Origin of the sequence: Streptomyces abyssalis (genome assembly GCF_001751365.1) — a bacterium.
In the GTDB taxonomy this organism is placed as follows: Bacteria; Actinomycetota; Actinomycetes; order Streptomycetales; family Streptomycetaceae; genus Streptomyces; species Streptomyces abyssalis.
Map to the genome: position 1 here is coordinate 1131536 of NZ_LJGT01000041.1, position 113237 is coordinate 1244772.

Annotated in this window: 103 protein-coding genes, 3 tRNA genes and 1 pseudogene (2 of these 107 running past the window's edge); 77 read left to right on the plus strand and 30 right to left on the minus strand. The window is 71.2% G+C overall.

What is annotated here, in order from left to right; translation table 11 throughout:
• Window position 1: a 1-nt sliver of a histidine phosphatase family protein gene (locus AN215_RS25725; protein ID WP_070010777.1), read on the plus strand. It extends 623 nt beyond the left edge of the window; only 1 of the gene's 624 nt is visible here; its start codon lies beyond the left edge, outside the window; its stop codon straddles the left edge of the window (only 1 of its three bases is visible, at window position 1).
• Between the two features lie 47 nt (window positions 2-48).
• Here the strand turns inward: AN215_RS25725 and AN215_RS25730 are convergent, their stop codons facing one another.
• Window positions 49-675: a DJ-1/PfpI family protein gene (locus AN215_RS25730; RefSeq protein ID WP_070010776.1), complete on the minus strand. Its 627-nt coding sequence runs from the start codon at window positions 673-675 to the stop codon at window positions 49-51.
• Between the two features lie 157 nt (window positions 676-832).
• A complete protein-coding gene (locus AN215_RS25735; protein ID WP_070010775.1) occupies window positions 833-1843 on the minus strand; it encodes a GlxA family transcriptional regulator in 1011 nt (336 codons plus the stop codon).
• Between the two features lie 233 nt (window positions 1844-2076).
• On the opposite strand from AN215_RS25735, the gene AN215_RS25740 reads away from it, so the two are divergent.
• The 3 genes from AN215_RS25740 (at window position 2077) to AN215_RS25750 (ending at window position 7388) form a co-directional block, all read left to right on the plus strand.
• Window positions 2077-4848, plus strand: a complete 2772-nt coding sequence (locus tag AN215_RS25740; RefSeq protein ID WP_070010774.1) for a beta-glucosidase family protein — start codon at window positions 2077-2079, stop codon at window positions 4846-4848.
• Window positions 4849-5054: 206 nt separating this feature from the next.
• Window positions 5055-6698 (plus strand): phosphoglycerate dehydrogenase, encoded by a 1644-nt coding sequence (gene serA / locus AN215_RS25745; protein WP_070010773.1) that lies wholly within the window; start codon window positions 5055-5057, stop codon window positions 6696-6698.
• A gap of 159 nt (window positions 6699-6857) precedes the next feature.
• Window positions 6858-7388: a DinB family protein gene (locus tag AN215_RS25750; protein WP_070010772.1), complete on the plus strand. Its 531-nt coding sequence runs from the start codon at window positions 6858-6860 to the stop codon at window positions 7386-7388.
• A 30-nt stretch (window positions 7389-7418) separates the two neighbouring features.
• Here the strand turns inward: AN215_RS25750 and AN215_RS25755 are convergent, their stop codons facing one another.
• A complete protein-coding gene (locus AN215_RS25755) occupies window positions 7419-8168 on the minus strand; it encodes a GNAT family N-acetyltransferase (protein ID WP_070011333.1) in 750 nt (249 codons plus the stop codon).
• Between the two features lie 176 nt (window positions 8169-8344).
• Window positions 8345-9214: a LysR family transcriptional regulator gene (locus AN215_RS25760; RefSeq protein ID WP_070010771.1), complete on the minus strand. Its 870-nt coding sequence runs from the start codon at window positions 9212-9214 to the stop codon at window positions 8345-8347.
• A 68-nt stretch (window positions 9215-9282) separates the two neighbouring features.
• On the opposite strand from AN215_RS25760, the gene AN215_RS25765 reads away from it, so the two are divergent.
• A complete protein-coding gene (locus tag AN215_RS25765) occupies window positions 9283-10260 on the plus strand; it encodes an EamA family transporter (protein WP_079123411.1) in 978 nt (325 codons plus the stop codon).
• Here the strand turns inward: AN215_RS25765 and AN215_RS25770 are convergent.
• Window positions 10187-11491, minus strand: coding sequence for a PucR family transcriptional regulator (locus AN215_RS25770; protein WP_070031258.1), 1305 nt, complete (start codon window positions 11489-11491; stop codon window positions 10187-10189). The genes AN215_RS25765 and AN215_RS25770 overlap by 74 nt on opposite strands.
• Window positions 11492-11767: 276 nt before the next feature.
• On the opposite strand from AN215_RS25770, the gene AN215_RS25775 reads away from it, so the two are divergent.
• Both AN215_RS25775 and pruA read left to right on the plus strand, forming a co-directional pair.
• The gene (locus AN215_RS25775) at window positions 11768-12697 is read left to right on the plus strand and encodes a proline dehydrogenase family protein (protein ID WP_070011332.1); all 930 of its coding nucleotides are present in this window, start codon (window positions 11768-11770) and stop codon (window positions 12695-12697) included.
• A gap of 50 nt (window positions 12698-12747) precedes the next feature.
• Entirely contained in the window at window positions 12748-14379 is a 1632-nt protein-coding gene (gene pruA, locus AN215_RS25780) for an L-glutamate gamma-semialdehyde dehydrogenase (protein WP_070010770.1), read from the plus strand.
• 99 nt (window positions 14380-14478) lie between these two features.
• On the opposite strand, the gene AN215_RS25785 is transcribed toward pruA, so the two are convergent.
• Window positions 14479-15186: a nitroreductase family protein gene (locus AN215_RS25785; protein ID WP_070010769.1), complete on the minus strand. Its 708-nt coding sequence runs from the start codon at window positions 15184-15186 to the stop codon at window positions 14479-14481.
• 464 nt (window positions 15187-15650) lie between these two features.
• On the opposite strand from AN215_RS25785, the gene AN215_RS29970 reads away from it, so the two are divergent.
• The 4 genes from AN215_RS29970 (at window position 15651) to cimA (ending at window position 21184) form a co-directional block, all read left to right on the plus strand.
• A complete protein-coding gene (locus AN215_RS29970; RefSeq protein WP_171904280.1) occupies window positions 15651-15791 on the plus strand; it encodes a hypothetical protein in 141 nt (46 codons plus the stop codon).
• 415 nt (window positions 15792-16206) lie between these two features.
• Window positions 16207-17244 (plus strand): 3-isopropylmalate dehydrogenase, encoded by a 1038-nt coding sequence (locus AN215_RS25790; RefSeq protein ID WP_070011331.1) that lies wholly within the window; start codon window positions 16207-16209, stop codon window positions 17242-17244.
• Between the two features lie 242 nt (window positions 17245-17486).
• Window positions 17487-18590 carry a branched-chain amino acid aminotransferase gene (locus AN215_RS25795; protein ID WP_070010768.1) on the plus strand — a complete coding sequence of 368 codons (1104 nt, stop codon included), beginning with the start codon at window positions 17487-17489 and terminating at the stop codon, window positions 18588-18590.
• Window positions 18591-19573: 983 nt separating this feature from the next.
• Window positions 19574-21184, plus strand: coding sequence for a citramalate synthase (cimA, locus tag AN215_RS25800; protein ID WP_070010767.1), 1611 nt, complete (start codon window positions 19574-19576; stop codon window positions 21182-21184).
• An 87-nt stretch (window positions 21185-21271) separates the two neighbouring features.
• On the opposite strand, the gene AN215_RS25805 is transcribed toward cimA, so the two are convergent.
• Window positions 21272-22579, minus strand: a complete 1308-nt coding sequence (locus tag AN215_RS25805) for a cytochrome P450 family protein (protein ID WP_070010766.1) — start codon at window positions 22577-22579, stop codon at window positions 21272-21274.
• Between the two features lie 495 nt (window positions 22580-23074).
• On the opposite strand from AN215_RS25805, the gene AN215_RS25810 reads away from it, so the two are divergent.
• Entirely contained in the window at window positions 23075-24667 is a 1593-nt protein-coding gene (locus AN215_RS25810) for an acyl-CoA carboxylase subunit beta (RefSeq protein ID WP_070011330.1), read from the plus strand.
• 30 nt (window positions 24668-24697) lie between these two features.
• Window positions 24698-24922: an acyl-CoA carboxylase epsilon subunit gene (locus tag AN215_RS25815; RefSeq protein WP_070010765.1), complete on the plus strand. Its 225-nt coding sequence runs from the start codon at window positions 24698-24700 to the stop codon at window positions 24920-24922.
• A gap of 163 nt (window positions 24923-25085) precedes the next feature.
• Here AN215_RS25815 and AN215_RS25820 read toward each other — a convergent pair whose 3' ends face one another.
• Window positions 25086-25268 carry a hypothetical protein gene (locus tag AN215_RS25820; protein ID WP_070010764.1) on the minus strand — a complete coding sequence of 61 codons (183 nt, stop codon included), beginning with the start codon at window positions 25266-25268 and terminating at the stop codon, window positions 25086-25088.
• A gap of 549 nt (window positions 25269-25817) precedes the next feature.
• Between AN215_RS25820 and AN215_RS25825 the strand changes: the two genes are divergently transcribed.
• From AN215_RS25825 to AN215_RS25860, 8 genes are all read left to right on the plus strand, one after another.
• Window positions 25818-29501 carry a sensor histidine kinase gene (locus AN215_RS25825; protein WP_070010763.1) on the plus strand — a complete coding sequence of 1228 codons (3684 nt, stop codon included), beginning with the start codon at window positions 25818-25820 and terminating at the stop codon, window positions 29499-29501.
• A 9-nt stretch (window positions 29502-29510) separates the two neighbouring features.
• Entirely contained in the window at window positions 29511-29924 is a 414-nt protein-coding gene (locus AN215_RS25830) for a roadblock/LC7 domain-containing protein (RefSeq protein WP_028435354.1), read from the plus strand.
• Window positions 29925-29998: 74 nt separating this feature from the next.
• Window positions 29999-30409: a DUF742 domain-containing protein gene (locus AN215_RS25835; protein ID WP_070010762.1), complete on the plus strand. Its 411-nt coding sequence runs from the start codon at window positions 29999-30001 to the stop codon at window positions 30407-30409.
• Window positions 30390-31010: a GTP-binding protein gene (locus AN215_RS25840; RefSeq protein ID WP_420856152.1), complete on the plus strand. Its 621-nt coding sequence runs from the start codon at window positions 30390-30392 to the stop codon at window positions 31008-31010. Before AN215_RS25835 ends, AN215_RS25840 begins: the two co-directional genes overlap by 20 nt.
• Before the next feature lie 384 nt (window positions 31011-31394).
• Entirely contained in the window at window positions 31395-34616 is a 3222-nt protein-coding gene (locus tag AN215_RS25845; RefSeq protein ID WP_079123416.1) for a sensor histidine kinase, read from the plus strand.
• 10 nt (window positions 34617-34626) lie between these two features.
• A complete protein-coding gene (locus tag AN215_RS25850) occupies window positions 34627-35040 on the plus strand; it encodes a roadblock/LC7 domain-containing protein (RefSeq protein WP_037975732.1) in 414 nt (137 codons plus the stop codon).
• Window positions 35041-35176: 136 nt separating this feature from the next.
• Window positions 35177-35854: a DUF742 domain-containing protein gene (locus AN215_RS25855; RefSeq protein ID WP_070010759.1), complete on the plus strand. Its 678-nt coding sequence runs from the start codon at window positions 35177-35179 to the stop codon at window positions 35852-35854.
• Window positions 35835-36419 carry a GTP-binding protein gene (locus AN215_RS25860; protein ID WP_028435360.1) on the plus strand — a complete coding sequence of 195 codons (585 nt, stop codon included), beginning with the start codon at window positions 35835-35837 and terminating at the stop codon, window positions 36417-36419. The genes AN215_RS25855 and AN215_RS25860 overlap by 20 nt, the downstream gene beginning before the upstream one ends.
• 156 nt (window positions 36420-36575) lie before the next feature.
• Here AN215_RS25860 and AN215_RS25865 read toward each other — a convergent pair whose 3' ends face one another.
• On the minus strand, window positions 36576-37118 hold the full coding sequence (locus AN215_RS25865) for a DUF1648 domain-containing protein (protein WP_171904281.1): 543 nt from the start codon (window positions 37116-37118) through the stop codon (window positions 36576-36578).
• Window positions 37119-37835: 717 nt separating this feature from the next.
• Here AN215_RS25865 and AN215_RS25870 point away from each other — a divergent pair.
• From AN215_RS25870 to AN215_RS25880, 3 genes are all read left to right on the plus strand, one after another.
• Window positions 37836-38618 (plus strand): fumarylacetoacetate hydrolase family protein, encoded by a 783-nt coding sequence (locus tag AN215_RS25870; RefSeq protein ID WP_070010758.1) that lies wholly within the window; start codon window positions 37836-37838, stop codon window positions 38616-38618.
• 1 nt (window position 38619) lies between these two features.
• On the plus strand, window positions 38620-40173 hold the full coding sequence (gene gltX, locus AN215_RS25875; protein ID WP_171904308.1) for a glutamate--tRNA ligase: 1554 nt from the start codon (window positions 38620-38622) through the stop codon (window positions 40171-40173).
• A gap of 501 nt (window positions 40174-40674) precedes the next feature.
• On the plus strand, window positions 40675-41094 hold the full coding sequence (locus AN215_RS25880; protein WP_070010757.1) for a peptidase inhibitor family I36 protein: 420 nt from the start codon (window positions 40675-40677) through the stop codon (window positions 41092-41094).
• A 143-nt stretch (window positions 41095-41237) separates the two neighbouring features.
• Here the strand turns inward: AN215_RS25880 and AN215_RS25885 are convergent, their stop codons facing one another.
• The 3 genes from AN215_RS25885 to AN215_RS25895 form a co-directional block, all read right to left on the minus strand.
• Entirely contained in the window at window positions 41238-42077 is an 840-nt protein-coding gene (locus AN215_RS25885; RefSeq protein ID WP_070010756.1) for an alpha/beta fold hydrolase, read from the minus strand.
• Window positions 42078-42514: 437 nt separating this feature from the next.
• Window positions 42515-42760 carry a hypothetical protein gene (locus tag AN215_RS25890; protein ID WP_245694718.1) on the minus strand — a complete coding sequence of 82 codons (246 nt, stop codon included), beginning with the start codon at window positions 42758-42760 and terminating at the stop codon, window positions 42515-42517.
• 274 nt (window positions 42761-43034) lie between these two features.
• Window positions 43035-43508 (minus strand): ATP-binding protein, encoded by a 474-nt coding sequence (locus AN215_RS25895; RefSeq protein WP_070010755.1) that lies wholly within the window; start codon window positions 43506-43508, stop codon window positions 43035-43037.
• A 121-nt stretch (window positions 43509-43629) separates the two neighbouring features.
• On the opposite strand from AN215_RS25895, the gene AN215_RS25900 reads away from it, so the two are divergent.
• The 5 genes from AN215_RS25900 to AN215_RS25920 all read left to right on the plus strand — a co-directional run bounded on the left by AN215_RS25900 (window position 43630) and on the right by AN215_RS25920 (window position 45112).
• Window positions 43630-44448 (plus strand): helix-turn-helix domain-containing protein, encoded by an 819-nt coding sequence (locus AN215_RS25900; RefSeq protein WP_070010754.1) that lies wholly within the window; start codon window positions 43630-43632, stop codon window positions 44446-44448.
• On the plus strand, window positions 44441-44671 hold the full coding sequence (locus tag AN215_RS25905; RefSeq protein WP_070010753.1) for a DUF397 domain-containing protein: 231 nt from the start codon (window positions 44441-44443) through the stop codon (window positions 44669-44671). Before AN215_RS25900 ends, AN215_RS25905 begins: the two co-directional genes overlap by 8 nt.
• A 134-nt stretch (window positions 44672-44805) precedes the next feature.
• Window positions 44806-44877 (plus strand) — tRNA-Gln (locus tag AN215_RS25910).
• A 58-nt stretch (window positions 44878-44935) separates the two neighbouring features.
• A tRNA-Glu gene (locus AN215_RS25915) sits at window positions 44936-45008 on the plus strand.
• A 31-nt stretch (window positions 45009-45039) separates the two neighbouring features.
• Window positions 45040-45112, plus strand: a tRNA-Glu gene (locus AN215_RS25920).
• Between the two features lie 70 nt (window positions 45113-45182).
• On the opposite strand, the gene AN215_RS25925 is transcribed toward AN215_RS25920, so the two are convergent.
• Window positions 45183-45830: a MerR family transcriptional regulator gene (locus AN215_RS25925; protein ID WP_070010752.1), complete on the minus strand. Its 648-nt coding sequence runs from the start codon at window positions 45828-45830 to the stop codon at window positions 45183-45185.
• A 134-nt stretch (window positions 45831-45964) separates the two neighbouring features.
• Here AN215_RS25925 and AN215_RS25930 point away from each other — a divergent pair, with 134 nt between their 5' ends.
• Window positions 45965-46435: a DUF4188 domain-containing protein gene (locus tag AN215_RS25930; RefSeq protein ID WP_070011326.1), complete on the plus strand. Its 471-nt coding sequence runs from the start codon at window positions 45965-45967 to the stop codon at window positions 46433-46435.
• 134 nt (window positions 46436-46569) lie between these two features.
• Here the strand turns inward: AN215_RS25930 and ndgR are convergent, their stop codons facing one another.
• Window positions 46570-47289: an IclR family transcriptional regulator NdgR gene (gene ndgR, locus AN215_RS25935; RefSeq protein ID WP_070010751.1), complete on the minus strand. Its 720-nt coding sequence runs from the start codon at window positions 47287-47289 to the stop codon at window positions 46570-46572.
• Window positions 47290-47505: 216 nt separating this feature from the next.
• Here ndgR and leuC point away from each other — a divergent pair, with 216 nt between their 5' ends.
• The 4 genes from leuC to AN215_RS25955 all read left to right on the plus strand — a co-directional run bounded on the left by leuC (window position 47506) and on the right by AN215_RS25955 (window position 50725).
• On the plus strand, window positions 47506-48930 hold the full coding sequence (leuC, locus tag AN215_RS25940) for a 3-isopropylmalate dehydratase large subunit (RefSeq protein ID WP_070010750.1): 1425 nt from the start codon (window positions 47506-47508) through the stop codon (window positions 48928-48930).
• Window positions 48931-48933: 3 nt separating this feature from the next.
• On the plus strand, window positions 48934-49527 hold the full coding sequence (gene leuD, locus AN215_RS25945; protein ID WP_070010749.1) for a 3-isopropylmalate dehydratase small subunit: 594 nt from the start codon (window positions 48934-48936) through the stop codon (window positions 49525-49527).
• Window positions 49528-49664: 137 nt separating this feature from the next.
• Window positions 49665-49919 carry an SCO5555 family protein gene (locus AN215_RS25950; RefSeq protein WP_028435369.1) on the plus strand — a complete coding sequence of 85 codons (255 nt, stop codon included), beginning with the start codon at window positions 49665-49667 and terminating at the stop codon, window positions 49917-49919.
• A 125-nt stretch (window positions 49920-50044) separates the two neighbouring features.
• Window positions 50045-50725, plus strand: coding sequence for an HU family DNA-binding protein (locus AN215_RS25955; protein WP_070010748.1), 681 nt, complete (start codon window positions 50045-50047; stop codon window positions 50723-50725).
• Window positions 50726-50880: 155 nt separating this feature from the next.
• On the opposite strand, the gene AN215_RS25960 is transcribed toward AN215_RS25955, so the two are convergent.
• On the minus strand, window positions 50881-51084 hold the full coding sequence (locus AN215_RS25960) for a hypothetical protein (RefSeq protein WP_028435371.1): 204 nt from the start codon (window positions 51082-51084) through the stop codon (window positions 50881-50883).
• A gap of 20 nt (window positions 51085-51104) precedes the next feature.
• A complete protein-coding gene (gene cofC, locus AN215_RS25965) occupies window positions 51105-51794 on the minus strand; it encodes a 2-phospho-L-lactate guanylyltransferase (protein WP_431306316.1) in 690 nt (229 codons plus the stop codon).
• 271 nt (window positions 51795-52065) lie between these two features.
• Here cofC and AN215_RS25970 point away from each other — a divergent pair, with 271 nt between their 5' ends.
• The 3 genes from AN215_RS25970 to AN215_RS25980 all read left to right on the plus strand — a co-directional run bounded on the left by AN215_RS25970 (window position 52066) and on the right by AN215_RS25980 (window position 55248).
• Window positions 52066-52923 (plus strand): lysophospholipid acyltransferase family protein, encoded by an 858-nt coding sequence (locus tag AN215_RS25970; protein WP_070010747.1) that lies wholly within the window; start codon window positions 52066-52068, stop codon window positions 52921-52923.
• Window positions 52920-53921: an NAD(P)H-dependent glycerol-3-phosphate dehydrogenase gene (locus AN215_RS25975; protein ID WP_070010746.1), complete on the plus strand. Its 1002-nt coding sequence runs from the start codon at window positions 52920-52922 to the stop codon at window positions 53919-53921. Before AN215_RS25970 ends, AN215_RS25975 begins: the two co-directional genes overlap by 4 nt.
• 190 nt (window positions 53922-54111) lie before the next feature.
• On the plus strand, window positions 54112-55248 hold the full coding sequence (locus AN215_RS25980; RefSeq protein ID WP_070010745.1) for a D-alanine--D-alanine ligase family protein: 1137 nt from the start codon (window positions 54112-54114) through the stop codon (window positions 55246-55248).
• Between the two features lie 47 nt (window positions 55249-55295).
• Here the strand turns inward: AN215_RS25980 and AN215_RS25985 are convergent, their stop codons facing one another.
• Window positions 55296-55790, minus strand: a complete 495-nt coding sequence (locus tag AN215_RS25985) for a DUF3515 domain-containing protein (protein ID WP_070010744.1) — start codon at window positions 55788-55790, stop codon at window positions 55296-55298.
• Between the two features lie 20 nt (window positions 55791-55810).
• Complete coding sequence (locus tag AN215_RS25990; protein WP_070010743.1) at window positions 55811-56044, minus strand: Lrp/AsnC family transcriptional regulator; 234 nt, start codon at window positions 56042-56044, stop codon at window positions 55811-55813.
• Between the two features lie 179 nt (window positions 56045-56223).
• Between AN215_RS25990 and AN215_RS25995 the strand changes: the two genes are divergently transcribed.
• Complete coding sequence (locus tag AN215_RS25995; protein ID WP_070010742.1) at window positions 56224-57252, plus strand: thiamine-phosphate kinase; 1029 nt, start codon at window positions 56224-56226, stop codon at window positions 57250-57252.
• Window positions 57253-57378: 126 nt separating this feature from the next.
• Window positions 57379-58230: a bifunctional hydroxymethylpyrimidine kinase/phosphomethylpyrimidine kinase gene (gene thiD / locus AN215_RS26000; protein ID WP_070010741.1), complete on the plus strand. Its 852-nt coding sequence runs from the start codon at window positions 57379-57381 to the stop codon at window positions 58228-58230.
• 139 nt (window positions 58231-58369) lie between these two features.
• Here thiD and rpmB read toward each other — a convergent pair whose 3' ends face one another.
• The gene (gene rpmB / locus AN215_RS26005; protein WP_028435377.1) at window positions 58370-58555 is read right to left on the minus strand and encodes a 50S ribosomal protein L28; all 186 of its coding nucleotides are present in this window, start codon (window positions 58553-58555) and stop codon (window positions 58370-58372) included.
• 351 nt (window positions 58556-58906) lie between these two features.
• On the opposite strand from rpmB, the gene AN215_RS26010 reads away from it, so the two are divergent.
• The 9 genes from AN215_RS26010 to mutM all read left to right on the plus strand — a co-directional run bounded on the left by AN215_RS26010 (window position 58907) and on the right by mutM (window position 69384).
• Window positions 58907-60706, plus strand: coding sequence for a DAK2 domain-containing protein (locus tag AN215_RS26010; RefSeq protein WP_070031259.1), 1800 nt, complete (start codon window positions 58907-58909; stop codon window positions 60704-60706).
• 118 nt (window positions 60707-60824) lie between these two features.
• Window positions 60825-64037, plus strand: coding sequence for a helicase-related protein (locus tag AN215_RS26015; RefSeq protein WP_070010739.1), 3213 nt, complete (start codon window positions 60825-60827; stop codon window positions 64035-64037).
• A 187-nt stretch (window positions 64038-64224) separates the two neighbouring features.
• Window positions 64225-64830: a 16S rRNA (guanine(966)-N(2))-methyltransferase RsmD gene (gene rsmD, locus AN215_RS26020; RefSeq protein WP_070011324.1), complete on the plus strand. Its 606-nt coding sequence runs from the start codon at window positions 64225-64227 to the stop codon at window positions 64828-64830.
• A 53-nt stretch (window positions 64831-64883) separates the two neighbouring features.
• A complete protein-coding gene (coaD, locus tag AN215_RS26025) occupies window positions 64884-65363 on the plus strand; it encodes a pantetheine-phosphate adenylyltransferase (RefSeq protein ID WP_070010738.1) in 480 nt (159 codons plus the stop codon).
• A 70-nt stretch (window positions 65364-65433) separates the two neighbouring features.
• The gene (locus AN215_RS26030) at window positions 65434-66597 is read left to right on the plus strand and encodes a F0F1 ATP synthase subunit B (protein ID WP_070010737.1); all 1164 of its coding nucleotides are present in this window, start codon (window positions 65434-65436) and stop codon (window positions 66595-66597) included.
• A 200-nt stretch (window positions 66598-66797) separates the two neighbouring features.
• Complete coding sequence (locus AN215_RS26035; RefSeq protein ID WP_245694721.1) at window positions 66798-67352, plus strand: YceD family protein; 555 nt, start codon at window positions 66798-66800, stop codon at window positions 67350-67352.
• A gap of 2 nt (window positions 67353-67354) precedes the next feature.
• Window positions 67355-67528 (plus strand): 50S ribosomal protein L32, encoded by a 174-nt coding sequence (gene rpmF / locus AN215_RS26040; RefSeq protein WP_028433405.1) that lies wholly within the window; start codon window positions 67355-67357, stop codon window positions 67526-67528.
• Window positions 67529-67547: 19 nt separating this feature from the next.
• On the plus strand, window positions 67548-68384 hold the full coding sequence (gene rnc / locus AN215_RS26045) for a ribonuclease III (protein WP_070010735.1): 837 nt from the start codon (window positions 67548-67550) through the stop codon (window positions 68382-68384).
• Window positions 68385-68451: 67 nt separating this feature from the next.
• Window positions 68452-69384: a bifunctional DNA-formamidopyrimidine glycosylase/DNA-(apurinic or apyrimidinic site) lyase gene (gene mutM, locus AN215_RS26050; RefSeq protein WP_070010734.1), complete on the plus strand. Its 933-nt coding sequence runs from the start codon at window positions 68452-68454 to the stop codon at window positions 69382-69384.
• A gap of 165 nt (window positions 69385-69549) precedes the next feature.
• Here the strand turns inward: mutM and AN215_RS26055 are convergent, their stop codons facing one another.
• Complete coding sequence (locus AN215_RS26055; protein WP_245694723.1) at window positions 69550-70350, minus strand: CAP domain-containing protein; 801 nt, start codon at window positions 70348-70350, stop codon at window positions 69550-69552.
• Window positions 70351-70697: 347 nt separating this feature from the next.
• On the opposite strand from AN215_RS26055, the gene AN215_RS26060 reads away from it, so the two are divergent.
• The 5 genes from AN215_RS26060 (at window position 70698) to ftsY (ending at window position 78371) form a co-directional block, all read left to right on the plus strand.
• Entirely contained in the window at window positions 70698-70961 is a 264-nt protein-coding gene (locus AN215_RS26060; RefSeq protein WP_171904284.1) for an acylphosphatase, read from the plus strand.
• A 304-nt stretch (window positions 70962-71265) separates the two neighbouring features.
• Window positions 71266-71478, plus strand: coding sequence for a hypothetical protein (locus AN215_RS26065; protein ID WP_028435389.1), 213 nt, complete (start codon window positions 71266-71268; stop codon window positions 71476-71478).
• A gap of 272 nt (window positions 71479-71750) precedes the next feature.
• The gene (smc, locus tag AN215_RS26070; RefSeq protein WP_070010732.1) at window positions 71751-75362 is read left to right on the plus strand and encodes a chromosome segregation protein SMC; all 3612 of its coding nucleotides are present in this window, start codon (window positions 71751-71753) and stop codon (window positions 75360-75362) included.
• A gap of 256 nt (window positions 75363-75618) precedes the next feature.
• Window positions 75619-77043, plus strand: coding sequence for a sugar porter family MFS transporter (locus AN215_RS26075; RefSeq protein ID WP_070010731.1), 1425 nt, complete (start codon window positions 75619-75621; stop codon window positions 77041-77043).
• Between the two features lie 119 nt (window positions 77044-77162).
• Window positions 77163-78371, plus strand: a complete 1209-nt coding sequence (gene ftsY / locus AN215_RS26080) for a signal recognition particle-docking protein FtsY (protein ID WP_070010730.1) — start codon at window positions 77163-77165, stop codon at window positions 78369-78371.
• A 137-nt stretch (window positions 78372-78508) separates the two neighbouring features.
• Here the strand turns inward: ftsY and AN215_RS26085 are convergent, their stop codons facing one another.
• Window positions 78509-79204, minus strand: a complete 696-nt coding sequence (locus AN215_RS26085; protein WP_070010729.1) for a bifunctional DNA primase/polymerase — start codon at window positions 79202-79204, stop codon at window positions 78509-78511.
• Between the two features lie 278 nt (window positions 79205-79482).
• On the opposite strand from AN215_RS26085, the gene AN215_RS26090 reads away from it, so the two are divergent.
• The 7 genes and pseudogenes from AN215_RS26090 to AN215_RS26120 all read left to right on the plus strand — a co-directional run bounded on the left by AN215_RS26090 (window position 79483) and on the right by AN215_RS26120 (window position 89912).
• A complete protein-coding gene (locus AN215_RS26090) occupies window positions 79483-81081 on the plus strand; it encodes an NsdA family TPR-like regulatory protein (protein ID WP_070010728.1) in 1599 nt (532 codons plus the stop codon).
• A 374-nt stretch (window positions 81082-81455) separates the two neighbouring features.
• A complete protein-coding gene (locus AN215_RS26095; RefSeq protein ID WP_079123421.1) occupies window positions 81456-82781 on the plus strand; it encodes an ammonium transporter in 1326 nt (441 codons plus the stop codon).
• Window positions 82778-83116, plus strand: coding sequence for a P-II family nitrogen regulator (locus AN215_RS26100; RefSeq protein ID WP_070010727.1), 339 nt, complete (start codon window positions 82778-82780; stop codon window positions 83114-83116). The genes AN215_RS26095 and AN215_RS26100 overlap by 4 nt, the downstream gene beginning before the upstream one ends.
• Before the next feature lie 12 nt (window positions 83117-83128).
• Window positions 83129-85894, plus strand: a complete 2766-nt coding sequence (locus AN215_RS26105) for a [protein-PII] uridylyltransferase (RefSeq protein ID WP_070010726.1) — start codon at window positions 83129-83131, stop codon at window positions 85892-85894.
• A 231-nt stretch (window positions 85895-86125) separates the two neighbouring features.
• Window positions 86126-87682: a signal recognition particle protein gene (gene ffh / locus AN215_RS26110; RefSeq protein ID WP_070010725.1), complete on the plus strand. Its 1557-nt coding sequence runs from the start codon at window positions 86126-86128 to the stop codon at window positions 87680-87682.
• Window positions 87683-87702: 20 nt separating this feature from the next.
• Window positions 87703-88221: pseudogene (locus AN215_RS26115) on the plus strand (GNAT family N-acetyltransferase); the annotation flags it as partial.
• Window positions 88222-88571: 350 nt separating this feature from the next.
• A complete protein-coding gene (locus AN215_RS26120; RefSeq protein ID WP_070010724.1) occupies window positions 88572-89912 on the plus strand; it encodes an HAD family hydrolase in 1341 nt (446 codons plus the stop codon).
• Between the two features lie 18 nt (window positions 89913-89930).
• Here AN215_RS26120 and AN215_RS26125 read toward each other — a convergent pair whose 3' ends face one another.
• The 8 genes from AN215_RS26125 to yhfZ form a co-directional block, all read right to left on the minus strand.
• Window positions 89931-91253, minus strand: coding sequence for a phosphopentomutase (locus AN215_RS26125; RefSeq protein WP_275521571.1), 1323 nt, complete (start codon window positions 91251-91253; stop codon window positions 89931-89933).
• Window positions 91250-92416 carry an alanine racemase gene (locus AN215_RS26130; RefSeq protein WP_070010723.1) on the minus strand — a complete coding sequence of 389 codons (1167 nt, stop codon included), beginning with the start codon at window positions 92414-92416 and terminating at the stop codon, window positions 91250-91252. Before AN215_RS26130 ends, AN215_RS26125 begins: the two co-directional genes overlap by 4 nt.
• Window positions 92417-92479: 63 nt before the next feature.
• Window positions 92480-93607: an aminotransferase class V-fold PLP-dependent enzyme gene (locus AN215_RS26135; protein WP_070010722.1), complete on the minus strand. Its 1128-nt coding sequence runs from the start codon at window positions 93605-93607 to the stop codon at window positions 92480-92482.
• A gap of 1 nt (window position 93608) precedes the next feature.
• Window positions 93609-94604, minus strand: a complete 996-nt coding sequence (locus AN215_RS26140) for a phosphotriesterase family protein (protein WP_070010721.1) — start codon at window positions 94602-94604, stop codon at window positions 93609-93611.
• 47 nt (window positions 94605-94651) lie between these two features.
• On the minus strand, window positions 94652-96070 hold the full coding sequence (locus AN215_RS26145; RefSeq protein WP_245694725.1) for a YhfT family protein: 1419 nt from the start codon (window positions 96068-96070) through the stop codon (window positions 94652-94654).
• Complete coding sequence (locus tag AN215_RS26150) at window positions 96067-96453, minus strand: DUF2620 domain-containing protein (RefSeq protein WP_070010720.1); 387 nt, start codon at window positions 96451-96453, stop codon at window positions 96067-96069. The genes AN215_RS26145 and AN215_RS26150 overlap by 4 nt, the downstream gene beginning before the upstream one ends.
• Window positions 96450-96899, minus strand: coding sequence for a PRD domain-containing protein (locus AN215_RS26155; protein ID WP_070010719.1), 450 nt, complete (start codon window positions 96897-96899; stop codon window positions 96450-96452). The genes AN215_RS26150 and AN215_RS26155 overlap by 4 nt, the downstream gene beginning before the upstream one ends.
• 122 nt (window positions 96900-97021) lie before the next feature.
• Window positions 97022-97963, minus strand: coding sequence for a GntR family transcriptional regulator YhfZ (gene yhfZ / locus AN215_RS26160; protein ID WP_420856148.1), 942 nt, complete (start codon window positions 97961-97963; stop codon window positions 97022-97024).
• A gap of 267 nt (window positions 97964-98230) precedes the next feature.
• Here yhfZ and AN215_RS26165 point away from each other — a divergent pair, with 267 nt between their 5' ends.
• From AN215_RS26165 to AN215_RS26240, 16 genes are all read left to right on the plus strand, one after another.
• Window positions 98231-98923: a hypothetical protein gene (locus AN215_RS26165; RefSeq protein WP_079123422.1), complete on the plus strand. Its 693-nt coding sequence runs from the start codon at window positions 98231-98233 to the stop codon at window positions 98921-98923.
• A gap of 244 nt (window positions 98924-99167) precedes the next feature.
• Window positions 99168-99611 (plus strand): 30S ribosomal protein S16, encoded by a 444-nt coding sequence (gene rpsP / locus AN215_RS26170; protein WP_070010717.1) that lies wholly within the window; start codon window positions 99168-99170, stop codon window positions 99609-99611.
• 2 nt (window positions 99612-99613) lie between these two features.
• The gene (locus AN215_RS26175) at window positions 99614-99853 is read left to right on the plus strand and encodes an RNA-binding protein (RefSeq protein ID WP_028435408.1); all 240 of its coding nucleotides are present in this window, start codon (window positions 99614-99616) and stop codon (window positions 99851-99853) included.
• A gap of 151 nt (window positions 99854-100004) precedes the next feature.
• The gene (rimM, locus tag AN215_RS26180) at window positions 100005-100562 is read left to right on the plus strand and encodes a ribosome maturation factor RimM (protein ID WP_070010716.1); all 558 of its coding nucleotides are present in this window, start codon (window positions 100005-100007) and stop codon (window positions 100560-100562) included.
• Window positions 100559-101404, plus strand: coding sequence for a tRNA (guanosine(37)-N1)-methyltransferase TrmD (gene trmD, locus AN215_RS26185; protein WP_070010715.1), 846 nt, complete (start codon window positions 100559-100561; stop codon window positions 101402-101404). The genes rimM and trmD overlap by 4 nt, the downstream gene beginning before the upstream one ends.
• A gap of 131 nt (window positions 101405-101535) precedes the next feature.
• Window positions 101536-101886: a 50S ribosomal protein L19 gene (gene rplS / locus AN215_RS26190; RefSeq protein WP_070010714.1), complete on the plus strand. Its 351-nt coding sequence runs from the start codon at window positions 101536-101538 to the stop codon at window positions 101884-101886.
• Window positions 101887-101929: 43 nt separating this feature from the next.
• Complete coding sequence (lepB, locus tag AN215_RS26195; RefSeq protein ID WP_070010713.1) at window positions 101930-102652, plus strand: signal peptidase I; 723 nt, start codon at window positions 101930-101932, stop codon at window positions 102650-102652.
• Between the two features lie 466 nt (window positions 102653-103118).
• Window positions 103119-104129, plus strand: coding sequence for a signal peptidase I (lepB, locus tag AN215_RS30555; protein WP_079123523.1), 1011 nt, complete (start codon window positions 103119-103121; stop codon window positions 104127-104129).
• Window positions 104041-105075: a signal peptidase I gene (lepB, locus tag AN215_RS26205; RefSeq protein WP_070010711.1), complete on the plus strand. Its 1035-nt coding sequence runs from the start codon at window positions 104041-104043 to the stop codon at window positions 105073-105075. Before lepB (AN215_RS30555) ends, lepB (AN215_RS26205) begins: the two co-directional genes overlap by 89 nt.
• Before the next feature lie 82 nt (window positions 105076-105157).
• Complete coding sequence (gene lepB, locus AN215_RS26210) at window positions 105158-105886, plus strand: signal peptidase I (RefSeq protein WP_070010710.1); 729 nt, start codon at window positions 105158-105160, stop codon at window positions 105884-105886.
• 39 nt (window positions 105887-105925) lie between these two features.
• A complete protein-coding gene (locus AN215_RS26215; RefSeq protein WP_070010709.1) occupies window positions 105926-106249 on the plus strand; it encodes a DUF2469 domain-containing protein in 324 nt (107 codons plus the stop codon).
• A gap of 252 nt (window positions 106250-106501) precedes the next feature.
• Window positions 106502-106885, plus strand: a complete 384-nt coding sequence (locus AN215_RS26220) for a YraN family protein (protein WP_070011319.1) — start codon at window positions 106502-106504, stop codon at window positions 106883-106885.
• Window positions 106885-108534: a YifB family Mg chelatase-like AAA ATPase gene (locus AN215_RS26225; protein WP_070010708.1), complete on the plus strand. Its 1650-nt coding sequence runs from the start codon at window positions 106885-106887 to the stop codon at window positions 108532-108534. Before AN215_RS26220 ends, AN215_RS26225 begins: the two co-directional genes overlap by 1 nt.
• Complete coding sequence (gene dprA / locus AN215_RS26230) at window positions 108531-109748, plus strand: DNA-processing protein DprA (RefSeq protein WP_079123423.1); 1218 nt, start codon at window positions 108531-108533, stop codon at window positions 109746-109748. The genes AN215_RS26225 and dprA overlap by 4 nt, the downstream gene beginning before the upstream one ends.
• A 276-nt stretch (window positions 109749-110024) precedes the next feature.
• On the plus strand, window positions 110025-110891 hold the full coding sequence (whiG, locus tag AN215_RS26235; protein WP_070010707.1) for an RNA polymerase sigma factor WhiG: 867 nt from the start codon (window positions 110025-110027) through the stop codon (window positions 110889-110891).
• Between the two features lie 71 nt (window positions 110892-110962).
• On the plus strand, window positions 110963-111502 hold the full coding sequence (locus AN215_RS26240) for a TetR/AcrR family transcriptional regulator (protein ID WP_070011317.1): 540 nt from the start codon (window positions 110963-110965) through the stop codon (window positions 111500-111502).
• Here the strand turns inward: AN215_RS26240 and AN215_RS30915 are convergent.
• Complete coding sequence (locus AN215_RS30915; protein WP_431306317.1) at window positions 111456-112754, minus strand: murein hydrolase activator EnvC family protein; 1299 nt, start codon at window positions 112752-112754, stop codon at window positions 111456-111458. The two genes, AN215_RS26240 and AN215_RS30915, sit on opposite strands and share 47 nt — an antisense overlap.
• 413 nt (window positions 112755-113167) lie before the next feature.
• Between AN215_RS30915 and rpsB the strand changes: the two genes are divergently transcribed.
• Window positions 113168-113237, plus strand: partial view of a 30S ribosomal protein S2 gene (rpsB, locus tag AN215_RS26245; protein ID WP_070010706.1) — the start only. 854 nt of this gene lie beyond the right edge of the window; only the first 70 of its 924 coding nucleotides appear in the window; the start codon lies at window positions 113168-113170; its stop codon lies off the right edge, out of view.

Below are 113237 nucleotides of genomic sequence, written 5' to 3' on the forward strand. Positions count from 1 at the left end.
AGACCAGGTCCCGGGAGCCGACGGTGCGGCGGTGAAACCGCGCCTCCCTCAGCGGCCGGGCACCGGCGCCCCGCTGATGAGTTCCACGAGCGCCGCCGGGGCCTTCGACGGGGAGCCGGCGTCGTACGGCGGCTGCGGGTCGTACTCGATCATCAGCTGTACGGCCTGCGCGTGCTCGTCGCCCGCGATCCTGCCGGCGAGCGTGAGCCCCATGTCGATGCCGGCGGACACTCCGGCGGCCGTCACATACTTCCCGTCGAAGACGACCCGCTCCCGCGACGGCTCCGCCCCGAACTCCGTCAGCCGGTCCAGGGTCGTCCAGTGGGACGTGGCCCGGCGGCCGTCCAGCAGTCCGGCGGCCGCGAGCATCAGCGAACCGGTGCACACCGAGACCGTCCAGGTGGAGGCCGCGTCGACGGTGCGCAGCCAGTCGAGGACCGCCTCGTTCCGCACGTCCGGATCGGGGCCGCCCGGGACGATCACGATGTCGGGGCGGGTCACTTCGGCCAGGGACTTCGCGGCCACCAGCGAGAGGCTGCGGTTGTCGTCCAGTACGGGTCCGGTCTGCTCGGCGACGAAGACGGTCTCCGCGCCCGGCAAGGGACCGAGCGTCTGGTAGGGGCCCACGGCGTCGAGAACCGTGCAGTTGTCGTAGAGGAGGATCGCGATCTGCATGATGTCCCTTTCGGAGCGTCGGACCGGCGGCGTACGGATCGCCGGCGTCGGATTCGGACCGTCCGGTTCGGAGCGGGCGGCCTGGAGGGTCGAGTGGGTGTCGGGAACGAGATGAGTGGCGGGAGCGCGGAGGCGGAGCCCGGAGCCCGGAGTCCGTTCAGGTCCCGCCCCGTGTGAGGTGCTCTGCCGTGCCGCCCGTGTGCCGGAAGCGGCGCCGGTATTCGGCCGGTGAGGAGCCCAGGACGCGGACGAACGCGCGGCGCAGCGCCTCCGGGGTGCCGTATCCGCAGGCGCGCGATATCTCCGCGATGCCGCCGGTGCTCTCCTCCAGGAGCCTGCGGGCCTGTTCGAGCCGTACCCGGTCGACGTAGCGGCCGGGAGTCATGCCGGTCTCGGCGAGGAAGGCCCGGGCGAAGTGGCGCGGCGAGAGCCGTGCACGCTCGGCGAGTGCCGCGACGGACAGATCGCCATCCGTGTGCTCGCTGATCCACTGCTGGACCTCTCGCAGCGGCTCCCGCTGCGCGCTCTGCGCGGCCAGCTGGGTGCTGAACTGCGCCTGGTTTCCCGGGCGGTGAAGGAAGACGACCAGATGGCGCGCGATGTCGAGCGCGACGTCGCGGCCCAGATCCTCCTCGACGAGCGAGAGGGCGAGGTCGATCCCCGCCGTCACGCCGGCGGAGGTGGCGACATGGCCGTCGCGGATGTAGATGGGTCCGGCGTCGACCTCGGTGTCCGGATGGCGCCGCGCGAGCGTATCGCTGTACGCCCAGTGGGTCGTCGCCCGGCGGCCGCGAAGCAGCCCCGCCTCGGCGAGCAGCATCGCCCCGGTGCATACGGAGACCAGACGCCGGATGGAGGGCCCCTTGTCGCGCAGCCAGTCGATCAGGCGTCCGTCGGGTGCACGGGTGCCGTCGCCGCCCGGCACCAGCAGGGTGTCCGGCAGGGGGGCGTCGGCGAGAGCGAAGTCCGGGACGAGTGTGAGGCCGCTGGAGGTGCGGACCGGCCGGCCGTCCGGGGAGGCCGTCCGCAGACGGTACGCACCGGGGTCGCCGGCGGACAGGCAGGCGCCGGCGAAGACCTCGACGGGGCCCGTCACGTCGAGGCTCTGAACGTCGTCGAAGACGACGACCAGCACGTCTTCGCCGCTTGTTCCGGTTCGCCTGGACATGAATCCGATTCTTCAGCCCATCGCCGATGTCAGCAATGACTAAGTTCCCACCTTTACTGCCATGCGCATGCGCGTGCGCGGCCGCCGTTCGTCCATCCCCCAACCTCTCTCCCACGCGTCCCCGCGACCCGTATCCGCCGTGGCTGTGACCGTGATTCGCACGTGCGCTCCTGGGGAGGATGGCTCGGTGAGGCGGCCGGGGCAGCCGCAACGACGTACACCGGGAGCCGTTCATGACCCTCGCGGGCCGGCCCGATCCGTCCGGGCAGCCGACCGACGACCGACTCGCCGCGCTGGTGGGCAGGTTGAGCCTCGAAGAGCGTGTGCGCGTGCTCACCGGTGAGACCACGTGGACGCTGTATCCGCTGCCGACCGCCGGACTGCGGGCCCTGACGGTCTCCGACGGGCCGATCGGTGTGCGCGGCAGGGGGCGTGAGCCCATCACGTCGGCGCAGATGCCCGCGCCCTCTGCTATTGCCGCCACCTGGGACGAGGCGCTGGCAGGGGAGTTGGGCACGCTCGCGGCCGCGGAGGCGCGCGCGAAGAGCGCGGACGTCGTGCTGGCGCCGGTGGTCAACCTGCAGCGGACACCGGTCGCCGGACGCCACTTCGAGTGCTTCTCGGAGGACCCGCTGCTCAGCGGCCGCATGGCGGTCCCGTACGTCGCCGCGGTCCAGCGCGCGGGCGTGGGCGCGTGCGTCAAGCACTTCGTCGCCAACGACTCCGAGACCGAACGCACCGTCTACCGCTCGCGGTTGAGCGTCCGCGCGCTGCGCGAGGTGTATCTGGCGCCCTTCGAGCGGGTCGTGAAGGACGCCGGGGTGTGGATGGTCATGGCCGCGTACAACGGTCTGGAGGTGCGCTCCGCCCAGGACGGCGAGAGGCCGGATGGGGCGGCGGAGGCCGCGCCCGCCACCGAACACCGCTGGCTGCTGCGCGAACTGCTCAAGGAGGAGTGGGAGTTCGACGGAGTCGTGGTGAGCGACTGGCTCGCGACGAAGAGCACCGCTGCCTCCGCACTGGGCGGGCTCGACCTCGTGATGCCCGGCCCGGGCGGCCCCTGGTCCGGCTCCGGTGCCCTGCTCGAAGCCGTACGCGCCGGTGAGGTGCCCGTGGAGGACGTCGACGACAAGGTGCGCCGCATCCTGCGGCTCGCGGCCCGCGTCGGCGCGCTGCGGGAACCCGCGGAGGGAGACGCGGAAGGGGACGCGGAAGGAACCGGGGACCCGGGCCCGGACGGGGACTTGCAGAACGACTCGCACAGGGAGGTGCCGTCCGGGCACCAGCCGGACACGCGCGCCCTGCTGCGCCGCGCCGCCGCGAGGGCCACGGTCGTACTGCGCAACGAGGGCCGCCTGCTGCCGCTGCCTCCGGACACGTCCCGCATCGCGCTGATCGGGGCCAACGCCCTCGACCCCTTCGTACAGGGCGGCGGCAGTGCGCACGTCACGCCGCCGCATCTCAGCCGCCCGCTCGACGCGCTGCGCGAAGCGTTCCCCTCGGCAAGGGGCCTCCCCGGACCCGCCGGGGTCCAGGGGAAGGTCACCGCTCACCGGGGCGGACGCACGCTGCGTCACGCGCCGCTCGTGGAGGCGTCCGCGCTGGACGGCGGGTCCGTACAGCTCACCGTGCACGCCGTCGACGGCCGGCAGCTGTACGCCCTCAGCCGCCCCGCCCCCTGGGACGGCGCTCTGGGCGAACTCCCCGAGGACGCCGCGTACGTACGGCTTGCGGCACGGCTGCGGCTCGACGAGCCCGGAGAGCACCTGCTGGAGGCGGCCCCGGTCGGCGCTCACCGCATCGAGATCGACGGCGGTCTGCTCAGCGAGAGCACCCACCACGTGGCCGAGGAGGTCCTGCTCGACCAGTCCGCAGGCCACCCCGAGGGCCACGTGCGCCGCGTCGACGTCGGGGAGGACGGACTGGAGCTGACGGTCTCGGCGACGGTGCAGGCCGTCGACCTCGGGGCGTTCGGCCGCTTCGCGCGGATGGAACTGCGCCACCTGCCTCCGGAACCCGGCCCCGACGAGGAGATCGCCGAGGCGGTGGAGGCGGCCCGGCAGGCGGACACCGCGGTCGTCGTCGTGGGCACCAACCCGGAGGCGGAGTCCGAGGGCTGGGACCGCAAGGGGCTCGGACTGCCCGGCCGCCAGGACGAGTTGGTGCGCCGCGTGGCAGAGGCAAACCCCCGTACGGTCGTGGTGGTCAACGCGGGCGCGCCCGTACTGCTGCCGTGGCTGGACGAGGGCGCGGTACGGGCGGTGCTGTGGTGGTGGCTGCCGGGCCAGGAGGCCGGCGGCTCGCTCGCCGATGTGCTGACCGGAGCGTGCGAGCCGTCCGGGCGGCTGCCGTGGACGCTTCCGGCCGCTGCCGGAGACGTGCCGGTGCCCGACGGCGTCCCCCGCGACGGCGTGATCGACTACACCGACGACCTGGACGTCGGCCACCGCGGCTGGGACCGTCTCGGACGCGAGCCCGCCCGCGACTTCGGCCACGGCCTCGGCTACGCGGACTGGTCCTACGGAGAGCCGTCCGCCGGTCCTTGGCGCGAGGGGCTGCCGCTGGAGGTGACGGTGCCCGTGCGGAACACGGGCGACCGCCGCGCACGCGAGGTCGTGCAGGTCTATCTGGAACCGCCGCGTGGCTCCGCGCCGGGAGACCGGCCGGAGCACCAGCGGCCGCTGCGCATGCTCGCGGGCTTCACCGTCGTGGAGGCGGAGCCCGGCGAGACCGTACGGGCGGCCGTCGCCGTCGAGCCGCGCGCCTTCGAGGTGTGGGACGAGGCCTCGCGCTCCTGGCGCACCCCGGCGGGCGAGTACCGCCTGCTCGCGGCGCACTCCAGCCGCGACGTGCGGGGCGCGGTGAATGTGCACGCGGGCGGCGGCCCGGGGCCGGGCTCCGATTCCGGCTCGGGCCCAGGGCCGGGTTCCGCCTCCGGCCCCGCTTCCGATCCCGGCTCAGGCTCAGGCTCCGGCCCCGGCGCACGCACCAGCGCACATGACTGAGGCCGTGCACCGGTCCGTAGCTGATCGTTTACGGGGAGGGGCAGCCCGCACCCCGCGTACGTAGCTACACTGCACGAACAAGCCGAGCGCGCCACAGGCTCACAGCGTCGTGCGTCTGCCCGCCGCCGCCCCGCGGGGATGACCCCTCCACCGTCCACGGTCGCCGGGACGCGGCCGTTGCCTCCCCGCCGCTGCCCGCAGCGAGGATGATCCTCCACCTGGGCCTTCGGCCCGGGAGGTGCCCCCAACCTGGAGACCACGTGAGCAAACCCGTAGTACTGATCGCCGAAGAGCTCTCGCCCGCCACCGTCGACGCCCTCGGACCGGACTTCGAGATCCGGCAGTGCAACGGCGCCGACCGGGCCGAACTCCTCACCGCCATCGCCGACGTCGACGCGATCCTCGTCCGCTCCGCGACGAAGGTCGACGCCGAGGCGGTGGCCGCCGCGCAGAAGCTCAAGGTCATCGCCCGTGCCGGCGTCGGGCTCGACAACGTCGACGTACCGGCCGCGACGAAGGCGGGCGTGATGGTGGTGAACGCCCCCACCTCCAACATCGTCACCGCCGCCGAGCTCGCCTGCGGACTGCTGATCGCCAGCGCCCGCAACATCCCGCAGGCCAACACCGCCCTCAAGAACGGCGAGTGGAAGCGCAGCAAGTACACCGGCGTGGAGCTGAGCGAGAAGACCCTCGGCGTCGTCGGCCTCGGCCGCATCGGCGTGCTGGTGGCACAGCGGATGTCTGCGTTCGGGATGAAGGTCGTCGCCTACGACCCGTTCGTACAGCCCGCGCGGGCCGCGCAGATGGGCGTCAAGCTGCTCTCCCTGGACGAGCTCCTGGAGGTCTCGGACTTCATCACCGTCCACTTGCCCAAGACCCCCGAGACTCTCGGCCTGATCGGCGACGACGCCCTCCACAAGGTCAAGCCGAGCGTCCGCCTCGTCAACGCCGCCCGTGGCGGGATCGTCGACGAGGCAGCGCTGGCCTCCGCCCTGAAGGAGGGCCGCGTCGCGGGCGCGGGCCTGGACGTCTACGCGAGCGAGCCGTGCACCGACTCGCCGCTCTTCGAGTTCGACCAGGTCGTGTGCACCCCGCACCTGGGCGCCTCCACCGGTGAGGCCCAGGAGAAGGCGGGCATCGCGGTCGCCAAGTCGGTACGTCTGGCGCTGGCGGGCGAGCTCGTGCCGGACGCCGTCAACGTCCAGGGCGGCGTCATCGCCGAGGACGTACGTCCCGCGCTGCCGCTGGCCGAGGGCCTGGGCCGCATCTTCACCGCGCTCGCGGGCGAGGTCGCGGTCCGGCTCGACGTCGAGGTGTACGGCGAGATCACGCAGCACGACGTGAAGGTGCTCGAACTCTCCGCCCTCAAGGGAGTCTTCGAGGACGTCGTCGACGAGACCGTGAGCTACGTCAATGCTCCGCTCTTCGCGCAGGAGCGTGGTGTCGAGGTGCGCCTGACCACCTCCAGCGAGTCCGTGGAGCACCGCAACATGGTGACCGTGCGGGGCACGCTCAGCAGCGGCGAGGAGGTCTCGGTCTCCGGCACCCTGACCGGGCCCAAGCACCAGCAGAAGATCATCGCTGTCGGTGAGCACGACGTGGACCTGCCGCTCGCCGAGCACCTGGCCTTCTTCCGCTACGCCGACCGTCCCGGCATGGTCGGCACCGTCGGCCGCATCCTCGGCGAGGCGGCCATCAACATCGCCGGCATGCAGGTGGCGCGGGCCACGGCGGGCGGCGAGGCCCTGGTGGCACTCACCGTCGACGACGACATCCCGGCTCCGGTCCTCGCCGAGATCAAGGGCGAGATCGGGGCGACGTCCGCCCGCAGCGTCGATCTCTCCGACTGAGCAGTCGGTCTCCCCGACTGAGCGGGGACGGACCATACGAAGGGCGTGGCGCCCGGGCCGTGGAGACACGGGCCGGGCGCGCTCCTGTCCAGGGCCCGCGGTGCGGGCCCGTACACAGCTGAAAGGCCCCGTACACAACTGAAAGGCAGGGCACAGGACATGTCTGGGAGTACCTCCGGGGCCGCGGGCGAGGAACGGACCTCTCCACCGCTGACCGGGGGAGAGCGCGAGACCCTGCGGGCCTACCTCGACTTCCACCGCGAGACCCTCGCCATGAAGTGCGAGGGCCTGAGCGACGAGCAGCTGCGCCGCGCCTCGTCGCCGCCGTCCACGCTGTCGCTGCTCGGCCTGGTGCGGCACATGGCGGAGGTGGAGCGCGCCTGGTTCCGGCGCACCATCGACGGCGAGGACGTACCGCTGGTGTGGTCGGACGCGGGCGACTTCCAGGCGGCGTACGACGCGAGCGCCTCCACCCGCGCCGAGGCGTTCGCCGCCTGGCAGGCGGAGGTCGCCCACGCGCGCCGCATCGAGCGGGAGGCCGCGTCGCTGGACGTCACCGGCCATCAGGTGCGGTGGGGCGAGGACGTCTCGCTGCGGGTGGTGATGCTGCACCTCATCCACGAGTACGCACGCCACAACGGCCACGCCGACTTCCTCCGCGAGGCGATCGACGGCACGACCGGGGCCTGAGCGCGCCCCACGCCCCCGGGCCGCAGGCTGTCAGCGGCCCGGGGGCGTCCACACGTACGGCGTCAGGGCAGTGACGGTGCGGAAGCCCAGCCGGCGCAGGATGGGGAGGCTGTCGTCCGAGGCGTCGACCTGCAGATACGGCACCCCTCGCGCGGCGGCGATCCGGGCACGCTCGGCGACCAGCGCCCGGTAGACGCCCCGGCCCCGCCAGGCGGGCAGAGTCGTGCCGCCGCGCAGCCCGCCGAAGCCTCTCCCCGGCCACAGGAACATCCACGCGGCGCAGACGGTCTCCCGCTCGTGCTCGGCGACCAGCACCAGCGTGTCCTCCGGCGTCGCCGCGACCCGCTCGTTCAGGAAGCCCGCGAGCCAGCTCAGGTCCATGTCCCAGACGGCGGCCTCCAGCGCGACGATCCGGCGCATGTCCCCGGCGCCCGTGACGCGGCGCAGCACCACCCCTTCGGGCAGCACCGGCTCCGCGCTCAACTCGGCGCTCTCACCCACGAGTACGGTCTTCTCCGGGCCCGCGGCGAAGCCCGCCGCGCGCAGTCGCTCCGCCAGCTCCGGTGGCCCGTCGTGCGAGTGGAGCCGCCACTCCACCGTCTCTCCGCGCCCGGCGAAGCGGTCGCGCTGGCGGGCGATCAGAGCGTCCAGACCGGCGCCGCGCAGTGCGATGTCCCGGGGACCGAAGACGAAGCCCCGGAAGCCGCCGAGGGCGCGTACGAGCGGTCCGTCCTCCTCGTACGTCACCCCGGCCGACGGCCGTGAGGGTGCTGCCCGCATCGACTCGTCGTACACGGCGAGCAGTTCGGCGTCCCGGCCGTCGTCGCCCGTCACCCCGCCGACGCTACACACCGGAGCCCGTACGCGGGACTCCTCGCGATCCGCACCGCGCCCAGCCGCTGCGCCCGGCGCTGCTTGAGCCTGCCGGTGCGTCCGCCGCCCCGGGCGCCCGGGTGTCAGGCGTCTTCCCCGTAGAGATCGGTGAGCAGGGCCACGGCGGCGTGGGTGGCGGGATGGGGATCGTGCCGGCGCCAGATGAGGTGGACGGGGACGGGTTCTGCGTCGCGCACAGGGCGGTAGGTGATGCCGTCGCGGCGGTACTGGGCGGTGGTGGCCTGCGGGGTGACGCCGACGCAGCGGCCGGCGGCGATCGCGGCGAGCCAGTCGTCCACGTCCTGGGTGTACTCCACGGCTGGGCGGGCGCCCTCGGGCCACAGGTCCAGAGTGGTGGTGCCGGTGCGGCGGTCCACCACCAGGGTGCGTTGCCGGATCTCGTTCAGGCGGATGCTCCGGCGGGTGACCCATGGGTCGTCGGAGGCGAGCGCGAGATGGCGGCGCTCGTGGCCGACGAGTGCGTGGGCGTAGCGGCGGGTGTCGGGGGCGGTGCGGAGGACGGCCAGGTCGCACAGGCCCTCGGCGAGGCCGCCGGTGGGAGTGTTGTGGCGGATCAGGTGGAGTTCGACGCCCGGGTACCGGTGGTGCCAGCGGCGCTGGAACTCGGTGGTGTGCCGGCCCATGGCGGACCAGGCGTGGCCGACGTGCAGGCGAGTGTGACCGGTGGTGGCCCGACGGACCAGTTCGTCGGCTTCGGTGAGCAGGCGGCGGGCGTGGGCGAGGACCTGCACGCCCGCAGTGGTCGGCGTGACGGTGCGGCTGGTGCGGTGCAGCAGACGCACGCCCAGGACCTTCTCCAGTGCCAGCAGGGTGCGTGAGACCGCTGCCTGTGAGACCCCCAGTTCGATGGCGGCGTCGGTGAAGCTGCCGGTGTCGACGATCGAGACCAGGCAGCGCAGGTGCCGCAGTTCCAGATCCGTACGTCCATCCATGCGCCCAGCGTATAGCTGAGCCAGTGGATGCATTTTGCGTATGCACCGGTGAGGCGGATGGTCATGCCATGGCAATCGAGGCTCGCGCAGGGACGGCGGCGGCAGCCGCTTCACAGGCCACGTCCTCCCGGTTGTCCGGGATGGCGTTGATGGCCGGCAGCGGCCTGTCCAACCAGGCCGGTGCGTCGATCGCCGCGCTCGCCTTCCCGGTTCTGGGGCCGGTGGGAGTGGTGGCGGTGCGCCAATGGGTGGCCGCCGTGGTACTGCTGGGCGTCGGCCGGCCGAGGCTGCGTTGGTTCACTGCCGCGCAGTGGCGGCCGGTGCTGGGGCTGGCCGCGGTGTTCGCGACCATGAACCTCGCCCTCTATGCGGCGATCGACCGGATCGGGCTCGGACTCGCGGTCACCCTGGAGTTCCTCGGCCCTCTCGCCGTGGCGCTGACAGGCTCCCGCCGCCGTACCGATCTTGCCTGCGCGCTCGCAGCCGCGGCGGCCGTGGTGGTCCTCACCCGTCCCCGGCCCAGCACCGACTATCCGGGCATCGGTCTGGCCCTGCTGGCCGCCGTCTGCTGGGGCTGTTACATCCTGCTCAACCGTGCGGTGGGCGAGCGCGTGCCCGGAATCGAGGGATCGGCCGCCGCCGCGGCCGTCTCCGGACTGCTCTACGCACCGGTCGGCACCGCCGTCCTGTGGTTCCACCGGCCCACCGGCGGCGCCGTGCTGTGCGCGCTCGTGGCGGGCGTGCTGTCCTCCGCGGTGCCGTTCCTCACCGACCTGCTCGCGCTGCGCCGGGTCCCCGCCCGCTTCTTCGGGATCTTCATGAGCGTCAACCCGGTGTTCGCCGCCCTGATCGGCATGCTCGTTCTCGACCAGTACCTGGACCTGGCCTCCTGGCTGGCCGTCGCCGTGATCGTCACGGCCAACGCCGTCGCCGTGGGCACCGCCGCCGGCGGTGCCGAGGAGAAGGATGCGTTCACAGCCGCGCCGTCTTCAGGGCCAGATGCAGCAGCAGACGGGAGGCACCCTCGTCGAGGTCGAGGCCCGTGAGGGATTCGATGCGGGAGAGCCGGTAGTAGAGGGTCTGCCGGTGGATGCCGAGTGCCGCCGCGGTGCGTCCCGCCTGGCCCGCGTGGTCGAGGAACACCTCGGCGGTGCGGGCCAGTTCGGTGTGGGCGGGGCGCAGCAGCGCCGCCGCGGCCGGGTCGGCGCCGCCGCCGGCGGGCAGTGCGGTCAGCAGCCGGTACGGGCCGATGCCGTCCCACTCCGCGACCGGGCCCAGCTCCTCCGGCTCGGCCCTCGCCGCCCGTGCCGCGCCGAGCGCCTGCCGCCAGGCCGCCGCCGCACCGGACAGCCCGCGCCGGGGTGAGCCGATGCCCGCGACGGCGGGGGAGCGCGGCACGCGGAGCAGCCGCCCCGCGGCCGTGCGGGCCGGGTCCAGGACCTCGGCCGAACGCAGCCGCACGAGGGCCGCGAGCACCGGCTCCCCGGCCGCCGGTCCGGCCGCCTCTCCGGCCGCCGGTCCCGCGCTCGTCACCGGCGTCGTCCCGGCACTCGTACCTCCCCCCGTCCCGGTGGCGGGGAGCACGCACCGGGCCGTCACCTGCGGTACGGGTCCGCCCGTACCGACGTGGGGAGCACCACCGGGACCGCCCCCGGCCCCGGTACCACGGTCGTCCCCACCGCCCCCGCCGCCCGCGTCCTCCGCCCGCCACGGCAGCACCGCCAGCAGCACCACCGGCCCCGCGGCCGCCGGGCCGAGAAGTCCGCTCAGCTCGGAGGCCGCCTCCTCGCTCGCGCCACGGTCGTCCGCGGTGAGCAGGGCCCGCAGCAGTTCGCCGGTACGTGCCTCCGCCCCCGCCTCCGCCGCCAGCAGCGTCCCGATCCGCGAGGCCACCGTCATGGCCGATTCCAGCCGCGGGTCGGCGAGGTCGAGCGCGCCGTCGTCCATCAGCCAGATGTATCCGTGGACGACTCCCGCGTTCCGCACGGGCAGACAGATCCTGCCGTGCTCGACACCGGCCGACGGTTCGGGATCGATGCGGACGGGCCCCGTCGCCCTGGTGATGCCGAAGCTCTCGAACCATCTGCGCACCTCGGCGCTGGAGCGGCGGCCCAGGATGGAACGCCTGCGGACCGGGTCGAGCGCCGGCTCCGCGCCGTCGCCGTCGCCCTCGTGGGCGCCGAAGGCGATCAGCGAGAAGTCGCGGCCCTCCAGAGTCGCGGGTGTGCCCAGCAGCGCGCAGACCTCGTCGATGAGTGCCTGGTAGTCCTCGCGCATGATCGTCCCGCTGTTCCGCTCGTTGCTGCCCGCCCTGTCCCCGCCGTGCCGCCGGCCGCTGCCGTACGGGCTTCGGTACCCCCATTCTCGTACAGATGTCTGAGATCTGGGACACGGATACGTGACAGCTGTCGATGGTCCCGTGATGGCGCGATCCTTAGATTCAGGGTGGCTTCCGACGTCCGCGGCGCTCCGTCCTTCCGTCTCTTCCCTTCCGGCTGAACGGTCCGCCGCAGGACGCCCGGAGCAGGAAGAAGAACGCCAATGGAGGTGCCCGTGTTCGGACCAGTGCTCCTGGCCGCGGCGCGCAGTGACGGCATCCGCCGTCTCGTCTCGTCCGCGCCGGTCACCCGCCCCGTCGTGAACCGCTTCGTCGCGGGCGAGCGGCTCGCGCCGTGCCTTGAGGCCGTACGGTCGCTGACCGGCCGCGGCCTCGACGTCACGCTCGATCACCTCGGGGAGGACACCACCGACCGCGCCGAGGCGACGCGCAACCGCGACGCCTATCTCGCACTCGCGCACGCCCTGGCGGCCGAGGGCCTGGGCGGCCGGGCCGAGATGTCGGTGAAGCTGTCGGCCTTCGGGCAGGCACTGCCGGACGGCGGCCACGACATCGCGCTCGCCAACGTGCGGCCGGTGGTGGAGGCAGCGGCCCAGGCGGGCACCACCGTGACGCTGGACATGGAGGACCACACCACCGTGGACTCCACCCTCGCCGTCCTCTCCGAGCTGCGCGGCAGCTTCCCGCAGACCGGGGCCGTGCTGCAGTCCTACCTCTTCCGTACCGAGGACGACTGCCACGCCCTGGCCGGGGAGGGCTCGCGCGTACGGTTGGTGAAGGGGGCATACAAAGAACCGGCGTCGGTCGCACACCAGCAGAAGACCGAGGTGGACCGTGCGTACGTGCGCTGCATGAAGATCCTGCTCTCCGGCAGGGGCTATCCCATGATCGGCACGCACGACCCGCGGATGGTCACGGTCGCGCAGGAGCTGGCGCGGCGCCTGGGACGCAAGCACGACGAGTTCGAGTTCCAGATGCTCTACGGCATCCGGGAGAACGAGCAGCTGCGGCTTGCGGCCGAGGGCCACCGGATGCGCGTTTACGTCCCCTACGGGACCGACTGGTACGGATACTTCATGCGCCGCCTCGCGGAGCGTCCGGCCAACCTCGGATTCTTCCTCCGCTCGCTCGCCACCCGCGGCTGAACAACCCTGACAGTGCTCGTAAGGACTCGTAAGAAGGAGAGTCGGCAGCCATGGACGCTGTGACCCAGGTCCCCGCCCCGTACAACGAGCCGGTGCACACCTACGCGCCCGGCAGCCCCGAGCGCTCCCGGCTGGAGCGCAAGCTCAAGGAACTCGCCGAGAATCCGGTCGATCTGCCCATGACCATCAACGGTGAGAGGCGGATGGGCGGCGGCGCACGCGTCGACGTCGTGCAGCCGCACAATCACAGCAAGGTCATCGGCACCTACGCGAACGCCACCCGGCAGGACGCGCAGGACGCGATCGACGCCGCCCTCGCGGCCGCGCCCGCATGGCGTGCGATGTCCTTCGACGACCGTGCCGCGATCATCCTCAAGGCGGCCGAGCTGCTGTCGGGCCCGTGGCGCGAGACGATCGCCGCCTCCACCATGCTCGGCCAGTCCAAGACGATCCAGCAGGCCGAGATCGACGCCCCCTGCGAACTGATCGACTTCTGGCGCTTCAACGTGCACTTCGCGCGCGAACTCCTCGCGGAGCAGCCGCCGATGCAGCCCAAGGGCGTGTGGAACCGCCTGGACCACCGGCCGCTGGAGGGCTTCGTCTACGCGATCACGCCCTTCAACTTCACCGCCATCGCCGGGAATCTGCCCACCGCTCCCGCGCTGATGGGCAACGTCGTGGTCTGGAAGCCCTCCCCGACGCAGACGCACTCCGCCGTGCTCCTGATGGAGATGCTGGAGGAGGCAGGCATGCCCAAGGGCGTCATCAACCTCGTCACCGGCGACGGCAAGGACGTCTCGGAGGTCGCGCTGCCCCACCCGGACCTGGCGGGCGTGCACTTCACCGGTTCGACGAAGACGTTCCAGTACCTGTGGCGGACGGTCGGCGAGAACATCGAGCGCTACAGGTCCTATCCGCGCATCGTCGGTGAGACCGGCGGCAAGGACTTCATCGTCGCCCACCCGACCGCCGACGCCGCGGTGCTGAAGACGGCGATGGTGCGCGGCGCCTTCGAATACCAGGGCCAGAAGTGCTCGGCCGCCTCCCGCGCGTACATTCCGCGTTCGCTGTGGGACGGAGGGCTCAAGGACGAACTCCTCGCCGAGACCGAGGGCCTGGCGATGGGCGACGTCAGCGACCTGTCCAACTTCATCGGGGCCGTCATCGACGACCGCGCCTTCGCGAAGAACAAGGCCGCCATCGACCGTGCGAGGCAGGACCCCACCTGCGAGATCCTCGTCGGCGGCGAATACGACGACTCCACCGGCTGGTTCGTGAAGCCGACGGTGATCGCCTGCACCGACCCGGACAACGAGATCTTCTCCGAGGAGTACTTCGGCCCGATCCTCGCCGTGCACGTCTACGAGGACGGCGACTGGACGACGATGCTGGAGCAGATGGAGTCCGTCGCCGCGTACGCGCTGACGGGCGCCGTGCTCGCCAAGGACCGGGCGGTGCTCGCCGAGGCGAGCGAGAAACTCCGGTTCGCCGCGGGCAACTTCTACCTCAACGACCGCCCGACCGGCTCCATCGTCGGCCAGCAGCCCTTCGGCGGCGCCCGTGCCTCCGGCACCAACGACAAGGCGGGCTCGAAGTTCAACCTGCTGCGCTGGATGTCGCCGCGAGCCATCAAGGAGACCCAGGTGGCGCCGACCGACTACCGCTATCCGCACATGGGTTGAGCCGCTGAGCCGCTGAACCCTTCAGCACCTGACCGCGCCCGTCACGCGTACGTCCGCACGTACACGTGACGGGCGCGGTCGCCGTGTCACCGGTCCGTGTCACCAGCCGTCGCGGTGGATGACCTCCTGCACCGGACGGCGGCGCACGGGCCCGAAGTTGCCCGCGGGCATGCCCACGGGGATCACAGCGAAGGTGTTCACGTCCTTGGGTATGCCGAGCACCTGCTTCCACTCCCGCTCCAGCATCAGGTGCCAGACGGTGACCGTGGCCGCCAGCCCCAGCCCGCGCGCCGCGAGCAGCAGGTTCTGAACGCCGGGGTAGACGCTGGAGGTCTCCGCGATCGTGCTGAAGACGCCGTTGGTCATCAGCCGCAGCATCCCGCTCGTGCCGAGCGATCCGTGCAGGGCCTTCAGCCCGTCCATGTCGCCCTTCGGCTGGACGTAGCGGTAGCACGGAACGATCAGTGCGGGGGTGTCGGCGAAGTGGTCACGCTGGTGCTCGATGGCCGCGACCATCCGCCGGTACGCGCCCTCCTCCATGCTGGGAGGCGTCGCCTTGCCGGCGGAGCCGAGGTACGCGTTCACGCACCGGCGCCACAGCGGTTCGAGCCGCGCGATCACATCCCGGTCGGTGACGACGACGTAGTGGAACTGCTGGAGGTTCGACCCGCTGGGGGCCCACACGGCGGCCTGCACGAGCCGCTCCAGCAGTTCCTCCGGCACGGGGTCGGGTTTGAGACGGCGCATCGCGCGCATCGTGGACATGGTCTCGAAGAGCAGGGGCTCGGCTTGCCGATCATCCGTCATGGCCGCGGAGTCTAGGGCTCCGCTTCGACGTGCGGCACCGTCCCTGGCGCTCGCGGTCCCGTCGGGCTTCTGCCCGGGTCCGCCGCCAACTCCCTGTTGTGGTCCCGGACATGGCGACCCGGGCGGTCGGGAGTGCTCCGCTCGCCGCTCACACGGGCCGGAGGCTCAGAGGTGCGGGCTCAGAGGTGCGGGCTCCGAGGGCGGTGCCCGGACGGCCGGTGGCCTGAATCGAGTGGTGTTCGTCTCAGATAGTAGGAAGGCCAACTAATTGGCGAGACATCACGGCGATCGGGTTCTACCTTTGTAGGGAGCCGAACGTCTCGCTCATCCAGCGAACGGCGGATGAGGCCCGGTGCACGAGCGCAGGTGATCCCTGACGCACCGCTCCGCCCCCGCCCGATCCGGCATCACCAGCCCCCACCTTCCCTTCTTGAAGCCTTTGCGTGCACAAGGAGTTGCTGATCATGGATGAGACCGCCCGCCGCCGCGCACGGCACACCGCCCGCACGGCCCGTATCAACCGCGACGCCGACCGCCGGAACGCAGCGGCCGCCCTCCAGCGCGCCCTCGACCGCCGCGACAACGGCGGCGCCACGGGCCACTGAGGCCCAGGCCCCGCCGATCACCATTCGACGCTGAGCGACGTGGGCCCGGAATCGGCACCGCCCCGGGCCCATGGGACGTCCTCGGCCGTTCCCTGAAGCCGTAGTCCCGGCAGCCGCCGCGCCAGTGCGCACAGTGCGGCGCCGACCTCGGCACGGGCCAGTGCGGCGCCCTGGCCGGAACCGGCCGACGCCGGTCCCGCAGCCGTCCCTCGGTCAGCAGTCGGAGCGTCCCGGCGGACACGGTGTCGCAGACCGTCGAGTATCCGGCCGCCACGACGGTGGTGGCCATGCCGGTCAGTTCGCCGTCGCCGAGGCGCCCGTCACCGGAGACAGTGACAAGCGGGCCCTGCCGACGGGCGTCCGTGATGTGGACGGGTTGTGTCATCCCCTGGGATCAGAGGTTATGGTCGCTGCCATGTCTCGCAGCATCAGCCTCGCAGTGATCCCCGGTGACGGAATCGGCCAGGAGGTCGTGGCCCAGGGCCTGAAGGTCCTGACCGCCGTCCTTCCCCAGGACGTGAAGCTGGAGACGAAGCAGTACGACCTCGGCGCCGCCCGCTGGCACGCCACGGGTGAGACCCTCCCGGACGCTGAGCTGGAGCAGCTGAAGCAGCACGACGCGATCCTGCTGGGAGCCATCGGCGACCCGAGCGTGCCGTCCGGCGTGCTGGAGCGCGGGCTGCTGCTCAAACTGCGGTTCGCCTTCGACCACTTCGTCAATCTCCGGCCGTCGCAGCTCTTCCCCAACACGGAGACGCCGCTGGCCGGCCGCCCCGTCATCGACTTCGTGGTCGTGCGCGAGGGCACCGAGGGCCCGTACGTCGGCAACGGCGGCAGCATCCGCACCGGTACCCCCGCCGAGGTCGCCAACGAGGTCAGCGTGAACACCGCGTACGGCGTGGAGCGCGTCGTCCGGGACGCGTACGAGCGTGCACAGGCGCGCCCCCGCAAGAAGCTGACCCTGGTGCACAAGAACAACGTGCTGGTCCACGCGGGCCACCTGTGGAAGAACCTCTTCGACAAGATCGGCGAGGAGTACCCCGAGGTCACCACCGACTACCTGCACGTCGACGCCGCGACCATCTTCCTGGTCTCCGACCCCGGACGCTTCGACGTGATCGTCACCGACAACCTCTTCGGCGACATCATCACCGACCTGGCCGCCGCCGTCAGCGGCGGCATCGGCCTCGCCGCCTCCGGGAACATCAACCCGACGGGCAGCTTCCCCTCGATGTTCGAGCCCGTCCACGGCTCCGCACCCGACATCGCGGGCACCGGCAAGGCCGACCCTACGGCGACGGTGCTCTCCGTCGCGCTGATGCTGCGGCACCTCGGCCTCGGGGCCGAGGCCGCCCGCGTCGAGGCGGCGGTCACGGCCGACCTGGCCGGGCGCCCCGCCGGCCGTACGACGGACGAGACCGGCGACGCCCTGGCCGCAGCGGTATCCGGCTGACCCGGAGCAGGCCGGAGCAGGCGGCCTGTCCGGGCATCGGTGCCCGGCCGCTGTGCCAGTGAGGGGTCGGGGTGCCACCATCCATCCAGGGGCCGCCCACCCGGACTCCCTCCGCGGACCTCCACGCGTGATAATCGGACGCGGGGGCTGACGCATCAGGGAATGCTCGGACGTCCAAGCACCACGACGGAGGGCGTACGGGAGCGCGGTCCGCCACGACACACAGTGAAGGACGCGCTCACATGACGACGCCTCGAATCGACTTCGACCTCAAGCCTTCCTCGCAGCCGCTGCCCGCCGCGGAGCGCGAGGCGGTGCTGGCCAACCCGGGCTTCGGCCGTCATTTCACGGACCACATGGTCACGATCAAGTGGACCGAGGGACGGGGCTGGCACGACGCACAGCTCCAGCCGTACGCGGCGCTGCAGCTCGATCCCGCCAACATGACGCTGCACTACGCGCAGTCGATCTTCGAAGGGCTGAAGGCGTACCGGCAGCCGGACGGCTCCGTCTCCGCCTTCCGTCCCGACGCGAACGCCCGCCGCTTCCAGCGCAGCGCCCGCCGGCTGGCCATGCCGGAGCTCCCCGAGGAGGCGTTCATCGAGGCGTGCGAGCTGCTCGTGCGGCAGGACAAGGAGTGGGTGCCGGGGAGCGGCGAGGAGTCGCTCTATCTGCGGCCCTTCATGTTCGCCACGGAGGTCGGGCTCGGTGTGCGTCCGGCCAACGAGTACCTCTTCATGCTGATCGCCTCGCCCGCCGGCTCCTACTTCCCCGGAGGCGTCCAGCCGGTGTCCGTGTGGCTCTCCCAGGAGTACGTGCGGGCGGCGCCCGGCGGCACCGGCGAGGCCAAGTGCGCGGGGAACTACGCCGCTTCGCTCGTCGCGCAGGCCGAGGCCGCCGAGCAGGGCTGCGACCAGGTCGTGTGGTTGGACGCGATCGAGCGCCGCTTCATCGAGGAGATGGGCGGCATGAACCTCTACTTCGTCCACGGCTCAGGCGCCGACGCGAAGATCGTCACGCCGTCGCTGACCGGCACGCTGTTGCCGGGCATCACCCGCAGTTCGCTGCTCACGCTCGCCGCCGACCTCGGGTACGAGACGGCGGAGGCCCGCCTGACCGTCGACGACTGGCGGGAGGGCAACGCTGACGGCACCATCACCGAGGTCTTCGCCTGCGGTACGGCAGCGGTGATCACACCGGTCGGCGAGGCGAAGTGCGCGAGCGGCGCGTGGAAGGTCGGCGACGGCCAGCCCGGCGAGATCACCATGCGGCTGCGCGAGACGCTGCTGGCGGTGCAGACCGGCCGGGCGGAGGACCGCCACAACTGGATGCGCCCCCTGGCCTGACGGGGAGCGGCTCGCTCTGCCCTCGTCGTGGGTCGCGGCGCGGGGTGCCCGACGCCCTGCCCGTGCTTGCGCACCGCACGGCTTCTGCCGGGCGCGGCGCCCTCGCCGCCGGACGATTGCCGCGCTCCGCGCCGCCCGGCGTCCGGGCGGCTGTCCGCTGCTCCGGGTCCCGGCGCCGACGGTCTCTGCCCCGACGGCCTCTGCCCCGACGCCGGGCCCCGGCTCCGGCGACTTTTCCGGCGCGCACCGGCCGTGGGGCGCGGCGGACTGTCGCCGCGCTCGATGCCGCCGCGTGTCCCGGCGGCTGTCCGCTGGGCGGGCTCCGCCGCCCGACGGCCCGGTCCGCGGTCCGGCCTGCCGGGGAGTCGGCGCGCTTCGCGCTGTTGGCCGCGGGGGTGCGGGCTGCGACCCGACGGATCGGCTGCAGGCCGTGTCCGCACGGCGGCTTGCGCCGCCCGGCGTCCGGGCGGCTGTCCGCTGCTCCGGGTTCCGGCGCCGACGGCCCGACGCTGACCCTTGCCTTGCCTTGCCTTGCCTTGCCTTGCCGAGCCGGGCCGGGCCGGGCCGAGCCGGGCCGGACCGGGCCGGGACCGGCCGATGCCCGCCGGGCTGGCGCCCGGGCGGCCGGGCCTCCCGCGCCAGCGGGAAGCCGCTTTCCGCATCGTGAGACGCCTTGCGGGCGCGGGGGCGGTTTGTGCAAGACTCCCCCCGTGTCCTCGTTCGCCATGATTATCGGCAGCAGGCGCGCCGGTCCTTCGTGACCGACTGCCGCAGGAAGACCCGTGCGGCAGCGGCCACCGTGTCCCAGACCCGCGCGCCAGACCTCTCGCACCCGCGAGAGGTTTTTTTGGTTTCCGGCCCACCCCAGCCGGGACGACCGGCGCGAGAAGGCAGCGGAACAACCCAGGGACAAGCGGACCCCGGAATTGCGGATCTCCCTTCGTCGCCCAGAAGCACAGCATCCACCAGGAGCCACAGCAGCCATGAGCACTGACGCCCCGGCCGCCCCGGACGACAGCTTCCACATCTTCGACACCACGCTCCGCGACGGAGCCCAGCGCGAGGGCATCAACCTCACCGTCGCCGACAAGCTGACGATCGCCCGTCACCTCGACGAGTTCGGCGTCGGCTTCATCGAGGGCGGCTGGCCGGGGGCCAACCCGCGCGACACCGAGTTCTTCGACCGCGCCCGTCAGGAGATCGATTTCCGGCACGCGCAGCTCGTGGCCTTCGGCGCGACCCGTAAGGCAGGTGTGCGCGCGGCCGACGACGCGCAGGTCAAGGCACTGGTGGCGTCCGGCGCCCCGGTCGTCACGCTGGTCGCGAAGTCGCACGACCGGCACGTCGAGCTGGCCCTGCGCACCTCGCTGGAGGAGAACCTGGAGATGGTCCGGGACACCGTGGCCCACCTGCGCGAGCAGGGACGCCGGGTCTTCGTGGACTGCGAGCACTTCTTCGACGGCTATCTCGCCAACGCCCGCTACGCGAAGGAGGTCGTGCGCGCGGCGCACGAAGCCGGCGCCGACGTCGTCGTCCTGTGCGACACCAACGGCGGGATGCTCCCCGCGCAGATCCAGGCGGTCGTACGCACCGTCCTCGCCGACACCGGCGCCCGCCTGGGCATCCACACGCAGGACGACACCGGCTGTGCCGTCGCCAACACCCTCGCCGCCGTGGACGCGGGAGCCACCCACGTCCAGTGCACCGCCAACGGCTACGGCGAGCGCGTCGGCAACGCCAACCTCTTTCCCGTGACGGCGGCGCTGCAGCTCAAGTACGGCAAGCAGGTGCTGCCGCAGGGCGCCCTGGAGGAGATGACGCGCATCTCGCACGCGATCGCCGAGGTCGTCAATCTCGTGCCCTCGACCCACCAGCCGTACGTCGGCACCTCGGCCTTCGCGCACAAGGCGGGGCTGCACGCCTCCGCGATCAAGGTCGACCCGGACCTGTACCAGCACATCGAGCCCGAACTCGTCGGCAACAGCATGCGGATGCTCGTATCCGACATGGCGGGGCGCGCCTCGGTCGAGCTGAAGGGCAAGGAGCTCGGCTACGACCTGGAGGGCGACCGGGACCTGGTCGGGCGGATCGTCGAGCGCGTCAAGGAGCAGGAGCTCAAGGGCTTCACCTACGAGGCCGCGGACGCCTCGTTCGAACTGCTGCTCCGCGACGAGGTGCACGGCCGCGCCCGGCGCTTCTTCCGCCTGGAGTCCTGGCGGACCATCGTCGAACAGCGCCCCGGCGGCGGCCAGGCCAACGAGGCCACGGTCAAGCTGTGGGCCAAGGGCGAGCGCATCATCGCCACGGGTGAGGGGAACGGACCGGTCAACGCCCTCGACCGCGCGCTGCGCAGCGGTCTGGAGCGCCTGCACCCGGAGCTGGCCAGGCTCTCCCTCGTGGACTACAAGGTCCGCATCCTCGAAGGCGGGCACGGAACCGACTCCACGACGCGTGTGCTGGTCTCCATGAGCGACGGGCGCGCGGAGTGGTCGACCGTGGGCGTCGCGGACAACATCATCGCGGCGTCCTGGCAGGCACTGGACGACGCGTACACGTACGGGCTGCTGCGGGCGGGCGTCGAACCACACGAGTGAGGCACGGGCCGGCCGTGAGGCATCGGCCGTGGGGCAGAAGCGTGCGCGGCGCCGGCAACCCGAAGCCCGGCGCCGCCCGTCGGCGGCTCAGCCGTCCAGGCGCACCGGCAGTGTCCTCGTGCTGTTGCCGATGAAGCTCGCCAGCGGCGTCAACTCCTCCTCCGGCACGGCGAGCCGAAGATCCGGGTGACGGCCGAAGAGCGCTTCGAGAGCGATGACCGCCTCCATCCTGGCCAGCGGGGCGCCGATGCAGAAGTGCGCGCCGTGGCCGAAGGACAGGTGGCGCTTGTTCCGGCGCGTGACGTCGAACTCCGCCGCGTCGTCCCCGTACGTACGCGGATCGCGTCCGGCGGCGGTGTAGCAGGCGAGCACGGGCGTACCCCTGGGGATCGCGGTGCCGCCGACGGTGAGGTCCGCCACGGGGTAGCGGAAGGGGAAGTAGCTGACCGGGCTGTCGTAGCGGAGTGTCTCCTCGACGACGTCGTCCCAGGAGACGGAGCCGTCGCGTACGAGGGCGAGCTGGCCGCGGTGTGCGCACAGGGCGCGCACCGCGTTGGTGATGAGGTTCAGCGTGGTCTCGTGCCCGGCGACGATCATCAGCATGAGTGTGCCCACGAGTTCGGTCTCGCTCAGCCTGTCGCCGTCCTCCTCGCGGGCGGCGACGAGTGCGCTGGTGAGGTCGTCCCCCGGGTCGGCGCGGCGGATCCCGACGACCTGGGCGAGTAACTCGGCGACCTCGCGGTTGGCGGCGATCACCTCGGCCGGCTCGGCACTCGTACTGACGAGCACGCCGGAGAGGTGGTGCAGCCGGTCGCGCAGCCGGGCGTCGACACCGAGGAGTTCGCAGATGACGCTCATCGGCAGCGGGTAGGCGAAGTGCTGCCGCAGGTCGACGGTGCCGTCCTCGTCCGCGGCGGCGGGCAGCGCGTCCAGCAGACCGGCGGTCAGCATCTCCACACGGGGACGCAGGCCGTCCACGCGCCGTGCCGTGAAGGCCTTGCTGACCAGGCCGCGCAGTCTCCGGTGGTCCGCGCCGTCGGCGGTGGTCATGCCTTCGACGGTGGCGAAGACGGTGAGCGGCCAGCCCTCGGGCACGTGGCCCTCCTGGAGTGCCGCGAAGTGGCAGGCGTTCTTGGCCACGTCGGGATGGGTGAGGAAGTCCCGCAGTTCCGCGTGACCGGTGACGGCCGCCCCTGCAACCTCGCCCGGCAGCGTGACGTGGACGGCCGGACCGCGGGTGCGCAGCCGCTCGTTGACGGCGTGCTGGTCGCGTCCGCGGGGATCGAGGCGGTGGGGCGCGTCCGGAGCGCCGGCTGCCGCCTGGGGCGGCGTGCCGGACGTCTCAGGTGTCCCGGGGCGACCGGGTGCGGGGAGTGCGTCGGCTGAGTCGGTCATCGGACGGTGCTCCTGCGGGCCGGGGTGCGGGCGGGCTGCGGGCGTGATGGAGTCCGGGCTGCGGGACGGCTGCCGGCGGGCCGGGGGCGGGATGCCGGCGGAGCGGACGACCCGCTCTTGAAGGCTGCGCCCACCGCCCTTGTGCCGCAAGGGAGTTGCGGTCCAGGACGGACGGGGCCCGGGGACCGGGCAGGGCGGGACCGAGCGTGAGCTGTGCGGTCCGGATGCGCTGAGCTGCGGTTGCGCGGAAGCCCGTGCCCCGCCTGCGCGCGCTGGAGGGGCACTGTCACACGGCTGTGGAAACCCCACAGCCCGGTGGCGGCCGGATGTGAGGGTTCGCTGCCCTGAAGCGGCGCTTCCGCGTCCTTCTGTCCAGCGCGGCCATGAATCGCGTCCGGACACTGTCTGAATCTGACGAGGATGAATCGCCCTGCCGTTTCGTAGGGTCTATACATGACCGATCAGACCCAGCCGTCGCAGCAGGCGCAGCAGACCATGGACACCGTGGCCGCGCCCGAGGCCGCGGGCCCCGAGGCGCAGGATGCCCGCGGGCGTGTGGCGGAACTGCGTGCTCTGCGGGAGCTTGCTCTGCAGGGTCCCAGTGAACGGGCGACGCAGGCTCAGCACGCGAAGGGGAAGCTGACCGTCCGGGAGCGGATCGAACTGCTGCTGGACGAGGGGACGTTCCGTGAGGTGGAGCCGCTGCGGCGGCACCGTGCCACGGGTTTCGGACTGGAGGAGAAGAAGCCCCACACCGACGGTGTGGTCACCGGGTGGGGGCTGGTGCACGGGCGGACCGTGTTCCTCTACGCGCACGACTTCCGCATCTTCGGCGGCGCGCTGGGGGAGGCGCACGCCACGAAGATCCACAAGATCATGGATATGGCGATCTCGGCCGGTGCGCCGCTGATCTCGCTCAACGACGGTGCGGGTGCCCGTATCCAGGAGGGCGTCTCGGCGCTTGCCGGCTACGGGGGGATCTTCCAGCGCAACACCCGCGCGTCGGGCGTGATCCCGCAGATCTCGGTGATGCTCGGCCCGTGCGCGGGCGGCGCGGCCTACAGCCCCGCGCTCACGGACTTCGTGTTCATGGTCCGCGACACCTCGCAGATGTTCATCACCGGCCCGGACGTGGTGCAGGCGGTGACCGGCGCGCAGGTCTCGCAGAACGGTCTCGGCGGCGCGGACGTGCACGCGGCGACCTCGGGTGTCTCGCACTTCGCCTACGACGACGAGCAGTCGTGCCTGGAAGAGGTGCGGTATCTGCTGTCGATGCTGCCGAGCAACAACCGGGAGAACCCGCCGGCCGAGGAGAGCCACGACCCGGTGGACCGGCGCGGCGAGGTGCTCCTGGATCTGGTGCCGGCCGACGGCAACCGTCCGTACGACATGCGCAAGGTGATCGAGGAACTCGTCGACGACGGGGATCTGCTGGAGATCCACGAGCGGTGGGCGACGAACCTGATCGTGTGTCTGGCCAGGATGGACGGCCAGGTGGTGGGCGTCATCGCCAACCAGCCGCAGTCGCTGGCCGGGGTGCTGGACATCGAGGCGTCGGAGAAGGGCGCCCGCTTCGTGCAGATGTGCGACGCGTTCAACATCCCCATCGTCACGCTGCTGGACGTGCCGGGCTTCCTGCCCGGCGTCGACCAGGAGCACGGCGGGATCATCCGGCACGGCGCCAAGCTGCTGTACGCGTACTGCAACGCGACGGTGCCGCGGATCTCGGTGGTGCTGCGCAAGGCCTACGGCGGCGCGTACATCGTGATGGACTCGCAGTCGATCGGCGCCGATCTGACCTTCGCCTGGCCGACGAACGAGATCGCGGTCATGGGCGCGGAGGGCGCGGCGAACGTGATCTTCCGCCGGGAGATCAACGGCGCGGACGATCCGGAGGCGATGCGGGCCCGGATGGTCAAGGAGTACAAGGCCGAGCTGATGCATCCGTACTACGCAGCCGAGCGCGGTCTCGTCGACGACGTCATCGACCCGGCCGAGACCCGCGAAGTGCTCGTCCGCTCACTGCAGATGCTCCGCACCAAGCACGCGGATCTGCCCTCACGCAAACACGGCAATCCCCCTCAGTAAGGGCCTCCTCAGTAAGGGATGAAGACTTCGATGAACCCGACCGACACAGCCGGCAGCCGCCTCGTCCGCGTGGAGAAGGGCGAGGCCAGCGAGGAGGAACTCGCAGCCGTCACGGCTCTGTTGCTCGCCCGCGCCGCTGCTTCGGCCAGGCACGAGCAGATTCCGGCCGCTCGCGGCGCCGGAAGCGGCAAGGCGGGCTGGCGGCGGCTGGAGCGCGCACGCGGCTTCCGCGCCCCGCACAGCTGGCAGGGCTGAGGACGAGGACGAAGACGCCCCGGCGGACAGCGGCTGCGGCCCTGCACCCGGCAGCACATCGAGCACGGCAGTACACGTGCACACCACAGCGAGGACGGCCTCCCGGTGAACTCACGGGAGGCCGTCCTCGCTGTGCTGCCGTCTGTCGTGTGCCGGCGTCTCGTCAGCCGACGGGTGCGTCTTCGAGCACTGTGCGCCCGGGATTCGCTGTATGCGCGGGAAGGCCGTCGAGACTTTCGGCCTCTTCGGCGACGGCCGTCGTGGTCAGCTCGTCCGCGTCCTGGAGGTTCACCAGGGTGGTGCGGCGCGGGTTGGCTGTATTGCGCATGATAAGGGTGGTCTTCACGCTCGACCGTACCTCGCACTTTCCAATTGGCTTGTCTTTCCGCGGTGTTCTGTAAACAAGGCTAGGCCGCCTTTTCCTTTCGTTACGTGACGCGGGCAACGCGGAGCGTGTGAGGTTCCTCACCGGGGCGCGGGCAAAAGGGACTTACGTGATGAGCCGCGACCAGGACCGAAGCGGACATGAGGGCCAGACGTGAGGTTCCGGTTCCGCGCCTGATAAAGCTGAGGTGTGAAGGGCCGGCGGCGCGCGGCAGAAAAGTCCGGAATCACGGGAAGTGCTCTGCACAGCATGTGACGGAGCAATGGCGGAGCGTCACTTGGGGTCCCGGGTTTTCCACAGGCCTTGTTGGAGATCCGGCACTGTGCTGGAATTCCACGGACCGCTGCGGGAAACAACCGGCGCGCAGGGGCGCAGAGCAGCGCCGCGTGGCGGTCAGGGGACGCGCGCCGGTCACTTCACGACCGCCCGGGGGGCCTTGGGACCCCCACGACTCGATACCGTCCCGCCGTCCCAAGCGGAGGGGCGCCTGGTCCAGAGGTTGCGACGCTAGTGCAGGGACGTTTCAAGAGGGATGGCAGCGCTGCGGGGGATCCGGAGCCGCGCGGAATGACGGACCGCGGATCCACACCCCAGCGCGCCCAGCAGAGTGGGCCCACGGCCGCCGTGCACGACGAAGACGGCGCGGCGACGAACCGTCCGGCCGTGACGAGCGAGAAGAGCACGGAGCAGCGACTCAGGACGCCTCCTGGGCCGGGCTCGCGTGCCGCGCTGCGCAACTGGCGGATCAGTACGCGTCTGGTCTCGCTGCTCGCCCTTCCCGTGGTCGCCGCAACGACCCTGGGTGCCCTGCGGATTCAGGATTCGCTCGGCAAGGTCGACCAGCTCGAGAACATGAAGCAGCTCACGGAGATGACCGAGCAGGCGACCGAACTCGCCGCCGCCCTCCAGGAAGAGCGCGACCGCTCGGCCGGTCCGCTGGTCGCCACCGCGGACTCCAAGGACGACACCGTCGTCGGCCCGCGTGAGAAGACGGACCAGTCCTTCCAGGCGTTCAAGGAAGCCACCTCGGACCTCGACGGCAGTGACCGCTCACTGGCGGGCGTCCAGTCCACCGTTCTCGACATCACCCGCCAGCTGACCGCGATCAAGAACATCCGCGAACGGGCGTACGACAACGAGGCGTCGGTCTCCCAGACGGTCAACAGCTACAACCAGCTGGTCGATTCGCTGCTCTCCCTGTCCCAGGACATGGCGCAGGCGACGAACAACAGCGAGATGATCCAGAGCACCCGCGCCCTGGCCGCGTTCTCCACCGCCAAGGAGTACGCGTCGATCCAGCGCGCCATCATCTCCGCCGGCCTTGCCGTCAAGGGCGGTCCCGAACTCTCCGAGAGCGACCGGCTCTACGCCAAGACGGCGGCCGAGAGCGAGAGCGCCTCCCTCGGCAGCTTCAACCAGATCTACGGCGAGGAGAAGGCCTCCGAGCTGACCAAGCCGCTCGACGGCGGCGTCGTCAACATCACCCTCGCGGACAAGTACCGCGACCGCGTGCTGAACAACCCCGACGGCATCAAGAGCGAGAACCGTTCGTACCCCGACTGGTACGACCAGGACCGCTCCAAGATCGACGAGATGGCGAAGATCGAGTCCACGCTGCTCTCGCAGATGGAGCAGCAGGCCCGCGAGCTGCGTGCCGACGCCCAGCGTGAGGCGTTCCTCAACGGCGCCGTCATCCTGCTCGTCCTCGGCATCTCCCTCGTCGGGGCCTTCGTCGTCGCCCGCTCCATGGTCCGCTCGCTGCGGCGCCTGCAGGACACCGCCCAGGACGTCGCCCGCAAGCGGCTGCCGGAGCTGGTGCGTCAGATGTCCGAGTCCGAGCCGCAGGACGTGGACACCTCCGTCGAGTCCGTCGGTGTGCACAGCCGGGACGAGATCGGCAAGGTGGCCTCCGCGTTCGACGACGTCCACCGCGAGGCCGTCCGGCTCGCCGGCGAGCAGGCCCTGCTGCGGGGCAACGTCAACGCGATGTTCACCAACCTCTCGCGGCGCAGCCAGGGCCTCATCCAGCGTCAGCTCTCGCTCATATCCGAGCTGGAGTCGCGTGAGGCCGACCCGGACCAGCTCTCCTCGCTCTTCAAGCTGGACCACCTCGCGACCCGTATGCGCCGTAACGGTGAGAACCTGCTCGTCCTCGCGGGCGAGGAGCCGGGCCGCCGCTGGACCAGGCCCGTCCCGCTCGTCGACGTGCTGCGCGCCGCCGCCTCCGAGGTGGAGCAGTACGAGCGCATCGAACTGAACTCGGTGCCCGCAACCGAGGTCGCGGGCCGCGTCGTCAACGACCTCGTACACCTGCTGGCGGAGCTGCTGGAGAACGCGACGTCCTTCTCCTCGCCGCAGACGAAGGTCAAGGTCACCGGTCACGCCCTGCCCGACGGGCGCGTGCTGGTGGAGATCCACGACACGGGCATCGGCCTCTCCCCGGAGGACCTCTCCGCGATCAACGAGCGGCTGGCGAGCCCGCCGACCGTCGACGTCTCGGTCTCCCGCCGCATGGGCCTGTTCGTGGTCGGCCGCCTCTCGCTGCGGCACGGCATCCGGATCCAGCTCCGCCCGTCCGACTCCGGCGGCACGACCGCCCTTGTCATGCTGCCCGTCGACGTCGCGCAGGGCGGGGCGCAGGGCCCGCAGGGAGCCAAGGGCAAGCCCGCCGGTGCGGGCGGCCCCGGCGGCAACGGCGCCGGCGTCCCCAAGGGCGCCGGCCTCGCCGCCGCGCTGCAGCGCGGACCGGGCTCCGGCCCGGGCACCCGGCAGGTCGGCGGCGGCGACGCGCGGCCCGCACTGCCCGGTTCGGACGTCCCCGTGGGGGCCGGTGCCGGCCCCGGCGGCGGCCCGCCGACCACGAACCTCTTCGGCGACAGCGGCCAGGGCAGGGGCCCCGGCCCGGACCGCCCGGGCGCGGGCTCCGGCCCGCCGAACCGCCAGGCTCCGCCGCTGCCGCAGCGGCCCGGCCCGGCGGGTGCACTGCCCGGCGGCGCGGGAGCCGGCGGCGGCCAGGGCGGCCCGGAACCGGCCGAGTTCGACAGGCCGGCCGGCGGCTGGGGCGGTTCCTGGGAGCGGGAGAGCCAGTCGACCGGTGAGTTCCAGCGTCCGCAGTCGCCTTCGGACACCGGTGAGTTCCAGCGTCCCCAGTCGCCTTCGGACACGGGCGAGTTCCAGCGTCCCCAGTCGCCTTCGGACACCGGTGAGTTCCAGCGTCCGTCCCCCTCCGACACCGGCGAGTTCCAGCGTCCCCAGTCGCCTTCGGACACGGGCGAGTTCCAGCGTCCGCCGTCCCCCTCCGACACCGGCGAGTTCCAGCGTCCGGAGCCCGGCGGGCCGAGCGACACCTCGCAGTTCGCGCGTCCGGACCAGTGGACCCAGGCGCGTCCGAGCTGGGCCACGGCCTCCGGTCCCGCGGAGGACGGCCCCCGCGGGCACGACGAGACCGAGTCCAGCGACACGGGCGAGTTCGCCCGCCCCGGCTACACCGGCGCCTCCAGCGGCGGCCAGGGCGCAGCCCCGGGCCGCGAGGAGCAGCAGAGCGAGCAGACGCAGGGCGGCCAGCAGCCCTCGTACGACCCGGACTTCGGCATACCTTCCGGTCCGCCGGCGGCGGCGGACGCCCCGACGCCGATCTTCGAGTCGATCGAGTCCAACTGGTTCCGCGCGGCGTCCTCGGCGCCTCCGCCCCCGCCCCCGTCGGCACCGCCGGCTCAGCGGGAGTCCGCGGAGTACGCCACGCCGGAGCGGTCCTCGCAGCACGCGCCCACGCCGCGACCGGGGCAGCCGGCCTCGGCCGTACCGCCGATGCCGCAGCGGCACGCGGCCCGCCCGTCCTCGGAGGGGGCCTCGGCGAACTCCACTCACTCCACCGCTGCCCAGCACGGCGCCGACACCGGCGCCCACTGGGGAGCCTCGCCCAACGACGAGCGCTGGCGCCGCGCGGAGCAGGTCCGCCAGCCCGCCGCGGGCGGAGTGACCACCTCCGGCCTGCCGCGCCGTGTGCCCCGCGCCAATCTCGTCGCGGGCACCGCTCAGCAGCAGTCCTCCGCACAAGCAGGACCGCAGGTCTCGCGTGCACCCGATGACGTCCGCGGCAGGCTGACCAACCTCCGCCGCGGCATCCAGCAGGGCCGACAAGCCGGTACGACGAACGGCCGCGGCATAGGCCCCCATTACCAGCAGGAGCGTTAGTTGAGTCCGATGAGCCAGGCGGCGCAGAATCTGAACTGGTTGATCACCAACTTCGTGGACAACACACCAGGTGTGTCGCACACGGTGGTGGTCTCCGCGGACGGCCTCCTTCTGGCCATGTCCGAGGGATTCCCGCGCGACCGCGCCGACCAGTTGGCGGCGGTCGCTTCGGGGCTGACCTCACTGACCGCCGGTGCCTCCCGGATATTCGAGGGTGGCCCGGTCAATCAAACCGTGGTGGAGATGGAGCGCGGCTTCCTCTTCATCATGTCCATCTCGGACGGCTCGTCACTGGCCGTCCTCGCTCATCCGGAGGCTGACATCGGTCTCATCGGATACGAGATGGCGCTACTGGTAGACCGCGCAGGAACCGTCCTCACCCCTGACGTGCGCGCTGAACTTCAGGGGAGCATCCTCAACTGATCTGAAAGCTCCCCCTACATGAGCCACCTCAGTCCGTTAACCGACCCCGACCTCATGCCTCGCCCGGAGGAGCCATGACCCCGCCAGCCTCGCCCGGCCCGTACGGTGCCCCATACCAGCACGCACCGTACGGAGGTGAGGGCGACCAGCCGCTGGTGCGCCCATATGCGATGACGGGCGGCCGCACCAGGCCGCGCTACCAGCTCGCCATCGAAGCACTGGTGAGCACCAGCGCCGACCCGGTCCAGCTTCAGGGTCTGCTCCCGGAACACCAGCGCATCTGCCATCTGTGCCGGGAGGTCAAGTCGGTCGCAGAGGTCTCCGCCCTGCTCGCGATACCGCTGGGCGTGGCCCGGATCCTGGTCGCCGATCTCGCCGAGGCCGGAATGGTGGCCATCCACCAGCCCGGCGGCAGCTCCGAGCCCGGCGGCGCGCCAGATGTGACGTTGCTCGAAAGGGTGCTCAGTGGACTTCGCAAGCTCTAGCCCGCAGACGGGCCAGATGGTGGGTTACGGAGCCGGAGCCCCTGCCCCCGGCCGGTCGACGACGTCCGCGAAGATCGTCGTGGCCGGCGGTTTCGGCGTGGGCAAGACGACCTTCGTCGGTGCTGTCTCCGAGATCAATCCGCTCCGTACGGAAGCGGTCATGACGTCCGCGTCCGCGGGCATCGACGATCTGACCCACACCGGGGGCAAGACCACCACGACGGTGGCCATGGACTTCGGGCGCATCACGCTCGACGACGACCTGATCCTCTACCTCTTCGGCACACCGGGGCAGGATCGTTTCTGGTTCATGTGGGACGACTTGGTGCGCGGCGCCATCGGCGCCGTGGTCCTCGTCGACACCCGCCGCCTGGCGGACTGTTTCCCCGCCGTCGACTACTTCGAGAACTCGGGGCTGCCGTTCATCATCGCGCTGAACGGTTTCGACGGGCACCAGCCCTACACCCCCGAAGAGGTCCGCGAGGCCCTGCAGATCGGCCCGGACGCTCCCATCATCGTCACCGACGCCAGGCACCGCGCCGAGGCGAAGAGTGCGCTGATCACGCTGGTCGAGCACGCCCTGCTCGCCCGCCTCAAGTAGGGCGTGGAGCCAACTCGGCGCGCACCAGGGCGAGTTGAGTGCACGGCCGGGCAGGAGGATTCCTCCTCCCGGCTGTGTCCGCCGTGTTCGCCGCTCCGCGCTCCTTCAGGTTCATAACGTTTCGACAGTGAATTACGTCTCCGCGAACACGGCAGGCGAGCAAAAGGCTTCACTCTGCTCACAAATCCTGGACTCTTTACCCCTGTTGCCCTCGTATGCCCGATTTCTCAGACCTGTGGGGCACTCGTACCCCCCTCTGAGAGGTGTTTGGCGGCCGCTGCCCTGACGTGCTGAAATGCGCTGAACTCAGCAGTAGCGAGTTGGCACGTCGCCGACCCATGGACGTCGGATACGGACACCGAGGGTCAAGAGGTGAGGAGTCGCGTGAGGCGAAGCAAGACGGGCGCTGCGACAGGAGCCCGGGCGGAGTCGAGGGGCAACTTCACTCCGCCGTCGCGGGTTTCGGTCACATCCGACCTGCCGGACGGTACCGACGGTTCAGGAAGCCGCTTTGCCGTACGCAACTGGCGTGTGCGGACGAGGCTGTACGCCATCCTTCTCATACCCGTGATGGTGGGACTGGTCTTCGGCGGTTTCCGCGTGAACGACGCCATCGCCACCTGGAACGAGGCCGAGGACGCCCAGCGCACCGCCGAGCTCGTGCGCGCGGCCGCCACCTACGGCAACGCCCTCCTCGACGAGCGCGACCGCACCGCCGAACCCCTTCTCCAAGGGCGCCGTAACGATCCGGCAGTCGAGCGCGCCCGCACCATCACCGACCGGGCCAAGAAGGACTTCGACCGCGCGGCGTCCGCCATGCCGGACAAGCCCGGGCTCGAGCGCCGCCTCGCCGTCTTCCGCAAGGTCGAGCCGAAGCTGGGGACCCTGCGGGCCGCCGCCTACAGCAAGCGCCTCGGCGGCGTCGAGACCGAGGAGCGCTACGTCGCCGTCCAGCACCCGCTGATGGAGTTCGCCAACGAACTCGGCTTCGGCACGGGCAACATCACCTCCTACGGCCGCACCGTCTACGCCGTGTCGCTGGCCAAGGGCGCCCAGTCCCTGGAGCGCTCCATCGGCATGCATCTGCTGGTGCGGCAGGGGCCCGGCAAGTCGGACGTGAAGCGCCAGTACACGGCTCTGACCTCGTACGCCTACCTGGAGCGCATCGCCGTCGAGGAGTACGTCGGCGGGGGCCGCCCGCAGGATGTGACCCTCCTCAAGCAGGAGATGGCCAAGGCAGAGGCGAAGGGCAAGCAGCGTCTGGCCAAGGCCGAGGCCGCCGCGACCGCCGCAGGCAAGGACTTCGTCCAGCCGCCGAAGACCGAGAAGGCGATCCCGATGATCGTCTCCGGCGCGGGCAAGCAGGCTCTCGCCTCCAAGGGCGTGACGCCGCAGAGCTGGTTCGCCACGACCACCGGCAAGTTCGACGCCTACCGCGCCGTCGAGGCGGAGCTCGCGGAACTGGCCGTCGACGAGACGGCCCAGATCTCCGACGACGCCGCCCGCGACGCCGTGGTCAACGCCCTCATCGTGCTGGTGGCGCTGCTGATCGCGTTCTTCCTCGCCGGCATGATGGCCCGCTCCATGAGCCGCAGCATGGGCAATCTGCGCAACGCGGCGTTCGGCATCGCCGAGCAGCGGCTGCCGATGCTCGTCGACCAGCTCTCGCGTACCGACCCGGGCCGCGTCGACACACGCGTCGCACCCATCCCCATCGAGAGCACCGACGAGATCGGCGAAGTGGCCCGCGCCTTCGACCAGGTCCACCGCGAGGCCGTACGTCTCGCGGCGGAACAGGCACTTCTGCGCGGGAACGTCAACGCGATCTTCACCAACCTCTCCAGCCGCAACCAGGGCCTCATCGAGCGCCAGCTCGGCCTGATCTCCGACCTCGAGAACAACGAGGCCGACCCGGACCAGCTGGAGAGCCTCTTCCGCCTCGACCACCTGGCGACCCGCATGCGGCGCAACGGCGAGAACCTCCTCGTCCTCGCCGGTGAGGAACCCGGCCGCAGCTGGAACGAGCCGGTGCCGCTCGTGGACATCCTGCGCGCCGCGTCGTCCGAGGTGGAGCACTACGAGCGCATCGAGCTCTCCGGCGTCCCCGAGAGCGACATCCACGGCCAGGTCGTCAACGACCTCGTGCACCTGCTCGCGGAGCTGCTGGAGAACGCCACCTCCTTCTCCTCCCCGCAGACGAAGGTCGACGTCACCGCCACACGGCTGCCCGACGACCGCGTCGTGATCGAGATCCACGACAAGGGAGTCGGCCTGACCGCGGAGGACTTCGCGGACATCAATTACAAACTGGCCAATCCGCCCACGGTGGACGCCAGTCTCGCCCGCCGCATGGGCCTGTACGTCGTCGGCCGCCTCGCCGACCGGCACGGCATCCGCGTCCAGCTGCGCCCCTCGGGCGAGCAGATCGGCACGACGTGCCTGGTGATGCTGCCGCAGGGGATCACACAGGGCGGCGGCGGCGAGGAAGACGCATACGAGGACTTCACCGTCTCGCGCATCATGCCGGAGGCGCCCGCGCCGCCGGACCCCGCGTCGTACGGCCGCGGCCTGCCGGCCTCACGTACCGCGGGCGAACTCGGCTTCGACGACGCGCGCTACGAGGTGCCCGACGATCTCTCCTCGCTCGGCCCGCTCGACTCCGTCGGGCGCGCGCAGCTGCGTGACGAACGCCGGGAGGAGCTGGAGCCCCGGCCCGGCGGGCGGGACGAGCCCGCGGACCCGCACCGGTTCCAGGAGCCGCGGGAGTTCCAGGAGCGCCGGCCCGAGCCGCTGGAGACGTGGCAGCCGCAAGGGCAGTGGCAGGAGCAGCGGGAGCAGCGCGAACAGCAGGAGTGGCAGGAACAGCGGGAACAGCAGGAGTGGCGGGAGCGACAGGAATGGCGGGAGGGGCAGGAGGAGTGGCTCGAGCGGCAGCGCGGCCGCCAGGAGCCCCAGGACCGGCAGCCCGAACAGGAGCAATCGCGGCAGGAGCCCCGGTTCCCCTCCCGGCCCTCGTCCCCGTACGGTGAGCAGCCGCCGGCACCTCAGCCCCAACTGCCCCATCAGCCTGAGCAGTTGCCCTCCACGGGCAGTCCCTACGCCTCTCAGGGATCCGAAGCGGAATCCGGTACGGGCGTTCACGAGAATGGCCGTGACCGCGTAGGCTTCGACCGTCCGGGCCCAGCCCCGAGCAGTTACCGCACCACAACCGGCGCTGGCCTGCCGCGCCGGGAGGCGGGGCGGTCACGGCAAGAGGGCGGTCCGGCAGAGCAACACCAGCAGCACCAGCCTCAAACGGAACCTTCCGAGGATTGGCGTAACGCCAACGACGAGCGCTGGAGCCGGGCAGGCCGGCTGCGTGACCCGCAGTCCAGTGGTCTCACTCCATCCGGCCTTCCCCGGCGGGTGCCCAGGGCCAACCTGGTCGCGGGCACCGCGGATGCGACCCCGCAGGGAGGCCCTATGGTCTCCCGGGCACCCGAGGACGTCCGTGGCAGGCTCAGCAACCTCCACCGCGGCGTACGCCGAGGGCGCGGCGCGGGTGACGCCCCCCAGAATGACCGACAGGGCTTCGGCCCCGGCAGCACCTACGATCAGGAGCGTTAGTGTGAGCCCGATGAGCCAGGCGGCGCAGAACCTGAACTGGTTGATCACCAACTTCGTGGACAGCACCCCGGGTGTGTCCCACACGGTGGTGGTCTCCGCGGACGGGCTTCTGCTCGCAATGTCCGAGGGCTTCCCGCGCGACCGCGCCGACCAGTTGGCGGCAGTCGCGTCCGGGCTTACCTCACTCACCGCCGGAGCCTCCCGGATCTTCGAGGGCGGCAGCGTGAACCAGACGGTTGTGGAGATGGAGCGAGGATTTCTCTTCATCATGTCCATCTCCGACGGTTCGGCGCTCGCGGTTCTCGCACATCCCGAGGCCGACATCGGACTTGTCGGCTACGAAATGGCACTCCTCGTCGACCGCGCAGGCACGGTCCTCACACCGGATCTCCGCGCCGAACTGCAAGGAAGCCTGCTGAACTAGTTCTCAACCGGCAGACAGGCAGTGCGCGTTGAGCCGGAGCGCCATAAGGTGCTTTAGGTGCGTGCCCGCTGAAGACAGTGCCGGAGCAGGACGGAACAATGTGTGGCCCGCACGTCCGTGAGTCGGAGGAGGAAACATGACAATGCCCCCAGGCGGCCCGTCGTCGTACGGCAGCGGTCATGAGAACGGGCGTCCCAGGCGTTTCAACTTCCCCTCCACGCCCAGCCGGCACGCCGCCGGGCAGCAGCCCGGCTACGAGCAGCAGGGGCCCGGTCAGCCGCACCAGCAGCCGCCGCCTCCGCCGCCGTCGCGCCGGCAGCCCTCCCGGTACGACGAGGGGCTGTACGAGTCCTCGCGCTACGACCGCCGGCAGGAGCGGCGCCAGTACGACCAGGGGCCACCGCCCCGAATCCAGACGGTGCAGCCGCAGCCCCGCAAGGACCCTGCCAACCAGGGTGGCCGCACCGAACAGCAGCCGCTCGTGCGCCCGTACGCGATGACGGGTGGACGGACCCGTCCCCGCTACCAGCTCGCCATCGAGGCACTGGTGCACACCTCGGCCGAACCCGCCAGGCTCCAGGGCCAGTTGCCCGAGCACCAGCGGATCTGCCGTCTGTGCTACGAGATCAAATCGGTAGCTGAGATCTCGGCACTTCTCACCATTCCCCTCGGCGTCGCCCGTATCCTCGTCGCCGACCTGGCCGAAGCGGGCCTCGTCGCCATTCACCAGCCGGGCGGCGACGACACCAACTCCGACGGCCAGCCAGACGTGACACTGCTCGAAAGGGTGCTCAGTGGACTTCGGAAGCTCTAGCGGCGGCGCTGCTGCCCGTTCCACCACCTCCGCGAAGATCGTGGTTGCTGGCGGATTCGGTGTGGGCAAGACGACCTTCGTCGGTGCCGTGTCGGAGATCAATCCGCTGCGCACGGAAGCCGTGATGACTTCGGCGTCGGCGGGTATCGACGACCTGTCACACACCGCTGACAAGACCACCACCACGGTGGCCATGGACTTCGGCCGCATCACCCTCGACCAGGACCTGATCCTCTACCTCTTCGGTACGCCCGGACAGGACCGCTTCTGGTTCATGTGGGACGACCTGGTCCGCGGTGCGATCGGCGCCGTCGTCCTCGTCGACACCCGCCGCCTCGCGGACTGCTTCCCCGCGGTGGACTACTTCGAGAACTCCGGCCTCCCCTTCGTGATCGCCCTCAACGGCTTCGACGGTCATCAGCCGTACACGCCGGAGGAGGTGCGTGAGGCCCTGCAGATCGGGCCCGACGCCCCGATCATCACCACCGACGCCCGTCACCGCGCGGACGCGAAGAGCGCGCTGATCACGCTGGTCGAGCACGCGCTGATGGCCCGCCTGCGATAGCGCGGTCGCCGCCGCGCGCCTCCGCCGACGGCGGCGCCCCGTACGACGAAGAGCCGGACCTCGGTCCGGCTCTCGTCGTCTCCGGCCGCTCCCTGGGAACGTCTCCCTCTGCGGCGACGGCCGCTTCCGCAGGAAGGGTGCCTCGTCGAACGCGGCTCAGGCTCGGGCGGTCCTCTTCTCGGCCATGTCACGTGCACAGGCCACGCCGACCGGGACGAGGCCCAGGAGGAAGAGCGTCAGCGTTCCGGGCATGACCCAGGCGGGGACGGCGGCTGTCTCCGGAGTACGCCACTGGAGCCAGCAGAGCGGCAGGAACCCCGCCCCGGACAAGGCGTTCATGATCAGCAGTGACCGGGCCGTGCGGCGGGCCGAGACGCCGCTGGCCGGGCGGTTGGTCATGGCGGCCGCCGCCCCGCTCCAACGGTTCCGGGGCTCCGGCAACTCGTCCTGCGGGGTGATGCGTGTCGCCAGCGCCGCGCAGCCGGTGAGCACCACGGTGAGCCCCGCGTAGATGAAGACCGGGACGAAGGCGGCCCCCACGCCCTTCGCTGTCCACGCGTCGATGCCGTCCGGGCCGATGTGCGCGGGCAGACGGTCCGGCAGACCGGGATACCGGACCGCTCCCCAGACCGCCATGGCGGTCAGCAGCACCAGGCTCGGCGCCAGCCAGGACCACAGCGGCCCTCCCGGCGAGGACACGTTCCGGCTCCGCACACCCACTCCAATCCGTGCCGTACCCAGGGCCGTTCGCCTCGGCCTCATGCGATTGTGCATGTGGCACGGTCCCGGGCGTCAGGGGCCGGCGACGATCGATCGACGGCATCCGCCGCCGCGGCGCGGGTCGGCCGCGTGCGCCGCTGAGGCGGGTGCGTGCGGGGCGGGATCGAGTTGCCGCGCCGGGTCCAACATGGCGTGCCCGGTGCCTTGTTGGTCCGTGCAGGGGGTACGGACGGTGCACGCCGCGGCGGACGGCGCGCTGCGACCGGGAGCGAAGGAGCCGGTCGCCCGCCTCCGCCGCATGCCTCCGCCGCGTGGGGCTCCGGGGCGGGGCCCTGGGTCCCGAGCGCCCGCTTGATTCGCGGTGTGGTGCACGGGCGGGCCCGGGAGCCCACGGCCGCGAGAGAGCCAGTGTGCGGGCGCGCGCGAGTGCTGCGCGTGTTCGGCCGGCACCCCGGGCCGCGAAGCTCGCGCGCACCCGAGCCCGTCGCGCGCAGCCGCGTACCGCTCGGACGCGGGCCGCCCCTCGTACCCGCTCGGACGCGAGCCGCCCCTCGTGTCCATCGCCCGGAAACCCGGAAACGGGGCCCGGAGCGGAGCCCCGGCAGGGGAGTGGGGGCGGAGCCCTCACGAAGCGCATCGCATACGCTGGAGCGTCGTCAACCCCGTCCGGCCAGAGCTGAAGGGCAGCCCGAACCCGTGCGCATCGCAAGATTCTCCCTCGACGGAAACGTCGCCTTCGGTGTCGTGGAAGGGGACGCGGAGACCGAAGGCGGCCCCGTCCTCGACATCATCAAGGGCCATCCCTTCGCGGAGTTCGAACTCTCGGGGCAGAAGCTCCCGCTGGACAAGGTCCGTCTGCTGCCGCCCGTACTGCCCAGCAAGGTCGTCGCGATCGGCCGCAACTACGCCGAGCACGCGAAGGAGTTGGGCAACGAGGTCCCGGACGCCCCGGTCGTCTTCTTCAAGCCGTCCACGTCCCTGTGCGGCCCGCACGACCCCGTCACCTACCCGTCCTTCTCCTCCGAGGTGCACTACGAGGCCGAACTGGCTGTCGTCATCGGCCGGTTGTGCAAGGACGTGCCACGCGAGCGCGTCAAGGACGTCATCCTCGGCTACACCTGCGGCAACGACATCACCGCCCGCGACATCCAGCGCAGCGAGTTGCAGTGGGCCCGCGCCAAGGGCTTCGACACCTCCTGTCCGCTCGGCCCCTGGGTGGAGACCGAGCTGGACGCCTCCGACCTCGGCGTGATGTGCACCGTCAACGGCGAGCAGCGCCAGCTCGGCCGTACGAGCGAGATGGTCCGCTCCGTCGAGGACCTGGTCGTCCACATCACCGAGGCCATGACACTGCTGCCCGGCGACGTCATCCTCACCGGCACCCCGGCGGGCGTCGGCCCCCTCACCGTCGGCGACGAGGTCGCCGTCACCATCGAAGGCATCGGCACCCTCACCAACAAGGTGGTCAAGCGTGACTGACGTGACCGCGACCGTGACCGCGAAGGACGTCCGCGTCCGCTTCTGCCCCTCGCCGACGGGCAACCCCCACGTCGGCCTCGTACGGACCGCCTTGTTCAACTGGGCGTTCGCGCGCCACCACGGCGGCACCCTCGTCTTCCGTATCGAGGACACCGACGCGGCCCGCGACACCGAGGAGTCCTACGAGCAGCTCCTGGACGCCATGCGCTGGCTCGGCCTCGACTGGGACGAGGGCCCCACGGCCTTCGACGCCGCCCACGGCGGCCCTGGGGGTACCGCCCGGGCCGCAGGCCCAGGGGGAGGCCCGCACGGCCCCTACCGCCAGTCGCAGCGCACCGAGATCTACGCCGACGTCGCCGCCAGGCTCCAGGAGGCCGGCCACGCCTACCCCTGCTACTGCACCGCCGAGGAGCTGGAGGTCCGCCGCGAGGCCGCCCGCAAGGCCGGCAGGCCCTCCGGTTACGACGGCAAGTGCCGCGACCTGACCGCGGAGCAGATCGCCGCGTACGAGGCCGAAGAACGCACGCACATCGTCCGCTTCCGCATGCCGGACGAGCCGATCACCTTCACCGACCTGGTGCGCGGAGAGCTGACGTTCGCCCCGGAGAACGTGACCGACTACGGCATCGTCCGGGCCAACGGCGCACCGCTCTACACGCTCGTCAACCCCGTCGACGACGCGCTCATGGAGATCACGCACGTGCTGCGCGGCGAGGACCTGCTCTCCTCCACCCCGCGCCAGATCGCGCTCTACCGCGCCCTCGCGGAACTCGGCGTCGGCAACGGCACGACGCCAGCGTTCGGCCATCTCCCGTACGTGATGGGGGAGGGCAACAAGAAGCTCTCCAAGCGCGACCCGCAGGCGTCCCTCAACCTCTACCGCGAGCGCGGCTTCCTGCCCCAGGGTCTGCTCAACTACCTTGCCCTGCTGGGCTGGTCGATCGCCGAGGACCGCGACATCTTCACCCTCGACGAGATGATCGCCGCCTTCGACATCGCCGACGTCAACGCCAACCCCGCCCGCTTCGACCTGAAGAAGTGCGAGGCCATCAACGCCACGCACCTGCGCGAGATGCCGCTCGCCGAGTTCATCTCCGCGTGCGAGCCGTGGCTGCGCGCCCCGTACGCGCCGTGGCCGCCGGAGGCCTTCGACCAGGCCGCCTTCGAAGAGCTGGCCCCGCTGGCCCAGACCCGCCTCACGGTCCTCTCCGACATCACCGCGAACGTCGACTTCCTCTTCCTGGACGAGCCGGTCTGGGACGAGGCGTCCTGGACGAAGGCGATGAAGCCCGGCGCGGAGGACGTGCTGCGCACCGCCCGTACGAGGCTGGCCGACGCCGACTGGAAGGCCGAGGCGCTCAAGGAGGCCGTGCTCGCGGCCGGCGAGGAGCACGGCCTCAAGCTCGGCAAGGCCCAGGCCCCGCTCCGCGTGGCGGTCACGGGCCGCACGGTCGGCCTCCCGCTCTTCGAGTCCCTCGAACTCCTCGGCCGCGACCGCACGTTGGCCCGTGTGGACGCGGCGCTGACGAAGCTGGACGCACAGTCCGGCACCTGACGTCCGACGGCCCGCGACACGCACGACGAAGGCCCGGGAGCCACCGAAACCGGTGGCTCCCGGGCCTTCGTCGTGCGTGTGAAATACGTAAGCGCATTCGATAGGCGCTTCCATTTCAGAAGCCGTGTACGGGAAAAGCGCTCGTTGAAACTCCGTTTCTGTATGGGCGGTTTTCGGACGACCCGCGGCAGGCACGGGAAAGTGGAAAAGGAACCTCCGGTACATCCGGCCGGAGATGCCTGTGCCGGTTGGTTCGGCCCCGACAATCCAGTCCTTGCGAGATGAACGAATCCGAAGAGGCCGCGGGATGTCCAGCTGTGACAAGAGGCAGCACCACCCTAGGAGTGAAAAGACCCGGGCATTGAATCGCTACGCGAACATGTATACGGCTCTGTAAATGGCCTGAACCGAATGCCCGCAGAAATTCCTGGCAACCGGGATCGACCGGAGTGGCGTCCCGGCAGGGGACAGCGTCAACGCATTTACGAAAGGACGCATCTGATGGGTAGGAAGATCCGGACGATCCTCTGTGCCACTGTGGTGGCGGGTGCCGTCATCGCCGTGCCGGCCTCGGCGCAGGCAGCACCGGTGAGCCAGTCGCCGGCCGTGAAGGCCCAGCAGGCCCAGCCCTCCGCGGACGCCGCCGCCAAGGGCTACAAGAGGTGTCCGAAGGGATACTTCTGCCTCTTCACGGGGAAGAACGGCAAGGGGGCCATGGCCAGGTTCAAGCGAGGAGCCCACGACCTGGGCGACTTCGGCATGGACAACAGCGCGACTTCCGTGTGGAACAGGACCAGCAAGTACGTGAAGGTCTACCGGAAGACCAACTACCGCGGATACATGGGGTACTTCTCCCCTGGCGCAGGGGGGACCATGAAGAAGGCGGACAACAAGATCTCGTCCCTCAAGGTGGCTCGCTAGAACCGCGCCTAGTTGCCCTCCATCCTGAACTTCCTTGGCAGGGCTCATCGTTCAGTGATGGAATGACGGGCTGACCCCTCGGCGCCGGTATGGATCTCACTCACCGTATCGGCGCCGGGGGAACTCGGGATCTCGAGAGCTGGTCACCTGTCGAGGAAAGCCGCGGTGGCCGCCACGAACGCGCCGGCGTCGTCGAGCCACGGGTAGTGTCCGGCGCCGGGCTGTACGACCAGTTCGGCATTCGGAAACAGCGCGGCGAATTCGGCCGTCGCCGGCGGGGGAGCGCTCACATCGACCTCCCCAGCCAGCAGGAACACCGGCGCCGTGAACCGGGCCAGCGCGGCGCGGGTGGTCTCGGGATCGAAAGCTCCGTCGGCGCCGAAGGCCGCCACGAGCTCCATGTTCATCCGCTCGTCCCCGGCGGCCTGATGGGCCCGCGCCGTCTCGTCCCAGCGGCCGTAGGAGAACGGGGCGACGGCCCGCCAGCTGTCGTCGGTGGCTGCCCCTTCAGTGATCGCCTCCAACGCCGCGAACGCGTCCGGGAACCACGGCTCGTCCTTGCGGAGCCGCGCGGTCTCGCGCCGCAGCGCGCCGGTGACGGTGAGCCCGACGGCCCTGACGCTCGGCGTGACCAGGACGAGCTTGCCGATGCGCTCCGGATGCCGACCGGCGTACAGCACCGCCAGGTTCGCCCCCGCGCAATGCGCGAGCACGTCCACCCGGGCCAGGCCGAGGTGCCGGCGCAGGGCCTCCACGTCGTCGACGAGCCGGTCGCAGCGGCAGGACGCGGCGTCCTCCGGTGTCGCGGACCGGCCGGTGCCCCGCAGGTCCAGCCTGATCAGCTGCCGGCGCGCGGAAAGGCCGCCGAGGTCCCCGAGGTATGCGGAGTCCGTCGGCCCTCCGGGCAGGCAAACCAGCGGTGCCCCCTCTCCGCACACGTGGTAGGCCAGCGTGGTCCCGTCGTGCGCGGAGAAGGCAGGCATGGCGAGACCATGTCAGCGGCGCGGGGACGGAGCAACGCATTTCCCTCCGGGAGAGAGGCGTAGCACGGTCAGCCCCCGTACGGGCGATCTGCTGCAGCCCGACGAGGCGGCCCCGCTCCGGGTCCCGGCCGCCGGCCGCACGGTCGGTCACTCGCTCTTGGAGGTCCCGAACTCCACGGCCGGGGGCGTGCGTTGGCGCCGGTCAGGGTGAGATCAGATCGATAACGTTGATCATGAGGTGCCGGTTGGAGACCACGTATGTGATCATTCCGCCGGTGAAGAAGGCCGACCAGGTGTTGTCGCGGTTGCTCCGGCGCCCTGGCCGAAGGGGTCGGTGCTGAGACGCTCCTCCAGGTTCTCGAGCGAGTTCCGCTGAGCGGCTGGCAGTTCCGCCTTCGTCCGACCTGCACGGTCGGTGTACCGGATGCCGTAGGCCCTCAACTCCCGCTCCGGCGCCGAGGGAGCGGATTGTTGTCCGCGTCCCAGGCGTTGCCGTCGGAGTCCCAGAAGACGAGGCCCTCGGTGTCGCCTTCGTTCATTCGCCGAGCGATGTCCTCGATCTCGTCCACGTAGCCGGGGGTGGCGCAGGCACACGCGGCGGGGAACCACTTGTCGACCGCCGCGTCCATCGCCGCCTGGTCGAACTCCCCGGCGGCGCACATGAAGTCTTGAGTGAACCCCATCAGCCAGTCCGGTCGGCGTTCAAGTGCTTTGCGAATGGCGCCCGGAGTCTTCTCGCATGCCTCGGAGTTCACATGGATCGGCACTGCCGGACCTCCTCGCGCATCGTTCAATGGCGGACAGGTCTTCATGCTACGGACTCCTCGCGTGCGTGGGTGGAAGCCGTCCGTGGCCGTCCTCGCGGGAAGGCCACAGGGGATTGTGCAGTCATATGCACGGGTTTTCAGCTTTCCAGGCTGATCTTGCTGGCGGTGAACTCGCAGGTCAAACCAAGCGTCAAGGGCATGTTGACGTCATTTGCGTCCTGCTCGTTCCGACCAGAAGGCGTGCCCAGACGGTCTTGCCGATCACGCGGTCCCGTACGCCCCACGCGTCCGCGAACCCTTCGACGAGCGCGAGTCCGCGGCCGGACTCGGCCAGGGCGGTCTCCGCCGGGCCGACGCCGGCCAGGGGCGGACGCCCGTCTCCCGCGTCGGAGACCTCCACCGTGACGGTCTTCTCCAGGTCGTACGTGATCCGCAGCTCGACCAGCCGCCCGGGCACGTGTCCATGCCGTACGGCGTTCGTCACCAACTCCGAGACGACAAGGGCCGCGTTGGCGACGCCCTCGCCCTCGACGCCCCATCCGGCGAGGGCCGCTCTCGTCGCGCGCCGGGCGGCGGTGACCGTACGCGGAGTGGACGGGAACCTCCGCCACCAGACGAGCGACGAGAGCGCGGGGGAAGTCCCCTCGTAACTTTCCGAGTTCATGTGACCAGAGTCGGCCCACGCGGCTACGTTCGGTAGTGATCGCATGTCGACGGCGGTGGACGGTGACCTTCACGCCCTCGAAGTTGAGCGGCGTTGAGACGAGTTGAGGGGTGGCTGGACCATGACCCAGGGCAAGAAGGTCGCTTCTCCGGCAGGCCAGTACTTCGCGGAGGTGCTGCGCCTGCTGCGCGGCTCGGCGGGCCTGTCCCAGAACGACCTGGGCGCGCGCATGAGTTACACGGGCGCGGCCGTGAGCGCGGTGGAGACGGGCGCCAAGCCGGCGACGGACGAGTTCGTGGAGGCCGCCGAGAAGGCGCTGGACGCCGGAGGCGTCATCCGGGCAGCGAGCAAGTACCTGCGCCTTGAGCGGTATCCCGAACACTTCCAGGGCTTCGTGCAGTTGGAACAGGAGGCGCTGAGTGTCACGTCGTTCTGCACGCAGGTGATAGAGGGGCTGTTTCAGACAGAGGACTATGCCCGCGCCCTCCTCGGCACCGGCTTCCCGCCGTTGGAAGAAGAGGAAGTGCAGCGACTTACCATCGCGCGAACGGAACGAGCTGCGCTGCTTGAGCGCAAGCCCGTCTGTGTGATCGACGTAGTCCTCGAAGAGGCAGCGCTGCGTCGGCAACTCGGCGGACGAGAGGTGATGAAGCGGCAGTACGAGCACCTGCTCGCATGTGTTGAGCAGCCCAATGTGAACGTCCAGGTCATGCCGACAAACTGCGGCGCCCACGCCGGGCTGTTCGGACCGTTGAAGTTGATCGAAACGCAGGACAGTGAACGAATTGTCTACTTCGAGGCCAACGGGAAGAGCACCTTGGTCTCTGATCCCAACGAGGTGGGTTCGTATGCGCGGCGTTGTGCCATGATCAGTCGGCAGGCCCTTCGACCGAAGGAATCTCAAGCGCTGATCGAGCAGTTGGCGGAGAGTGATGACTGAGCTGGCTTGGTGCAAGAGCAGCTACAGCGATGCGAGCGGCGGCGACTGCGTCGAGGTCGCCGTCGAGTGGCGCAAGAGCAGCTACAGCGACTCCGGCGGCGGCGACTGCGTCGAGGTCGCGGCCACCCCCGCCGCCGTCCACGTCCGGGACTCCAAGCGGGCAGACGGCCCCGCCCTCTGCCTCCCCGGCCGCTCCTGGCGGGCGTTCCTCACGGCCCTGTAGCCGCCGGGAACCCGTTTTGGAGCGCCGTCGCCGATCGGGTACTGTTCTTCCTGTCGCTGACCGGGGCGAGGCCGCGAGGCCCGACCGGAAAGCGATCACCCGGACAAAATCCCCACCAGGGGGTTGCGTTTTGGTGGGCTATGGTGTAATTGGCAGCACGACTGATTCTGGTTCAGTTAGTCTAGGTTCGAGTCCTGGTAGCCCAGCGCGATCTTGTAGTCGGCGCAGTTCAGAGGCGTCAGAGGCGTAAGTCACAAGATCGAGGCCCCCGTTGTGTAGCGGCCTAGCACGCCGCCCTCTCAAGGCGGTAGCGCCGGTTCGAATCCGGTCGGGGGTACGGGTCCGTGATCGTTACGGACCGAACAGAGGCCCCCGTTGTGTAGCGGCCTAGCACGCCGCCCTCTCAAGGCGGTAGCGCCGGTTCGAATCCGGTCGGGGGTACTCGGTCAAGAAGCCCTCCGCGAGACGCGGAGGGCTTCTTCGTCTTCGCCGGCGGGTTGCCCCGGCTCCCTCAACTCTTCGTACCGAAGCGCCTGTTGGACTCCTCCGCCTCCGCGAGCCGCCGCAGGCTCAGCAGCACCGGCTCGTAGAGCACCGTGCACGCCACGGCGGCCTCGATCTGCTCCTCGGCGTCGTCGTAACCGGCGATCAGCTCCAGGTCCGTCGTCGCCACCTGACCGGCCGCCCGTGCGTACGGAAGCAGGTTCTCCGTCGCGGCGGGATAGCCGAGCCGCCGCAGGGCGGCGATCGCCCGCACCAGCATGCGGTACGCGGGAGACGCGGACCCGGCGGCGTGCGAGTAGCCCCAGCCCAGCTCTTCGAGCAACGCCTGGGCCGTGAGGTCCGCGTCCTGCTCGTCCTGGCCCTCCGGCGCCGGCTGCGAGCCGTGCGGCAGCGCCCACACGGCGGAACCGATGCGGCTGTGCTGGTCGAGGGAGCTGTCGTCGACGTTGCTCAGGACCTCGCGGACGGTCGCCACCGGCAGCCGGCCGACCTGTGTCAGGGCGCGGATGAGCCGCAGCCGCCGCAGATGCGGGTCGTCGTACTCGGCCTGAGTGGTGGAGATGCGGCGGCCGGGCGGCAGCAGCCCCTCACGCAGGTAGTACTTGATCGTCGCCGTACTGATTCCGCTGCGTTCGCTCAGCTCCGCCAGGCGCATGCGTGCCGATCCCGTCCCGCTGCTCGATTACCACTTGCGTCCACCGTTGGAGAGTAGCACTATCTATGTTGGATAGTTGAGCTATCCACTGGCGAAGGGAGTGCACCGTGACGGGAGAAGTGCAGACGGAGCGCATGACTGCGGCCGCCGACGGCGACGTGGTGGTGTTCCTGATCGGGATGCGCATCAACAGGCTGCGGGCGGTGCGGAGTTGGCTGCCCGTCTTCAAGGCGATGCCGCGGATGCTCAAGGAGCTCTCGAAGGACGCCTCCAGCGGCCTGCTGGGATTCCGGGTGCTGGTCGGCGGGCTCCGCGACATCACGGTCGTGCAGTACTGGGAATCCGCGGAGAAGCTCTTCGCGTACGCGTCGGCGGCGGACAAGGAGCACCGGCCCGCGTGGGCGGCCTACAACAGCCGGGTCCGCAACAGCGGTCCTGACGTGGGGATTTGGCACGAGACCTATGCGGTCCCGGAGGGGCGGTACGAAACGATGTACGTGAACATGCCCCCGCACGGTCTCGCTGCCGCCCACGGCACCGAGCCGGTGGGCAGGCGTGGCGAGCGGGCCGCGGAGCGGATGTCCGCCGACCGCACGGACGGCTGACGCGGGCCCGACGCGGCGGGGCGGGAGCGGCCCACGGCGGAGGGCCGACGTCGGACGGACGGCTGAGCGGTGCGCGCGACACAGCCGGGACCGCGGCCTCGCGAGCAGGGGTGGAAGGAGGGGGTGCCGCCCGCTCAGCCCGTGGTCCTGCGCAGCGCCTCGCTCAGCCGCGCCGCCGCGTCGACGATGGCCTGCGCGTGCATGCGGCCGGGGTGCCGCGTCAGCCGCTCGATGGGCCCCGAAACGGACACGGCGGCGACGACGCGGTTCGACGGCCCGCGCACCGGCGCGGAGACCGAGGCCACGCCGGGTTCGCGTTCGCCCACGGACTGTGCCCAGCCCCGGCGGCGTACGCCCGAGAGGGCCGTCGCCGTGAACCGGGCGCCCTGCAGGCCGCGGTGGAGACGCTCCGGCTCCTCCCAGGCCATGAGGATCTGCGCCGCCGAGCCCGCCTTCATGGGCAGGGTCGAGCCGACCGGCACGGTGTCCCGCAAGCCGGACAGCCGCTCGGCCGCGGCGACGCAGATGCGCATGTCGCCCTGGCGCCGGTAGAGCTGTGCGCTCTCGCCCGTGACGTCGCGCAGGTGCGTCAGTACGGGACCGGCCGAGGCCAGAAGGCGGTCCTCGCCAGCCGCGGCGGCCAGTTCTCCAAGGCGCGGACCGAGGATGAAGCGCCCTTGTATGTCGCGCGCGACCATGCGGTGGTGCTCCAGCGCCACCGCGAGTCTGTGTGCCGTCGGGCGTGCGAGGCCGGTCGCGCCGACCAGCCCGGCGAGGGTGGCCGGACCGGACTCCAGGGCGCTCAGTACCAGAGCCGCCTTGTCGAGAACGCCGACGCCGCTAGAGTTGTCCATGCGTCGATACTCGCGTCTCAAAGTATGAAACGCAAGTTCCTTTTCCGGCGCCAACCGCCACCCTGGAGTGGCGGAGCACACCGGGGGACCTCCCTGGGGGCACCTCCCCGCGAAGCGCGGGGGAGAAGCCAGGGGGAAGACCGGCGGACCCAGACCCTGGTGTGCCATTGGATCTCGACATGTGGGCCGGCGACGAGGCCGGCCGGAGGGAAAGCGATGGGACGGACACTCGCGGAGAAGGTCTGGGAAGACCACGTCGTCACGCGCGCCGATGGCGAGCCGGACCTTCTCTTCATCGATCTGCACCTGCTGCACGAGGTGACGAGCCCGCAGGCCTTCGACGGTCTGCGCAAGAACGGCAGGCAGGTGCGTCGTACCGATCTCACCATCGCGACCGAGGACCACAACACCCCCACGATCGACATCGACAAGCCCGTCGCCGACCCGGTCTCGCGCACGCAGCTGGAGACGCTGCGCAAGAACTGCGCGGACTTCGGCGTACGGCTGCACCCGCTGGGCGACGTCGAGCAGGGCGTCGTGCACGTCGTCGGACCGCAGCTGGGCCTGACCCAGCCGGGCATGACGGTGGTCTGCGGCGACTCGCACACCTCCACGCACGGCGCGTTCGGCGCGCTCGCCTTCGGCATCGGCACCAGCCAGGTCGAGCACGTGCTGGCCACTCAGACGCTGCCGATGGCGCCGTTCCGCACGATGGCGGTCACCGTCAACGGCGAACTGCCCGAGGACGTCACGGCGAAGGACCTGATCCTGGCGGTCATCGCGAAGATCGGCACCGGCGGCGGCCAGGGCTACGTCATCGAATACCGCGGCGAGGCCGTCGAGAAGCTGTCGATGGAAGCGCGGATGACCATCTGCAACATGTCCATCGAGGCGGGAGCCCGCGCCGGGATGATCGCCCCGGACGCCACGACCTTCGAGTACGTACGGGGCCGGGAGCACGCACCGCGGGGCGCCGACTGGGACGCGGCCGTGGAGTACTGGAAGACGCTGCGCACCGACGAGGACGCGGTCTTCGACCACGAGGTCGTCATCGACGGCGGGGAGTTGGCCCCGTTCGTGACCTGGGGCACGAACCCCGGCCAGGGCGCGCCGTTGTCCGCGTCCGTCCCGGACCCGGCCTCCTTCGAGGACGAGGGCGCGAAGGTGGCGGCCGAGAAGGCGCTGGAGTACATGGGGCTGAGGGCAGGACAGCCGCTGCGCGAGGTCGGCGTCGACACCGTCTTCGTCGGCTCGTGCACCAACGGCCGTATCGAGGACCTGCGTTCGGCCGCGGCCGTGCTCCAGGGACGGCAGGTCGCGGACGGCACACGGATGCTCGTCGTGCCCGGCTCCGTACGCGTCTCGCTGCAGGCCGTCGAGGAGGGCCTGGACAAGATCTTCACCGAGGCCGGGGCCGAATGGCGGCACGCGGGCTGTTCCATGTGCCTGGGGATGAACCCCGACCAGCTCAAGCCGGGCGAGCGCGCCGCCTCCACCTCCAACCGCAACTTCGAGGGGAGGCAGGGCAAGGGCGGCCGCACGCATCTGGTCTCGCCGCAGGTCGCGGCGGCCACAGCGGTGCTGGGGCGGTTGGCCTCACCCGCCGACCTGACCGACGTTCCCGCTCTCGTGGAGGCCTGAGCCATGGAAGCTTTCACCACCCACACCGGCCGGGTCGTCCCGCTGCGCCGCAGCAACGTCGACACCGACCAGATCATCCCCGCCCACTGGCTGAAGAAGGTCACCCGCGACGGCTTCGAGGACGGGCTCTTCGAGGCGTGGCGCAAGCAGGACGACTTCGTGCTCAACCAGAAGGCGTACAAGGGCGGCACGGTGCTCGTCGCCGGCGAGGACTTCGGCACCGGCTCCTCCCGCGAACATGCGGTCTGGGCGCTGCAGAACTATGGTTTCAAGGCCGTGATCTCTCCGCGCTTCGCGGACATCTTCCGGGGCAACTCCCTGAAGAACGGCCTGCTCACGGTCGTACTGCCGCAGCAGACCGTGGACGCGCTGTGGGCGCTGGCCGAGTCCGACCCGAGCGCCGAGGTCACGGTCGACCTCGTACAGCGCAAGGTCTTCGGGCCGGGTGTCGAGGCCGCCTTCGAGCTGGACGAGAACGCCCGCTGGCGTCTCCTGGAAGGGCTGGACGACATCAGCCTCACCCTCAAGAACGACGACGCCATCAGTGCCTACGAGTCGGGGCGTCCCGCCTTCAAGCCCCTTACGCAGCAGGCGTGACGTGCCTCTGAGAGCCCTCTGACCGCACGCACCGCAGCCGCATCACCGCTCGCGCCCCCGCCCCTCGTGGCGTGGGGCGCGAGTGTGTGTTGAGAAGCCGGTATGCGACAACTCACCGCAGATGGCACAATCGGTGCATGGAACGCGACGGTCAACTCGATCTCTACGACCGGCTCGCCGCCCGCTTGAAGGAGGCGCACACACGAGTGCGCACACTGCAAGTCCCCGAGGGCGTACGGGTGGCGCTGCAGCGCAAGCTGCTGGTCATCACCGCGGCCTCGAAGCACGATCTCGCCGACGCGGAGCGGCGCGTGGACCGTCTGATGACGGATATCGACGAGGGACGCTTCCCCGAGGAACAGGCAGGCAAGCGCGCTGACGGAACTCGATGAAGGGCGAGTTCGTTGCGGCACAAGGGTGATTCGCCCGTTTCATGTTTGATTCGCGGTATATATCTGCCTAGCGTGCGAAAAAGCTTGAACACATTCGTTCCTGCAATAGTTCCGAAGGGGAAGACGTGAACAAGGCGCAGCTCGTCGAAGCAATCCAGGACAAGCTCGGTGGACGGCAGCAGGCCGCGGACGCGGTCGATGTCGTACTGGACGCGATCGTCCGCTCCGTTGTGTCAGGGGAGCGGGTCTCGGTCACCGGGTTCGGCTCCTTCGAGAAGGTGGACCGGCCCGCAAGGTACGCCCGTAACCCGCAGACCGGCGAGCGCGTCCGCGTGCGGAAGACCTCGGTGCCGCGCTTCCGCGCCGGCGCCGGCTTCAAGGAACTGGTCAGCGGGGCGAAGAAGCTTCCGAAGAACGATGTCGCGGTGAAGAAGGCTCCGAAGGGCAGCCTGATGGGCGGCACTTCCGCGAAGAAGTCGGCGACCAAGCGGGCTGCGGTGAAGAAGGCCACCGCCGCCAAGAAGACCGCCGCGAAGAAGGCCACCGCCGCCAAGAAGACCGCCGCGAAGCGGATGCCGGCGAAGAAGACGGCTGCCGCGAAGAAGTCCACCGCCAAGAAGACGGCGGCGAAGAAGACCGCGGCGAAGAAGACCACCGCCAAGAAGACCGCGGCGAAGAAGACCACCGCGAAGAAGTCGGCGGCGAAGAAGGCCACCGCCAAGAAGGCTCCAGCGAGGAAGGCGCCCGGCCGCCGGACCGCCGCCCGCAAGACCACCGCCAAGAGGGCCACGGCGCGCAAGCGCTGAGCCTGCAGGCCCCTACGAAGAACACGCCCCGCAGCGCCGGGCCGGACTCCCGCCGGGAGTCCGGCCCGGCGGGCGTTTGAGGGGCCTTCGGTGCCGGCCGGCTGCCGCGGGGACTGGAACGCCCGCCGCGCCCGCAGAAGGGGCGCTCGGAGCCCTCAAAGGGTCTGCAGCGTCACGAAGGTGACCCTGCGCTCGTCGCCGCTCCCCTCGACCTCGATTCGCAGACGCTGCCCCGGCCGCAGCAGCCGCAGCCCGCCGGCGTCGAAGGCGGCGGCGTCGAAGGGCAGCGGCGTTCCGTCGTCGAGCAGCACGCTGCCCGTGCGTGTCTCCGGGTCGTAGGTGTACGAAGTGGCCTGCATGCCGCGAGCCTAGGGCAAGGTCACAGGCCGCTGTTGAGGGGAGCGGCCTCGGCGCCTTCGCACGGGGTGTCCTGGTCGTTGACCCGGGCAGAGAACGGGCCGAGGCCCAGCGCGTGCGCGGCCACCAGATCGGCCTCCGTGTCCACGTCCTGGCGCACGGTGTCCACGCCGGTCAGAACGATCTCCTCCGCACCCGAGGCGCGGTGCCTGGCGCGCGAGAGCGGACCGAAGTGCGGCCCGAGGGCGTGGCCCGGCAGCGCGGACAGCAGCGTGGTGCCCGTACCGGCGGCGTCTGCCAGGAACGCGCGGGGGACGCCTGAGGCGAAGTCCAGGACCCGTCCCAGCTCTTCAGGCCGCAGCGCGGGCAGATCGGCGTTGAGCGCGGCGAGAGCGGCGTCGGGGCGGCCGGCGAGGACCTCGGCGGCGCCGTGGGCCAGCGCGGGGTTGAGGCCCGCGGCAGGGGAGTCGGGCACGATGCGCGCGCCGAGCACGGTCAGCTCCCGCGCCGCGTGCTGATCGTCCGTGACGACCGCCACATCGCGTACGGACGTGCAAGCAAGCGCCGCGGCCACCGTGTCCTGCGCGAACGCCAGCGCGAGCCGGGCCCGCACCGGCTCTCCCGCTGTCGCGGCGAGCCTGCTCTTGGCCCGTGTCAGTGGCTTCAACGGCACCACGAGGGTCCACGCCACGGGCGTCACGTGTGGCTGCATCTCCCCCATTCTCACCCGCCGCCCGCAGAGGCGGGCAGGCGCCCGGCTACGGTTGCAGGGCAGACGCAGACGAACCGTGTGCTCGACACGGTGGGGGGTGCGGGGCGAGACTTGCCCCTCGCGCGCCCGGGTGAACCCACGCCGGACGCGCCGGTCAGGCCCACGCCCGCCGTGCCGAGGGTCCCGCGCCCACCTCCGCGGCAGGCCCGTGCCCTGCCGCCCGCCGGGACCCACGTGGCTGTTCGAACAGGCAAGAGGAGATGGTGTCCGGGTGTCCCGCCGCAGAATCGGCTTCTGGTACCGCCTTGCCGCGGTTTTGTGTAAACCGCCGCTCTTGGTGTTCTTCAAGCGGGACTGGCGCGGAATGGAACATATTCCGGAAAAGGACGGATTTATCGCCGTCGTCAATCACAACTCCGCAGTGGACCCGCTTTCCTATGCCCACTTCCAGTACAACACCGGCAGGGTCCCGAGGTTTCTTGCGAAAGTGAGCCTCTTCAGGAGCGGGTTCGTCGGAGCGGCCATGCGCGGTACGGGTCAGATCCCCGTCTTCCGTGAGTCCAAGGACGCCATAGGAGCCTTCCGCGCCGCCGTCGAGGCCATCGACAAGGGCGAATGCGTCGCGTTCTACCCGGAGGGCACCCTCACCCGTGACCCGCGCATGTGGCCGATGAAGGGCAAGACCGGTGCGGCGCGAGTGGCGCTGGAAACGCGGGCGCCCGTCATTCCCGTCGCGCAGTGGGGCGCGAATCTCGCAGTGCCGCCCTACCCGAAACGCGGCGACATCCGGCTTTTCCCGCGTAAGACGCTGACCGTTCAGGCCGGACCGCCCATCGATCTCTCGGAGTTCTACGGGCAGGAACCCACTGCGGCGGTGCTCCGGCAGGTCACGGACCGCATCATGGATGCGATCACGGCGCAGTTGTCGGACATCCGCGGCGAACCCGCTCCCGCCGAGCGCTACGACCACCGCGCTGTCGAACAGCAGCAGGAAGAGGTCCCGCCGCAGCAACAAACCGGAAGCGACCGGCAGACCGGACCGGCAGAGCATGCCGAACGCACGAAGCAAGCCGAACGAGCACAGCAGGACACGGCGCCCCCGGGTGGCGCCGGGGGAGAGAACGCGTGACGAAAGCCGCCGTATTCGGCACCGGTTCCTGGGGCACCGCCTTCGCGATGGTGCTGGCCGACGCGGGCTGCGAAGTGACCCTGTGGGGCCGGAGAGCGGAGCTGGCCGAGGCGGTCAACACCCGTCGCGAGAACCCGGACTACCTGCCGGGCGTCGCTCTTCCCGCCGCGGTACGTGCCACCACGGACCCGGCGGAGGCGGCGGACGGCGCCGAGTTCACGGTGCTGGCCGTACCGTCGCAGACGCTGCGCGGCAACCTGGCCGGATGGGCGCCGGTGCTGCATCCGCGTACCGTGCTCGTCTCGCTCATGAAGGGCGTCGAACTCGGCACCGCGAAGCGGATGAGCGAGGTCATCGAGGAGGTCGCCGCCGTCGACCGCTCGCGCGTCGCCGTGCTGACCGGGCCCAACCTGGCGAAGGAGATCGCAGCGCGGCAGCCGGCCGCCTCCGTCGTGGCCTGCACGGACGACTCCGTCGCTCAGCGGCTGCAGGCCGCCTGCCACACCCCGTACTTCCGTCCGTACACCAACACCGACGTCGTCGGCTGTGAACTCGGCGGTGCGGTCAAGAACGTGATCGCGCTGGCGGTGGGCATCGCCGACGGCATGGAGCTCGGCGACAACGCCAAGGCGTCCCTGATCACCCGCGGTCTCGCCGAAACCACGCGTCTCGGCCTGGCGATGGGCGCCGACGCGCACACCTTCGCGGGCCTCGCGGGCATGGGCGACCTCGTCGCCACGTGCTCCTCGCCGCTCTCCCGCAACCACACCTTCGGCACCAACCTCGGCCGCGGCATGACGCTGGAGGAGACGATCGCGGTCACACGGCAGACCGCGGAAGGTGTCAAATCGTGCGAGTCCGTACGTGAACTGGCCCGTGTGCACGGCGTGGAGATGCCGCTCACGGAGACGGTGGTGGGCATCGTCCACGACGGCAAGCCGCCGCTCGTGGCGCTGAAGGAACTGATGTCCCGCAGCGCGAAGGCGGAACGCGTCTGAGGCGTACGGGCCCTTCCCCCGCGTGCCCGCGGCGCCTCCCCGCAGGCCGGTGTAATCCCCGCCCACGCCCGGCAGTTGAGCCCCCAGGGCCCGCACCCGCCGGGCGGCGCGGCGCGGCGGGGACGCGGCGGCGACGCGGCGCCCCGCGGACCCTGACGCGTGTGGGCCCAGACGGTACAGTCGACGCGATATGAGCAGCCAGAGCCCCTCCCGCAAGCCCCGCGTCGCCGTCGTCTTCGGCGGGCGAAGCTCCGAGCACGCGATCTCCGTCGTCACGGCCGGTGCCGTGCTCGGCGCGATCGACCGCGACAAGTACGAGGTGCTGCCCATCGGCATCACCTCCGACGGCCACTGGGCGCTCACGGCCGACGAACCCGAGCGGATGGCGATCGAGAACCGCAAGCTGCCGAGCGTCGCGGACCTGGCCGACTCACAGCCCGGCGGCGTCCTGCTGCCCCTCGAACCGGGAAACCGCGAGGTGACGTACCAGGAACCCGGCTCGGTGCCCAAGGCGCTGGGCGAGGTCGACGTCGTCTTCCCCGTCCTGCACGGCCCGTACGGCGAGGACGGCACCCTGCAGGGGCTGCTGGAGCTGTCCGGAGTGCCCTACGTGGGCGCGGGCGTGCTCGCGTCGGCGGTCGGCATGGACAAGGAGTACATGAAGCGGGTGTTCGCCTCGTTCGGGCTGCCGGTAGGGCCGTACGTGACGATCCGTCCCCGCGAGTGGCGGACGGACCCGGGGGCGGCCCGCAAGCGCATCGTGGACCTCGCCGGCGATCAGGGCTGGCCGCTTTTCGTCAAACCCGCACGCGGCGGCTCCTCGATGGGCATCACGAAGGTCGACGACATCGGCGGCCTGGACGAGGCGGTCGCCGAGGCACAGCGCCACGATCCGAAGGTGATCGTCGAATCGCTGCTGAGCGGACGTGAGATCGAGTGCGGTGTGCTGGAGTTCGAGGACGGGCCGCGGGCCAGCGTCCCCGCTGAGATCCCGCCCGTGAGCGCGCACGACTTCTACGACTTCGAGGCCAAGTACATCGACTCCGCCTCCGGAATCGTGCCCGCGCCGCTCAGCCCCGAGCAGACCGCCCGCGTGCAGGAACTGGCGGTGCTGGCCTTCGAGGCGGCCTCCTGCGAGGGACTCGTACGTGCGGACTTCTTCCTCAGCGACGACGGCGAGTTCGTGATCAACGAGATCAACACGATGCCCGGCTTCACGCCGATCTCCATGTACCCGCGGATGTGGCAGAAGAGCGGCGTCAGCTACGCGGAGCTGGTCGACAGGCTCATCCAGGCCGCGCTGACGCGCGAGACGGGCCTGCGGTAGAAAGCCGCACGACCGTACCGCGGGCGCCGGTCACGGGGTGACGCCCCTCAGTGGTGGTCCGGGCCTGCCTCCGGCACCGATGTGCGTATCGCCTTCGCGAGATCCGTCAGCGCGTTGATCTCCGGTGCGTAGTCGTCGGGGACGGTCAACTCGACGTTCGCGGCACGGCCCGTGGTGGTGAAGCGGTAGCCGCCCTCGCGCTGTTCGAGCAGCCAGGAGACCCCGTTGACTTCCGCCGCCTCCGCCGTGGGGTTGTAATGTTCACTACCGGGCGAGAGCTTCTCGGGGCGCGGCACACCACAGCGCAGTTCGATGGCCGGATCGCCCCACGCCGCGGTGTACTTCGAGGCGGGATCGAGCGTGATCCGCTGCTTCCCGTCCACACGCTTCGGCAGCCGGTCGCTCAGCGACCGGCACGTCTCGGCGGCCTTGCCGGAGGGGCTGGGCACCGCCGGGCCGCTGTCGTCCGCGCCCGTGCAGCCGGCGGCTGCCACGACGGTGACGGCGACGGCGCAGGACGCCCGGCGGAGGGAAGTGCTCACCGGGGGAGCATACGGGGGAGCTAGAGATGAACGATCGGACAGGTCAGGGTCCGGGTGATGCCGTCCACTTGCTGGATCTTGGCGACGACCATGCGTCCGAGGTCGTCGACGCTGTCGGACTGCGCGCGCACGATCACGTCGTACGGACCCGTCACGTCCTCCGCGTGCAGAATGCCCGGGAGCTTCGCGATGACGTCGGCGACGGTCGATGCCTTCCCGACCTCGGTCTGGATCAGGATGTACGCCTGTACCACGGAACCTCCAGGGCGGCTACGAGGATCATGGGAGGAGAGGGATCGCCACGGTACCGCGTGGCCGCTACCGCGCGGGAGACCCCCAGCACAGCCGGTGACGGAGGATTGACGCCACCGTCTTCGCGGAGGAGCGGCGGGGCACGAGGCGGGCAGAGGGAGACAGGCGAAAGGGCGCAGCGATGCATCTGAGCGGGGAGTACCGCGGGGGCCGGCCGCGGACGCCCGGCACCGTCGGGGAGCTCGGAGAGTTCGGCCTCATCCGGGAGTTGACGTCCCGGCTGACGACCACGCCCGCCGTACGCATCGGGCCGGGGGACGACGCCGCGGTGGTGGCCGCGCCGGACCGCAGGGTCGTCGCGACGACCGACATCCTGCTGGAGGGGCGGCACTTCCGGCGCGACTGGTCCACGGCGTACGACGTCGGCCGCAAGGCCGCCGCGGTCAACCTCGCGGACATCGCGGCGATGGGGGCCGTGCCGACCTCCCTGCTGCTCGGGCTCGTGGTCCCCGCCGAACTCCCCGCGAACTGGCCCTCGGAGCTCATGGACGGCATCCGTGACGAGGCGCAGGTCGCCGCCGCGGCCGTCGTCGGCGGCGACGTCGTACGGGGCGACACGGTCACCGTCTCCATCACGGCCCTCGGCGATCTGCGCAACAGGGAACCGGTCACCCGCTTCGGCGCACGTCCCGGCGACACCGTCGCCGTCACCGGCTGGCTCGGCTGGTCCGCGGCGGGTCACGCCGTGCTCTCGCGCGGTTTCCGCTCGCCCCGCGCGTTCGTGGAGGCGCACAGGCGGCCTGAACCGCCGTACCACGCGGGTCCGGCGGCCGCGGAACTCGGCGCGACCGCGATGACGGACGTCAGCGACGGGCTGGTGGCCGACCTGGGGCACGTCGCGGAGGCCAGCAAGGTCCGGATCGACCTGCGCTCCGCGGATCTCGACGTGCCGGCGCAGATGTCGGACATCGGCAAGGCGGTGGGCGTCGATCCGTTGCACTGGGTGCTCACGGGCGGCGAGGACCACGCTCTCGTGGCGACGTTCCCTTCCGCCGCGAAGCTTCCCGCGCGCTGGCGCAAGATCGGCGAGGTGCTCGCACCCGCCGCGCAGCCCCAGGTGACCGTGGACGGCGCACCGTGGGAGCGGCCGGGCGGCTGGGACCACTTCGGCAGCGGAGGCCCCGGCGGACGGGGCGGGGACGGGGACTGAGGGCGGACGCCGACGGGCCGCGAGGCGCCGGACCGGGGCCGTGCGGTCACGGCGGTTCGGCAGGCGAGCCGTGGTCCCCGGATGCGGCCCTCGTGCACGACCGGACGCCCGGATACGTTTGTGTGCATGGAGACGACCGCCGCGCGACCCGCGCCGCCCCGTGTGCTGACCGTCGCAGGCTCCGACTCGGGAGGCGGCGCGGGCATCCAGGCCGACCTGAAGACGATGCTGGCGCTCGGCACCCACGGGATGAGCGTCGTCGCAGCCGTGACCGCGCAGAACTCCCTTGGCGTGCAGGGCTACTGGGAACTGCCGGCCGAGGCGGTGCGCGCCCAGTTCCGCAGTGTCGTCGACGACATCGGCATCCAGGCCGCCAAGACGGGGATGCTGGCCTCGGCCGAACTCGTCGAGACGGTGGCCGGGCTCCTCGACGGGCTGACCGAGCCCGTCGTCGTCGACCCGGTGGGCGTCTCCAAGCACGGCGACTCGCTGCTCGCTCAGGAGGCGCTGGACTCCGTACGCACCAAGCTGCTGCCGGTCGCGACCGTCGCCACCCCGAACCTCGACGAAGTGGCCCAGCTGACCGGCGTACGCGTCACCGACGAGGCGGGGCTGCGGGAGGCCGCCGCGGCCGTCCTCTCGTACGGGCCGCGCTGGGCGCTGATCAAGGGCGGCCATCTTGCCGGTGGTGCGGAGGGCGGTGCGGGCGCCGAAGCCGTCGACCTGCTCACGGACGGCCACGAGGAGCACTGGCTGCGGGCCTCCCGCTACGACAACCGGCACACCCACGGCACGGGCTGCACCCTCGCGAGCGCCCTCGCGGCGGAGCTGGCCCGCGGCCTGACGGTGCCCGAGGCGGCCAGGTCGGCCAAGGAGTACGTCACGGGGGCGATCGCCGCGGGATTCCCGCTCGGGGCGGGTCTGGGGCCCGTGGACCACGGCTGGCGGCTGCGCGAGGGGCGGGGCGGTGCGGTCTGAGACAGCGCGGTCCGGGGGCGGCCGGGGCCGGCATGCGTGAAGCCGGCCCGTCGTCACGACGGACCGGCTTCTTCAGCAACCAGCTAGGTGGCCGCGCGGCTGCGACCCTCCCGGGCCGGCAGGCCCAGTCGGGGGAGCGTCAGCGCGAGACCTTGCCGGCCTTGATGCACGAGGTGCAGGCGTTGAGGCGCTTCGGCGTCCCGTTGACCACTGCACGCACGCGCTGGATGTTCGGGTTCCAGCGGCGCGGGGTGCGGCGGTGCGAGTGGGAGATGCTGTTGCCGAAGCCCGGCCCCTTGCCGCAGACGTCGCAGTTGGCAGCCACGGGTCACTCCAAAGACTTCAGATGCATGTACGGAAAATCCCGGCGACGCAGGCACAGTGATCGACCGGCACTGCCAGGGAGGTATTGACGCCCGATACTCATCAGGCAACCGGAGCAGCATACAACGCCTGCTCATGAACAGCGAAACCAGCCCTTGGCGCCTGCCCGGCGGCGGGGGGAGCCCTCGGACCCGGCTCCGCAGCCGGGTTCCCCTCCGCACGCTGCCGGTGCTCTGATCTGGTGCTGTGGCGGCGAAGACCGGCCGGTGGACCTTTCCGGTCGCGGCACTAGCCTTCGAAGCCGCATTCCTTCGTAGTCGGACAAGACCACAACCAGACCGGAGGTCCTCACGTGCCGCAGCCGTTCGACTCCACCGTGGTACGGGCATGGATCGCGCTCGCCCTGGAGGCCGTCGGCGAAGGGCGCGAGGAGATCGACGCGATCAACGTCTTCCCGGTGGCCGACGGCGACACCGGCACCAACCTCCAGCGCACCCTGGACGCCGCCGCGCAGGCCCTCGACGCCGAATGGGACGGCGACGCCCCCGCGGCACCGGCACTCCGCGCGCTGGCGCGGGGCGCCCTGCTCGGCGCGTGCGGCAACTCCGGCACGATCCTGGCGCAGCTGCTGCGGGGCATGGCCGAGACGTACGCGGCGGCCGAGTCCGCCGGAGCGCGCGGGGAGGCCGAAGTCCCCGGCGCCGGGCGGCTGTTGGCGGACGCGCTGGGGCGCGCCGCCGAGTCCGCGTACGAGGCCGTCGCGCACCCCGTCGAGGGGACGGTGCTCAGCGTCGCCAGGGCGGCGGCCGAGGCCGCCGGGCGCGCAGCCGCCGACGAGCCGCACGCGGGCGCGCCGGAGGTCGCCCGTGCCGCGCACGAGCGCTCCCGCGAGGCGCTGACCGAGACGACCGGACAGCTCGACGTGCTGCGCCGCGCCGGGGTCGTCGACGCCGGCGGCAGCGGCCTGGTCGCCGTGCTCGGGGCGCTGGCGGACGCCCTAGGGGAGCCGGTCCCGGAGGCCGCCTCGCGCATGCGCCGTCCGTACCCGGTGCCGAACAGCGGGGGCGGCAGCGGCAGTTCGGCGGGAGCGCCCGGTCCGTCCGGTCCGTCCGGCGGGGGTGGCGGCGCGTACGAGGTCATGTATCTGCTCGACGCCGACGACACCGCCATGGCGGGCCTGCGCGAACGCCTGGACGGCCTGGGCGACTCGCTCGTCGTCGGCGGCGGCGACGGCTTGTGGAGCGTGCACGTGCACGTCGACGACGCGGGCGCCGCGGTGGAGGCCGGTGTCGGCGCGGGACGCCCGCACCGCATCCGCATCACCCACCTCACGCAGGGGGAGACGGGCGAGCCCTGTGCCCCGGACACGGCCGGTGCCCCGGGCGGGGCTTCGGCCGAGCCTGCTGCGCAGGCGCAGGCACAGGCACAGACCCAGGCCGAGGCTCCCGCTGTTCCGGACCCGGCTCCCGGCGTCGCTGCGGGCGGCCGCGCCGTCGTCGCCGTCGTGCACGGGGACGGCCTGGCGGGTCTGTGCGAGGACGCCGGTGCTCTGGTCGTACGGGCCAAGGAGGCACTCGACGGCCCGGACGGGGAGTCCCTCGGCGCGGCCGTACGGGCGACCGGCGCGGCGGAGGTCGTGCTGCTCCCCAACGACGTGGATCTGCACGCCTCGGCGTCCCGCGCCGCCGACGCGGCGCGGGACGGCGTACCCGGGCTGCGCGTCGCGGTCGTACCGACCCGCGCCGCCGTGCAGGGCGTCGCCGCCCTCGCCGTACACGATCCGGAGCGCCGTTTCGACGACGACGTCGTCGCGATGACCAATGCCGCCGGCGCCACCCGCTACGGCGAAGTGACCGTCGCCGACCGCCCGTTCTGGACCATGGCCGGCGTCTGCGAGGGCGGCGACGTGCTCGGTCTCGTGGAGGACGACGTGGTCGTGATCGGCCGCGACGTCGCCGGGACGGCAGCCGAGGTGCTGGAGCGGATGCTCGCGGCCGGAGGGGAGATGGTCACGCTGATCGTCGGCGAACACGCGCCGCAGGGGCTGACGGAGCGGCTGGAGGAGCAGGTGCGCAGCGGTCATCTCGCCGTGGACACGGTGGTCTACGAAGGCCGGCAGCACTCCTCGGTGCTGCTGATCGGCGTCGAGTGAGGCCCTCGCACCGACGGCCTCAAAGGGCCCTCGCCCTCAACCCCTGATCCCGGCGCCGACCCTGACCCTGGCTCTGGTCCCGTACCGGTCCGTCCGGTTGCCGCGGCCTGTCACCGTCATGGTGTGCAATGGGGGCGTGTCCGCGCTCGACGATTCCCTGAAGAAGCACCTGGGCGGCAGCACCGCGAAGGTCCTGGCCGAACACCTGGGCCTGCACACGGCCGGTGACCTCCTCCATCACTACCCCCGCCGTTACGAGGAGCGCGGCCAGCTCACGCGCCTCGCCGACCTGCCGCTGGACGAGCATGTGACCGTCGTCGCGCAGGTCGCCAAGTCGAAGGTGCACACCTTCAACCGGGGCAGGGGCCAGCGGCTCGAGATCGTCCTGACCGACGGCAGCGGCCAGTTGCAGCTGGTCTTCTTCGGGCGAGGCATCTTCCAGCCGCAGCGGGACCTGCAGCCCGGCACGCGGGCGATGTTCGCCGGCAAGGTCGGCGTCTTCAACGGCCGCCTGCAGCTGTCGCATCCGCAGTACGAGAAGCTCGGGACGGACAGCGGCAGCGAGGACGTCGACGCGTTCGCGAACAGGCTGATGCCGATCTATCCGGCCGTGGCCCAGATGGCGTCGTGGAAGATCGCCAAGTCGGTGGGGACGGTGCTCGCTTCGATGGAGGCCACAGGCTGGGACGGGCTCGCCGACCCCCTCCCGTCGGCGATCCGCGAGGAGCGGCGGCTGATCCCGCTGCCCGACGCGTTCGAGAAGGTGCACAGGCCGCGTACGAAGGCGGACGTCGCCGCCGCACGGGACAGGCTGAAGTGGGACGAGGCGTTCATCCTCCAGGTCGCCCTCGCGCGGCGCAGGGTGGCGGAGGCCCAGCTTCCCGCCGCGCCGCGCGTTCCCGTGGAGGGCGGCCTCCTGGACGCCTTCGACGCGAAGCTGCCCTTCACCCTCACCGACGGGCAGCGCCACGTCAGCGGAGAGATCTTCGCCGACCTCGCCGCCGAACATCCCATGCACCGCCTTCTGCAGGGCGAAGTCGGTTCCGGCAAGGCCCAGCCGCTGGACGCTCTCGTGCTGACGCCGGACGGCTTCCGCGAGATGCGGGAGATCGGGCTCGGGGACGAGGTGGTCACGCCCTCCGGAGAGCCGGCGCCCGTCGAAGGTGTCTTTCCCCAAGGAGAGCGCGAGGTATGGCGGTTGACGCTGTCCGACGGCAGCACCGTCGAGTGCGACGACGAGCATCTGTGGCTGGTCGGCACCGCGGAGGCGTGGCGGCGTGGCGAGCGCCCGAGGGTGCTGACCACGCGGGAGATCAGGAACGACCTGATGTCGCCCGCCGGTTCGCCGAACTGGTATCTGCCGCAGGCGGTGCCGGTGGATCTCGGCGCCCCGGCGCAGGGCGTGGCCGATCCGTACGCGATGGGCCTGGAGCTCGGGCGTCGCGGCGCACACGGCCCGGTACCGCAGGTGTGCAAGGTGGATTCGGTCAAGAACCGGCTCGCGCTGCTCCAGGGAATCCTCGACGCGGCGGCCGACGATCCGGGCGGCGGCGCCCAGGCGCCCGGCGGGCCGCCCGGTGTCGTCCTCCGCTCCCCGTCCCGTGCGCTGGTCGAGGACGTGGCGTGGCTGGTGCGTTCGCTCGGCGGGCACGCGCGCATCACCCCGGAGAAGGGACACGAACAGGAACAGCACCGGCAACAGGGCCGGCAGGACCGGCAAGAGGGCAGGCAAGAGGGCAGGCAAGAGGCCGACGCGGACGCGGAGCCGGCCGAGCCGGCCCAATCTGCCGTCACGCTGCTGCTGCCTCCGGAGCACAGCCCCTTCCGCTCGGAACGCACCCTCGCCCGTACCTCCGTACAGGAGACGGACCCCGAGTCGCTGCGCCGTTCCGTACGATCCGCGGAGCCGGCCGGGCGCAGGCCGGTGCAGTGCATCAGCGTCCGCCACCCCGGCCGTGCCTACGTCACGGACAACTTCACGGTCACGCACAACACCATGGTGGCCACCCGCGCCATGCTGACCGTCGTCGACAGCGGCGGCCAGGCAGCGCTGCTCGCACCCACCGAGGTACTCGCCCAGCAGCACCACCGCTCCGTCACGGGCCTCATGGGCGAGCTGGCCGAGGGCGGCATGCTCGGAGGAGCCGAACAGGCCACGAAGGTCGTGCTGCTCACCGGTTCCATGGGAGCGGCCGCACGCCGCCGGGCGCTGCTCGATCTGGCCACGGGTGAAGCCGGCATCGTCATCGGCACGCACGCGCTGATCGAGGACAAGGTCCGCTTCCACGACCTGGGTCTGGTCGTCGTCGACGAGCAGCACCGCTTCGGCGTCGAACAGCGTGACGCCTTGCGTTCCAAGGGAGTTCAGCCGCCGCACCTGCTGGTGATGACGGCCACGCCCATTCCCCGCACGGTCGCCATGACCGTCTTCGGCGATCTGGAGACCTCCGTCCTGGACCAGCTCCCGGCCGGCCGCTCGCCCATCGCCAGCCACCTCGTGCCCGCCAGGGACAAGCCGCACTTCCTCGCCCGTACGTGGGAGCGCGTACGGGAGGAGACGGAGGCCGGGCACCAGACGTACGTCGTCTGCCCGCGCATCGGCGACGAGGAGGAGCAGACAGCGGGGAAGTCCGGCGGCAAGCCGGCGAAGAAGAAGGTCCGCGCCGAGGAAGAGGCGGCGGGCGGCGAGGCGGACGGCGGCGAGGAGGACGAGAGGCGGCCGCCCGTATCCGTCCTCGACACAGTGGCGCTGCTGCGCGAAGGCCCGCTGGAAGGGCTGCGCGTGGAGGCCCTGCACGGCCGGATGCAGCCCGACGCCAAGGACGAGGTGATGCGCCGCTTCGCCGCGGGCGAGGTCGACGTGCTGGTCGCGACCACCGTCATCGAGGTCGGCGTCGACGTGCCCAACGCCACCGTCATGGTCATCATGGACGCCGACCGCTTCGGCGTCTCCCAGCTCCACCAGCTCCGCGGCCGGGTCGGCCGGGGAGCGGCCGCGGGCCTGTGCCTGCTGGTCACCGAGGCGCCCGAGGCGGGCCCGGCCCGCGCCCGTCTGGAGGCCGTCGCGGGCACCCTGGACGGCTTCGAGCTCTCCCGCATCGACCTGGAGCAGCGCCGCGAGGGCGATGTTCTCGGGCAGGCGCAGTCGGGTGTCCGCACCTCGCTGCGGATGCTGACCGTGATCGAGGACGAGGAGGTCATCGAGGCCGCGCGGCAGGCGGCGAACGCCGTCGTCGCCGAGGATCCGGAGCTGGAGCGGCTGCCGGAGCTGCGTACGGCACTGGCCGCCCTGCTGGACGAGGAGCGCGAGGACTACCTCGACAAGGGCTGACCGGGCGGACCGGGCCGACCGGGAGGCGGGCGGGCAGCGGCGAGGGCTGCCCGAGCCTCCTCCCGCATCGGTCCGCCCCCGCCCGGAGGCGGGCGTGCGCCGCGGCGCCGTGGGATCCTCGGTTGCGACGGCGGGCCCGGAGCCGGTCCCGGCCACACCGCACGAGAGAGCGAAGGACGACCCCACGATGACCCGCGTGATCGCAGGAGCCGTCGGCGGCCGGCGGCTGACCGTGCCGCCGGGCCAGGGCACGCGCCCGACGTCCGACCGTGCGCGTGAGGGGATGTTCTCCAGCTGGGAGGCCCAGTTGGGCGCCTCCGGCACCGCCGCCTGGCACGGCAGACGCGTCCTCGACCTGTACGGGGGCTCCGGTGCGGTCGGTCTCGAAGCGCTCTCCCGCGGCGCCGCGCACGTGCTCCTCGTGGAATCGGACGCCCGTGCCGCCCGCACCATCAGGCAGAACGTACGGGCGCTCGGCCTCACCGGCGCCGAGGTGCGCCACGCGAAGGCCGAACAGACCGTCACGGGGCCGCCGCCCGGCGCCCCGTTCGACCTCGTCTTCCTCGACCCCCCGTACGCCGTGACCGACGACAGCGTGCGGGAGATCCTGCTCACACTCCGCTCCGGGCTCTGGCTGGCCGGCGAAGCGCTCGTCACCGTGGAGCGCAGCACGCGTGGCGGACGGTTCCGCTGGCCCGGGGGCTACGAGGCCCTCCGGTCCAGGCGCTACGGCGAGGGCACGCTCTGGTACGGTCGCGCCGCCGCGAGCGAGGACGCCCCCACACCATGCTGAACCCCGCGGACACCCCACAGACCCCCCATCGTCCGGAGAGCGAGGAACCACCAGTGCGTCGCGCAGTCTGTCCGGGGTCCTTCGACCCCGTCACCAACGGACACCTCGACATCATCGCCCGCGCCTCCAAGCTCTACGACTCGGTCTACGTGGCCGTGATGATCAACAAGTCGAAGCAGGGCCTCTTCTCCGTCGAGGAGCGCATCGACCTCATCCATGAAGTCACCGCCGCCTTCGGCAACGTACGTGTGGAGGCCTTCCACGGGCTCCTCGTCGACTTCTGCAAGGACCGCGACATCCCGGCCATCGTCAAAGGGCTCCGCGCGGTCTCGGACTTCGACTACGAGCTGCAGATGGCCCAGATGAACAACGGCCTCTCCGGCGTCGAGACGCTCTTCGTACCGACCAATCCCACCTACAGCTTCCTCTCCTCCAGCCTGGTCAAGGAGGTCGCCACCTGGGGCGGCGACGTCTCCCACCTGGTCCCCGAGCCGGTTCAGCGCGCGCTGGCGACACGGCTCGCAAAGCCGTGAGCGGCCCGGCGGGTGCCGAGTCGGGGCATCCGCTGTCGGGTTGAGTGCCGCTGGCCGTACAGTCGCTTCCGTGGACGTTCAGCAGAAACTCGACGAGATCGTGACGGCCGTGGACAGCGCTCGCGCGATGCCCATGTCGGCCTCGTGCGTGGTGAACCGGGCCGAACTGCTCGCCATGCTCGAAGAAGTGCGCCAGGCACTGCCCGGATCGCTCGCGCAGGCCGAGCAACTGATCGGCGGCCGTGAGCAGATGGTCGCCGAGGCCCAGGCAGAGGCCCAGCGGATCATCGAATCCGGGCACGCGGAGCGCGGTTCGCTGGTCTCGGGCACGGAGGTCGTCCGCCAGGCGCAGGCCGAGGCCGAGCAGGTGCTGGCCCAGGCCCGTCAGGAGGCCGCGGAGATCCGAGCCGAGGCGGACGACTACGTCGACAGCAAGCTCGCCAACTTCGAGGTCGTACTCAGCAAGACCATCGGCTCCGTCGAGCGCGGCCGCGAGAAGCTTCTCGGCAGCGGCCCGGGTTCGGAGGAGTGGAACGAGGAGTACGCCGAGGACGCCCCCGAACGTTCCACCGACCCGCGTGAGTTGAGGGAACGCGCCGACAACTACGTGGACGCCAGGCTCGGTTCGGTCTCGGCGGTGCTCTCCAAGACGCTGGAGGCCGTCGGCAGGGGCCGCTCCAAACTGCTGGGCCACGCCCCCTCCGACGATCTCGGCGCCCACATGGCGGCCCAGGACGCGGCCGAGCAGGGTGTGCACACCAGCGACGCCGACTACATGGCCGACCTGGCCGCGCTGAATCAGGGCCAGAGCCCGGCCGGGAGCCGGCCCGCCCCGGCCGCCCCGGTGGCCCCCGCGCAGCCAGGTTATGAGCCGGTCGCGGCTGCCGGCGCCGACCCGTATGCCGCCCATGCCCAGCAAGAGGCGTACTACGGCGGTCAGGACGCCTACGCCTACCAGCAGCAGTACGCCTACTACGGACAGCAGCCCGACCCGTACTACGCGCAGCAGGCACAGCCGCAGCAGAACCAGCCCTACGCGGGTCACCCCCAGGCCCACCCGGGCATGCAGCCGCAGCAGCCCCAGCTCGACGAGACCAGCTTCTTCGACACGAGCATGATCGACCTGGACCAGGTCCGTGAGTACGAGGCCCGCCACGGCCGGCAGCACGGGCAAGGCCACGGGCAGGGTCACGGCGACCCCTACGGCCAGGGCTACGGCCAGGGCGGCCGTTAGCGGCCGGGACTCGATTGGGCCGCTGCGGAACGGTCCAGTATCCTGGCTCTTCGGTCACGCGCACATGGCGATGACTGCTGTCCGGATTTCACAGCCGGACGGCGCCGCACCGTAGAAAGCAGGAAGCCCTGAACGCCCGCCTCGACCCCCGAGCCCCCCTCGTGTTCGACACACGGGAGCTGGGGCGGCGGCCTGGCGCGATGAAGGAGCTGTCCCGCACGGTGAAGTCTCCCGGCGACCTCGGAGTCGAGGTCCTCGGGGTGCCTGACGGCGCCGAGATCGAGCTCGAACTCCGCCTGGAGTCGGTCATGGAGGGTGTGCTCGTCACGGGCACCGCCCGTGCACCGCTCAAGGGGGAGTGCGTAAGGTGTCTGGAGCCGCTTGAGCAGGAATGCGTGGCGGATTTCCAGGAGTTGTTCTCCTACCCCGACGCCGACGACCGGAGCCGCCCCAGCGCGGAAGCCGGCGACGACGCCGAGGAGGAGGAGACCTTCTCCATCGAGGGCGACCATTTCGACCTCGAACCCGTGCTGCGGGACGCGGTGGTGCTGTCACTGCCGCTGCAGCCGGTGTGCCGGGAAGACTGCCCCGGGCTGTGTGCCACATGCGGCGCACGTCTGGCGGACGACCCGGAGCATGATCACGAAGACGCCGTCGACATCCGTTGGGCGGCACTGCAGGGACTCGCCGAAACCATGAAGGACGGCGAGAAGGACGCTCCCCGCGTAGCCGGGGATGACTCACAGGAGAAGTAGCCGTGGCTGTTCCGAAGCGGAAGATGTCGCGCAGCAACACGCGCCACCGCCGGTCGCAGTGGAAGGCTGCGGTCCCCACCCTGGTGAAGTGCGAGCGCTGCCAGGAGCCCAAGCAGCAGCACATCGCGTGCCCCAACTGCGGCACCTACAACAAGCGACAGGTCCTCGAGGTCTGATCGGCTGGTGACAGGCTCCATGTCGGACACCCCGATCCCCGGAGGCGCCGGCCACCGTGGCGGAGGCGACCGGGCGGCAGCGGCGGTGGATGAGGCCTCGTCCCACGCGGTTCTGGAAGGGCGGCTCGGATACGAACTCGAGCCCGCCCTTCTGGTGCGTGCGCTGACGCACCGCTCGTACGCGTACGAGAACGGCGGTCTGCCCACGAACGAACGCCTCGAGTTCCTCGGTGACTCCGTCCTCGGCCTGGTCGTCACCGACACGCTCTACCGTCTGCACCCCGACCTCCCGGAGGGCCAGCTCGCGAAGCTGCGCGCCGCCGTGGTCAACTCGCGTGCCCTCGCCAAGGTGGCGCGCGGCCTGGACCTGGGGGCCTTCATCCGGCTCGGCCGGGGCGAGGAGGGCACGGGCGGACGGGACAAGGCGTCGATCCTGGCCGACACCCTGGAGGCCGTGATCGGCGCGGTCTACCTCGACAAGGGTCTGGAGGCGGCGGGTGAACTCATCCACCGGCTCTTCGATCCTCTGATCGAGCAGTCCTCGAACCTGGGCGCGGGCCTGGACTGGAAGACCAGCCTCCAGGAGCTCACCGCCGCCGAGGGCCTGGGCGTCCCGGAATACCTGGTCACTGAGACCGGCCCCGACCACGAGAAGATCTTCACGGCTGCCGCCCGCGTCGGTGGTGTCGCGTACGGCACCGGCACCGGCCGCAGCAAGAAGGAAGCAGAACAGCAGGCGGCGGAGACGGCCTGGCGCGCGATCCGTGAGGCGGCGGACGCCGCGGCCTCTTCCGGGCCCGACGGTTCCGGTCCGGACGCCTCCTCCGGCGCCAGGGCCTCGTCGCAGGGAGTCTGACGGCTCAGCGGGCTCAGCCTGCGCGCCGCACGGGCTCCGCGCGGCCCCTGCCCATGTGAGGAGAAGCGTGCCCGAGCTGCCCGAGGTGGAAGTGGTGCGCCGGGGCCTGGAGCGCTGGGCGAGCGGCCGTGCGATCACCGACGTCGAGGTGCGCCACCCCCGGGCGGTACGGCGGCACACGGCCGGCGCGGCGGATTTCGCGGCGAGGCTGCGCGGGCACCGCTTCGGCCCCGCGCGGCGCCGCGGCAAGTACCTGTGGCTGCCGCTCGACGACCCGGGTGTCTGCGTACTCGCCCACCTCGGCATGAGCGGGCAGCTCCTCATCCAGCCCGCCGGCGCCCCGGACGAGAGGCATCTGCGGATCCGCGTCACCTTCGCCGACCCCGCGGGTGGCGAGCTGCGCTTCGTCGACCAGCGCACCTTCGGCGGTCTGTCGCTCCATCGCGAGCTCGTCGTGCCGGACTCCGGCGCACTGCCCGACGTCATCGCGCACATCGCACGCGACCCGCTCGACCCGCTGTTCGACGAGAGGGCATTCCACACGGCGCTGCGCCGCCGCCGTACGACCGTGAAGCGGGCGCTGCTCGACCAGTCGCTGATCAGCGGCGTGGGCAACATCTACGCCGACGAGGCCCTGTGGCGGGCCCGGCTGCACTACGAGCGTCCGACGGCGTCGCTGACCCGCCCCCGCACCACGGAGCTCCTGGGCCACATCCGGGACGTGATGAACGCGGCGCTCGCCGCGGGCGGCACGAGTTTCGACAGCCTCTACGTGAACGTCAACGGGGAGTCCGGCTACTTCGAGCGCTCACTCGACGCCTACGGGCGTGAGGACGAGCCCTGCCGGCGCTGCGGCACACCCATGCGCCGCCGCCCGTGGATGAACCGCTCCAGCTACTACTGCCCCAGATGCCAGCCACCGCCGCGCCCCCGGCGCACGGTGCCCGTGGCGCCGGGGAAGGCGGGGACGCGGAACGTCTCCCGGCGACCGGGAAAGTGAAGCGGCAGAGCGGCAGAGGTGCGGCCCCGCCGCCGTGGGCGGTGAGCCCGTCCGCGGGTGAGCGTCAGCGGCCGTCAAGGCAGGACTGACCAGAGCGCGGCACTGGCAAGAATATGGCCCCGATACTGCCCGGGGGCTGTATCGGGGCTCTCACCTGCGCAGACCTCAGTAGCCGAAGTCCTGCGTCCACCAGGGGCCGTCGTCGTCGATGTACTCGCCGACGCCCATCGTGCGGTACTCGCAGTTGAGGATGTTGGCCCTGTGCGAGGGGCTGCGCATCCAGTCGTCCACCACGGACTCGGGGTCCTCCTGACCGCGGGCGATGTTCTCGCCGCCCAGGTCGAGGATGCCGAGGTCCTCGGCGCGGTCCCAGGGGCTGGAGCCGTCCGGGCCGAGGTGGCTGAAGAAGCCCTCGATGGCCATGTCCCGGCTGAAGTCCCCGGCCAGCTCGGCGAGTTGCTTGCTGGCCTTGAGGGGCTTGCAGCCCTCGTCCGCGCGCTCCTCGTTGACGAGCGCCAGCACCTCGGCCTCGTTCTGGGTGGTCTCGCTCACCGGACCGGACTCCGAGCCGCCGCCGGACTCTCCCGAGCCGGACCCCGAGCCGCCGCCCGACCCGGAGCCACTGCCCGATCCGGAGCCGCTGCCCTGCTCGTTCCCCTGACCGTTTCCGTTCCCGCCCTGGCCAGGAGGCTGCTGCGAGTCGTTGCCGCCGCCCGGCTCGGACGGCTGGGAGGGCGGTTCCTGGTTCTGGCCGCCACCGGGCCGCGAGGGGTCGGGCGGTACGTTGCCGCCCTCGGGGCCGCCGTCACCGCCGGGTTCCTGCGAACCGCCTTCGGGCGCGGGCACGTTGGGCTTCGACGACTGGTCGGGAGGACCGCCGGCCTGGACGTCGCTGTACTGCGTGCCGGCGGCACCACCGGGCTGGGGGAGGACTGTGGAAGCGACGGCCACCGCACCCATTGCCATCGCCGCGGACGCTCCCAGAAGTCCCGCCCGTGCCGAGAACCCGCCCCGCTGAGGGGTCGGGGGCATCGGCCTGCGGTGCGAGCCGCCGCGCTGCCGAGGACCGTAGTCGTAGGTGACGACCGGCTCGGGAGCGTGGGGAACACGTCTGTGACGGCCCATCTCAGAAAGTCCTCACATCTCAGGCTCTTCGGAGCCTCGTCCGAATGGGTGAAGCTTGATGGGCGGGACTTTACGGCATGACAGACGGGGCGCATGTGCCGACCGAGGAAATGTCCGGATAGCGTGCGGCCATGACTGCGGGTAATACGAAGCCGAGTGACAATGACTCGTCGGTAACTACGGTGCGCATGACGGCTTGGGTACGCGGCCGGGTCCAGGGAGTCGGCTTCCGCTGGTTCACCCGAGCCGCGGCACTGCGCATCGGAGGCGTCGAGGGCTTCGTCGTGAACCTCGGCGACGGACGCGTCCAGGTCGTCGCCGAGGGAGCGCGGCCCGAGTGCGAACAACTGCTCCAATGGCTGCGGTCCGGCGACACGCCCGGGCACGTCGAAGGCGTCACGGAGATCTGGGACAGGCCGCGTGGAGGCTACACCGGCTTCGCCATTCGATGATCCAAAGCGGTTGCCATTCGGGGCTGACCATGCAAGGCTTCCGCAACGAGTGGTTGAGAGTGATCTTCACGCCCCCCGCGGGCCGCCGCCTCCGGCGATCGAACGCCGTCGAGCCAGGGCCGCCCAGGGCCGCGGGGCGTGATCGTGTTGACCGTCAAACCTTTTGGTGAGAAGCTTGAAGTCCCCCGCAACCGGACTGATTGCTCCGGAAAAACAAGTTCAGAAGTGGTACAGCGGGCGCGATTTTTTCCCTCACGACCAACCACCACTCGGGTTGGTCACTCAGTGTGGAGGACCATCCATCATGGCAAAGGCGCTTCTCGGTTACGTCGGCGGCTCCGACCCCCGAGTCCTCGCCGAGATGCGACGGCTGCAGCAGCGTGTCCAGGACCTGGAATCCGAACTCGTACGGATGCAGGCCGAGAACGACGCTCTGTCGGCTGCCGCACGGCATCAGGACTCGATGCTCGAAGGGATCGACATCGACGTACACCAGGCAGAGCCTGCGTTGACCTGACTCGACCCGTTCCGGGACGGGTCCGGCGTACAGCCTGCCGCTCTCATCAATTCCGCGAGGGACGCTTCGGCGTCCCTTCGTTGTTTCCGGAGTGGGCTCTTCCTCCACCACATCGTGTGGAACGGGTGGTCGTGGGACGTCGGGCGCTGCGCTTACCGACTGATGTGCCCCCCGCCTCACCCGGTGAAACCGATGAGGAACGGCGGGAGTTCGCCGCGCTCGGTGCCCGTACCGGACAGGTGCGGGCGGCAAGTGGACTAGAGTCCGACGGCGTGCACCTGAAGAGCCTGACACTGCGGGGATTCAAGTCCTTCGCCTCCGCCACGACGCTGCGTTTCGAGCCCGGCATCACCTGCGTCGTGGGCCCCAACGGCTCCGGCAAGTCCAATGTCGTGGACGCCCTGTCGTGGGTGATGGGGGAGCAGGGAGCCAAGTCGCTGCGCGGCGGCAAGATGGAGGACGTCATCTTCGCCGGTACGACCGGGCGGCCGCCGCTCGGCCGCGCCGAGGTCTCCCTCACCATCAACAACGCCGACGGCGCGCTGCCCATCGACTACTCCGAAGTCACCATCACGCGGATCATGTTCCGCAACGGCGGCAGCGAGTACCAGATCAACGGCGACACCTGCCGGCTGCTGGACATCCAGGAACTGCTCTCGGACTCCGGCATCGGCCGCGAGATGCACGTGATCGTCGGTCAGGGGCAGCTCGACGGCGTCCTGCACGCCGACCCCAACGGGCGGCGCGCCTTCATCGAAGAGGCAGCGGGAGTTCTCAAGCACCGCAAGCGCAAGGAGAAGGCGCTCCGCAAGCTGGACGCGATGCAGGCCAACCTCGCACGCGTACAGGACTTGACCGACGAGCTGCGGCGCCAGCTCAAGCCGCTGGGCCGTCAGGCGGCCGTGGCGCGCAAGGCACAGGTCATCCAGGCCGATCTGCGTGACGCGAGGCTGAGGCTGCTCGCGGACGACCTCGTCACGTTGAAGGAAGCCCTCAGATCGGAGATCGCCGACGAGGCGGCGCTCAAGGAGCGCAAGGACGCCGTGGAGGCAAGGCTGAAGGACGCGCTGCGCCGCGAGGCCGACCTGGAGCAGCAGGTGCGGATGCTGACGCCGCGTCTGGAGCGCGCCCAGCAGACGTGGTACGAGCTCTCGCAGCTCGCCGAGCGGGTGCGCGGCACCATCGGCCTCGCCGACCAGCGCGTCCAGCACGCTGAGGCCGAGCCCGTCGAGGAGCGCCGGGGCCGCGACCCGGAGGACATGGAGCGGGAGGCCACCCGGATCCGCGAGCAGGAGGCGGAGCTGGAGGCCGCGCTGGAGGCGGCCGAACGGGCCCTGGACGACACTGTCGCGCACCGTGCCGAGCTGGAGCGGCAACTCCACGAGGAGGAACGCCGGCTCAAGGACGCGACCCGCGCAATCGCCGACCGCCGGGAGGGCCTCGCCCGGCTGCACGGCCAGGTCAACGCCGCCCGCAGCAGGGCCGCCTCGGCACAGTCGGAGATCGACCGGCTGACGACCGCACGTGACGAGGCGCAGGAGCGCGCGGCGGCGGCGCAGGAGGAGTACGAGAGCCTCCAGGCAGAGGTCGACGGGCTGGACGCCGGAGACACCGAGCTCGCCGAGCGGCACGAGGCCGCCAAGCGGGAACTCGCGGAGGCGGAGGCCGCGCTCTCGGCGGCCCGTGAGGCCGTGACGACCGTGGAACGGGAGCGCGCGGCCACGTCCGCCCGGCACGACGCCCTCGCCCTGGGTCTGCGGCGCAAGGACGGAACCGGCGCGCTGCTCTCCGCCACCGACGCGCTGAGCGGGCTGCTCGGGCCCGCTGCCGAACTGCTCAGCGTCACACCGGGGTTCGAGGTGCCGGTCGCGGCGGCTCTGGGCGCTGCGGCGGACGCCGTCGCGGTCGCCGACACCTCGACCGCCGCGGACGCGCTGCGGCTCCTGCGCAAGCACGACGCGGGACGGGCGGCGCTGCTGCTGGGCTCCCGGTCCGTACCGGAGTCCGGCCCCGCCTCCGCCGGCGGAGGCCACGGGCCGGTGCCGGAGCACGGGCCGGCCGTGCGGGGTGACGGCGGGGCGACACCGGCCGCGCAGCTCGTACGGGCTCCCGCCGAGCTGATGCCCGCCGTGCACAGGCTGCTGCGGGACATGGTGGTCGTCGGGACGCTGGAGGACGCCGAGCAGACAGTGGCGGAGCGGCCGGGCACGGTGGCCGTGACGGCCGAAGGAGACGTGCTCGGCGCCCACTTCGCGCATGGCGGCTCCGCCGGCGCGCCCAGCCTTCTGGAGGCGCAGGCGTCCGTCGACGAGGCGGCGGCCGAGCTGGAGGAGCTGGCGGCCCGGCACACGGAGCTGAGCGAGGAGCAGGAGCGGGCGAGGGAGCGGCGCCGTGAGTGCGCCGCGCTCGTCGAGGACCTGGGAACGCGGCGCAGCGCGGCCGACAGGGAGAAGTCGCAGATCGCAGGGCGGCTCGGAACCCTGGGCGGGCAGGCCAGGGGCGCGGCCGGCGAGGCCGAGCGTACGGCCGCGGCCGTCGCGAAGGCGGAAGCCGCACTCGCCCGGGCGAGCGAGGAGGCCGAGGAGCTGGCGGAACGGCTGTCCGTGGCCGAGGAGGCCCAGCAGGACGAGGACACCGAGCCGGACACCTCCCTGCGGGACCGGCTCTCGGCGGACGGCGCGAACGCGCGGCAGACCGAGATGGAGGCACGGCTCCAGGTGCGTACGCACGAGGAGCGCGTCAAGTCGCTCGCTGGGCGGGCGGATTCACTCGACCGTGCGGCGCGCGCGGAGCGCGAGGCGCGGGTGCGCGCCGAGCAGCGCCGTGCACGGATGCGGCACGAAGCCGAGGTCGCGGGTGCGGTGGCCTCCGGGGCGCGGCAGCTGCTGGCACACGTCGAGGCGTCGCTGAGCCGCGCGCAGGAGGAGCGCGAGGCGGCCGGGCAGGCGAAGAGCGAGCGTGAGCGTGCGCTGACCGCGGAGCGCAACGAGGGCCGCGAGCTCAAGGACGAGCTGGACAAGCTGACCGACTCGATGCACCGCGGCGAGGTGCTGGGCGCCGAGAAGCGGATGCGGGTGGAGCAGCTGGAGACGAAGGCGCTGGAGGAGCTGGGAGTCGAGCCCGCCGGGCTGGTGGGCGAGTACGGGCCCGACCAGCTCGTACCGCCGTCCCTGCCGGCGGAGGGCGAGGAGCTCCCCGAGGACCCGGAGCATCCGCGCAACAAGCCGGTGCCCTTCGTGCGTGCCGAGCAGGAGAAGCGACTGAAGTCGGCCGAGCGTGCCTACCAGAAGCTGGGGAAGATCAATCCCCTGGCCCTGGAGGAGTACGCGGCGCTGGAGGAGCGCCACCAGTTCCTCAGCGAGCAGCTCGAGGACCTGAAGAAGACCCGGGCCGACCTGCTGCAGGTCGTGAAGGAGGTCGACGAGCGCGTCGAACAGGTCTTCACCGAGGCCTACTACGACACCGCGCGCGAGTTCGAGGGCGTCTTCTCCAGGCTCTTCCCGGGCGGCGAGGGCCGCCTGGTGCTGACCGACCCGGACGACATGCTCGCGACCGGGGTCGACGTGGAGGCGCGGCCCCCGGGCAAGAAGGTCAAGCGGCTCTCCCTGCTCTCCGGCGGGGAGCGTTCGCTCACGGCGGTGGCCCTGCTGGTGTCGATCTTCAAGGCGCGTCCCAGTCCCTTCTACGTCATGGACGAGGTGGAGGCGGCGCTGGACGACACCAACCTCCAGCGGCTGATCGGCCTCATCGAGGAGCTCAAGGACAGCTCCCAGCTGATCGTGATCACGCACCAGAAGCGCACGATGGAGGTCGCGGACGCGCTCTACGGCGTTTCGATGCAGGGCGACGGCGTCACCAAGGTGATCAGTCAGCGCCTGAGTTGAGGTCTTGTCAGCTCCGGCCGTTGCTGCAACGCAGAGTCGACCACTATCTCTTCACATCTTGAACGACCCGGTGAGGGCCGTCGTGAGAACCGTTACGTCGATTCAATGAGTACGGACCTATTGACTTCGGAACTTAAAGCCATAGTCTCTGCAGCGTCACTTTTACCTTCAAGCTGTGGCGCGTGCGGTCTGCGTGCCCGTCTCGGAGGGGACACCGTTCCGAACCCGGCCGCAGGCCGGGCACGCAGGAGAGACCTTGACGAGCAACCCAGAAACGGCGCCACCGGCGGCAGGCGGTCAGACCCCGCCGCTCGGACGTGTCGTCTTCATCGCAGCAGCGGCCGCCATGGGCGGCTTCCTCTTCGGCTACGACAGCTCCGTGATCAACGGGGCCGTCGAGGCGGTACGCGGCAAGTTCGAGGCCGGATCGGCCATGCTCGCCCAAGTCATCGCCGCGGCGCTCATCGGCAGTGCGATCGGCGCCGCCCTCGCCGGCCGTATCGCGGACCGAATAGGCCGTATCAGGGTCATGCAGATCGCCGCCGTGATCTTCACCGTGAGCGCCGTCGGCTCGGCGCTGCCCTTCGCGCTCTGGGACCTCGCGCTGTGGCGCGTGCTCGGCGGCGTGGCCATCGGCATGGCCTCCGTGATCGGTCCGGCCTATATCGCCGAGGTCTCACCGCCCGCGTACCGCGGACGTCTCGCCTCCTTCCAGCAGGCAGCGATCGTCGTCGGCATCGCCGTCTCGCAGCTGGTCAACTTCGCGATCCTCACGCTCGCGGACGGCGACCAGCGCGGGAAGCTCGCGGGCCTGGAGGCGTGGCAGTGGATGCTCGGCATCATGGTGCTCCCGTCGGTCGCCTACTTCCTGCTCTCCTTCGTGATTCCCGAGTCGCCGCGCTACCTGATCTCCGTCGGGCAGCACGACAAGGCGCGGAAGGTGCTCGGCAGTGTCGAGGGCGAGCACGAGAGGCTCGACGCCCGTGTGGACGAGATCGAGCAGCAGATGCGCACGGAGCACAAGTCCACGTTCAAGGACCTGCTGGGCGGCCGCTTCGGGTTCCTGCCCATCGTCTGGGTCGGCATCGGGCTCTCCGTCTTCCAGCAGCTCGTCGGCATCAACGTGGTCTTCTACTACTCCTCGACGCTGTGGCAGTCCGTCGGGATCAATCCCGAGAGCTCGTTCTTCTACTCCTTCACGACCTCGATCGTGAACATCATCGGCACCGTCATCGCGATGGCGCTGGTGGACAGGATCGGCCGCAAGCCGCTGGGATTCATCGGGTCCGTCGGCATGACCCTCTCGCTGGCCGCCGTGGCCTGGGCCTTCTCGGCCGTGCGGGGATCGGGCGAGAACGTCTCGCTGCCGGACACCCAGGGCACGGTCGCCCTCGTCGGCGCGCACACCTTCACGCTCTTCTTCGCGCTCTCCTGGGGCGTCGTCGTGTGGGTGCTGCTCGGCGAGATCTTCCCGAACAAGCTCCGTGCCGCCGGTCTCGGCATCGCCGCGGCCGCTCAGTGGGTCGCCAACTGGGTGATCACCGCCAGCTTCCCGAGCCTGTCGGAGTGGAACCTGTCCGGCACGTACGTGATCTACACGATCTTCGCCCTGCTCTCGATTCCGTTCCTGCTCAAGTGGGTGCCGGAACCGAAGGGCAAGGCGTTGGAGGAGATGGGCTAACCGAACCCCGCCGCCCGCTCCTCTGCACGGTCGCCGCCCCGGTCCGGGAAGGGCCGGGGCGGCGGCGTGCGCGGGGGCGTGCCCGCGCACTGTTGACGGTGGCGGATACTGGACGGCCTATGGACATCGTCATCCTTGTTGCAGTCATCGCCGTGGTCGCGCTGGCCGCGATCAGCGGGCTCGTCGTCAGCGGCCGGAAGAAGAAGGCCGCCACCGCCGGGAAGTCCGCGGACGCCCGCGCCACGGCCACCGCACCCGCCGAACCACATGTGGGCGAGGAGGCTGCCGGCACCGCCGAAGCGCCGCGCAGAACGATCGAGGAGGTCGGTCTCCCGGCCACCGAGGCCGAGGCGCCCGCCGCTCCCGCTCCCGCCGAGCCCGCCATCGAGACCCCGGAGCCCGCCGAGGGGCGGCTCGTACGGCTGCGCTCCCGGCTGTCCCGTTCGCAGAGCTCCCTCGGCCAGGGGCTCCTCTCGCTGCTCTCGCGTGAGCATCTCGACGACGCGACCTGGGAGGAGATCGAGGACACACTGCTGACCGCCGACGTCGGTGTCGCCCCTACACAGGAGCTGGTCGAACGGCTCCGCGAGCGCGTACGCGTCCTCGGCACCCGCACGCCCGAGGACCTGCGCGGCCTTCTGCGCGCCGAACTCCTCACGCTGGTCGGTCCCGACCTGGACCGCACCGTCCACACCGAGACCCGGGGCGCGGTCGACAGGCCGGGCGTCGTACTGGTCGTCGGCGTGAACGGCACCGGCAAGACCACCACCACCGGGAAGCTCGGGCGCGTACTCGTGGCCGACGGCCGGTCCGTGGTGCTCGGCGCCGCCGACACCTTCCGCGCCGCCGCCGCCGACCAGCTGCAGACGTGGGGGAAGCGCGTCGGCGCCCGTACCGTGCGCGGGCCGGAGGGCGGCGACCCGGCATCCGTGGCCTTCGACGCGGTCAAGGAGGGCACCGACGCGGGTGCCGACGTGGTGCTCATCGACACCGCGGGCCGGCTGCACACCAAGACCGGACTGATGGATGAGCTGGGCAAGGTCAAGCGCGTCGTGGAGAAGCAGGGCCCGGTCGACGAGGTGCTGCTCGTGCTCGACGCCACGACCGGGCAGAACGGCCTTGTGCAGGCCCGGGTCTTCGCCGAGGTCGTGGACATCACCGGGATCGTGCTGACGAAGCTGGACGGCACGGCCAAGGGCGGCATCGTCGTCGCGGTCCAGCGTGAACTCGGCGTGCCCGTCAAGCTCGTCGGGCTGGGCGAGGGCGCCGACGACCTGGCGCCGTTCGAGCCGGAGGCCTTCGTCGACGCGCTGATCGGCGGGGAGTGACGCTGATCGGCGGCGAGTGACCCAGCCGCGGCACCCGTCGGCCCGTACGGCCCCGCACGTGGAGCGCCCCGTCCCGCGGTGCAGACGGGACGGGGCGCGATTGCGGCGGCCGCGGGCGGTGCCCGTGCCGCGTACGGTCAGGCCGCCGACCGGTGGCAGACGTAGGCCAGCGTGCCCAGCAGCAGCCGGGCCTGCGGCGGGCGGCCCGCGCACTCGAGCGTCGGAGGACGCAGCCAGCGCACGGCGCCGAGGCCGCCGAGGTCCGACGGGGGAGCGGTGATGTGCTCGCCCTCGCCGAGCCCGCGGAGGTCCAGCCGGGCGTCGTCCCAGCCCATCCGGTAGAGGAGTTCGGGGAGTTCGGCGGCGGCTCCGGGGGCGACCAGGAACCACATGCGGCCGTGCGGAGCGAGGGCGACGGGACCGAGCGGCAGGCCCATGCGCTCGAGCCGTACCAGCGCGTGGCGGCCGGCTGCCTCGCCGACCTCGATCACGTCGAAATGCCGCCCGGCCGGCAGCAGCAGTGCCGCGCCAGGGCACCGCGCCCAGGCCTCGCCCGCCTCGTCGAGGGTCGCTCCTGCGGGCACTTCCAGCGAGGCGTCGAGGGGATGCGCTCCGGGCGCGGGGCAGACGGCGGCGCCGCACGAGCACTCGATGCGTCCGCCGACGGCGCGTACGGCGCGGGCGCCCGGGACCACCGGCCACCCCCACAGGCCGGTGTACTCCGCCACTGCCGTGGCGGCGGTGGCGCGGTGGCGCCGCCGAGCGCCGGGACGCAGTTGATGGATGTCGCGGATGCCGCCCAGACCGCCGATGGCGCCGATCGTGAAGCCCATGCTCCCTCCAACGGGTCCTGCCTGCCGATGGTTACGAGCGGGCTGCGCACTGTGACGGGTCACAGGCGTGACAGGCCGCTCGTGCCGGCCGGGTCATGTGTCAAGTGAATCGTGTGCGGCGGCAGCGGGGTTCATTCGAAGGGGTGGCGAATGGTGGCGATTCCGCGAACCCCCTCGCCTGAGCAGTGATCGGAAGGTTACTTTCGGTACACACGGATGGCGGCAGCTTCGCCGCGTGGGTATGCCGGAGGCATGGTGTGGGGGCGGTGAGGGGCCTGATGGGGGCATTACCGGTTGGTGAGGGCGAGAAGCTCCCCAACGAGCAGCTGAGTTCGTGGTTCCTGCGGAGCGGCTGGTCCAAGGGCGAGCTGGCGCGCCAGGTCAACCGCCGGGCCCGGCAGCTGGGCGCGCACCACATCAGCACCGACACCTCGCGCGTACGCCGCTGGCTGGACGGGGAGCAGCCGCGTGAGCCCATTCCGCGCATCCTCTCCGAGCTCTTCTCCGAACGCTTCGGCTGCGTCGTCGCGGTCGAGGACCTCGGGCTGCGGCCCACCCGCCGCTCGCCCGCAGCCTCCGGGGTCGACCTTCCGTGGGCCGGGCCGCAGACCGTCGCGATGATCAACGAGTTCACGCGCAGCGACCTGATGCTGGGGCGGCGCGGCTTCCTGGGCACGTCGCTGGCCGTCTCCGCCGGGCCCGCGCTGATCGAGCCGATGCAGCGCTGGCTCGTTCCCAGCCCGGCGGCAACGGACGCGGGTGCCGCCGAGGGCGTCCCCGGTGCCGTCTCCGTGCCGCCCGGGCCGTCCGCCTCCGCCGTCTCCCCGTACGACGGCGGCGCGGCCGGCGGGCAGGTCGTGCCGCTGCCCGTCAAGGGCGGCGCGGGGCGGCGCACGGAGAAGCTGTCGATGCCCGAGATCGAACTGCTGGAGCACACCACGGTGATGTTCCGGCAGTGGGACGCGCAGTGCGGTGGCGGGCTCCGCCGCAAGGCGGTCGTCGGGCAGCTCCACGAGGTGACGGACCTGCTGCAGGAGAAGCACGCCGAGGCGGTCGGGCGGCGGCTGTTCCGTGTCACGGCCGAACTCGCCGCGCTGGCGGGCTGGATGAGCTACGACGTCGGCCTGCAGCCCACCGCGCAGAAGTACTTCGTGCTCGCCCTGCACGCCGCGAAGGAGGCGGGGGACCGGCCGCTCGGCTCGTACGTACTGAGCAACATGGGCCGGCAGATGATCCATCTGGGCCGCCCGGACGACGCCTTGGAGCTGATTCATCTCGCGCAGTACGGCAGCCGGGAGGGGGCCACGGCGCGTACGCAGGCGATGCTGCACGCGATGGAGGCCCGTGCCTACGCGAACATGGGCCAGCCCGGGAAGTGCAGGCGCGCGGTGCGGATGGCCGAGGACACCTTCGAGGACGCCGCGCCCGCCGACGGCGACCCGGACTGGATCCGCTTCTTCTCGGAGGCCGAGCTGGAGGCGGAGACCGCGCACTCCTACCGCGACCTCGCCTACTCCTCAGGCCGGAGTCCGACCTACGCGTCGATGGCGCGTCCGGCCATGGAGCGGGCCGTGGAGCTCTTCCGGCGGGAGGCGGAGGAGACCGACGGCGGCGGCCACCGCCGTTCGTACGCGCTGAACCTCCTCGGGATGGCGAGCGTGCATCTGCTGCAGAAGGAGCCGGAGGACTGCGCCTTCCGCGCGGGCGAGGCGATCGAGGTCGCGAGGACGCTCCGCTCCGAACGTGTGAACAACCGGCTGCGCAGGACCGCCGCCTGGGCGGCGCGCGACTTCGGCGAGGTGGCGGAGGTGGCGCGGCTCGGCGAGCGGCTGGCCGCGGAGCTGCACGACACCGAGGCGGTCGCGGTGGCGGGGTGAGCCCGCCGCCCTCCGGCACCGGCCGGAAACCCGACGGATCGGCGAACTCGTGGAACCCATCCGCGAGTTGATCCGTCCAACCCCTGACAGCCGGCCGCGACAAGCACCCCGGACACCCGACAGGCTCCCCCCGATGCCATGTCGTACAGGGTGCGCGTCGCGGCCGGTTCCTCTTGCCCGGAGCGCGGAGCGGCTCGTTCTCCCGCCCGTCCGGCAGTTCACCGGTACGTAACACCACCGCGCGGATCGTCACCACGGCGAAACAACACGCGGCATCGACGGAAACGCAGCGCGGCGACTGTGGCTTGCACCCCCCGGCCTTCCCGCCCGTCCCGTTCCGTTCCGCGCGGGCCGGTACCTTGAGGAGACATCCATTGAACGGCGCCGATACCGCATTCGTACTGATCAGCGCGTTTCTGGTCATGTTGATGACGCCCGGCCTCGCCTTCTTCTACGGAGGCATGGTCCGGGTCAAGAGCGCGCTCAACATGCTGATGATGTCCTTCGTTTCGCTGGGCATCGTGAGCATCCTCTGGGTGCTCTACGGCTACTCCCTCGCCTTCGGGTCCGACACCGCCGGAGTCATCGGCAACTTCGACTTCGCCGGGCTGAAGGGCATCACCGACGGATCGCTGACCGAGAAGGGCGGCATTCCGGTCTTCGCGTTCGCGCTCTTCCAGATGATGTTCGCGATCCTCACCCCCGCGCTGATGAGCGGTGCGCTCGCCGACCGCGTCAAGTTCGGCGCCTGGGCGGCGTTCATCGCGCTGTGGGTGACCCTCGTCTACTTCCCCGTCGCGCACTGGGTGTGGGCCGAGGGCGGCTGGCTCTTCGAGCTCGGCGTGATCGACTTCGCCGGAGGCACCGCCGTACACATCAACGCCGGTGTCGGCGCTCTCGCGGCCGTGCTGGTCGTCGGCAAGCGCATCGGCTTCAAGAAGGACCCGATGCGTCCGCACAGCCTGCCGCTGGTGGTGCTCGGCGCCGCACTGCTGTGGTTCGGCTGGTTCGGCTTCAACGCGGGCTCGGCGCTCGCCGCGGACGGCACCGCCGCCCTCATGGCCATGAACACGCAGCTGGCGACGGGAGCGGCCGTACTGGGCTGGCTCGTCTACGAGCGCGTACGGCACGGCGCGCCGACCACCCTCGGTGCCGCCTCGGGCGCCATCGCGGGACTCGTCGCGATCACCCCGTCAGGCGCGCACGTCAACGCTGTGGGCGCGCTGGCCATCGGCCTGGTCGCCGGGCTCGTGTGCTCCTGGGCCGTCAGCCTCAAGTTCAAGCTGGGCTTCGACGATTCGCTGGACGTCGTGGGCGTGCACCTCGTCGGCGGTGTCATCGGCACGCTGATGGTCGGATTCCTGGCCACGGGCGGCGAAGGCGGCATCGCGCAGTTCGGCAAGCAGGCCACCGGGGCCTTCTCGGTGATGGGCTACTCGTTCGTGGTCTCCTGGATCATCGCCAAGCTGATCCACGTGACGATCGGCATGCGTGCGAGCGAGGAGGAGGAGACGGGCGGTCTCGACCGCGCCTACCACGCGGAGACCGCGTACGACTTCAGCGCGGTCGGCGGCTCCACGTCCGCGTCCTCCTCCGGAGCGCCCGCGGCGCGTCCCGCCGCGGCGGTGCCCGGCACGGGAGCACACGACGACGGGGAGACGACGGACGGCCGGCTCTCCGGGAAGAAGGTTGACGCATGAAGCTCATCACGGCGGTCATCAAGCCGCACCAGCTGGAGGACGTGAAGGAGGCGCTGCGCGCCTTCGGCGTGCAGGGCCTGACGGTCACCGAGTCCAGCGGATACGGACGCCAGCGCGGCCACACCGAGGTCTACCGGGGCGCCGAGTACACCGTCGACCTCGTGCCGAAGGTACGGATCGAGGTGCTCGCGGAGGACGGGGACGCCGAGGAGCTCCTGGAGATCGTGGTCAAGTCCGCCCGCACGGGGAAGATCGGCGACGGCAAGGTCTGGACGGTCCCCGTCGAGACCGCCGTACGGGTCCGCACCGGCGAGCGCGGACCGGACGCCCTCTAGGCGACGGCGGACATGGGCGGACACCCGGTACGGCCGCAGGGCACGGCTACGGAGACGGAGGCGGAACCGGAAGCCGTCGTGGAGGCGGAGCCGGGCGGCTATGCGGCGGCCCGGCTGCGTCTCCTGCGCGGCGAGGACGGCACGGCGGCGGGGGCGCCCCGCCGTGCCGAGCTGGCGCGCCTCACCGACCGCTGGCTGACCGGGCTGCTGGGGGACGCGGGTGAGGGATTCGCCCTGGTCGCCGTCGGCGGCTACGGACGGGGAGAGCTGTCCCCGCGCAGCGACCTGGATCTGCTGCTGCTCCACGACGGCAGCGCCGGGCCCGGCGGCGTCGCGCGGATCGCGGACCGGGTCTGGTATCCGGTCTGGGATCTCGGGATCGCCCTCGACCACTCCGTACGTACCACCGCCGAGGCCCGTGCCACGGCGAAGGACGACCTGAAGGTCCAGCTCGGGCTCCTCGACGCGCGGCACGTCGCCGGTGACGAGGGGCTGACCGCCGGCATGCGCGCCGAACTGCTCGCGCAGTGGCGGGCGCAGGCCCCGGAGCGGCTCCCCGAGCTGCTGGAGATGGCGGGCGAACGGGCACGTACCCAGGGCGAGCTGCGCTTCCTGCTGGAGCCCGACCTGAAGGAGGCCCGCGGCGGGCTCCGGGACGCCACGGCGCTGCGCGCGGTCGCCGCGTCCTGGCTGGCCGACGCGCCGCGCGGGGGACTGGCACAGGCGCGCGAGGCGCTGCTGGACGTCCGGGACGAGCTCCACCTGACCACCGGCCGTGCCACCGACCGGCTCGCCCTGCAGGACCAGGACCAGGTCGCCGCCGCGCTGGGGCTCGCGGACGCCGACGCCCTGCTGCGGCAGGTCTACGAGGCGGCCCGCACCGTCGGCTACGCCGCGGACGTGACATGGCGCGAGGTGGGGCGCGTGCTGAAGTCGCGGGGAGGGCGCGGCTCGCGGCTGCGCGGGCTGCTCGGCGGCAGGGGCGGATCCGGCGCGGGCCGCGGCGGTACGCGGCAGGGCGCCGGACAGGAACGCACCCCGCTGGCCGAAGGCGTCGTCGAGCACGAGGGCGAGGCGGCGCTCGCCCGTACGGCAAGGCCCGAACGCGACCCGGTGCTGCCGCTGCGCGCCGCCGCGGCCGCCGCGCAGGCGCAGCTCCCGCTGGCGCTGCCCGCCGTACGGAGGCTGGCGGCGGCACCCGGTCTGCCGGTGCCGTGGCCCGCAGAGGCGCGCGAGGAGTTCATCACCCTGCTCGGTGCGGGCGAGGCGACGGTGCCCGTCTGGGAGGCGCTCGACGCAGAGGGCCTGATCGGCCGTCTGCTGCCGGACTGGGAGCGGGTGCGGTGCCGCCCGCAGCGCAATCCCGTGCACCGCTTCACCGTCGACCGTCACCTGGTGGAGACCGCGGTACGGGCCTCCGCGCTGACCCGGCGCGTACAGCGCCCGGACCTGCTGCTGGCCGCGGCGCTGCTGCACGACATCGGCAAGGGCTGGCCGGGGGACCACTCCGTGGTGGGCGAGACGATCGCGTACGACATGGCCTGCCGGATGGGCTTCGGCGCTCAGGACGCGGACGTGCTCGCCAGGCTCGTACGCCACCATCTGCTGCTCGTGGAGACCGCGACCCGGCGGGATCTGGACGACCCGGCGACGGTCCGGTCGGTCGCCGACCTCGTCGGCGGCGCGGGCACGCTCGAACTGCTGCACGCCCTGACGGAGGCCGACGCGCTGGCCACGGGCCCGGCGGCGTGGTCGGCCTGGCGGGGTACGCTCGTCGCGGACCTGGTCAAACGGGTCGCGGGGGTGCTGGCGGGCGAGGCGGTCGAGGAGCACACCGAGCCGTTCGTCCCGTCAGCGGAGGCGGAACGGCTCGCGATCGAGTCGTGGCGCACGCAGGGTCCCGCCCTCGCGCTGAGCACACCGGGAGCGGACGCGCAGCGATACGCGGACGGACGCGGCTCTCGCGCTGGAGGCGCTCCCGGCGACGGGGACGCTCCCGGCGGGGTCCACGGGCCGGATCAGGAGGGCGCCGTCGGCGACGCGGACGCGTCGCACGGCGGGCAGGTCGGCGTCGAACTGCTCGTCACCGTTCCGGCACGTCCCGCGCCCGACTACCCGGCCCCCGCGCCGTTCGCACCCGGCGGCGGGGAGGCCCGCGCGACGGCCTACGCCATGGGCGCCCTCCCCGCCGTCGCGGGCGTCCTCGCGCTGCACCGGATGACCGTACGGGCAGCGGACCTGCGCGTGCTGCGGCTGCCGGGAACGGTGACCGGGGGCACGGGCGCCGAGCCCGGCGGGCCTGGTGAGCCCGGTGAGGACGCGGCGGTGCTGCTGCTCTCGTGGCGGGTGGCCGCCGAGTACGGTTCGCTGCCCCCGGCGCTGCGGCTCCGCGCGGACCTGGCGCGCGCCCTCGAAGGCTCCCTCGACATCGCGGCCCGCCTCGCCGAACGCGAGGCCGCCTACCGCGGGCCGCGCCGGCGCAGGCCTCTGCAGGCTCCGCCGCCGCGGGTCACGGTGGCGCCGGACGGCTCCGAGCTGGCGACCGTACTGGAGGTACGGGCACAGGACGCCCCGGGACTGCTGTACCGCATCGGACGTGCGCTGGAGGGCGCGGGCGTACTGGTCCGCAGCGCGCACGTCAGCACCCTCGGCGCCAACGCCGTGGACGCCTTCTACCTCACGGGGGCGGACGGCGACCCGCTGCCCACCGCCGAGGCCGCCGGGCTGGCTCGCGAACTCGAACGTGAGCTCGGGCGCGTACCGGACCAGGCGGCGTAGCGGCGTACCGTGCGGGGCGGCGAACCCGGCCTGGGTGGTTGACCGGCGGGGGCCGGCCACCGGCCGGGCGGAACCGGCGGCGCGTGGCGCCGAACCAGGCGGTCCCCGTGCCCGGAAGGCGCCGCCGACCGGTCGCCGACCGGACCTGACCGCACTCCGCGCGGACGGATACCCTGGGAGGCCGACCGCCGACCTGACCCAGTACCCAGACGCGAAGGATCCGCGAACGCCGTGTTCGACACTCTCTCCGATCGCCTCGCAGCGACCTTCAAGAACCTCCGGGGCAAGGGCCGCTTGTCCGAGGCGGACATCGACGCCACGGCGCGCGAGATCCGCATCGCCCTGCTGGAGGCGGATGTCGCCCTGCCCGTCGTGCGCGCCTTCATCAAGCAGGTCAAGGAGCGCGCGGTGGGGAGCGAGGTCTCCCAGGCACTGAATCCCGCGCAGCAGGTCATCAAGATCGTCAACGAGGAGCTGGTAGGCATCCTCGGTGGCGAGACCCGTCGCCTGCGGTATGCCAAGAATCCGCCGACCGTCATCATGCTCGCCGGTCTGCAGGGTTCCGGTAAGACGACGCTGGCGGGCAAGCTCGGCCGCTGGCTGAAGCAGCAGGGGCACGCACCGCTGCTCGTCGCCTGTGACCTCCAGCGCCCCAACGCCGTCAACCAGCTCTCCGTCGTGGCCGAGCGTGCGGGCGTCGCCGTCTTCGCACCGGAGCCGGGCAACGGCGTGGGCGACCCCGTGAAGGTCGCCGAGGACTCCGTGGTCCACGCGCGCGACAAGCACCACGACGTGATCGTCGTCGACACCGCCGGGCGTCTCGGCATCGACGAGGAGCTGATGCGCCAGGCCGCCGACATCCGTGACGCGGTCAGCCCCGACGAGATCCTCTTCGTCGTCGACGCGATGATCGGTCAGGACGCGGTCACCACGGCCGAGGCCTTCCGTGACGGCGTCGGCTTCGACGGTGTGGTGCTCTCCAAGCTCGACGGCGACGCACGCGGCGGTGCCGCGCTCTCGGTCGCCCAGGTCACCGGCAAGCAGATCATGTTCGCCTCCAACGGCGAGAAGCTGGACGACTTCGACGCGTTCCACCCGGACCGCATGGCCTCGCGCATCCTCGGCATGGGCGACGTGCTCACGCTCATCGAGAAGGCCGAGCAGACCTTCGACCAGCAAGAGGCCGAGAAGATGGCCGCGAAGCTGCAGAAGGGGCCGAAGGAGTTCACGCTCGACGACTTCCTCGCGCAGATGGAGCAGGTCCGCAAGATGGGCTCCATCTCCAAGCTGCTCGGGATGATGCCCGGCATGGGCCAGATGAAGGAGCAGATCAACGACCTCGACGAGCGCGAGGTCGACCGTACGGCTGCGATCATCAAGTCGATGACGCCCGGCGAGCGCGCCGAGCCGACGCTGATCAACGGCTCGCGCCGTGCCCGTATCGCGAGGGGCTCCGGCGTGGAGGTCAGCGCCGTGAAGAACCTGGTGGAGCGGTTCTTCGAGGCCCGCAAGATGATGTCCCGCATGGCACAGGGCGGCGGAATGCCCGGCATGCCGGGGATGCCCGGCATGGGTGGCGGTGCCGGCAAGAAGAAGCCCAAACAGCAGAAGAAGGCCAAGGGCAAGCGCCAGTCGGGCAACCCGATGAAGCGCAAGCAGGAGGAGCAGGCCGCGGCTCAGCGCAAGGCCGCCGGACAGGGCGGCGCGTTCGGCGGCGCGGGTGCGGCGCAGAGCCCCGAGGACTTCGAACTTCCGCAGGAGTTCAAGGACATGCTGCCCCCGAAGTGAACCATCGGGCGCGGGGGCGGATGATGTCGTTCATGCGCGTATACATCCGGCCCCCGCAGCCCGGCGACGAGACCGCCTACCGAGAGGCGGTGCTCCGCTCGGCCGACCATCTCAGCCCCTGGAACCCGGTGGAGCCGGACGGGCTCCCGGACCTTCTGCGGCGTCAGGGCCCCGCGCTCCGCAGCTTCATGATCTTCGACAGTGACGACGACGGGCTGGTCGGACGCGTCAACGTCGCGAACATCGTGCGTGCCCGCTTCTGCAACGGAGCGCTCGGCTACGACAGTTACGTGCCCTACGCGGGCACCGGCCGCATGACCGAGGGCATGCGGCTCATCGTCGACCGGTGTTTCGAGAGCGCACCGCAGGGGCTGGGGCTGCACCGCCTGGAGATCAACGTCCAGCCGGAGAACCACCGCTCCACCGCCATGGCGCGGCGCCTCGGCTTCCGGCACGAGGGCTTCTCGCCGCGGCTGCTCTTCCTGAACGACGCCTGGCGGGACCACGAGCGCTTCGCGATCACCGCCGAGGAGTGGCCGGAGGCCCGGGCCGCCGGGTCCCGCGGACAGGAGCGCGGCCGGCCCGCGTCCCGGACGGGACGGACAGGCCGAACGGAGCGGTCGGGCAGGCCGGAGCGGACTGGACGGACGGAGCGGCCGGAGCCTGACGCCGGCCTGAGCGTCGAGCGCTGACGGGCGGACGGGGGCGCGGCGGCTCGCGGATTCCTTTCACGGTCGCGCATGTGACGCTCCGCCAAGAGAAAGATGTACGGTACATCGGCACATGCCGCCAGAGCGGTTCCCACCCGGCGACGGCCCCGGTGGCGTTCCGCCGCCCGGCTCCTTCTGCCACTCCTCCCGCCATTCCCCCTCGGACACCGGAGAGTCATATGCGCAACAGATCCGCTCCGGCCGCACTGAGCCTCGCCGCGGCCGCCCTCCTCGCCGCGGTTCCCGTCCCCGCCGCCGCTGCCACCGCATCAGCGCCGGAATCGGCCGAAGCCTCGGAATCGGCCTCAGCCCTGGACGCGGCCTCGTCCCGACGTGACGGCTGCCCCCAGCTGTCGAAGAGGCTCAAGTGGCACGGACACAACCGCGCCGGACTCCAGCGGACGATCGACGAACGCGGCCTGTGCGGCGACCACGGCAGGGGCGGCCACCGGGCCCGGCCCGTCGCCGCCTTCGACTGGGACAACACGGTCACCAAGAACGACACCACCGACGTGACGCTCGCCTGGGCGCTGAAGCACGACAAGATCCTTCAGCCCAGGAGCTGGCGCGACACCAGCAGGTGGCTCTCGCCCGCCGCCGGCCGCGCGCTGACGGAGGCGTGCGGCAGGTCCGTGCCCGTCGGCCGTCCGCTGCCCACCTCGACCGACACGGGATGCACCGACGAGATCTTCGAGATCCGCACGGAGGCGCAGACCATGGACGGGCATCCGGCGTTCGGCGGCGAATGGAACCACCGCCGCACGGTCCCCGAGTACGCCTGGGTCGCACAGCTCTTCGCCGGTCACACCCCGGACCAGGTCAAGGCGTACGCGGAGGCCGGCCGCAAGCAGAGTCTCGCCGCACCCGTCGGCAGCGAGACGAAGGTCGGCACGCACACCGTCCCGGCGTACGTGCGCTACTACCCGCAGCAGAAGGACCTGATCAGCACGTTGAAGCGGGCCGGCTTCGACGTCTACATCGTCTCCGCCGGGGTCGAGTACGCCGCCGAGGCCTGGTCGAAGGGCGTGGGCATCGACGCCGAGCACACCATCGCCATCCGCAGCGTCCTGCGCGACGGCCGCATCACCACCGCCACCGAGGGGTGCGGGGGCGAGCCCGCGAGCCGCGGCGGGACTATCCCGTACATCGACGGAAAGCGCTGCTGGATCAACCAGGACATCTACGGGATCGAGGGCCGGGCGGCCTGGGAGCGGCAGGACCGCGGTCACCGCATCGCCCTCGGCGCGGGCGACGCGGACACCGATGTCACCTTCGTACGCGATGCCACGAGCGCGCATCTCGTTCTCAACCGCAACAAGGACGAGGTGATGTGCCGGGCCTACGACGACGAGGACGGCCGCTGGCTCGTCAACCCGATGTTCATCGAGCCGCTTCCGCAGAAGCCGGAGCCCTACCCGTGCGCGACGGCCGCCTACATCGAGGAGAACGGTGCGCTCTCGGCCGTACGCCGTTACGACGGCGGAGTCGTGCCCGATCAGCGGGACAGCGTCTTCGGCTGAGCCCGGAGCCCGCCGGTGTCAGACGGGGAGCGGCGTGCCCGCGGCCAGGTCCGCCGCTCCCTCGCCGATGCCCAGGAAACGGGCCGCCGTGGCACCTACGTCCGCCAGCGACCCCGCGTCGGGGAGGACCGCGGGTGCGGCGGCGCCGCTCCCGCCGGTGCCGGGACGGTGGATGAGCACCGGCGCGTACTCGCGGGTGTGGAACGCGTGGCCGATCGCGGGGTCGTTGCCGTGGTCGGCGGTGACGATCAGCCGGTCGTCCGGACGGTCCAACTCCCGCAGCAGCGCGCCCAGTCCGGCGTCCGCCTCCTGAAGCACCGCGCCGAAGCGGACGGCGTCCTGCTGGTGACCGGCCAGGTCCGTCTCCTGCACATTGGCCACCACGAGTGCCGGGGTCCCGCCGGTCTCTCCCGCCGCTCGCACGGCGGAGAGCGTGTGCGCCAGCACTTCGTCCGTGCGTACGGCGGGACGGCGCACCGCGCTCCCGCAGGCGAGGATGTCCGCCGCCTTCCCGACCAGGGTCACCGCGGCCCCGGCCCGTGCGGCGAGGCCGGGCAGCTGCCGGGAGTGGTCCACGGGCGCGCCCAGGTGCTGCACCCGCAGGCCGCCGTTGCGGTAGAAGCCGGTCGCGGGTGTGTCCAGCCCGGCCGTGCCCCCGTCGCCCTGCCGTACGAAGGCGGGCAGCGGACGGTCCGAGTGCCCGCCGACCGCGATGACGCGGGCGACCGGCGCCACCTCGCGCACCGTACGTGCGACGGCGAGGATGCGCTCGAAGGGCTGGTCGGCGAGGCGTGCGGAGACGTTCCAGTTGATACCCGGGTCCGCTTCCAGGTTGTCGTGCACGAGGACGTGCCCGTCGACCACGAGCACCGGCCCGCCCTCCAGCGGTACGGCCTTGTGCCCGGCCCGTTCCAGCGCCTGTGCCACTTCCGTGAGGTGCCCGCCGAGGCGTGCGACGCCGACCCGGCTGAAGTCGGCGCCCATCATGGTCTGGTGGCCGGCGTAGGTGTCCGCGCCGTCGTAACCGAGGCGGGCACGTGCGACCGCGACGGGCAGTGCCGTCCGGGACGCGAGCGCGGGATGCGGGCGGAGCAGGCCGAGGCCGAGGGCGCCGAGGGCGGGGAGCCGCAGGTGCCTGCCGTGGACGTGACGGCAGTGGTCGAGCAGCTGCCCGAGCGTGTCGGCGGCGCGGTCGCCCGGGCGCAGCGCACCCGCGTCGGGCATGGCCCCGATGCCGAGCCCGTCGAGGACGACGACGACCGTGCGCCCGGCCGCAGCCGTACGCGGTGCACGCGACGTACGCGGTACGCGGGACGTGCCGCCGGGGGCGCCGCCGCTCACAGGGCACGCCCGTGTGAGTCGTACAGGCCGGTCAGTCCGGGCGCCCCCGAGGAGAGGCCGGAGACGACGGCGACGCTGCTGCGTGTGACGAACATCTGGGTGCGGAAGGCGAGGACCGCCGTATCGCCCGCCCGTACCGGTGGCGCGCCCGCCGGTGGCGCGTCCAGCAGCCGGTAGTAGTCGATGTTCTCCGCCGGCATGTCCTGGACGGGCAGCCGCAGTCCCGTGCGGGGCAGCAGCGCGTCCCTGATCCCCGCCCGCGGGTAGAAACCCCCTCCGTGCAGGGCGGGGCGTCCGTCGGCGAGCGTGTGGGAGACCTCGGTGACGTAGACGTAGCCCGGGAGTTCCGGCTGGTGCGGGTCGAGCGCGTGCAGCGGAGTCGTACCCGTGAGCGCGTGGCCCGGTTCGCCGTGCGTGGCGCCGAGCCGGGCGAGCAGCGGCAGCGCGGTGGCCGAAGTGGCGCCAGGGGCACTGAGCTTGAGGGCCTCGTGGCCGCGGCCGGCCAACAGCGCGCGGGCGTCGCGCACCCTCCCGAACGTCTCCGTGGGCCGCGGTTCGCCGGTCGCCGGGTCGCACAGCAGGCAGGGGAAGCCGGTCACGCCGGCGATGCGTATGCCGGGCATGCCCTCGGCCTCGTCCGCGAAGGCTCCGACGCCCTCCGGCGTCACGCCGCCCTCCTGACCCGGGTACACCGAGCCGGGCGCGCCCGCGATCCGCAGCAGTACGTCCTGTACGAATTCCTGCCTGAGTGCCTCCTCGGACACGGCGCGTGCGTTGTCCGTGTCGAAGACCGTGACCGCTTCCGGGCGGCGGGCGAGCATCCAGGGCAGTGCCCGTCGGGGGATCTGCACGAGGTGCCCGACGTTGCCGGGACGGGCGCCGGCCGCGTGCAGGGCACGTGCCTCGGGTGCGTCGATGGCGGCGGAACGCGGCAGATGACGGGCGACGGACGAGATCAGTTCCGGGTTGCGGCCGAGCTGCTTCACGACGAACCACAGCGACAGACCGAGCTCACGGGCCCTTGCCGCGAGCAGCTGAGCGTTTGCCTCGACGGCGTCACGGTCGACGACGTAGGTGTCCGGCGGAATCGTCCCGTCCCGGTGCAGCGCGGCAGCCGCGTCCGCGAGTGCGGGGTTGCGGGCGAGGACGGTGTCGAGGAACAAGATCGGTCCTCCGGGACGGCTGCGGCTGGGGCTGGGGCTGGCGCGGGGCACGTGGGCCGGTCGTCAGGTCTCTCCGCTGCCGTGCCCGGCGTACAGGTCCTCCAGCGCGCGCCGCAGGATGTCCAGGACGAGCCCGGCCCCGGCCCGCATGGGGTTGATCCGCACGGTCCAGTCGGCGAGTGAGGGGTCGTCGTCCAGGGAGGACGCGGACATCCGGTAGAAGAGCGGGGCCACCTCGTAGCGCGAGTTGGCGCCGACCGGGTACGCAGCCGCCCCGTAGCGCGCCGCACACGCGGGCAGCCCGCGTGCCACCGGCCGGTCCAGGCGCAGCACCAGGCAGCGGTCCTGCACGTTGGCGAGGCGGACCTCCGCCACCCCCGGCACCTCGCCGGCCTGAAGCCGTTCGGCGATCTCGGCGCCCGTCCGCGACTGCACCGCCCACATCACCGGTACGTGCGTGAGCGCGCGCAGCGCGTCCAGCGCCTGGTGGCCCTGGACCTGGCCTCCGCCGGAGTAGTTGTCCGCGTGCACCCGCCCGACGAGCTCACCGGAGCCGACCACCGCCCCGACGCCCTCCGGGCCGTGCAGCTTGAAGAGCGAGAAGCACGAGGCCTCGGCGCCCATCTCGACGCCGCTCGCCGGCACCCGGAAGACCGCGTAGTTGTCGTCCACGATCGTCCGCACACCCGCGGCCCGGCACCGTCGCAGGACCTCGCCCGGGTCGTAGGAGTCCGCGAGCCGCTGCCGCGAGTGCTGCACGTACGCGTAGCGGAAGTCCCCGCTCGCCAGGGCCGATTCCAGCGCCGCCCGGTCGTTGAAGTCGGCCTCGTGCGTGCGTACGCCCAGACCGCGCAGCGTGACCGCGGTCGTCCGGTAGACCGGCGCGCGGTGGATGAGCAGCGGCTCACCAGGCCCGAGCACCGCGCCGAGCGCGCTGCGGATCGCGCCGGTGCCCGCGCCCTGCACCAGCGCCGCCGCTCCGGCGCCGAAGAAGTCCGCCAGTACGGCCTCCACCCGCGCGGTCGTTCGCGGCCTGCCGGGCCCCGGGACCACTCCGGCGTCCGCTTCGAAGAGCTGTGCGCCCTCGAAGTGCCGTGCTGTGCACTCCAGCAGCCGGAACTGCGTGCCGACGGCCTCCTCCAGCGGCACGGTGGGGAGCGGGAACGTACGCGGCAGCCGTGACGCGTTCATCTCACAGCTCCCCGTCCTGGTGCGTTCTCGTGGCGTCCGTGCTGCCCGGAACGTCCCGGCCGCCCGTCAGGAAGCGCAGCGGGTTCCGCCTGGTCAGCAGATCGATCAGGTCGTCGTCGGCTCCCGCGGCGCGCAGCCGTGGAAGAAAGGAGCGGAAGAGGTGGCCGTATCCGGTGCCGCCCTCGCTCGTGAGGTAGCCGTGGCGTGAGATGTCGCAGCTCAGGAGCGTCCGGTCGGCGTGCCCGGCGTCCAGCAGCGCCAGCAGCAGCTTCAGCCGGCTCTCGTCGCTCCGGTAGCTCTCCTTGCCGACGGTGTCGAAGGCCACGTACGCGCCCGCCGCCGCCAGTTCGCGGTGCACCCCCGGGTCGTCGAGGAGGTCCTGGTGCCCGATGCTCACGCGGTGGGGCGCGAGGCCAGCCCCGGTGAGGAGCTCCAGCTGTGCGGGCCCGCCCCGTCCGAGCTGGGCGTGCGTGGCGACGGACAGCCCGGTCGCACGTGCCGCGTGAGCGGCGGCCGTGAGCGTACGGACCTCCGCCGCGCCCGGTGCGTCATCGTGGCTGCCGGCCTCGCCGATGACGCCGGGCACCACGCCGGTGCCGCCGATACCGTCCTCGATCTCGCGGACGAGTTCGCCGGTCAGCTCCCCGACGCCCGCGCCGGCTGTCTCCGGAGGGTGGAAGCGTTCGTAGTACCAGCCGGTGCCCGCGACGACCGCGACGCCGGACTCCTGCGCGACACGGGCGAGGGCCCGGACGTCACGTCCCATGCCGCGGCACGTCAGTTCGACGACGAGGGAGAGCCCGAACTCCTCCCGCAGCGCGGCCAGTTCGGCGGTGACGGCCTGACGGTGGCGGGCACCCAGCACGGCCGTGGGGTCGCCGCCGTGTGCGAGGTCCAGCGCCAGATGCTCGTGTGCCAGGACCGGCCCGCCGACCCGCTCCGGCGCGAGCGGCCCGGTGACGGTACGTACCAGGCGCGCGGGGTGCTGCTCGTACATGGTGCTCGGTGCCGCCTTCCCGTCCGGTGCCCGCTCCGCCGCCGCTGTCAGCTCTTGACCGGGGTGAACAGGTCGAGCCCATACAGGAGATTGAGCAGCACCCCGCCCACCAGGACCGCCGCCGGAGCGGCGGCCATGCGGACCACCACCCGGCCCATCGCCTCGTTGAGCAGGTAGAGACCGCCCACGATGAGGATGCCGAGCCCGCCGCCCATGGTGTTCGCCGCCAGCAGCGAGCCGAACAGGATGGCCAGCCACAGGCTTTCGCTGATCGCGTTCCGCAGATGTTCGGAGGAGTCCCGTACGGACGGCAGCCGCCCGAGCATCCTGCCGATCCAGGACAGCGCCAGCACCTCGAGGGCGAAGACGGCCGCGCCGGCGAGGAGCGCCAGCCACGGGCTCGGCAGCAGGTAGCCGATCGGATAGACGAAGGTGAACCCGGCGATCGCGTACGCGCCGGAGGCGAGCGCGGTGGTGGCGATCAGCGGTATGAAACCGAACACGCGGTAGAAGTCGACCTGGGCGGCGCCGGAGTAGTCGCCCTTGGCTATGAGGAAGCTCGTGGCCTCGCCGCCCCCGAAGACGTGCATCTGTGCCAGCAGGCACACTCCCGCGCCCAGCACCATGAAGAGCGGAAGATGCCGGCGCAGCCGGGTGGCGCTCGCGCTGAACAGCGACTGCATCGGATCTTCGAGCTCCGCCTCGGACACCTGCCTGCCCTCGGCCCCGCTCCCCGCGCCGGAGCCCGAGCCCGAGTCCGAGCCGATGCCGGCCTCCGCCTTGGCCGCCGCCCGGTCCGCCCGGCGCTGCCGTATGTCCTTGGCCGTCGCGAACCCGATGAGCATGACCACGCCCACCGCCATCGCCGCCGCGCCCGGGAAGACATCGGGCCACAGCTTCATCGTGAGGATCACCAGCGCGAGCTCCACCACACCGGCGATGCCGCCGCGGAGCTTCCCGAACTGCCTGGTGATCGCGAGCACCGGGAAGAGCGTGAAGAGGAAGAGGATCGGCGTGGCCATCTGCTGCATGGCCGTCAGGAAGTCGACGGGCAGATCGTGCGCGACCTCGTTGGCCCCGCCCAGCCCGAAGATGACCAGCGCTCCCCACGCGCCGCCCAGCAGGGGAGCGAGCCACTTCTTCGGGGCCAGAAGCCCGAGCACGTCGGTCGGCAGGAAGAGCAGCCACGGGTTGAGCACTCCGGTGGACAGCGCCATGGGCGCACCCAGTCCGAAGATGAAGCCGGCGGAGAGCCCGAAGGAGACCGCGGTGGTCGCGCTGCGGGTGCTGCGGCCCTGGATGAAGTCCAGCATGAACGGGCGTACGCCGTCGTTGAAGACGGCCAGCGCCATGTGCGATATGAGCGCTGTCAGCGCGCACAGGACGATGACGGTCGCCTGCTGGGCGAATGAGAAGTCGAGGCTCTTCCCGCCGGCGCTCGCCGCGCCTGCCACAAGGGTGTTCACGGGGCGCTCCTCGGGTCCGGCGGCCGGCGGGTGTGCGCGGCGATGGCGCGTGCGATGACGGGCGTGGCCTCGGAGATCTGGTCCATGCCGAAGCCGAAGACCTTCGTACCGCCCTCCAGCAGTTCCGTGACCTCCGCCTCGGTGGGTACACCGCGCCCGAAGGTGTGGCAGGTGCCGCTGCCCAGCACACCGAGCAGCACCCCGAGGGACGCCCCGGCGCCGGTGTGGCAGGTGCCGAGGTAGTAGTCGGCCTGTCCCGTACGCAGCTTCATCGCCGCCTCCATGTCGCCGGAGACGGTGACCTCCAGCCCGTCGACGGCCAAGTCCGCCAGCGCTTCGGCGACTTGGACCTTGCCGACCCCTCCGGTGAGAATCCTCGTCACGGCTGCTCTCCGTTCTGCTGTACGGGGGTGCCCTCACGCACGCCCTCTCCGGCACCTGCTGCGGGGCCGCGCTGCGCGAGTACGGCCAGATGCATGGCCAGATAGCCGGTCTCGGCCTCGGGGAGCGGTGCCGTCCCGAGCGCCTGCTCCGCACGTACGGACATCTGCCGCGCCAGCCGTACGGCACCGGGACGGGCGGCCAGTTCGGCCGCCATCTGGTCCCCGGCAGCCGGGTCTTCGAGGGACTCGCCGTTCAGCAGCCGGTTCAGCGCCATCATCAGGTGGCTGGTGAGCATGCCGGCTGTCTCCTCGGAGACGGGCAGCCCCGCACGGGCCAGCCGCCGCAGCTCGCCCTCCACGAACTCGGCCACCTCCGCGCGTACTTGACCGCTCTCCCGGAACAACTGGATCCGGAGGGCCAGCTTCTCTTCGAGCTCCTCCTCCATGGCGCATCCTTCCGACGCACGATTCCGGGCACGACAATAATCAGGATTCTGCTTTTTGAGGAGACCCGGTGCCGCTCTTTCTTCCGTCACGGAGCAGGGAGGAGGGCCTCAGCGGCGAAGTGTCAGTACAGCGGGACGCGTTCGCCCCGCAGCACCTCGCCCTGCACCGCCGTGACCAGCTCGAAGTCCAGCGACGCGCGCACCGCGTCGAGCGCGGGCGACTCCCCGGCCCGTCCGATCAGCACGGCGCTGGAGTTGCGCGAAGCCAGCTCGCGAGTGATCTCCTCGTCCAGGGGCAGGACTTCGACGTCCGGGCCCAGGTGATCGCGCACCTCGTCGAGGTTCCACACCGTGGCGTCGGCCCGTCCCTGTGCGAACAACCCCCGCAGCTGCATGTACGAGGCCTCCACCCACTCCACGTCCCCGCGTCCCGCGAACACCCGTGCCGCCAGCGCCCGCAGGTCCTCCGAGGAGGAGTCGACGGCGACGCGCAGCCCTTCGGTCTCCAGGGGAGTGCCGCGGCGCAGCAGCAGACCGTGCGACCCGACGTACGTAGCGGGGCCCAGGTCGGCCACCAGTTCGACGGGATGTTCCTCCGCGACCCGGTCGGCGGCGAAGCGCGAGAGCACCACGAGATCGGCCTTGCCCTCCAGGAGCGCCCCGAGCCGCGTGGAGGCTCCCCGCATGAAGGTGATCGCGAACGGCGCCCCTGCCTGCTCGAAGGCGGCCCTGAGCCCGGTGGCGAGGCCCTCGTACCGGTGCGAGTACGGCAGCGGCATCGCCGCGAGAAGCGTGCCCAGCCCGGCGAGCCGCCACAGTATGGCGCGGTCGGAGTGCACCAGGAATGTGCCGAGATGGCCGCGAGCCCTGGTCTCCACGGCCCCGGCCTCCTCCAGGAGCTGCAGCCCCGCCTGTACGGTCCCGTTCCCCACCTTCAGTTCGCCGGCGAAGTCGCGCAGTCGTGGAAGACGTGTGTCCGCTTCGTGATTCAGCAGCAGCGCGGCCAGTTGACGTGCTGCCATGCCGTTGCGGGTGAGGAAGCGCTCGTCGGCGCCGCTGATCATCCCGGGATAATATCCAGAATCCTGGATATTGCCAACGGGGGCGGGAACGTGATCCTGCTCTCTCCCAGGTCGCAGGCGGTACCCCGGTGCACAAAGCTCCGGGGAATGTCGGTATGGTCACCGAGGTGTACCGATCGCTCCCGACGGGCCTCCTAACCCGGAGGTACGTCCGGGATGGCCAGGCTGGGCTGGTTGTGCGCATTCCTGCGCGCTCGCCCAACTGGAGCGACAGCGTCGCAACTGACCGGTACGTGCAAAATATTTAGGTTGTCCCGGAATCGGAACACTGAGGCGGTCCGACTCGTTGAGCACGACGTGAGCACGACACCACCAGTTCTCGCCGCCGAGCTGGCAGCTGCCTGGGCGGACATTCAGAGGCACCACCCCGAGCTGCCGGATCTGGCCGCACCCGAATCGCTGATCGGAGAGTCCTCCTCCGCATGCGGCAGCGGGCTCTCCTTCGAGCGGCTTCTGCACGAGGCCGTCCACGGGATCGCCGCCGCGCGGGGAATCAGAGACACCTCCCGTGCGGGCCGCTATCACAACCGCAGATTCCTCGCGGTCGCCGAGGAGTTGGGCCTGGCGCACCCGGACGAGCCGCATGCGAGCAGCGGTTTCTCCCTCGTCACGCCCTCCGCCGAGACGCGGCGTCGCTACAGGCCCACCATCGAGCGCCTCCAGCGGGCTCTGAAGGCCTACAGCGCCGCCACCGAGGCGGACGGCGAAGGCAGCTTCCGCGGTCCCGCCGCCCGTCACGGTTCGAGCGGCGGCGGCGTGCGCGTCAAGGCCGTCTGCGACTGCGGGCGGAACGTGCGCGTGGTCCCGTCGGTGCTGGCACAGGCGCCCATTGTGTGCGGGGCGTGCCGCAAGCCGTTCCGCATCCCGGACGCCGCGGTGGAGCCCGCCGCTTCCGCGGAGCCCGCGGACAGGGTGGAAGCCGTGGCGGCCGCCGTCGGATGACCCGTACCGGGCCGTGATCGCCGGGGCGGGCAGGCCGTGCCGTCCCGGCATCGGGCCGCACCGGCCCGTCCCGATCCGCGTTCGGCCGGGCGGGTCACGTGTGGCATCATGGTGCGCTGTACTCGACAGTCGCACAGGACCCCTCTCTCCTACGGCTGACGCGTCCATCGGACCTCCGGGTACCGCAACCCCACGTGGTCACCCGCCGTGTCCACCCACGTCAAGACCAGGAGACACCACAGCAGTGGCAGTCAAGATCAAGCTGAAGCGACTGGGCAAGATCCGCTCGCCGCACTACCGCATCATCGTCGCCGACTCCCGTACGCGCCGTGACGGCCGCGCCATCGAGGAGATCGGCCTGTACCACCCGGTGCAGAACCCCTCGCGCATCGAGGTCGACTCGGAGCGCGTCCAGTACTGGCTGGGTGTCGGCGCGCAGCCGACCGAGCCCGTCGCGGCCATCCTCAAGGTCACCGGTGACTGGCAGAAGTTCAAGGGTCTGCCGGCCCCCGAGCCGATGAAGGTCGCCGAGCCCAAGGCCGACAAGAAGGCCCTCTTCGAGGCCGCGGCCAAGGAGTCGGCGGACGAGCCCAAGGGCGAAGCGATCACCAAGAAGGCCAAGAAGGCCGACAAGAAGGCAGACGAGGCCGACAAGGCTGAGTCCTCCACCGAGTCGACCGGGGCCTGATCATGCTCGAGGAGGCCCTCGAGCACTTGGTGAAGGGCATCGTCGACAATCCGGACGAGGTGCAGGTCGAGTCCCGCACCTTGCGCCGTGGGCGCGTGCTCGAGGTCAGGGTGCACCCCGACGACCTGGGCAAGGTGATCGGCCGCAGCGGCCGCACCGCGCGTGCTCTGCGTACGGTCGTGAGCGCCCTCGGCGGCCGCGGTGTCCGCGTCGACCTCGTCGACGTGGACCAGGTCCGCTGAGCCGCACAACACAGCACCGGCACGGGCCGGGGACGGCACTGGCCGTCTCCGGCCCGTGTTCGCGTACGGGCGCGCGTACGGGCACGGCGCGCGGCGGTCCGCAGCGAGGGCACCAACGGCATCATCAGCAGGTCGAGCACGGAGAGGCATAGTGCAGCTAGTCGTCGCACGCATCGGCCGCGCCCACGGCATCAAGGGTGAGGTCACCGTCGAAGTGCGCACGGACGAGCCGGAGTCGAGGCTCGCCCCGGGCGCGGTGCTCGCCACCGACCCGCCGCGGCCGGACCCGCTGACCATCGAGCGCGGCCGCGTGCACAGCGGCCGGCTGCTGCTGCGCTTCGAAGGGGTCCAGGACCGCGGCGCGGCCGAGGCCCTGCGCAACACCCTGCTCATCGCCGAGGTCGATCCGGACGAACAGCCGGAGGACCCGGAGGAGTTCTACGACCACCAGCTCGTCGACCTCGATGTGGTCACCCGCGACGGAACGGCCGTCGGCCGGGTCGAGGAGGTCGCACATCCGCCGGGCCAGGACCTTCTCGTGGTCAAGCGGGAGGACGGCAGCGAGGCGCTGATCCCCTTCGTCACCGAGATCGTCCCCGAAGTCGACCTGGAGGCTCAGCGGATCGTGATCGAGCCGCCCCCCGGGCTGCTGGGCGAGACCGGCCCCCGTGCGGACGCGGAGCGAGAGGCAGAGGACGGCGGACGGTGAGGATCGACGTCGTCACCATCTTCCCGGAGTACCTGGAGCCGCTGAACGTCTCGCTCGTCGGCAAGGCCCGTGCCCGCGGGCTGCTCGACGTGCGCGTGCACGACCTGCGCCGATGGACGTACGACAGGCACCACACCGTCGACGACACCCCGTACGGCGGCGGCCCCGGCATGGTCATGAAGCCGGAGCCGTGGGGCGAGGCACTCGACGAGATCCTCGGCACGGCGACTTCCCCTGCCGGGACCACGCCCGCGGCCGGGACCACGCCCGCGCCGATGCTGGTCGTGCCGACTCCGGGCGGTCGGCCCTTCGACCAGGAGCTGGCCGTCGAGCTCTCCGGCGCCCCGTGGCTCGTCTTCACGCCCGCGCGCTACGAGGGCATCGACCGCCGCGTGATCGACGAGTACGCGGACCGGCTGGACGTACGCGAAGTCTCGATCGGCGACTACGTACTGGCCGGAGGCGAAGCACCCGTACTGGTCATGGTGGAGGCCGTCGCCCGTCTGCTTCCCGGGGTGCTCGGCAACGCCGAGTCGCACCAGGACGACTCCTTCGCGGCCGGCCCGATGTCCCACCTGCTGGAAGGCCCCGTCTACACGAAGCCTCCGCAGTGGCGGGACCGCGGCATCCCCGAGGTACTGCTCAGCGGCCACCACGGCCGCATCGCCCGCTGGCGCCGTGACCAGGCACTGGCACGCACTGCGGCGAACAGGCCCGATCTCATCGCACGCTGCGATCCCTCCTCGCTCGACGCGCACGACCGCGCCGAGCTGGAGCGGCTGGGCTGGAGAGAGGGCTCCGACGGCCGATTTTGGCCGACCGGGCAGCACGTGGAAGAATAGGCGGCTGCTCCGTACCCGGCGCGCGACCCTGCCACAGGGGGACCGACGCCCGCACGGGAGCGGGCTTCCCAGTCAGCATCACGATCATTCCGCTGATGACCTGTGGCATCGGCGAAGGAAAGCAGACGATCATGTCTCAGCTTCTCGAGAACCTCGACGCGGCTTCGCTGCGCGACAACGTTCCGCCGTTCCGCCCCGGCGACACGGTCAACGTCCACGTGCGCGTCATCGAGGGCAACCGCTCGCGTGTGCAGCAGTTCAAGGGCGTCGTCATCCGCCGCCAGGGCGACGGTGTGCGGGAGACCTTCACCGTCCGCAAGGTCAGCTTCGGCGTCGGCGTCGAGCGCACCTTCCCGGTGCACACCCCGATCGTCGAGAAGATCGAGGTCGTCACCCGCGGTGACGTGCGTCGCGCCAAGCTCTACTACCTCCGCGAACTCCGCGGCAAGGCTGCCAAGATCAAGGAGAAGCGCGAGAACTGATCAAGCTGTCCGGGATCCGGAGGGCGGCTAGGCTGGCGGCCCGATGGACACCGAGGCGCAGCAGCAGAACGATGCGGAGCGGGACCGCTCCTCCGGCCCGTTCGGGCAGATGTGGAGGGGCTGGTCACGCTCCGCTCGCTTGTGCGCGGTTGCTGCGTCGCTGCTCAGCGCGCTCTTGCTGGTCAGCGCATTCGTCGTGCAGCCTTTTTTGATCCCGTCTGCATCAATGGCCCCCACTCTGGAGGTCGGTGACCGGATACTGGTGAACAAGCTTGCCTATCGGATCGGCAACTCTCCGGCCCGCGGAGACGTTGTGGTCTTTGACGGCAGGGGTTCGTTCATGGCTGAGGAGGGGACGGGCGGGAATCCGGTGACCGGTCTTTTGCGAGAGGCCGGTGCTGCGGTCGGTCTGGTGAGACCATCCGAGACGGACTACGTCAAGCGTGTGATCGGCGTCGGCGGGGATCGGGTCCGGTGCTGCGACAAGCGCGGAAGGATCGAGGTGAACGGTGTTCCGCTGGACGAGCGTTATCTGTATGGCGGTGACGACCCGTCAGCCGTGCCGTTCGATATCGAAGTGCCACAAGGGCGGTTGTGGGTGATGGGCGATCACCGTTCCGACTCCAGCGACTCGCGTGACCACCTCGGTGACGCGGGTGGTGGCACGGTTCCGGTGGAGCGCGTGATCGGGCGGGCCGACGCGATCGCATGGCCGACGGACCGATGGGCAGCGGTCCGCGGAGGCGGGGGAGGTGCCCATGAGTGACCGGGTGGGCCCTGCCCGCGACGGCCGCCGGTACGACTACGGCGTACCGAGTGACTACGACGACGACCCGTACGCCGGGCCGCCGCGCGGCAACGGCGCGAACGGACCGAACGGCCGCAACGGATACGGCGGAACCAACGGCTACGGCCCTCCCGACGGTTACGGAACACCCAACGGCTACGCCGCTCCCAACGGGAACGGTGCGCCCAACGGCGGCCCCAACGGCTATGGCGGAGCGCAGTACTCCGGCTTCAACGGCCGCAACGGCGGTGCCGACGGCTCCGATTACTACTCCGGCGACTACGACTACACGGAACCGTTCGACTACTTCGGCAGCCCGCAGGACGGCCCCGCGAGACGCAGACAGCCGCCGCCGATGAGCTTCCCCGGGCCGGACGGCCCGCCTCCGCCGTCCACGGTCAGCTCCGGCGAGACCATGCGGCTGAGCGCCTACTCGGCCCGGTTGATGGACCTGCCCGGGCGCGAGACCAGGGACGAGAGGCTCGGCATCCCGCCCGGGCCGAGCGGCGGGCGGGCCGAGCGCCGGCGTGCGGCGAAGCGCGTGAAGCGGCGCAGACGGCTGTCGGTGACGAAGGAGATACCGATCCTCGTCGGTGTCGCCCTGTTCATCGCGCTGATCCTGAAGACGTTCCTCGTCCAGGCGTTCGTGATTCCGTCCGGCTCGATGGAGCAGACGATCCGCGTCGGCGACCGAGTCCTGGTGGACAAGCTGACGCCGTGGTTCGGCGGGAAGGCGGAGCGCGGCGACGTCGTCGTCTTCGAGGACCCTGGCGGCTGGCTGCCACCGGAGGAGAAGAAGCGTACGGAAGATCCGGTCGGCATCAAGCAGGGCAAGGAGTTCCTGACGTTCATCGGTCTGCTTCCGTCCGATGACGAGCAGGATCTGATCAAACGTGTCATCGCCGTGGGAGGCGATGAGGTCAAGTGCTGCAACGCGCAGGGCAAGGTGACCGTCAACGGCGAGGCGCTGCAGGAGCCCTACGTTAATCCGGGCAACAAGCCCTCGGAGATCAAGTTCGACGTGCGGGTGCCGACCGGGCGCGTGTTCGTACTGGGGGACCACCGGGCCAACTCCGCCGACTCCCGCTTCCACCTGCGCGAGGAGGGCGGCACCGTCCCTGAGAAGATGGTGCAGGGGCGGGCAGTTGTCATCGCATGGCCGTTCGACCACTGGGGCAAGCTGGAAGCGTCCAAGACCTTCACCGCGGTTCCGGACTCGGCCGGTTCGTCGGCTGCCGCTCCGCCGATCGAGGGTGGGAACGACCGACTGACGCAGTATCCGATCCCTGCGGAACTCCCGCTCGTTATGGGTGTGGTGGGCTTGTCCCGCCTGTGGGACAAGCGGCAGTGGATTCTGAGGAGTGATTGTGGGGGACCTGGCGGTCGGCGCTCGTTCCGGTTCCGGCGAGAACGAGGGCGAGGGCGGAGAGAGCGGCACGGAGAGCAGGACCCCTGAGGCGTCCCCTTCCGCGTCCGCATCCGTTTCCGTCTCCGGATCCGAAGCACAGACAGCGGCGCGCGGTGCGCCGCCGACCGCAGAGAGAGGCAGTGACATCAGCGTGAGCACGGGTGCGGAAGACGGCACCACAAGTGATCACACGTCGGGCGGACAGGGCAGGCCGCAGCGGTCCTTCTTGAAGGAGCTGCCGATTCTCATCGGCATCGCGCTGATCCTGGCACTGCTGATCAAGACGTTCCTCGTCCAGGCGTTCTCCATCCCTTCGAACTCCATGCAGAACACACTGCAGGTCGGGGACAGGGTGCTGGTCGACAAGCTCACGCCCTGGTTCGGATCCGAACCCGAGCGGGGAGAGATCGTCGTCTTCGAGGACCCGGGCGGCTGGCTGAACGAATCTCCGGTGCCCGAGCCGAGCGGGGTGGGCGGTGCGGTCCAGACCGTGCTGAGCAGCATCGGTCTCATGCCGTCAGCCAGCGACCAGGACCTGATCAAGCGGGTCGTCGCCATCGGCGGCGACAGGGTCGAGTGCAAGCGCGGCGGCCCGGTGCAGGTCAACGGCAAGGCTCTCGACGAGTCCTACCTCTTCCCCGGGAACACCTCCTGCGACGACAAGCCCTTCGGCCCGGTCGAGGTGCCCGTGGGGAAGATGTGGGTGATGGGCGACCACCGCCAGGACTCTCTCGACTCCCGTTACCACCAGAAGCTGGACAACGGCATGATCCCGACGGACAAGGTCGTCGGACGGGCCATCGTCGTGGCCTGGCCGGTCACCCGGTGGTCGGCTCTGCCCGTGCCGGACACCTTCGACCAGAAGGGGCTAGAGGCGAAGGCCGCCGCAGCGGCACCCGCCGCCGCCGGAGTCGCCGGTGCGGTGCCGCTCGTCCTCTGGCTGCGGAGGCGGCGCACGGTGCGTGCGAACGGTCGGCCGTTCGCCGGCGACTGACGTCCCTCCCCCGTACTCAGGGCTCTCTACCCCGGGTAAGGTGCGCCCAGACCGAAGCGGCGAGCTGACCGGGAGCGCTGGAATGAGCAAGGCTGGACGTACTGGCACAAGTCGCGGTCGCCTCGGACATGCCCTCTCGGGGATCGCCGTGGCGGTCGGCTGTGTGCTGTTCCTGGGCGCCTTCTTCCTGGGCGCCTTCCTGTACCAGCCGTACACGGTGCCGACGGACTCCATGGACCCCACCGTCAAGGCGGGCGACCGGGTGCTGGCGGAGCGGATAGACGGTGGGGACGTACGCCGCGGCGACGTCGTCGTCTTCCAGGACTCGGTCTGGGGCGACGTCCCGATGGTCAAGCGCGTCGTGGGCACCGGGGGCGACAAGGTCAAGTGCTGCAACAAGCAGGGTGAGCTCTCCGTCAACGGGAAGACACTCGACGAGCCCTACCTGAAGGGCACCGGGCCCGACTCCCAGCCTCCGTTCAAGGGGACGACGGTCCCCGAGGGCAAGCTCTTCCTGCTCGGTGATCACCGCATGGAGTCGGTGGACTCCCGTGTGCACCTGCAGGACGGCGACCACGGTGCCGTCCCGCGCTCCGCGGTCGACGCGCGAGTGGACGCCGTCGCATGGCCCATGAGCGGCCTGGGGATGCTCACCAGGCCCGCCGGGTTCTCGGCGCTGCCGGGCGGCACGTCGGACCCCGGGCCGCTGCAGCCGCTGGTCCTCGCCGTCGTCGCCGGTGCGGCCCTGATCCTGGGCGGTGCGGCGTACGGCCCGATCGCGCGGCGGGCCGGACGGGGCACTCGCGGCTGACGCACAATGGGGGCACGCACGGCTGAAGGGGAACATGCCATGAGCGCCGAGGACCTCGAGAAGTACGAGACCGAGATGGAGCTGAAGCTCTACCGGGAGTACAGGGACGTCGTCGGTCTTTTCAAGTACGTGATCGAGACGGACCGGCGGTTCTACCTCACCAACGACTACGAGATGCAGGTGCACTCGGTACAGGGTGAGGTCTTCTTCGAGGTTTCCATGGCCGACGCGTGGGTGTGGGACATGTACCGTCCCGCCCGCTTCGTCAAGCAGGTACGGGTCCTGACCTTCAAGGACGTGAACATCGAGGAGCTCAACAAGAGCGACCTCGATCTGCCCGAGAACTCCGGCTTCAAGGGCTGACCTGCCTTTCCCTGAAGCTGCCTTCCCTGATCCGGTCTCCCCCGACCAGGCCCGCCGGTGGTGGCGGCATCGGGCTGTCCCCACCTGCTCGTGGCTGCTCCTGGTGCTCGTGTTCGCCTTCTCTTCCGCTGCCGCGCGCATCACACCTGTGAGTGACGGTTCTGTCCACAGCGAGCGGATTCTCCCCAGATATCTCCCTTGATCATCTCGATCGTCCCGCTTCCGTCACAGTCGGTGACGGAGGTGGTGCGGATGAGCGCCCGTCAGGCCCTCGGCCGGTACGGAGAGGACGTGGCAGCCCGGAGGCTGCGTCAGTCGGGAATGGTGGTGCTGGAGCGCAACTGGCGCTGCGCGGAGGGAGAGCTCGACATCGTCGCGCGGGACAGGGACGCGCTGGTGGTCTGCGAGGTCAAGACCAGACGTGCGGGGCGGGGCGGCACGTTCGAGCATCCGATGTCGGCGGTGACCCCCGCCAAGTCGGCACGGCTGCGGAGACTGGCCTCCCGCTGGCTGACGGAGTGCTGGCTCACGAGGTACGGACAGCCGCCGCGCGGCGGCGTGCGGATCGACCTCGTCGGGGTGCTGCTGCCGGGCCGTGGCGCGCCGCTGGTGCAGCACGCTCGGGGGGTGGCCTGATGGGGTTCGCCCGTACGTGCTCGGTGGCGCTGGTCGGCGTGGAGGGCGTCGTCGTCGAGATCCAGGCCGACCTGGAGCCCGGGGTGGCGACGTTCACGCTGGTGGGGCTGCCCGACAAGAGCCTGACCGAGAGCCGCGACCGGGTGCGGGCGGCGGTGGTGAACGCGGGCGCCGACTGGCCGCAGAAGAAGCTCACCGTCGGACTGAGCCCGGCCGCCGTCCCCAAGAGCGGCAGCGGATTCGACCTGGGCGTCGCCTGTGCGGTGCTGGGGGCCGCGGAGCGCATCGATCCGCGGAACATCGCGGACCTGGTGATGCTCGGTGAGCTGGGGCTGGACGGGCGGGTGCGTCCCGTCCGTGGGGTGCTTCCGGCGGTGCTGGCCGCCGCGGACGCGGGGCACCGGCAGGTCGTCGTGGCGGAGGAGGCCGTGCCCGAGGCGTCGCTTGTGCCGGACGTGAGCGTTCTCGGGGTCCGTAGCCTGCGGCAGCTGATCGCGCTGCTCAACGACGAGACCGCGCCGGAGGAAGAGCCGGCGGACGGCCTGGTCCCGGAGGCACGGGGCCCCGGCCGGGGCTCGTCGGCCCTCTCTCTGCCCGGCCACGAGTGGGCGGGTCCGGGCATGGTGCGGGGGCCGGAGCGGAGCTTGGACATGGCGGACGTCGCGGGCCAGAGCACCGCCCGAAGAGCGCTGGAGGTTGCGGCTGCCGGACGTCACCACATCTTCTTCAAAGGCCCTCCCGGTGCGGGCAAGACCATGCTGGCCGAGCGTCTTCCGGGGCTGCTGCCGCCGCTGACGTCGCAGCAGTCGCTGGAGGTGACCGCGGTCCACTCGGTGGCCGGGGTGCTTCCGCCCGGCCAGCCGCTCGTCACGCGCTCCCCGTACTGCGCCCCTCACCACTCGGCGACGATGGCGTCGCTGGTCGGCGGCGGCTCGGGCCTGCCGCGGCCGGGAGCGGTGTCCATGGCGCACCACGGTGTGCTGTTCCTGGACGAGGCGGCCGAGTGCAGCGGGCGGGTTCTCGACGCGATGCGGCAGCCGCTGGAGTCGGGGCACGTCGTGGTCGCCCGGGCCTCAGGGGTGATGCGGATGCCCGCCCGGTTCCTGCTCGTCCTCGCGGCCAACCCCTGTCCTTGCGGGCGCCACGGAATGAAGGGCGGTGGGTGCGAGTGCCGGCCTGCGTCCATCAGGCGGTACCGGGCGAGGCTTTCGGGCCCGCTCATGGACCGTGTCGACCTGAGGGTCCACGTCAAGCCGCTCTCCCGCTCCGAACTGGCGGGCCTGCACGGGAGTTCGGACAGTACGGCGGCCGTCGCGGAGCGTGTGCTGGCGGCTCGTGAGCGCGCCGCTGCGCGCTACGCGGGGACGCCCTGGTCGGCGAACAGCGACGTCCCCGGTCATGAGCTGCGTACGCGCTGGCCGGCCGAACCGGGGGCGCTCGGCAGGGCCGAGGAGGACATGGAGCACGGCCTGCTCACCGCCCGGGGGATGGACAGGGTGCTGCGTGTGGCGTGGACGGTCGCGGATCTGGCGGGGCACGACCGTCCGACCGCGCAGGACGTCGACTGGGCACTTGAGCTCCGTACGGGGATCAGACGTGGCACCCCAGTGTCCGCGGCCACGGCCTCCGCATCTCGGTGGCAGCCATGACAGGGGAGGCGTGCGGACCGCAGGGCGACGTCCCCGACGGCGGCGAGGACACGGGTGAGCGAGGTGAGACGGGCCCGGAGGAGCGGCTCGCGCGCGTGGCGCTGACCCGCATCGCGGAGCCCGGTGACGAAACGGCGGGCCGGTGGCTGCGGACGTACGGGGCGCAGGAGGTGGTGCGGGCGCTGCGGCAGGACGCCGCCCCGCTGCCCGGAGTCGGCGAACAGCGATGGGCCGGCCTCCGTTCCCGGGCGGAACGCGCCCGTCCCGAGGCCGACTTGGCGGCCATCGAGGCAGCGGGAGGCAGGTTCCTCTGCCCTGGGGACGGCGAATGGCCGGGTCAGCTCGATGCCTTGGGGGTGACGAGACCGATCGGGCTGTGGGTGCGTGGTGCTCCGTATCTGCGGTTCTGGGCGCTTCGATCGGTTGCCCTGGTGGGTGCCCGGGCGTGCACGGAGTACGGCGGGCATGTGGCTGCCGTGCTCGGAGCGGGGCTCGCGCAACGCGGCTGGACGGTGGTCTCCGGCGCTGCCTACGGCATCGACGGTGCCGCCCACCGGGGAGCCCTCGCGGCGGGCGGAGCCACGATCGGAGTACTGGCGTGCGGGGTGGATGTGGCATATCCGCCGGGCCATGCCGAGTTGATCTCACGCATCGGTGAACAGGGCCTGCTTCTCGCGGAGTTGCCCCCGCGAGACCACCCTTCGCGGAGCCGCTTCGTGCTCCGTAACAGGGTGATCGCGGCACTCACGCGTGGCACGGTCGTCGTCGAAGCGGCGCTGCGAAGCGGTTCGTTGTCGACGGCGCGGCACGCGCGGCGGCTGGGGCGCTTCGTCATGGGCGTTCCCGGCCCTGTCACATCAGGCCTCTCGGCGGGGGTGCACGAACTGCTGCGGGCCGACGGAAGCCTCGTCACGGATGCCGCTGAAGTGATCGAACTCGTCGGGAGCATGGGCGAGCTGGCTCCGCGGAGACGGGGCCCGTCGGTACCCCGCGACGTACTGCCCGGCGAGGCTGCGCTGGTGCTCGACGCGCTCCCCGCGCGCGGCACCGCCCAGTCCGCGCAGCTGGCACAGGCGGTCGGCCTGACGCCTGATGCGGCTGTCGTGAGGCTCCAGGAGCTCTGTGCCCTCGGCTTCGTCGAACGACTCGGCAACGGCTGGCAGTTGAGCCGTTCCGCGCTGTCCGAATCCGGCGCCGGGCACACCATCGAGTGATGAGGCGGTCCTTGACCTGCGGCTATCGAATGAAAGGGTGATCCGTATGGTCCAGTTCCGTCCCGCTCGCCCCAGAAGGCCGGTTCCGGGCTCTGCTGCGGAAGTAACTCCCGGGTGCGGGCAGCGGAACGTATCTGCGCATGGCCTGGCGGGCACTCGTCGCATATTGCGACCGTGCGGTCACGCTACGCTCACAGCACTCAAGGAAGAGGCATCCCGTCACGCACACGCTTCCGCCGCGTGACGGCCACTCAGCAGAACGGCTCAAGGCGACGAATGCCCCAGCACACCCCCGGGCCTGAACGCGCCGGCACCGCAGCGGCTCCCGCCGGCACCGCAGCGGAGCCGTCCGGGGCCGAGAACACCGGACTCGGTTCCGGTCACAGTGCTCTCGACGAGCTGTGGCGTTCCTACAAGGCCACGGGCGACGAGGGGCTGCGGGAGCAGCTGATCCTGCATTACTCGCCACTGGTGAAGTACGTCGCCGGGCGGGTCAGCGTCGGCCTGCCCTCCAATGTGGAACAGGCCGACTTCGTCTCCTCCGGCGTTTTCGGGCTCATCGACGCCATCGAGAAGTTCGACCCGGAGCGCTCCATCAAGTTCGAGACGTACGCGATCACGCGGATCCGCGGGGCGATGATCGACGAACTGCGGGCGCTGGACTGGATCCCGAGGTCGGTGCGACAGAAGGCACGTGCCGTCGAACGGGCCTACGCCACTTTGGAGTCGAGCCTGCGGCGCAGCCCGTCCGAGTCGGAGGTCGCCGCGGAGATGGGCATCCCGCTGGACGAACTGCACGGCGTCTTCAGCCAGTTGTCCCTGGCCAACGTCGTGGCCCTGGAGGAGCTGCTGCACGTCGGCGGCGAGGGCGGCGACCGGCTCAGCCTCATGGACACCCTGGAGGACACCGCCGCGGACAACCCGGTCGAGGTCGCCGAGGACCGCGAGCTGCGCCGGCTGCTGGCCCGCGCCGTCAACACCCTCCCGGAGCGGGAGAAGACGGTGGTGACCCTGTACTACTACGAGGGCCTGACCCTGGCTGAGATCGGTCAGGTACTGGGGGTCACGGAGAGCCGGGTGAGCCAGATCCACACCAAGTCGGTCCTTCAGCTTCGGGCAAAGCTCGCCGACGCCGGTCGCTGAATCGGCCCCTCCGTCCGTAAGGTGGCAGGGTGCCAAGGATTCGAGCGGCCTCCGTGGCCGAGCACCGGACCATGCAGCGCTCCGCCCTCCTCGACGCTGCCCGTGAGCTGCTGTCCGAAGGCGGCACCGAAGCGCTGAACTTCCCCGCCCTGGCGCAGCGCACCGGGCTGGCGCGCTCCTCGGTCTACGAGTACTTCCGCTCCCGCGGCGCCGTCGTCGAGGAGCTGTGCGCCGTCGACTTCCCCGTGTGGGCGGCCGAGGTCGAGGCGGCGATGGCCGAGGCCGAGTCCCCGGAAGACAAGATCGAGGCGTATGTACGGCGGCAGCTGGCGCTGGTCGGCGACGGGCGGCACCGAGCGGTCGTGGCGATCTCCGCCGGCGAACTGGACGCGGGCGCACGAGAGAAGATCCGCGCGGCCCATGGCGGTCTCGTGGCCATGGTCGTCGAGGCACTGGCGGAGCTGGGGCATGACCGTCCGCGGCTGGCCGCGATGCTGCTGCAAGGTGTCGTCGACGGGGCAGTGCGGCGCATCGAACTCGGTGCCGCCGAGAGCCCGGAAGAGATCACCGAGGCGGCGGTCGGCATGGCGCTGGACGGCGTCCGGGGCTGACCTTCGGTGGCGGGCGCTCTGTCGGCGGCCGCGCGCGTCGAAGATCCCCGGTCTCATCGTGCCTCGGCCCGGATGGGCCGCCGTGCCGGCGCGCACCGGGACCGGCGCGGCGGCTTCCCTTCGCCCGGGCGATACGCCGGTGCGCGCAGAAGGCCGCAGATCCCAGCCCGGCAGCCAGCGACGCGGCTGACAGGCCGGGCGCCGGACTACCTCCCACGTCCCTGGTCGGCCCCGCTGCTTCCGCACTGTGCACGGCCAGGCGGCTCCGGATCACCGAGTCCGGTGCCGAGCCCACCCCCGGAGCGGAGCCCACCCCCGGAGCCGAGTCCACCCGCGGAGCCGCCGCCGGCCCGGAAGCCGCTCCCGCCCCCAGGCTCCGGCCGGAACGCCCGTCGGTGACGTCTCCGGCGCCACCACCCCGAGGCAGGGGCACGCCGAAGACGGGAAGCAGCCTCGACGGGCCACCGCGCAGCAGACCGGCCGGCAGCAGCGAGAGCGGATCGACGTAGCGCTCGGCCCGTCGTGCGCCCCAGTGCAGACAGGCGCGGCGACAGTGGAACGGTCCGTCCGCCAAGGTGCCCACGGTCTCGCCCGCCCGCACCCGGTCGCCCTTGCGCACGGAAGGCCGCACGGGCTCGTACGTCGTGCGCAGCGCCGGGCGGCCCGTACCCGACAGCTCGACCGACACCACCCCGCGCCCCGCGACCCTGCCCGCGAACGAGACCTTTCCGTCGGCCACCGCCCGTACGGGGCTGCCCCGCGAAGCCGCCAGATCCACCCCGCGGTGACCGGCGGCCCAGGGATCGGGAGGTGGCTGCCATCCGTGCACGACCCGCGGACGCGGCGCCCCGGAGCGCCCCTCCACCGGCCACACCCGGTCGCCGGAGGGGGCAGCATTGCCGGCAATCCCAGCACCGCCCCTGTCCGGTTGGGACGGCGGTGGTCCCTGCGCTGCGTCCACGTACGCGGGAGGTCCCGCGGTCGCACCGGTGGCCGGAGTGGCGACGGCCCAGAGCACCCCGCACAAGACCACACAGATCACAGGGACGACCACGAAACCGGGAACAGTGCGCACACCCGGCTCACCCCGCACGCCCCGCGTCCAGCTCGTCCCACGCATCAGGTCCGTCCGGCCCGTCGAGCCCTTCCCTGTCGTCCCCCGTGCTGCGCACCCGCGCCGGACCCGCACCATGTACACCCCCCTCTCGCCTCCTGCCCGCCCTTGGGCTGCCGTGGACGCACGGTCCCGCATCGTCACCGAGCGCAGGGATCTTGCCGAACTTCCGTGGAGAACCGGCCTGTTGTGGACAGATGCGTCACCCGTACGGGGGCGGCGGTGCTCCTCAGCGGTCCGCCGCCGCACATCCGGCCGCGCCCGGCGAAGCGCACTCACCGTGCATGTACGGCCCGCACGTCATGTCCGGCAAGCCGGACCCGCCGTACGAGGGAGTCGCGGCCCGCTGCGGTCCCGTACACTGCTGGTGGCGGCCCGGGCGACCGGGCTGACTTCGCACGCCTCGCCACCCTCACCCGGTGGCCGCGTATCTCGGTCCCGTGAGGGCCCTCTCGACAGGTCCCTCGGGCACAGCGCGACAGAGGCGTCAGGCAAGCGATGGCCATCCCGGCCAGCGCTGACGACAACCGAGCAATTCAAGGAGAACGGCCATGGCCGTCGTCACGATGCGGGAGCTGCTTGAGAGCGGCGTCCACTTCGGGCACCAGACCCGGCGCTGGA

What these genes read in the sequence shown, in the direction of transcription:
- rplS (WP_070010714.1), top strand. Translation starts at nt 101,536, where the DNA reads ATGTCTCAGCTTCTCGAGAACCTCGACGCGGCTTCGCTGCGCGACAAC.
- AN215_RS26055 (WP_245694723.1), bottom strand. Translation starts at nt 70,350, where the DNA reads ATGGCAATGGGTGCGGTGGCCGTCGCTTCCACAGTCCTCCCCCAGCCC.
- leuC (WP_070010750.1), top strand. Translation starts at nt 47,506, where the DNA reads ATGGGACGGACACTCGCGGAGAAGGTCTGGGAAGACCACGTCGTCACG.
- ndgR (WP_070010751.1), bottom strand. Translation starts at nt 47,289, where the DNA reads ATGGACAACTCTAGCGGCGTCGGCGTTCTCGACAAGGCGGCTCTGGTA.
- AN215_RS26240 (WP_070011317.1), top strand. Translation starts at nt 110,963, where the DNA reads ATGCAGCGCTCCGCCCTCCTCGACGCTGCCCGTGAGCTGCTGTCCGAA.
- AN215_RS25810 (WP_070011330.1), top strand. Translation starts at nt 23,075, where the DNA reads ATGGACACCGTGGCCGCGCCCGAGGCCGCGGGCCCCGAGGCGCAGGAT.
- lepB (WP_070010710.1), top strand. Translation starts at nt 105,158, where the DNA reads ATGAGCAAGGCTGGACGTACTGGCACAAGTCGCGGTCGCCTCGGACAT.
- AN215_RS25925 (WP_070010752.1), bottom strand. Translation starts at nt 45,830, where the DNA reads ATGCGCCTGGCGGAGCTGAGCGAACGCAGCGGAATCAGTACGGCGACG.
- AN215_RS25890 (WP_245694718.1), bottom strand. Translation starts at nt 42,760, where the DNA reads ATGGGGTTCACTCAAGACTTCATGTGCGCCGCCGGGGAGTTCGACCAG.
- ftsY (WP_070010730.1), top strand. Translation starts at nt 77,163, where the DNA reads ATGGACATCGTCATCCTTGTTGCAGTCATCGCCGTGGTCGCGCTGGCC.
- AN215_RS26135 (WP_070010722.1), bottom strand. Translation starts at nt 93,607, where the DNA reads ATGAACGCGTCACGGCTGCCGCGTACGTTCCCGCTCCCCACCGTGCCG.
- AN215_RS25880 (WP_070010757.1), top strand. Translation starts at nt 40,675, where the DNA reads ATGGGTAGGAAGATCCGGACGATCCTCTGTGCCACTGTGGTGGCGGGT.
- AN215_RS25995 (WP_070010742.1), top strand. Translation starts at nt 56,224, where the DNA reads ATGCATCTGAGCGGGGAGTACCGCGGGGGCCGGCCGCGGACGCCCGGC.
- AN215_RS25805 (WP_070010766.1), bottom strand. Translation starts at nt 22,579, where the DNA reads ATGACCGACTCAGCCGACGCACTCCCCGCACCCGGTCGCCCCGGGACA.
- AN215_RS26090 (WP_070010728.1), top strand. Translation starts at nt 79,483, where the DNA reads ATGGGGGCATTACCGGTTGGTGAGGGCGAGAAGCTCCCCAACGAGCAG.
- AN215_RS26105 (WP_070010726.1), top strand. Translation starts at nt 83,129, where the DNA reads ATGGGCGGACACCCGGTACGGCCGCAGGGCACGGCTACGGAGACGGAG.
- AN215_RS26155 (WP_070010719.1), bottom strand. Translation starts at nt 96,899, where the DNA reads ATGGAGGAGGAGCTCGAAGAGAAGCTGGCCCTCCGGATCCAGTTGTTC.
- AN215_RS25785 (WP_070010769.1), bottom strand. Translation starts at nt 15,186, where the DNA reads ATGACGGATGATCGGCAAGCCGAGCCCCTGCTCTTCGAGACCATGTCC.
- AN215_RS25960 (WP_028435371.1), bottom strand. Translation starts at nt 51,084, where the DNA reads ATGCAGGCCACTTCGTACACCTACGACCCGGAGACACGCACGGGCAGC.
- AN215_RS26015 (WP_070010739.1), top strand. Translation starts at nt 60,825, where the DNA reads ATGGTGTGCAATGGGGGCGTGTCCGCGCTCGACGATTCCCTGAAGAAG.
- AN215_RS25735 (WP_070010775.1), bottom strand. Translation starts at nt 1,843, where the DNA reads ATGTCCAGGCGAACCGGAACAAGCGGCGAAGACGTGCTGGTCGTCGTC.
- AN215_RS25750 (WP_070010772.1), top strand. Translation starts at nt 6,858, where the DNA reads ATGTCTGGGAGTACCTCCGGGGCCGCGGGCGAGGAACGGACCTCTCCA.
- AN215_RS26120 (WP_070010724.1), top strand. Translation starts at nt 88,572, where the DNA reads ATGCGCAACAGATCCGCTCCGGCCGCACTGAGCCTCGCCGCGGCCGCC.
- AN215_RS29970 (WP_171904280.1), top strand. Translation starts at nt 15,651, where the DNA reads ATGGATGAGACCGCCCGCCGCCGCGCACGGCACACCGCCCGCACGGCC.
- cofC (WP_431306316.1), bottom strand. Translation starts at nt 51,794, where the DNA reads ATGCAGCCACACGTGACGCCCGTGGCGTGGACCCTCGTGGTGCCGTTG.
- AN215_RS25760 (WP_070010771.1), bottom strand. Translation starts at nt 9,214, where the DNA reads ATGGATGGACGTACGGATCTGGAACTGCGGCACCTGCGCTGCCTGGTC.
- AN215_RS26220 (WP_070011319.1), top strand. Translation starts at nt 106,502, where the DNA reads ATGAGCGCCCGTCAGGCCCTCGGCCGGTACGGAGAGGACGTGGCAGCC.
- AN215_RS25765 (WP_079123411.1), top strand. Translation starts at nt 9,283, where the DNA reads ATGGCAATCGAGGCTCGCGCAGGGACGGCGGCGGCAGCCGCTTCACAG.
- AN215_RS25815 (WP_070010765.1), top strand. Translation starts at nt 24,698, where the DNA reads ATGAACCCGACCGACACAGCCGGCAGCCGCCTCGTCCGCGTGGAGAAG.
- leuD (WP_070010749.1), top strand. Translation starts at nt 48,934, where the DNA reads ATGGAAGCTTTCACCACCCACACCGGCCGGGTCGTCCCGCTGCGCCGC.
- AN215_RS26065 (WP_028435389.1), top strand. Translation starts at nt 71,266, where the DNA reads ATGGCAAAGGCGCTTCTCGGTTACGTCGGCGGCTCCGACCCCCGAGTC.
- AN215_RS25795 (WP_070010768.1), top strand. Translation starts at nt 17,487, where the DNA reads ATGACGACGCCTCGAATCGACTTCGACCTCAAGCCTTCCTCGCAGCCG.
- AN215_RS26060 (WP_171904284.1), top strand. Translation starts at nt 70,698, where the DNA reads ATGACGGCTTGGGTACGCGGCCGGGTCCAGGGAGTCGGCTTCCGCTGG.
- AN215_RS25740 (WP_070010774.1), top strand. Translation starts at nt 2,077, where the DNA reads ATGACCCTCGCGGGCCGGCCCGATCCGTCCGGGCAGCCGACCGACGAC.
- AN215_RS25830 (WP_028435354.1), top strand. Translation starts at nt 29,511, where the DNA reads ATGAGCCAGGCGGCGCAGAATCTGAACTGGTTGATCACCAACTTCGTG.
- cimA (WP_070010767.1), top strand. Translation starts at nt 19,574, where the DNA reads ATGAGCACTGACGCCCCGGCCGCCCCGGACGACAGCTTCCACATCTTC.
- AN215_RS26140 (WP_070010721.1), bottom strand. Translation starts at nt 94,604, where the DNA reads ATGTACGAGCAGCACCCCGCGCGCCTGGTACGTACCGTCACCGGGCCG.
- AN215_RS25905 (WP_070010753.1), top strand. Translation starts at nt 44,441, where the DNA reads ATGACTGAGCTGGCTTGGTGCAAGAGCAGCTACAGCGATGCGAGCGGC.
- dprA (WP_079123423.1), top strand. Translation starts at nt 108,531, where the DNA reads ATGACAGGGGAGGCGTGCGGACCGCAGGGCGACGTCCCCGACGGCGGC.
- AN215_RS25980 (WP_070010745.1), top strand. Translation starts at nt 54,112, where the DNA reads ATGAGCAGCCAGAGCCCCTCCCGCAAGCCCCGCGTCGCCGTCGTCTTC.
- AN215_RS25770 (WP_070031258.1), bottom strand. Translation starts at nt 11,491, where the DNA reads ATGCGCGAGGACTACCAGGCACTCATCGACGAGGTCTGCGCGCTGCTG.
- lepB (WP_070010713.1), top strand. Translation starts at nt 101,930, where the DNA reads ATGGACACCGAGGCGCAGCAGCAGAACGATGCGGAGCGGGACCGCTCC.
- AN215_RS26215 (WP_070010709.1), top strand. Translation starts at nt 105,926, where the DNA reads ATGAGCGCCGAGGACCTCGAGAAGTACGAGACCGAGATGGAGCTGAAG.
- AN215_RS25930 (WP_070011326.1), top strand. Translation starts at nt 45,965, where the DNA reads ATGACTGCGGCCGCCGACGGCGACGTGGTGGTGTTCCTGATCGGGATG.
- rsmD (WP_070011324.1), top strand. Translation starts at nt 64,225, where the DNA reads ATGACCCGCGTGATCGCAGGAGCCGTCGGCGGCCGGCGGCTGACCGTG.
- AN215_RS25900 (WP_070010754.1), top strand. Translation starts at nt 43,630, where the DNA reads ATGACCCAGGGCAAGAAGGTCGCTTCTCCGGCAGGCCAGTACTTCGCG.
- AN215_RS26225 (WP_070010708.1), top strand. Translation starts at nt 106,885, where the DNA reads ATGGGGTTCGCCCGTACGTGCTCGGTGGCGCTGGTCGGCGTGGAGGGC.
- AN215_RS26175 (WP_028435408.1), top strand. Translation starts at nt 99,614, where the DNA reads ATGCTCGAGGAGGCCCTCGAGCACTTGGTGAAGGGCATCGTCGACAAT.
- lepB (WP_079123523.1), top strand. Translation starts at nt 103,119, where the DNA reads ATGGACCTGCCCGGGCGCGAGACCAGGGACGAGAGGCTCGGCATCCCG.
- AN215_RS25855 (WP_070010759.1), top strand. Translation starts at nt 35,177, where the DNA reads ATGACAATGCCCCCAGGCGGCCCGTCGTCGTACGGCAGCGGTCATGAG.
- AN215_RS30915 (WP_431306317.1), bottom strand. Translation starts at nt 112,754, where the DNA reads ATGCGGGACCGTGCGTCCACGGCAGCCCAAGGGCGGGCAGGAGGCGAG.
- AN215_RS26085 (WP_070010729.1), bottom strand. Translation starts at nt 79,204, where the DNA reads ATGGGCTTCACGATCGGCGCCATCGGCGGTCTGGGCGGCATCCGCGAC.
- AN215_RS25835 (WP_070010762.1), top strand. Translation starts at nt 29,999, where the DNA reads ATGACCCCGCCAGCCTCGCCCGGCCCGTACGGTGCCCCATACCAGCAC.
- AN215_RS25790 (WP_070011331.1), top strand. Translation starts at nt 16,207, where the DNA reads ATGTCTCGCAGCATCAGCCTCGCAGTGATCCCCGGTGACGGAATCGGC.
- AN215_RS26035 (WP_245694721.1), top strand. Translation starts at nt 66,798, where the DNA reads ATGAAGGAGCTGTCCCGCACGGTGAAGTCTCCCGGCGACCTCGGAGTC.
- pruA (WP_070010770.1), top strand. Translation starts at nt 12,748, where the DNA reads ATGGACGCTGTGACCCAGGTCCCCGCCCCGTACAACGAGCCGGTGCAC.
- thiD (WP_070010741.1), top strand. Translation starts at nt 57,379, where the DNA reads ATGGAGACGACCGCCGCGCGACCCGCGCCGCCCCGTGTGCTGACCGTC.
- AN215_RS25850 (WP_037975732.1), top strand. Translation starts at nt 34,627, where the DNA reads ATGAGCCAGGCGGCGCAGAACCTGAACTGGTTGATCACCAACTTCGTG.
- AN215_RS25950 (WP_028435369.1), top strand. Translation starts at nt 49,665, where the DNA reads ATGGAACGCGACGGTCAACTCGATCTCTACGACCGGCTCGCCGCCCGC.
- AN215_RS26100 (WP_070010727.1), top strand. Translation starts at nt 82,778, where the DNA reads ATGAAGCTCATCACGGCGGTCATCAAGCCGCACCAGCTGGAGGACGTG.
- AN215_RS25895 (WP_070010755.1), bottom strand. Translation starts at nt 43,508, where the DNA reads ATGAACTCGGAAAGTTACGAGGGGACTTCCCCCGCGCTCTCGTCGCTC.
- yhfZ (WP_420856148.1), bottom strand. Translation starts at nt 97,963, where the DNA reads ATGATCAGCGGCGCCGACGAGCGCTTCCTCACCCGCAACGGCATGGCA.
- AN215_RS25730 (WP_070010776.1), bottom strand. Translation starts at nt 675, where the DNA reads ATGCAGATCGCGATCCTCCTCTACGACAACTGCACGGTTCTCGACGCC.
- whiG (WP_070010707.1), top strand. Translation starts at nt 110,025, where the DNA reads ATGCCCCAGCACACCCCCGGGCCTGAACGCGCCGGCACCGCAGCGGCT.
- rnc (WP_070010735.1), top strand. Translation starts at nt 67,548, where the DNA reads ATGTCGGACACCCCGATCCCCGGAGGCGCCGGCCACCGTGGCGGAGGC.
- AN215_RS25885 (WP_070010756.1), bottom strand. Translation starts at nt 42,077, where the DNA reads ATGCCTGCCTTCTCCGCGCACGACGGGACCACGCTGGCCTACCACGTG.
- AN215_RS25755 (WP_070011333.1), bottom strand. Translation starts at nt 8,168, where the DNA reads ATGCGGGCAGCACCCTCACGGCCGTCGGCCGGGGTGACGTACGAGGAG.
- serA (WP_070010773.1), top strand. Translation starts at nt 5,055, where the DNA reads ATGATCCTCCACCTGGGCCTTCGGCCCGGGAGGTGCCCCCAACCTGGA.